Origin of the sequence: Psychrobacter faecalis (assembly GCF_016107575.1) — a bacterium.
Classification (GTDB): domain Bacteria; phylum Pseudomonadota; class Gammaproteobacteria; order Pseudomonadales; family Moraxellaceae; genus Psychrobacter; species Psychrobacter faecalis.
In genome coordinates this window covers 1-83,730 of the sequence record NZ_JABAST010000009.1, presented here as the reverse complement: position 1 = coordinate 83,730, position 83,730 = coordinate 1, and the positions used below count along the sequence as shown (strand labels likewise).

At 44.4% G+C, this 83,730-nt stretch carries 66 protein-coding genes and 1 pseudogene; 32 read left to right on the top strand and 35 right to left on the bottom strand.

Annotated features, from left to right (window positions below):
* Positions 1–473: RNA-guided endonuclease InsQ/TnpB family protein (locus JFC07_RS04690; RefSeq protein ID WP_198328362.1), on the top strand; the 473-nt coding region annotated here is incomplete at its 5' end.
* Positions 474–491: 18 nt separating this feature from the next.
* Here JFC07_RS04690 and JFC07_RS04685 read toward each other — a convergent pair.
* On the bottom strand, positions 492–1,925 hold the full coding sequence (locus JFC07_RS04685; protein WP_102076763.1) for an L-serine ammonia-lyase: 1,434 nt from the start codon (positions 1,923–1,925) through the stop codon (positions 492–494).
* A 551-nt stretch (positions 1,926–2,476) separates the two neighbouring features.
* Between JFC07_RS04685 and JFC07_RS04680 the strand changes: the two genes are divergently transcribed.
* Entirely contained in the window at positions 2,477–3,895 is a 1,419-nt protein-coding gene (locus JFC07_RS04680) for a solute carrier family 23 protein (protein WP_102076764.1), read from the top strand.
* Positions 3,896–3,983: 88 nt separating this feature from the next.
* Here the strand turns inward: JFC07_RS04680 and JFC07_RS04675 are convergent, their stop codons facing one another.
* Complete coding sequence (locus JFC07_RS04675) at positions 3,984–4,916, bottom strand: DMT family transporter (RefSeq protein WP_102076765.1); 933 nt, start codon at positions 4,914–4,916, stop codon at positions 3,984–3,986.
* Between the two features lie 483 nt (positions 4,917–5,399).
* Between JFC07_RS04675 and JFC07_RS04670 the strand changes: the two genes are divergently transcribed.
* Positions 5,400–6,446 carry a WG repeat-containing protein gene (locus JFC07_RS04670; RefSeq protein WP_102076766.1) on the top strand — a complete coding sequence of 349 codons (1,047 nt, stop codon included), beginning with the start codon at positions 5,400–5,402 and terminating at the stop codon, positions 6,444–6,446.
* 129 nt (positions 6,447–6,575) lie between these two features.
* Here JFC07_RS04670 and JFC07_RS04665 read toward each other — a convergent pair whose 3' ends face one another.
* Positions 6,576–7,469 carry an alpha/beta fold hydrolase gene (locus JFC07_RS04665; RefSeq protein ID WP_225211688.1) on the bottom strand — a complete coding sequence of 298 codons (894 nt, stop codon included), beginning with the start codon at positions 7,467–7,469 and terminating at the stop codon, positions 6,576–6,578.
* A 274-nt stretch (positions 7,470–7,743) separates the two neighbouring features.
* Positions 7,744–7,908, bottom strand: a complete 165-nt coding sequence (locus tag JFC07_RS04660) for a rubredoxin (RefSeq protein ID WP_068406924.1) — start codon at positions 7,906–7,908, stop codon at positions 7,744–7,746.
* 403 nt (positions 7,909–8,311) lie between these two features.
* On the opposite strand from JFC07_RS04660, the gene JFC07_RS04655 reads away from it, so the two are divergent.
* On the top strand, positions 8,312–8,887 hold the full coding sequence (locus JFC07_RS04655) for an adenine phosphoribosyltransferase (protein WP_068406921.1): 576 nt from the start codon (positions 8,312–8,314) through the stop codon (positions 8,885–8,887).
* 94 nt (positions 8,888–8,981) lie between these two features.
* On the opposite strand, the gene JFC07_RS04650 is transcribed toward JFC07_RS04655, so the two are convergent.
* Positions 8,982–9,491, bottom strand: a complete 510-nt coding sequence (locus tag JFC07_RS04650; protein WP_102076767.1) for a hypothetical protein — start codon at positions 9,489–9,491, stop codon at positions 8,982–8,984.
* A gap of 151 nt (positions 9,492–9,642) precedes the next feature.
* Positions 9,643–10,584 (bottom strand): transaldolase, encoded by a 942-nt coding sequence (locus JFC07_RS04645; protein WP_068406916.1) that lies wholly within the window; start codon positions 10,582–10,584, stop codon positions 9,643–9,645.
* Positions 10,585–11,015: 431 nt separating this feature from the next.
* Between JFC07_RS04645 and pheA the strand changes: the two genes are divergently transcribed.
* From pheA to JFC07_RS04615, 6 genes are all read left to right on the top strand, one after another.
* Positions 11,016–12,197, top strand: coding sequence for a prephenate dehydratase (gene pheA / locus JFC07_RS04640; RefSeq protein WP_198328361.1), 1,182 nt, complete (start codon positions 11,016–11,018; stop codon positions 12,195–12,197).
* 75 nt (positions 12,198–12,272) lie between these two features.
* On the top strand, positions 12,273–13,415 hold the full coding sequence (gene hisC, locus JFC07_RS04635; RefSeq protein ID WP_068406909.1) for a histidinol-phosphate transaminase: 1,143 nt from the start codon (positions 12,273–12,275) through the stop codon (positions 13,413–13,415).
* Between the two features lie 194 nt (positions 13,416–13,609).
* Positions 13,610–15,928 carry a bifunctional prephenate dehydrogenase/3-phosphoshikimate 1-carboxyvinyltransferase gene (locus tag JFC07_RS04630; protein ID WP_068406907.1) on the top strand — a complete coding sequence of 773 codons (2,319 nt, stop codon included), beginning with the start codon at positions 13,610–13,612 and terminating at the stop codon, positions 15,926–15,928.
* 283 nt (positions 15,929–16,211) lie between these two features.
* Complete coding sequence (gene rarD / locus JFC07_RS04625; RefSeq protein WP_068406937.1) at positions 16,212–17,165, top strand: EamA family transporter RarD; 954 nt, start codon at positions 16,212–16,214, stop codon at positions 17,163–17,165.
* Between the two features lie 41 nt (positions 17,166–17,206).
* A complete protein-coding gene (gene folB / locus JFC07_RS04620) occupies positions 17,207–17,611 on the top strand; it encodes a dihydroneopterin aldolase (protein WP_102076768.1) in 405 nt (134 codons plus the stop codon).
* Between the two features lie 4 nt (positions 17,612–17,615).
* Positions 17,616–18,167 (top strand): 2-amino-4-hydroxy-6-hydroxymethyldihydropteridine diphosphokinase, encoded by a 552-nt coding sequence (locus JFC07_RS04615; RefSeq protein WP_068406901.1) that lies wholly within the window; start codon positions 17,616–17,618, stop codon positions 18,165–18,167.
* A gap of 142 nt (positions 18,168–18,309) precedes the next feature.
* Here JFC07_RS04615 and JFC07_RS04610 read toward each other — a convergent pair whose 3' ends face one another.
* Positions 18,310–19,044: a glucose 1-dehydrogenase gene (locus tag JFC07_RS04610; RefSeq protein WP_102076770.1), complete on the bottom strand. Its 735-nt coding sequence runs from the start codon at positions 19,042–19,044 to the stop codon at positions 18,310–18,312.
* Between the two features lie 149 nt (positions 19,045–19,193).
* Here JFC07_RS04610 and JFC07_RS04605 point away from each other — a divergent pair, with 149 nt between their 5' ends.
* Positions 19,194–19,736 carry a DUF924 family protein gene (locus JFC07_RS04605; RefSeq protein WP_198328358.1) on the top strand — a complete coding sequence of 181 codons (543 nt, stop codon included), beginning with the start codon at positions 19,194–19,196 and terminating at the stop codon, positions 19,734–19,736.
* A 248-nt stretch (positions 19,737–19,984) separates the two neighbouring features.
* Here the strand turns inward: JFC07_RS04605 and cysE are convergent, their stop codons facing one another.
* The 5 genes from cysE to ggt form a co-directional block, all read right to left on the bottom strand.
* Positions 19,985–20,857, bottom strand: coding sequence for a serine O-acetyltransferase (gene cysE / locus JFC07_RS04600; protein ID WP_238060413.1), 873 nt, complete (start codon positions 20,855–20,857; stop codon positions 19,985–19,987).
* Positions 20,858–21,101: 244 nt separating this feature from the next.
* Complete coding sequence (locus tag JFC07_RS04595) at positions 21,102–21,974, bottom strand: RNA methyltransferase (RefSeq protein ID WP_068406936.1); 873 nt, start codon at positions 21,972–21,974, stop codon at positions 21,102–21,104.
* Positions 21,975–22,000: 26 nt separating this feature from the next.
* Positions 22,001–22,378, bottom strand: a complete 378-nt coding sequence (locus JFC07_RS04590; RefSeq protein ID WP_225211687.1) for an Hpt domain-containing protein — start codon at positions 22,376–22,378, stop codon at positions 22,001–22,003.
* Between the two features lie 56 nt (positions 22,379–22,434).
* Positions 22,435–26,148 carry a DNA polymerase III subunit alpha gene (dnaE, locus tag JFC07_RS04585; protein WP_191691928.1) on the bottom strand — a complete coding sequence of 1,238 codons (3,714 nt, stop codon included), beginning with the start codon at positions 26,146–26,148 and terminating at the stop codon, positions 22,435–22,437.
* Positions 26,149–26,508: 360 nt separating this feature from the next.
* Positions 26,509–28,485: a gamma-glutamyltransferase gene (gene ggt, locus JFC07_RS04580; protein WP_198328357.1), complete on the bottom strand. Its 1,977-nt coding sequence runs from the start codon at positions 28,483–28,485 to the stop codon at positions 26,509–26,511.
* Positions 28,486–29,107: 622 nt separating this feature from the next.
* Between ggt and JFC07_RS04575 the strand changes: the two genes are divergently transcribed.
* Together JFC07_RS04575 and JFC07_RS04570 are read left to right on the top strand one after the other, a co-directional pair.
* The gene (locus JFC07_RS04575) at positions 29,108–31,192 is read left to right on the top strand and encodes a hypothetical protein (protein WP_198328355.1); all 2,085 of its coding nucleotides are present in this window, start codon (positions 29,108–29,110) and stop codon (positions 31,190–31,192) included.
* A gap of 120 nt (positions 31,193–31,312) precedes the next feature.
* Positions 31,313–33,121, top strand: coding sequence for a hypothetical protein (locus tag JFC07_RS04570; protein WP_198328346.1), 1,809 nt, complete (start codon positions 31,313–31,315; stop codon positions 33,119–33,121).
* A gap of 187 nt (positions 33,122–33,308) precedes the next feature.
* Here JFC07_RS04570 and JFC07_RS04565 read toward each other — a convergent pair whose 3' ends face one another.
* Positions 33,309–33,860, bottom strand: coding sequence for a Spy/CpxP family protein refolding chaperone (locus JFC07_RS04565; protein ID WP_193030297.1), 552 nt, complete (start codon positions 33,858–33,860; stop codon positions 33,309–33,311).
* A 309-nt stretch (positions 33,861–34,169) separates the two neighbouring features.
* Here JFC07_RS04565 and JFC07_RS04560 point away from each other — a divergent pair, with 309 nt between their 5' ends.
* Positions 34,170–34,871, top strand: coding sequence for a response regulator transcription factor (locus JFC07_RS04560; RefSeq protein WP_102076776.1), 702 nt, complete (start codon positions 34,170–34,172; stop codon positions 34,869–34,871).
* Positions 34,872–34,885: 14 nt separating this feature from the next.
* Complete coding sequence (locus JFC07_RS04555) at positions 34,886–36,430, top strand: sensor histidine kinase (RefSeq protein ID WP_227678296.1); 1,545 nt, start codon at positions 34,886–34,888, stop codon at positions 36,428–36,430.
* A 49-nt stretch (positions 36,431–36,479) separates the two neighbouring features.
* On the opposite strand, the gene JFC07_RS04550 is transcribed toward JFC07_RS04555, so the two are convergent.
* Positions 36,480–37,343, bottom strand: a complete 864-nt coding sequence (locus tag JFC07_RS04550; protein ID WP_068404922.1) for a universal stress protein — start codon at positions 37,341–37,343, stop codon at positions 36,480–36,482.
* A gap of 878 nt (positions 37,344–38,221) precedes the next feature.
* On the opposite strand from JFC07_RS04550, the gene JFC07_RS04545 reads away from it, so the two are divergent.
* Complete coding sequence (locus JFC07_RS04545; protein WP_068404920.1) at positions 38,222–39,769, top strand: succinyl-CoA:acetate CoA-transferase ScpC; 1,548 nt, start codon at positions 38,222–38,224, stop codon at positions 39,767–39,769.
* 325 nt (positions 39,770–40,094) lie between these two features.
* Here the strand turns inward: JFC07_RS04545 and JFC07_RS04540 are convergent, their stop codons facing one another.
* The 6 genes from JFC07_RS04540 to JFC07_RS04515 form a co-directional block, all read right to left on the bottom strand.
* The gene (locus JFC07_RS04540) at positions 40,095–40,889 is read right to left on the bottom strand and encodes an SCO family protein (RefSeq protein WP_193030301.1); all 795 of its coding nucleotides are present in this window, start codon (positions 40,887–40,889) and stop codon (positions 40,095–40,097) included.
* Between the two features lie 100 nt (positions 40,890–40,989).
* The gene (locus tag JFC07_RS04535) at positions 40,990–41,877 is read right to left on the bottom strand and encodes a formylglycine-generating enzyme family protein (protein ID WP_265090574.1); all 888 of its coding nucleotides are present in this window, start codon (positions 41,875–41,877) and stop codon (positions 40,990–40,992) included.
* A gap of 141 nt (positions 41,878–42,018) precedes the next feature.
* On the bottom strand, positions 42,019–43,545 hold the full coding sequence (gene nirK, locus JFC07_RS04530) for a copper-containing nitrite reductase (protein WP_226928778.1): 1,527 nt from the start codon (positions 43,543–43,545) through the stop codon (positions 42,019–42,021).
* Between the two features lie 373 nt (positions 43,546–43,918).
* Positions 43,919–44,845 (bottom strand): IS30 family transposase, encoded by a 927-nt coding sequence (locus JFC07_RS04525; RefSeq protein ID WP_198328342.1) that lies wholly within the window; start codon positions 44,843–44,845, stop codon positions 43,919–43,921.
* Between the two features lie 205 nt (positions 44,846–45,050).
* A complete protein-coding gene (locus tag JFC07_RS04520) occupies positions 45,051–45,698 on the bottom strand; it encodes a DedA family protein (RefSeq protein WP_191691916.1) in 648 nt (215 codons plus the stop codon).
* A 47-nt stretch (positions 45,699–45,745) separates the two neighbouring features.
* A complete protein-coding gene (locus tag JFC07_RS04515; RefSeq protein ID WP_198328340.1) occupies positions 45,746–46,447 on the bottom strand; it encodes a hypothetical protein in 702 nt (233 codons plus the stop codon).
* 311 nt (positions 46,448–46,758) lie between these two features.
* Here JFC07_RS04515 and JFC07_RS04510 point away from each other — a divergent pair, with 311 nt between their 5' ends.
* The 6 genes from JFC07_RS04510 (at position 46,759) to JFC07_RS04485 (ending at position 55,267) form a co-directional block, all read left to right on the top strand.
* Positions 46,759–47,694 carry a bestrophin family protein gene (locus JFC07_RS04510; RefSeq protein WP_198328338.1) on the top strand — a complete coding sequence of 312 codons (936 nt, stop codon included), beginning with the start codon at positions 46,759–46,761 and terminating at the stop codon, positions 47,692–47,694.
* Between the two features lie 196 nt (positions 47,695–47,890).
* The gene (gmtY, locus tag JFC07_RS04505) at positions 47,891–49,357 is read left to right on the top strand and encodes a gamma-mobile-trio recombinase GmtY (protein WP_180112503.1); all 1,467 of its coding nucleotides are present in this window, start codon (positions 47,891–47,893) and stop codon (positions 49,355–49,357) included.
* Positions 49,358–49,359: 2 nt separating this feature from the next.
* Positions 49,360–51,996 (top strand): gamma-mobile-trio integrase GmtZ, encoded by a 2,637-nt coding sequence (gene gmtZ / locus JFC07_RS04500; RefSeq protein WP_198328336.1) that lies wholly within the window; start codon positions 49,360–49,362, stop codon positions 51,994–51,996.
* Positions 51,986–52,654: a gamma-mobile-trio protein GmtX gene (gene gmtX / locus JFC07_RS04495; RefSeq protein ID WP_192991769.1), complete on the top strand. Its 669-nt coding sequence runs from the start codon at positions 51,986–51,988 to the stop codon at positions 52,652–52,654. The genes gmtZ and gmtX overlap by 11 nt, the downstream gene beginning before the upstream one ends.
* Positions 52,647–53,063: a VPA1267 family protein gene (locus JFC07_RS04490; RefSeq protein WP_192991768.1), complete on the top strand. Its 417-nt coding sequence runs from the start codon at positions 52,647–52,649 to the stop codon at positions 53,061–53,063. The genes gmtX and JFC07_RS04490 overlap by 8 nt, the downstream gene beginning before the upstream one ends.
* Positions 53,060–55,267 (top strand): AAA family ATPase, encoded by a 2,208-nt coding sequence (locus JFC07_RS04485; protein WP_192991767.1) that lies wholly within the window; start codon positions 53,060–53,062, stop codon positions 55,265–55,267. Before JFC07_RS04490 ends, JFC07_RS04485 begins: the two co-directional genes overlap by 4 nt.
* A 340-nt stretch (positions 55,268–55,607) precedes the next feature.
* On the opposite strand, the gene JFC07_RS04480 is transcribed toward JFC07_RS04485, so the two are convergent.
* A complete protein-coding gene (locus JFC07_RS04480) occupies positions 55,608–56,993 on the bottom strand; it encodes a di-heme oxidoredictase family protein (RefSeq protein WP_198328334.1) in 1,386 nt (461 codons plus the stop codon).
* 169 nt (positions 56,994–57,162) lie between these two features.
* The gene (locus tag JFC07_RS04475; protein WP_198328332.1) at positions 57,163–58,911 is read right to left on the bottom strand and encodes a chromosome condensation regulator RCC1; all 1,749 of its coding nucleotides are present in this window, start codon (positions 58,909–58,911) and stop codon (positions 57,163–57,165) included.
* A 382-nt stretch (positions 58,912–59,293) separates the two neighbouring features.
* Here JFC07_RS04475 and JFC07_RS04470 point away from each other — a divergent pair, with 382 nt between their 5' ends.
* A complete protein-coding gene (locus JFC07_RS04470) occupies positions 59,294–60,046 on the top strand; it encodes a hypothetical protein (RefSeq protein ID WP_198328330.1) in 753 nt (250 codons plus the stop codon).
* A 19-nt stretch (positions 60,047–60,065) separates the two neighbouring features.
* Here JFC07_RS04470 and JFC07_RS04465 read toward each other — a convergent pair whose 3' ends face one another.
* From JFC07_RS04465 to otsB, 11 genes are all read right to left on the bottom strand, one after another.
* Positions 60,066–61,073, bottom strand: a complete 1,008-nt coding sequence (locus tag JFC07_RS04465; RefSeq protein ID WP_198328328.1) for a glycosyltransferase family 2 protein — start codon at positions 61,071–61,073, stop codon at positions 60,066–60,068.
* A gap of 71 nt (positions 61,074–61,144) precedes the next feature.
* Positions 61,145–62,365 carry a hypothetical protein gene (locus tag JFC07_RS04460; protein WP_198328325.1) on the bottom strand — a complete coding sequence of 407 codons (1,221 nt, stop codon included), beginning with the start codon at positions 62,363–62,365 and terminating at the stop codon, positions 61,145–61,147.
* On the bottom strand, positions 62,365–63,708 hold the full coding sequence (locus JFC07_RS04455; protein ID WP_198328323.1) for a glycosyltransferase: 1,344 nt from the start codon (positions 63,706–63,708) through the stop codon (positions 62,365–62,367). The genes JFC07_RS04460 and JFC07_RS04455 overlap by 1 nt, the downstream gene beginning before the upstream one ends.
* A gap of 79 nt (positions 63,709–63,787) precedes the next feature.
* On the bottom strand, positions 63,788–65,323 hold the full coding sequence (locus tag JFC07_RS04450) for a glycosyltransferase family 2 protein (protein ID WP_193030317.1): 1,536 nt from the start codon (positions 65,321–65,323) through the stop codon (positions 63,788–63,790).
* Positions 65,324–65,884: 561 nt separating this feature from the next.
* Positions 65,885–66,088, bottom strand: coding sequence for a CsbD family protein (locus JFC07_RS04445; RefSeq protein WP_068404893.1), 204 nt, complete (start codon positions 66,086–66,088; stop codon positions 65,885–65,887).
* A gap of 267 nt (positions 66,089–66,355) precedes the next feature.
* Entirely contained in the window at positions 66,356–67,039 is a 684-nt protein-coding gene (locus JFC07_RS04440) for a glycosyltransferase family 2 protein (protein WP_198328320.1), read from the bottom strand.
* 24 nt (positions 67,040–67,063) lie between these two features.
* Entirely contained in the window at positions 67,064–67,738 is a 675-nt protein-coding gene (locus JFC07_RS04435; RefSeq protein WP_198328366.1) for a class I SAM-dependent DNA methyltransferase, read from the bottom strand.
* A 94-nt stretch (positions 67,739–67,832) separates the two neighbouring features.
* Entirely contained in the window at positions 67,833–68,654 is an 822-nt protein-coding gene (locus tag JFC07_RS04430; protein WP_198328364.1) for a PIG-L deacetylase family protein, read from the bottom strand.
* An 89-nt stretch (positions 68,655–68,743) separates the two neighbouring features.
* Positions 68,744–69,910, bottom strand: coding sequence for an acyl-CoA dehydrogenase family protein (locus tag JFC07_RS04425; protein ID WP_198328313.1), 1,167 nt, complete (start codon positions 69,908–69,910; stop codon positions 68,744–68,746).
* 15 nt (positions 69,911–69,925) lie between these two features.
* On the bottom strand, positions 69,926–71,611 hold the full coding sequence (locus tag JFC07_RS04420) for an alpha,alpha-trehalose-phosphate synthase (UDP-forming) (RefSeq protein ID WP_198328311.1): 1,686 nt from the start codon (positions 71,609–71,611) through the stop codon (positions 69,926–69,928).
* Entirely contained in the window at positions 71,608–72,618 is a 1,011-nt protein-coding gene (gene otsB, locus JFC07_RS04415) for a trehalose-phosphatase (protein ID WP_198328305.1), read from the bottom strand. Before otsB ends, JFC07_RS04420 begins: the two co-directional genes overlap by 4 nt.
* Before the next feature lie 260 nt (positions 72,619–72,878).
* Here otsB and JFC07_RS04410 point away from each other — a divergent pair, with 260 nt between their 5' ends.
* Positions 72,879–74,006, top strand: a complete 1,128-nt coding sequence (locus JFC07_RS04410) for a M14 family metallopeptidase (RefSeq protein ID WP_198328296.1) — start codon at positions 72,879–72,881, stop codon at positions 74,004–74,006.
* A 208-nt stretch (positions 74,007–74,214) separates the two neighbouring features.
* On the opposite strand, the gene JFC07_RS04405 is transcribed toward JFC07_RS04410, so the two are convergent.
* Positions 74,215–75,120, bottom strand: a complete 906-nt coding sequence (locus JFC07_RS04405; RefSeq protein WP_198328294.1) for a LysR family transcriptional regulator — start codon at positions 75,118–75,120, stop codon at positions 74,215–74,217.
* 208 nt (positions 75,121–75,328) lie between these two features.
* Between JFC07_RS04405 and JFC07_RS04400 the strand changes: the two genes are divergently transcribed.
* The 8 genes from JFC07_RS04400 to JFC07_RS04370 all read left to right on the top strand — a co-directional run bounded on the left by JFC07_RS04400 (position 75,329) and on the right by JFC07_RS04370 (position 83,314).
* Complete coding sequence (locus JFC07_RS04400; RefSeq protein WP_198328293.1) at positions 75,329–75,718, top strand: RidA family protein; 390 nt, start codon at positions 75,329–75,331, stop codon at positions 75,716–75,718.
* A gap of 100 nt (positions 75,719–75,818) precedes the next feature.
* Entirely contained in the window at positions 75,819–77,282 is a 1,464-nt protein-coding gene (locus JFC07_RS04395; RefSeq protein WP_198328291.1) for an aldehyde dehydrogenase family protein, read from the top strand.
* Positions 77,283–77,477: 195 nt separating this feature from the next.
* A complete protein-coding gene (locus JFC07_RS04390) occupies positions 77,478–78,467 on the top strand; it encodes a membrane dipeptidase (RefSeq protein ID WP_198328289.1) in 990 nt (329 codons plus the stop codon).
* 138 nt (positions 78,468–78,605) lie between these two features.
* On the top strand, positions 78,606–79,292 hold the full coding sequence (locus JFC07_RS04385) for a BCCT family transporter (protein ID WP_265090567.1): 687 nt from the start codon (positions 78,606–78,608) through the stop codon (positions 79,290–79,292).
* A 14-nt stretch (positions 79,293–79,306) separates the two neighbouring features.
* Entirely contained in the window at positions 79,307–79,498 is a 192-nt protein-coding gene (locus tag JFC07_RS13155) for a hypothetical protein (protein WP_227678310.1), read from the top strand.
* 115 nt (positions 79,499–79,613) lie between these two features.
* Positions 79,614–81,356, top strand: coding sequence for a hypothetical protein (locus tag JFC07_RS04380; RefSeq protein WP_198328287.1), 1,743 nt, complete (start codon positions 79,614–79,616; stop codon positions 81,354–81,356).
* Positions 81,357–81,399: 43 nt separating this feature from the next.
* Complete coding sequence (locus JFC07_RS04375; protein ID WP_265090568.1) at positions 81,400–82,101, top strand: DUF3726 domain-containing protein; 702 nt, start codon at positions 81,400–81,402, stop codon at positions 82,099–82,101.
* A gap of 595 nt (positions 82,102–82,696) precedes the next feature.
* A complete protein-coding gene (locus JFC07_RS04370; RefSeq protein ID WP_068408350.1) occupies positions 82,697–83,314 on the top strand; it encodes a DUF411 domain-containing protein in 618 nt (205 codons plus the stop codon).
* A 276-nt stretch (positions 83,315–83,590) separates the two neighbouring features.
* On the opposite strand, the pseudogene JFC07_RS04365 reads toward JFC07_RS04370, so the two are convergent.
* A pseudogene (locus JFC07_RS04365) lies at positions 83,591–83,730 on the bottom strand (IS982 family transposase); the annotation flags it as partial.

Here is an 83,730-nt window from a genome sequence, read left to right as displayed (position 1 = left end):
CCCAGCAATACGCTAAAAAACTAGGCATTGCTCAGCGGGCTAAAAACAAACAAAGAGTTAAGGCGATTCACGCCAAGATTAAAAATACCCGCCAAGACTTGATTCATAAATTTACCACCAACCTTACCAAGACTAATAAAATAATCATCATTGGCAAACTTCAATCAAAATCATTCACTAGGGGCAAACTCGCCAAGTCCGTCTATGATGCAGGTTGGTTTGAGATTAAGCGGCAACTGACCTATAAGTGCGAGAACGCAGGTTGCTACTATGATGAGGTAAATGAAAGTTACACCACCCAAACTTGTTCGTGTTGTGGCTCACGCCAAAATAGTCCGAAAGGTAGGACGGGTCTTGGAATAAGAGAATGGCTTTGCGAGTGCGGTGTCACTCATGACCGCGATATTAATGCGGCAAAAAATATTCTCGCGCTCGGGCCTGAGCGTCTAGTAGTAGGAATCCCCTCACTTTAGGGAGGGGAGGAAGTCAAATTAACATTGACTGTAATTGACACTAACGCCGCGGGTAGCAGTGGGGATGCGGTTATCAGCATAAATAGCAAGACCACCGCGAGCAGTTTCTTTATATTTATCAGACATATCCGCGCCTGTCTGCTTCATGGTTTCAATGGCTTTATCCAATGAGACAAAGTGCTGACCATTGCCGCGGCAGGCAAGACGAGCGGCGTTAATGGCTTTTACCGCGCCCATCGCATTGCGCTCAATACAAGGGACTTGTACCAAGCCGCCAATCGGGTCACAAGTCAGACCTAAATTATGCTCGATACCAATCTCGGCGGCATTCAAACATTGCGCTGGCGAGCCATCCATAATCTCTGCCAATGCCGAACCTGCCATGGCACAGGCTGAACCGACTTCGCCCTGACAGCCCACTTCAGCCCCAGAGATAGAAGCGTTTTGTTTAATTAAGCTGCCAATGGCGGTGGCATTTAATAAAAACTTACGGACGCCATCTTGGTTATAATTGGGTAAAAAGTCACGATAATAGTGCAAGACCGCAGGAATAATACCCGCCGCACCATTGGTCGGTGCTGTGACAACTTTACCGCCATTGGCATTTTCTTCATTGACGGCAAGTGCATACAAATCAACCCAATCCATCGCTGCAAGCTTATCGGTTTTGGCGATAGGCAAGTCTTTTTCAGCGCATAGTTGATTATGTAAATCGTGAGCGCGGCGTTTAACATCAAGTCCGCCCGGTAAAATGCCACTGTTTTTACAACCTTGAGTCACACAGTCCTGCATCACCTCCCAAATCGTATCTAAATAGCTAAAGATATCTGCTTGATTGCGATAGTGACATTCGTTAGCGAGTACCAGCTCACTGATACTTAACCCATGCTCACGGCATTGTTCAAGCAACTCTGCGGCAGTATTAAAAGGGTAGGGAACGATATCAATCGTTGGGCTGGCATGATCCTCATCGGGATTGTTTGCGTCATCTTCGTTGATAACGAAACCGCCACCAACCGAATAATAGGTTTGCTGGTACTTGCTACCATCGGCCAATAACGCGCGGATGGTCAAGGCATTAGGATGATAAGGCAATACCGTATCATCGTACCAATACATATCGCGCTCGCTATCGAAGTCGATAATATGTTTGCCTGATAAATTAAGCTGTTTATCAGCAAAAATAGGCGCTAGATATTCGCCAGTCAAGCGAGTATCAATGGTACTCGGCGTATGTCCAAGTAAACCCAAATATATCGCCGTATCGGTTGCATGTCCTTTACCGGTAGCGGCCAAAGAGCCATAAAGCTCGATTTCAATATTTTTAATCGTCGTTAATGGGCTTTGCTTAAGCAATGACGTCAAAAATAAATTGGCCGCCACCATGGGCCCGACCGTATGAGAGCTCGACGGTCCAATACCAATTTTAAATAAGTCGAAAACACTAATCATATAAATACCAATAAATTGTCAGTGCATCAGCGTATGTGATAAATAGGCTTAAGTACTGGTGTGAAAAAAGATAATAGATAACGGCCCCCAAAGCCTTGATAAATACAGCACAATGACAAGAGCAGGCATTTATTTAAATGCACACTTTAATAAATGTGAGTATTTAAAAAACATGGGATATTATCTATAAATGTCTCCCAGTATAGGCGTACAGAGGCCTGCTGAATAATAACTTTTATTTATCATAGAACTCCGTTATCATGCTCGCAGCCATTACCTGTGTAACATCCTGTAATCTTGCTAACACTATATAGTGAACAACGTCGCAGAAATCCTTAAACTACTTTTAATAGAACCTATTTGACGGTCTGCATTTGGTCAAAGTAAATGACTTTCCTGCTGTTATCGTTTTTTAATTCCTCTATAGTTGTTGATGATTGGCATGACTTAGTTGTTATCGTTTTGACTGAATTCATATCTGTATTCTCATAGTTGTATTTCTCACAGTTTTTTAGCTGACTAATATTCTCTCAGCTCAAATAGGACAGCGCATGACAACTCCCGAACCTCATTCTCCAAACCCCGAAAATAGCACCCAAGAATCTGCTTCGCACAATGCATTAGAAGCGGCTGGTATTGATGCAGCTGCGACGAGTTATCCGCACAATCCAGACTTTGATAATGGTCGTTGGTTTCCAACGTGGCGTCCGTATGGCGGTGATTTGGATCGTGATCCGGTCGGTATCAATGAGTATTTGCCGCCAGCAAAGAGCGTGTTATTAGGTGTGCAGCATACTTTTGCGATGTTTGGGGCGACGGTGCTGGCGCCATTATTAATGGGCTTTGACCCCAATTTAGCCATTTTGATGTCCGGTATTTGTACGGTGATGTTTTTTATGATTACCGGTGGGCGTATGCCTAGTTATTTGGGCTCAAGCTTTGCCTTTATTGGGCCGGTTATTGCGGTGACGGCTTATGCAGGCGTGGGATTTAATGACAATTTGAATGTCGCCTTGGGCGGTATCATGGCATGCGGCATCATTTATGCGCTGATAGGTCTATTGGTCATGAAGACGGGTACAGGCTGGATTGAGCGTTTGATGCCGCCCATTGTTACCGGTGCCATTGTGATGATTATTGGTTTGAATTTAGCACCAGTGACCATTCAAGGGGTATCTGCCAACCAGTTTGATGCATGGATGGCTACGCTGACGGTATTGTTTATCAGTGGGGTGGCGGTATTTACCCGCGGTATGCTGCGCCGTTTGCTGCTGTTGGTTGGCTTGATATTGTCTTATATCGCTTATTTCTTTATGACCAATGTGCTCGGTTATGGCGTTCCGATTGACTTTACTAGTGTATCAGCAGCATCATGGTTTGGTCTGCCAAGTATTCATACGCCGCATTTTGAGATGAGTGCGATTATATTAATTGCGCCTGTTGCCTTTATTTTAGTGGCCGAAAACTTAGGGCACTTTAAAGCGGTCGAAGGTATGACTAAAGCACGAGTAACGCCTTATATGGGTCGGGCATTTTTTGCTGATGGTTTAGCAACGACGTTTTCAGCGGGTTTTGGTGGTACAGGTGTGACCACTTATGCAGAAAACATCGGTGTCATGGCTGTGACCAAAGTATATAGCACGACGATTTTTGTGGTAGCAGGTCTGGTGGCTATCTTGCTTGGGTTATCACCAAAGTTTGGCGCAATTATTCAAACGATACCGGCGGCTTTATTGGGCGGCGCATCTATTGTGGTATTTGGTTTGATTGCGATTGCAGGGGCAAAAATTTGGATAGACAATCATATCGATTTTAGCAAAAACAGCAATTTAATCATTGCCGCGGTCACCGTTATTATGGGTACGGGTAATTTTAGCTTGCATCTAGGCGGCTTTGATTTGGGCGGTATCGGAACGGCTACTTTAACGGCTATTGTGCTAAATGCTTTATTTAATCGACAAAAAGATTAACCGTCAAAAAGATTGATTTGTTCATCGTAAAAAAAGCCACAATAAGTATTGTGGCTTTTACTTATTGTGGCTTTTATTCATTACCGCTTTATTTATAATTTCGTTTATAGAATCTGGCAAAAAAACGATAACGGCGTAGTGCGCGTGGCTTAGGTTTTAACGACCCTAAATAAATGGCAAACATCGTCAGTAGCGCGCCGCTCCATTGCAGCGTATTAATCGGTTTATCAAGCCAGCTATAATCAATCACCAAGGCCGCAATGGGCTCGGTTAATAAGAGCAGCCCTGTCAATGCTAAAGACAGCTTAGGAATCGAGTAGGCGATAAGCCCCCACGCCAAGCATTGCATCACCGTGCCATAAATCAATATCCAACCAATCTCAGACCAAGTACTGGGCAAAATATTACCCATATCAAAGATAAACATCGGCAGAATCATTGCTATGACGCCGCCGATACTCACCAGCTGCATCAGCATAAATATCGGCGTTGGCTCAGTATCATGGGTTTTACGGATAAAGGTCATGGACGCGGCAAGCATGGCACCTGAGACGATGCCCGTGACAAACCCCCAAGTCGCAGCGGTATTTTGCGCAAACTCAGGGCTACCTATCATTGCCACGCCTAGCATGGCTAAAAATAAACTGATGAGCTGCAAAATAGATTGCCGCTCATTAAAGTATAAAAAGCCAATGGCCGCCAAAAAGAAAATCTGCAAGCTATTAAGCAAGGTTGAGATACCGGGACCGACCGCATAAATACTCTCATGCCATAGTGCCAAATCGAGTCCTAAAAACGCGCCTGATAATAGACCGTAAAAAACAGCACGCTTTGAGCGCGGAAGTCGTTGCCCTGTCATTTTAGCCAATATAGCAAACACCACGCCAGAAATAGCCAGTCGCCAAAATGACATTGCCCAGCCACCGATATCGACATGGGCGACAATTAAGCTGCCCAAACCAAAAATAACGCAACCAATGACCAAGCCAGTAGCGGCGGAGCGTGAAGAGGCGATAGCCATGCAATATCCTTATCTCATTACTATGTTACTTTTTTAAAATGCTTTTTAAGTGTGGTTTGCTAAAGAGTTGATTTGTATAGACAGGCCATATTGTCAGTGTTTTGCTCTTGAATTGGAATGCTTTGGTGCAATTTATTTTATAATGACTTATCACTCACCATAGATAAATAAAGCGGTCACCTTCTTACAGCAATAGCATTGGCGCACAAGCTGCCATTTGTTATTCTATCATCTATTTGTATTTTGAAGCACATCCTGTTTTAAAATAGTGATACTCTTCAAATACTTAACTTAATATAGTGAATTTTATATAAAATAGAGACATGATATTTTTGTGCGAAACTGTCGTAAATTTTCTTCGCTTGCTGTGCGCTTCGCTCTCCAGAGGCTTCAAAAAATCTATGACAGTTCCGCTATATCGTTTTTACAATGAACTCCCCATATATTCACAGTGCTTCTATTACTTTTAGCCTAGGTTTGCTTATGCTGCAACGTTCTATATCGAAACGACAAATAGACTTCTTATCTACACTGCTGCCACGTCGCAGTTTCATTGCGCGTCTATTTGTCATGAGCGCCATAGCTGCTACGTTTTTTGGGATGTCAAATGCACAAGCCGCCAGCTGCAAAATACCCAAAAGCTATTATAAAAATGTCTCTTGTACCTCTAGTAGTGGCTATTTCTTAGCGATAAAAGATTTCGGTGCACCAGTTGCCTTGATTGATAAGCAAGGCAAAAGTGTGCTTGATTTAACCCGTTATCAAAAAGTAGATGCCGATAAAATATCGGGTGGCTTGTTACCAGTGCTGCGCAATGGTCGGGTGGGCTATGTCAATATGCAAGGTCGCGAGGTGATCCCTGCGGTGTACGATATGCTCAAAGAAGGACAAAATTGGGCGCGTCCCGTCTCTGAAAATCGGATTGTGGTCAAGCAAAACGGTCATTATGGGGTTGTCGATACGGGCAATAAAACCATCGTGCCATTTGCCGCTGCAATTAGTGACATTGACGATTATCGTAGCGGCATGACGCGAGTACGTAAAAATCAAGCCATCAACTGGTTGGATAAAAATGGTAAACCTATATCTGACCCAAATAGTAGTGCTGCTAGTCAAACAGCGAAGAGTGCCGCTGCTAATAACATCAAGAATAATAGCAGTAATGCCAAAGAATCGCAGAAGCTAGAACCGTCTCGTGGTTTTACCACCTTGCAGCCGCGTCAACAAGACGGCAGATGGGGCTTTGTTGATGAGAATAACATCTCTATGATTACCTATTCTTTCGATGAAGTGCGACCATTTTCTGAAGGCTTGGCGGGCGTGCGTATCGATAATGAATGGGGCTTTGTCAATTTAGGCGGCGAGTTGGTGATTCCTTTTCGCTTTGATAATAGCACTGTGAGTGTGAGTGATTATTATAAAGACCAACCTGCATTTGTATTTACAAATGGCAAAGCTTGGATTGGCAATTTAGAAAACGGCAATAAAATGTGTATTGATAAAGAGGGTGACAGCATTGCTTGTGATTAATACTTAAGACTTATCATTTAATATCACGCTTAAATTTGCCGGTAAAAAAAAGAGTGTCAGAGCGATAGATCATTCATCGTTCTGACACTCTTTTTTTGCTTGAGACGGACTAGCATTAAACTTAAATGGTTATTTTTCTAGCAAGTGCTTACTAATCAAATCGACCATATAAGGCTGATAGTATTCGGGAATATCGTGTGCCATGCCTTCGATTAAATGAAAAGTTGCATTGGGTATGGTCTTTGCAACCACCCGTCCTTGCGAGGCGGGTAATAGGCCATCAGCGCTGCCATGCAGCACAATCGTCGGTGCTTTAACTTGTTTGCTATATTTGCTAATCGAGCCAGAAGCTAAGATGGCATTGAGCTGTTGTACCGTACCAAGTGGATGGAAATTACGCTGATAACGTATCTTAGCAATGTCACGTACCATGCGCACATTGACGTGTCCTGGCGTACCAACGGTTTTCATAAACCAGACGCTATGACGGACGATATCGCGCTCAGAGTGGCTCTCAGGACGATTGATAAGGGTATATAACTGCTTAGGTTTCGGCGGTTTTAAAAACGCTCGATTGGTGGTGGTAAACATCAACGCCATACGTTGCACCAAACTTGGATAACGCGCGGCGACGATTTGAGCGATCATACCGCCCATAGAAGCGCCAAGCAGATGCGTTTTACCAAGTTTTAAGGCTTTGATTAAACGTGCCGTATCTTCTGCCATGTCGGTCAAATTATAAGCAACCGGTGCGCCTTTATTTGACAGACCCGTTTGCAAGCGCATCATCATTTTCAATTGACTGATACGCGGCAAGCCATCAATCTGTACTTTAGATGACAAGCCGATATCACGATTGTCAAAACGAATCACAAAAAACCCAGCATCGATAAAGCGTTTGATAAAATTGTCGGGCCAGAAGATCATTTGTGAGCCCAGCCCCATAATCATAAGCAATGGCGGATTCTTGGGATCACCACCGGCTTCAACGCACAGCTCAATGCCATCACCAATATCTATCATTGCTTGATAAAGATGTTCGCTCAAATCAGACGGATACCAAGCATGATCGCCAAACTTTTGCCATTCAGGCGTCGGGTAATCGATTGTTGGAGAGTCGATTGTCGCAGCGCTAAGTGCTGAAGAATTAGATGGTGAAGAGCTAAGCACTGTATCATTGGTCATTTTGTCATTAAGCACTAAAGCATTGTCGGTTTCTTCTGAATTTACAGACGCGTTTGTGTGATTGGTGGGGTTTGATTCTGTCATGAAGTATCCTATTTAGATGGTCGTTGGCTTAAAATTCGAGCATCTCAAAATCAAGCTTGCCAACGCCGCATTCTGGGCACGTCCAGTCGTCTGGAATGTCTTCCCATTTGGTACCAGGCGCGATGCCTTCTTCTGGGCAGCCAAGCTCTTCGTCGTATATCCAACCGCAGACAATACATTCATAACGTTTCATAAATAGTCCTATCGATTATTTCCAGTTTTACGATTACTAATGTTTCTTTTACCAGCGTTTTTGCTATTACCAGTGGCGTTAACTAAATTAATCGGCATTTTTAAAGCAATTATTAAGTATTCTAGCCAACATTTAGCGTGTAAAAACGCACGTAGTTTAGCATATAGCGGTTATTTTCATAGTTAAGTTTACACTTGTATATTGAGATTCACCAGCTTTTATCAAGTGCCTATGCGTCACTTTCAAGGTTTTAGCAGGGCTGTCATTGCCGATTTTGCCGCCACGATAAAGCTGATTATGCTATAATTATCGCCGCTATTTTTAGCGATTGTCATCTCATTTATCACCTACCTCATTTACCACCGTCATATCATTATTTAAGTTTTATAAGTTAAGGGTTACTATGAGCGCGAATGCCGCCGTTACATCAGCTGAAGTTAAGACCACAACCGATTCATCTAATACGCTCAATACTGACCATCCATTTTGGCAAATCATTCGCACAGTACCAGACTTCCCAAAAGTTGGTATCGATTTCTATGATATTACACCGTTACTACGCAGTCATATCAATGCGGTGATTGATGAGATGTTAGCGGCTTTGCCTAAAGGTTTGCTTGATGAAGTGGATTGCTTAGGCGCCGTAGAGGCGCGTGGATTTGTATTTGCCAGTTTGCTGGCGGGACGTTTGGGTAAAGGCATGATTTTGCTGCGTAAACCCGGTAAATTACCGCCACCGGTTGCCAATAAAGCTTATGCGTTAGAATACGGCAAAGACACGCTTGAGATGCAAAATAATTTGCCGCCTGAGCGGGTATTATTGGTCGACGATATATTGGCGACAGGCGGCACGCTGATGACCGCTTATGAGCTTTGTAAATCTGCACAGCATACGGTAGTTGGCGCCTTGGTATTGTTAGATTTGGTTGCTCTGCATGGCGAGTTTCCTGTACCTGTTTATACGGTTTTAAAAGCTTAGAGAAATGGTTTTTAGCATAATAAAAAGCGCGCTGAATTAATAGTTCAGCGCGCTTTTTAATGGCATGTACTTTGTTGGTTCGTCTTGACCTGCGTTACTTGTCTTGCTGATAACTTTTACACGCCTGTTCGACGAGCAAGCGGCTAATCGTTTTTGGTTTGGTCAGCTTAAAGTCTTTGGTTGTCAGTATCGGTTTATCGGATTGCCAAGATTTTAACACTTTATCGTCAGCAGCATAGTTGACATAAGCGCGACGATAATAGCTTGCATCCTTACATGAGATAAGCCATTGTTGGTCGCTATGATGAATGCTGGTTTCTTTCACTGTTTTATTAGCGGCTTTGTCTTTATTCTCTTTTGCTTTCGCTTCATTTTCTTTAGCGTCTTTTGCGCTATCCTTTGGCGCAGGATAGGTTCTACGAATAGAGACGGTAATGTTTTCGACCTCTTTTTCATCAATAATATGAATGTCTGAGCGTTCGATAGAATCCACATCCAAGCTAAAAACAGAGCCAGTTTGGCTTTTTGAGACCTCTAACCAGTTTGCCGCATAGCCACTCATTGCAAGCGTACTACCTGCTAATATCACTGCTAGCCGTTTCATAATCGAGCCTTGCTTGTTGTTATATAAAGTCGCTTATCATAGCCAACTTGATAGAAGCAGGCAAATTACTTTTATGACAAGGGGTTCATACTGAGACAATCTCAGCACTCGTGATTAGCAGGCAAACGCATAAAATATATAAATATCGCAGTTAATCTCGCATCGCCGCGAGCATTTGCGCAAGCTCATCACGCGCACCGATAAAGCCATCGATACCCTTGGGTAATAAGTCTTGGGTGACGATATCTTGCTGATAAGCGGCACTGAACTCGTCATGGGTTAAGCTGACCTTCGCCATGTCGGGCAAATCCATTGACATACTTGGTGACAGTTGGCGTGTCACTTCGACATCCATGGCTGCCAGCTCATCAATCAGATTGGGCGCGATGGTCAATAGATCACAGCCAGCTAGTGCTAATATTTGCTCGGTCGAGCGGAAACTTGCGCCCATCACTTGGGTCTTATAGCCATGTTGTTTGTAGTATTGGTAAATAAGCTTGACCGATTGCACACCCATATCATCTGAAGCAGGGACATTTTGGCGGTTTTGCTGACGTTTTTGCCAGTCTAAAATACGTCCAACAAAAGGCGAGATTAGGGTAACGCCCGCATCGGCACAAGCAATCGCTTGATGTTGACCGAATAATAACGTCAAGTTGCAGTGAATTCCCTGAGTTTCAAGGTAACGCGCCGCTTCAATACCTTGCCAGGTTGCGGCCATCTTAATCAATACGCGCTCTGAATCAATACCTGCTTTTTGGTAGGCTTCCATAAAGCTGAGCGCTTTATCAATGGTGGCTTGAGTGTCATAAGATAAGCGTGCATCGACTTCGGTTGAAACGCGACCTTCAATCAATGCCAAAATATTACAGCCGATTTGAACGGTTAATTCATCAATCACTGCATCGACATCACCGCGATGGCGACTCATGGTTTCTGACATCAGCGCTTCATTGTCCGGATGAATCAGCGCTTTGGTAATAAGGCTTGGATTGGTCGTGGCATCGATGGGTTTTAGACGCGCAATGGCGGCAAGGTCGCCCGTATCAGCGACAATAGTGGTCATGGTGCGAAGCTGTTGTAATGCGCTCATCAGATATCCTATGATTAATTTACGTTTTGATGTTTTTATTTAGCCGTGTTATTTAGATTGGTTATTTCAGTTAGTTGCTTATGAATTTTCATTGATAAAGCGATTTATCATGGCGGTATGGTGAATTTAACGGCTATCTTTAAACTGTATCATATATTTGGACGGTTGTAGCCTGATAGTTTTATAGGGTATAGCGTTTATCGTGCATAACTGTGCTAAGATTTATGGCAAATTGCTTATTTGCGCGTATTTACGAATGGGCACTGTCGATAGTTTTTGCTATAGTAGAGCCGATCCACTGTTTGGCTCGCTAAACATGAGAACTAAGCGAGCATTTATTATTAAAATAAGCAGGTTACCTAGCTAATAGACAACAGTCATAAACTTTAGCAATAACTTTAGCAATAATATTAGAAAAAGGATGGGCGGTAATGAGTGAGCAGTCACCAGAGCAAAATGTAGACAATCTAAACCAAACCCCTGCAAGTGTTGATGGGGCTGCAACTGATAAAGCGTTTTTAAACACATTGCGCCAAAGTATTGATGCAGTTGACTGCGAAATTCAAACGCTCATTAATAACCGTGCCAAATTGGCGCAGCAAGTAGCGACGGTAAAAAAAGACCACGTTGCCAATAGTCCTGATGCCGAAAAAACCAATCCTATTTTTTATCGTCCTGAGCGTGAAGCGCAAGTGTTAAAGGCGGTGATGGAACGTAATACTGGGCCCATCGCCGATGAAAAAATGGCGCGTTTGTTCCGCGAAATCATGTCAGTCTGCCTTGATTTGGAAGCACCGCAGCGTATTGCGTTCTTAGGCCCTGTCGGCACCTTTACCCATGCCGCCGCTTTAAAGCATTTTGGTAAAGCCGCCGATACCGTGCCGCTAAATACTATTACTGACGTCTTCCGAGAAGTTGAAGCAGGCACAGCAATGTATGGCGTGGTACCAGTTGAAAACTCGTCAGAGGGCGTGGTTAACCATACCTTAGATGGCTTCTTATCTTCTAGCTTAAAGATAATCGGTGAAGTTGAGTTGCCTATTCATCAAAACTTCTTGGTTGCTGAACACACCAAAATTGATGGCTTAAGCCGTATCTACTCACATCAGCAGTCATTGGCGCAGTGCCGCCATTGGCTCGATGTTAATTTCCCAAATGTTGAGCGTGTGGCGGTATCGAGCAATGGTGAAGCGGCCCGCCGTCTCAAAAACGAATGGCATTCAGCGGCAATCGCCGGTGATGTGGCAGCGGCAGAGTACGATTTACATAAGCTGTATTCAAACATCGAAGACAATCCTAGCAATACCACGCGTTTCCTAATTATCGGTCACGAGGCGATTGCGCCATCGGGTCAAGATAAAACTTCAATTATGGTTTCAGCGCATGATAAAGCAGGCGCCCTGATCGAAATCTTAAAGCCCTTGTCTTATCATGGCGTGTCGATGACCAGTATCGAGACGCGTCCTGAACGTCCAAATAAATGGGCTTACGTGTTCTTTATCGATATGGATGGCCACATCGAAGACGCAAATGTGAGTGCAGCAATTGCTGATATCCGTCCATTGGTCAAAGATTTGCACATTTTAGGTTCTTATCCAAAAGCCGTGCTATAAAGCTGGCTTAATAGAATGGTTTTAACAGTAGGGATTCATCAACAGTAAATGCCTTATCACATCCAAGGATAAATCATGCAGTCATCACAGTCGACAGAGTCAAATTTATCACCGCTAGTGCCGGCCTATGACAGTATTTTAGAGCTAATGCCTTATCAGACGGGCAAGCCGGTTGAAGAGTTGACACGCGAGTACGGTGTCTCAGATGTGGTCAAGCTTGCTAGTAATGAAAATCCACTGGGCTGCTCACCGCATGTCACGCTTGCGATTACCGAGCAACTGGGTCAGCTGGCACGTTATCCTGATGGCAATGGTTATTATCTCAAACAAGCACTTGCTGACTTTAACGATGTTGGTGTCGACCAGATTACTTTAGGTAATGGCTCTGATGATTTGCTTGATATCTTAGCGCGTAGTTTTGCTGGCGTCGATGATGCGATTATTTATAGTCAGTATGCTTTTATCGTTTATCCGATGCTGGCCAAAATGCAAGGCGCAAAAGGCGTGGAAGTGCCAGCCAATCGTTTTGGTCATGATTTAAAGGCGATGAGTCAGGCGGTAGCGGACAATCCTAATAGCAAAATGGTCTTTATCGCCAATCCTAATAACCCAACGGGTACGCAGCTTACGCAGCAAGAGTTACGTGCATTTGTGGCTAGTGTGCCAAGCTCAGTGTTGGTGGTACTAGATGAAGCCTATATCGAATATAGTCCTGAGAGTAATAATAGAGCGCTGCTCGATGAATTTGAGAATGTGGTTATTGTACGTACTTTTTCAAAAGCCTATGGGCTAGCAGGTTTGCGTGTTGGTTATGCGCTAAGCTCAGTCGCTGTCGCCGATTTACTCAATCGCATTCGTCAGCCCTTTAACGTTAGTAGAGTCGCTTTAGCTGCTGCCAATGCTGCGCTTGCAGACCAAGACTTTATTGAAAAAACAAGACTTAATAACCAAGAGCAAATGCGCTGGTTAGAAAAGCAGTTTGATGCCTTGGGGCTAGGGTTTATTAAGTCGCATGCCAACTTTATCATGGTTGAAATAGAAGTTGAGATGGAAGACATAAACGCGGCTGCCATTTATCAAGCATTGCTAGAGCAAGGCGTGATAGTGCGTCCATTAGCAGGTTATGGTTTGCTCAATTGGCTGCGTATTACGGTAGGGGTTGCAGAAGATAATATGCGCCTGATTGATACCTTGCGCTCAATACTGACTGAAGATTAATAAAAAAGTAGTTATCCGTATTTTAATCAAAAAATAAATCAATTTTACGACGCCAATATCAGCATGCTTTATGCCTACTGATGCTGGTTTGTTGAAAGAGAAACGCCGTGAGTCGCCAGCAAAACAACCTTAGCAATCAAAATATAAGTAATCGAAACTTAAGCAATCAACCCATAACCAACCAAAACAATCATATGCAATCGTCTATACATACTCAGCCGCCATTATTTGAGCAAGTCTGTGTTATCGGTCTCGGGCTGATTGGCGCGAGTCTTGCCCAAGCCATCAAAGACCTTGGTTTAAGTGCGCGCTTGGTGGCGGTTGATCGACATGCACCAAGCATCGATGAAGCCATGCAACATGGTTTGCTAGATGCGGGTAGTGCCGTCTTAAGTGAAGTGGTATCGGGCAGCGACTTAATTGTCATCGCCGTGCCAGTGCAAGCGGTAAAGGCTGTGTTTGTCGATATCAAAACTGCGATGGATCATGGACAGCTTGCTGCTGATTGCCTCATTACTGATGTCTGTAGTACCAAGGTTAATATCATTGAGGCGGCAAAAGCGGTCTTTAGCTCGCTACCAACGGGGTTTGTCCCTGCGCATCCGATTGCTGGAGCGGAAAATTCAGGCTATCATGCCAGGCGCGCCACTCTATTTGTCAATCATAGCGTGATTATCTGTGAGCTGCCAACGACCAATGATAACGCTGTTGCTAAGCTTCGTCAGTTATGGGAAGCAGTTGGTGCGACGGTCATGCCGATGGCGGCTGAACGTCATGACGCAATATTGGCACATACCAGTCATCTGCCGCATTTGCTGGCGTTTAATTTGGTTGAACAGCTGGCAAGTCATGATGACAATTTAGATATGTTTCGCTATGCCGCAGGCGGTTTTCGCGACTTTAGCCGTATTGCCGCCAGCGACCCTAAAATGTGGCATGATATATTTTTTGCCAACCAAAGCGCGATTATAAGCGCTCTTGACGAGTATGGCGTTTATCTACAGAATATGCGCCAGCTTATCATTGATAAAGATTCGACCGCCCTCATGGGGCTTTTGGGCCGCGCGCAAGCCGCACGGCGACATTTTGGCCATATGTTAGCCAGCACCCCTTATACGGATACTTCTGCCATGTCAGCTTCTTATAATATTACTCCTAGCAACACCGTCTCTGGCACCATTACTATTCCTGGTGATAAATCTATCTCGCATCGCAGTATCATGCTTGGTAGCCTTGCCACAGGTGTCACCAACGTCACAGGGTTTTTGGAAGGAGAGGATGCGCTGGCTACCTTGCAAGCATTTCGTGATATGGGCGTGAGTATTGAAGGCCCTGATAAAGGTAAATTAACCATTCATGGCGTCGGTATGAACGGTCTAAAACCAAGCAAAACGCCCTTATATATGGGCAACTCAGGCACCAGTATGCGCCTGCTTGCCGGTATATTAGCAGCGCAGTCATTTGATAGTGTATTGACAGGCGATACCAGTCTAAATAAGCGTCCGATGGAACGTGTGGCCGCACCATTACGTGAAATGGGAGCCGTCATTCAAAGTACCGGTCATAATGGTACCGCACCGCTTAGCATTACGGGTCGAGCGAATGTTGGTGAGCCGCTCCAAGGTATGGAATATGATATGCCAGTTGCCTCTGCACAGGTTAAGTCTTGCTTATTATTGGCGGGACTTTGGGCAGAAGGTACCACGACCGTTATTCAACCTGAAGTTAGCCGCGATCATACCGAACGTATGCTCTCAGCCTTTGGTTATCCTGTGATGGTTGATGGCAATCGTGTCAGCGTCAAAGGTGGCGGTACGCTTACAGGCGGCGATATCGCCGTTCCTGCTGATATCTCATCAGCGGCTTTCTTTATGGTAGCCGCAGCTATCAGTCAGGGCAGCGAGCTGACCCTAACGCAAGTGGGTATTAATCCGACGCGTACGGGTATCATTGATATTTTAAAATTGATGAATGCTGATATTAGCCTAAGCAATGAAACCCATGTCGGCGGCGAGCCAGTGGCGGACATTACTATTCGCAGCTCAAGCCTAAAAGGTATCGAGATTCCAGAATATTTAGTACCTTTAGCGATTGATGAGTTTCCCGTATTATTTATCGCTGCTAGCTGTGCCCAAGGTCGTACGGTGTTAACCGGTGCAAAAGAGTTGCGTGTGAAAGAGTCAGATCGTATCGCCGTGATGGCAGACGGTCTACAAACACTAGGCATTGATTGTACGGTGACTGAAGATGGCCTGATTATTGAAGGTAAAGGCATCGAAGGTAAGGGCAGTAACGTTAATGAAGTGAATAACAGCCAGCCTGTCTTTGGCGGCGGACATATTACCTCGCATCATGACCATCGTATTGCCATGAGTTTTGCGGTTGCCAGCTTACGTGCAGCGAAGCAGATTACCATTGAAGGCGTTGAAACCGTCAATACCAGTTTCCCAGGATTTGCTGAGCTTGCCAATCAAATTGGTATGTCTATCAAGGTCGATAATGGCGCGGCTTAATATTGAAGTTGTTAATTACCTGACAAAATATTATTAACTTCTAAAATTTAAAGCTTTATCTTCTGAATCTGTTAAAGTCCAAAAGCTAAATTTTAAACTTGTTATAAAATTTATTTAATAATAGTTGTTGTCGTGAGCAATGTGTTGATACTTAGTTGGTATCAACGCATTGCTTTTTACTTTCTACCCTCTACGTAGTAACCCTGCGCTCTTACTTTTATCATTTGATAATGGTTTAAAAATAGGTAAGGGCGCGCTTTGCTCTAAAAAGTTGTATCGTCTTATGGCCACTCAAAATGTTGTCAAAAAACCCGTTGCTCCTATTCAAACCACCAGACGCGGTATTGCCACCGCGCTAACAGCGTTCTTTATTTGGGGTGCATTTCCGTTATACTTTAAGCAGCTCGCTGCTTATGATGCGACCGAGATTATCGGCCATCGCATTATATGGACCTTTGCCTGCTTGCTTATCGTATTGGTGTTGACCAAGCGCTGGCAATGGATTGATACGCTAAAGCAAAACCCGAGATGGATAGCATTTTCTTTTATATCGGGTTTGATTATTGCCACCAACTGGCTTACTTATGTATGGGCGGTCAACCACGACCGCATTCTTGAGGCCAGTTTGGGTTATTTTATCGGACCATTGGTCGGCGTGGCGCTCTCGATGATTTTGTTTAAAGAGCGTTTGCGCCCCTTGCAATGGGTAGCTATTGGTTTTGCGCTATTGTCCGTGCTGATTCAAGTCGTTATGATTGGTAGCCTGCCATGGATATCGCTGATTTTAGCCTTTAGTTTTAGTACTTACGGCACCATCCAGCGCCAAACACCGCTCACGGCGGTCGATGCCATGTTTGTAGAAACCACCATGTTAGTACCGATCTGTTTATGGTGGTTTTGGCAAGCTGACGTGGTGAGTAGTCAGTTAAGTTTTTGGTTTACCTCAAACATTTGGCTGCTGATGCTGGCAGGTCCGATTACGCTGATACCATTATTGTTGTTTAATAAATCGACTAAGATGGTTGCTTTTAGTATTCTAAGTTTTATGAATTATCTGACCCCGACCTTTATTTTCTTCTTGGCGGTATTCTATTATAACGAGCCTTTTGATTTACATCGTCTGGCGGTATTTGGTTTGATTTGGCTTGGGTTATTATTATTCAGCATTGACCTATGGCGCCATCGTCCGAGTAAAGCGTTAAAAGCTGCGCGCCTGCGCGACGAGGCGTTATCGTAAAATTGTTTTAAAATAAAAGTATAATAAATAAGGATAAGCGCATGTTTCATACCGAATCTGATGTGGTATTTGTCAAAGGCTTAACAGTAGAGGCGGTGATTGGTGTCTATGCCTGGGAGCGCGCTATTACGCAGCCACTCCTGATTGACATAGCGCTTGAGACGGATATTAGTAAAGCGGCTGTGTCAGACGATGTTAATGATGCGCTCAATTACAAAGCGGTCTGCGATGATGTGAGCGCATGGTGCCAAGCCATTCAAGCGCAGCTGCTTGAGCATTTGGCTGGTCAAATCGCTGATAAGCTACTGGCAAAATATAACTGTCATAAAATAACGCTCAGCGTTGCCAAGCCAACTGCTATTCAACAAGCGGATGCGGTTGGGGTGCAGATCACCCGTTATGCCAAAGGCTCAATAGCCGAATCCAATGTAAACCAAGATAGTTAATCTGATGACACATAGAGCATTGGCTGATTTGAATCTTGAAGACTTAAAACAGTGCGCGCCTGAACAGCTGCAAACGCATTCTGTATCGGCAGTGCTGCTCGCCCTCGGTAGTAATTATCAAGCTGAGAAATACTTACCACGCGCTCGAGAACAGCTTGCGGCTTTAGGTGAAATACAGCTATCAACGGCATTTCAAAATCCTGATTTTACCGCGACACCTGAGCTACCAAAACCTGACTATACCAATCAGTGTGTTTATTTAACCCTTACATCTGCCATGACCCTGCAGCAGTTGCAGCAGACTTTTAAAAAAATTGAGAGTGATTGCGGTAGACAGCGTTGCTCTGAATCAATAAAAAACCCTATAAAAAAAGTCGCTATGGATATTGATATTTTACTAATAAAATTAGACGATAGAGAAAATAGCCTAAGCAATTATTTGGCGCCTAAAAAAATAGTCAAAAATTCAGAGCAATGGATAATCATGGCAGATCGTTATCCATTTAAGGCCCATGAAAGGGCAGGGGTTGAAGAGTTGATTTTGAGTGGGCTTTAAAGAAGTTAAATGCAGTGGCTGAGCTGTTATTAAGAATAAGTCAAAGCTATTAAATCCTTAGTATTTTCCTTCAAGTATCTCAAAATGAAAGCCGGGTACTACCCAGCTTTTATCTAATTCATATGGTTTAGCGCAAAAATCCTTACTGCGCCGTCAAACCACCATCAATAATAAATTCTGAACCTGTTGAGTAGCTCGATTCATCTGATGCTAAAAATAGCACCATACCGCTGACTTCTTCGGGCTGCGCCACACGTCTCATCGGAATGGTTTTGGCAAAAGCTTCAACTGCATCTTTGGTATCGCCTTGCATAATCATCGGGGTAGCGATGACGCCTGGGTGAATGGAGTTCACACGTATGCCATAAGGGGCGCACTCTAATGCCGCCGCTTTAGTCATACCGCGTACCGCAAATTTAGAATCGGTATAACCGATAGCGCCGCCAACCAAACCGTTAATCGATGATATATTGATGATAGAGCCTTGCTTAGCGGCTTTCATCGTTGGAATAACCGCTTTCATGCCTAAAAAGACCGATACTTGGTTAATCTCTAAAATCTTGCGATAGTCTTCCAAAGAAGTATCCAAGATAGATTTGTGCGTGGTAATACCCGCGTTATTTACTAAGACATCGATTTGACCAAATTTTACCTGTGTTTCTTTAACGACTTGTTCCCAATCATCTTCATTGGTGACATCATGTTTGATAAATAGCGCATCAGCGCCAAGTTCGGCGGCCAAGGCGTCGCCTTTATCAGAATTGATGTCGGTCAAGACGACTTTAGCACCCTCCGCCATACATAAACGCGCATGAGTTTCACCCATGCCTTGAGCTGCGCCCGTGATAATGATAACTTTGTCTTGTAAACGCGCCATGATAGTGCCTTTTTTTAATTATGAATAATAAAAGAGTATAAGACAAAATGACTAAATATTCATTAACAGTTATATAGTCTTGACTGCATATTTTATCTTTTAAACAATGTTTTTAAAGCTTAGCTTTAAATCATGATAGTGAGAAAACGATGTACAACGATATATTGGATTTTTGTTTTAATGAGGCAGGTAGTGAGAAGTTTTTTGAAAAAGACTTAGCGTTTGATAAGTTATTAATAGAGCGCTACAGCGATATACTTGAGCAAGCAGCGGAGGCAGAGTTTTATACGTGGCGTAGCAGCATACAAGGGCGCTTAGCAGAAATTATTATATTAGACCAGTTCTCGCGCAATATTTACCGTAATACGCCAGCGGCTTTTGCCCAAGATGCGATGTGCCTTGTACTTGCGCAAGAGGCGGTGGCTGCCGGAGCATTAGAGGCGTTTGAAACGATTGATGAACGTAAGTTTGTATTGATGCCTTATATGCACAGTGAATCAAAACTGATTCATCAGCAAGCAGAAAGGTTATTTAAACAATATACCAATGCAGACAGCATAGATGCTGAGCTCAAACACAAAGTAATTATCGATCGATTTGGCCGTTATCCGCATCGTAATGACATTTTAGGACGGGTGTCGAGTAGCGAGGAAATAGAGTTTTTGACCCAGCCTGACTCGTCATTTTTATAAATGTTGTCTGTTAACTATAGTGAGTGAAAAGTAATATAGAGACATCACGCACTGCTGATATCAATTTTTCTTGCTTGCTGTGCCTGCGCAGACAGAGGCTACAAAAAATTGCTATCAGCAATACCGTTGCGTTTTTAGAATATTTTGACGATAGTTAGTCGTTAAAGCGCTATTTGTCTATTGGTTAAAATAAAAAGAGACCAATTGAATTGGCCTCTTTTTATTTAATCTCCAAGCTAGCGAGCAATTTACTTCTGCTCAGTGCCAGCTGCATCCATATCAGCACGACCGATGACATCTAAGTCTTCTAAGCACAGTTTATCGTATTCTTTTTTGCAAAAGTTTGGGTCTATCTTGCACATGGCCGCTTGTAGTTGATCGAGTCGATTTTCCGACTGCTGGATATGTTCGAGCATTTTAGCAAAGGCTTCAGCCACTGGGTCTTGTGAAGAAGGGTCAATCCCATAAGCCTGAAACGCCGTCGCTCGTGCAGTGTTAGAAGTAGGGTCTGTTTCTTGCTGGTCAGCAGTTGCACCTGCTTGCGCGGCTTTTTCTTGTTGTTTGGCGTCCTGTACTTTGGTTGTAATAGGATTGCCTTTTTCGTCATGATGGTCTGAAATCATACGAGCGGCGCTACCAACCATCGTTGCACCTGCGGGTACGGGTTTGACCACCACCGCATTTGAGCCAATTTTAGCGCCTTTACCAACCGTAAATGGTCCTAATACTTTGGCACCAGCACCGACAATGACTCCGTCCTCTAAAGTAGGATGACGTTTGCCATTATTCCATGAAACGCCGCCAAGGGTGACGCCGTGATAAAGGGTAACGTCGTTGCCAATCTCAGCCGTTTCACCAATCACTACGCCGACGCCATGGTCAATAAAAAAACGCTTGCCGATTTTAGCGGCAGGATGAATCTCAATGCCAGTGATGATACGCGAGCCATAAGAAACGGCGCGCGCCGCCAGTTTTTGCTCATTTTGCCAAAGACAATGCGCGCCGCGATGTAAAATCAGGGCGTGAATGCCAGGGTAGGTCAAGATGACTTCTAGGCTATTACGCGCAGCAGGGTCGCGATTGAATACCGCTTCGACATCTTCTTGTAGGTCTTTTTTGATACGGGCAAGCGATTTGAACAAGGAGGTTGGCAATGACATAAAGCGTCCTATCGATTGTCAGAAAAATACTGTCAGGAAAATAGTGTCAGAAAAATCACAATGACATCTTTTAAAGTTATAACAGCTTTGAGTTGTAAAATACAGTGTTGTCTTATCTGTGTGGCTCAGGCTTCTATCTGTTCAAAGACAAGTCCCGCAAATAAATGCTAAATGGCGCTAAAAACGTAATGATAAAACCATTTTTCTAATGTTTGCTAAGCTTAGCAATCAGTGCGCTTAATAGCTGATACTCTTTTTGATCCAGCTGCACGCGTGAGCCAAGTCGCGACAGTCGCGCTGGCAAGGATTTTAAATGTTCACTGTCTGCTAAGCCGCGTTGAACCATCAAGTTGGTGGTACGCTGAACGAGCTGTTGTAGTTGCTGCTGGGTGATGGCCGGCTCATCCCATTGTTGACGTAAATGCACGTCTAATATGGGCTGAACTGGGTTTACATCGTCTAAGCTTTCATCAGGGTTTTGAGCATGGGTTTGCGCATAAGCAAAGATAAAGCTGGCAATGACCTGTACGGCAGAGGCAACATTGAGCACCGGATAAGCGGGATTGGCATCGATTTGAATATGATAATCGGCGTACGCCAGCTCTTCGTTGGTCAAACCGCGGTCTTCACGACCAAATAAGATAGCGATGTTGGGCTTGCTAATAGCTTGCGGGCTTTCACTATTATTTGCTAAATTAAGCGCAGTTTGCTTATCGATAAAGTCAAACATGATGTTGGCCGCTTGCGTCGGTGTGACCACAGGACGCGGCATGTGACGGCTACGGCTGCTGGCCGCAAATACCAGCTGGCAATCCGCTATCGCCGATTCTAACGTCGGCGTTATGGTGGCTGACATTAATAATTCACTACCGCCTGCCGCGTGCGAAACACTGATTTCATCAATGGGCAGCTTGGGGTCAACAACGGTCAGACGCGATAGACCCATGGTGTGCATGGCGCGCGCCGCTGAGCCAATATTGGCAGGTAAAGTGGTATTGACCATGACAATTTGTAAGGAAGACAGATAATCGCTTACCGTAAGACTACCGGTTGAGAGCGCTAATTTTTTCGATGGCATCAAAGTTGAGGCAGAGTCGTTACGCATTATAGCCCCAGTCTTTGTTTGATTTCTTGTTCAACCCGTTGCAATGCTACGGCGACGTCTTCAACTAAACCAGCTTGGTCACCAATAAGGCGCTCACGGCACGCTTCTTGTAATTGGCTACTAAGGCGAGTTAACTGAGTCGCACCCAAATTGGCACTGGCACCTTTTAGCGCATGCGCAAGCTCATAGCCGTTGGCATTATCCTTTTCTTGTTGTGCGCGTCTTAGTTTGACAATGCGCTCGTGACTGTCGGTAAAAAACACTTGTATCAAATCAACAAAGTCCTCTTCTAACAACTCACGCATGTCATCAAATTGCTCGTCATTGATAATCTCATCATCGTTTTGCGTATTTGTATTGTTAGGATGTTCAGTCATAATCATGTGTCCAATATTTTAAAAGTTAAAGGCTCAGCTTAGCTACTATAAAGGTGTTAGCTATAATGAAAATGTAAATTGTCTTCATTAACCATGCTCTTTAATTGCTGCAAATTGTCATCGTTAGGGTAGATGCGCCAATGCTCAGATAGCCCGACATTGGCAATACCGTATTCTTCATAAATGCTCAGCCCAAGCGGCAAGCAGTTATCATTAATAGAATCATCGGTGTTGCTAAGGGCATTATTAGCATAGCCGCCGTTTTGCAGCGCATCTTGATGCATGTCATTTTCTAGCGCCAATAAATCATTGCCGTTTTCATCGTATAAGCTGCCGCCCATCGCTGGATCGTAAGCGCCGTTTGCACCGCCGTTATTACCTTTCTCGTCCTGCTCATCGTGATAAGACAAGCGCGGCGCTGGTATGATGTCTGCTTGAGCGGATTTTAGCAAAGGCTGCATACGTGTGAGCAGATTAATATCGCTACCGTGGACTTTGATGCTAATTTTTTTCATCCAACGCAGGCGTGCATCAACCATACTCATGGCATTATCAAGACGGGCAAAAATGCGCCCGTCACGCTCACGGATACTGCCTTTAATGACGACGACTTCATCAATCTTCAACTGCTCTTTTACACGGTTAAAGCGCTCGGCATAACAGCTGACTTCTAGACGTGAGGTGCCATCGTCTAAAGTGATGACGTTACGCGTACCGAAATTGGCAATATCGATAATCAAACCCGCAAAGTAGCAGCTACCGTTATAACCCGTGTCTGCCAGCTTATCGAGGCGAGCGCCGGAGGTATAACGTTTAAGCTCATCGCGATATTCATCGATAGGATGTCCAGTTAAGTATAAACCTAAGGTATTTTTTTCCGCTTTTAGACGATGTTTATCACCCCAAATCAGCTCTGGTGTCATGATCAGTGGTGGCGCTGCGACCACGCCATCCATTTCACCGAACAGGTCCATCATGCCAAGCTCATTGTTTTGGCGGTCTTGTTCCGCAGCTTGTACGGCGCTTGGCAGTTGACTCATCAGCGCCCCGCGAATCTCGTATGCTTCGTCGCTTGGCAAGTCTGGTCGTAAAGTCGCGGCAAAATCATCAAAACAGCCCGCACTGACTAAGGCTTCCAATGTACGTTTATTGACTTTTTTAATATCAACGCGGCGGCAAAAGTCGTATAAATCTTTAAACGGTCCTTCACGTCGGCGCGCCTCAACGATAGACTCAACCGCACCTTCACCAACACCTTTAATCGCACCCAAGCCATAAATAATATTGGTCGGCGTATCGGCGACAAAATGCCACTCACTACGGTTTACCGATGGATTAACGACGGTTAAACCGAAGTTTTCGCGGCAATCATTGATAAAGAACACCACGTTATCAGTGTTGTTCATATCAGAGGTGAGTACCGCCGCCATAAATTCGGCAGGGTAGTACTGCTTTAAATAAGCCGTCTGATAAGCAAGGACGCCATAAGCAGCAGAATGCGAGCGGTTAAAACCGTAGCCAGCAAACTTTTCCATCAAGTCAAAGACGCCGCCCGATGTCGTTTCATCGATGCCTTGCGCGGTCGCACCCGTGACAAAAATATCGCGCTGTTTGGCCATTTCCTCAGGTTTTTTCTTACCCATGGCGCGGCGTAGCATATCAGCGCCGCCCAAGCTGTAGCCTGCCATGACCTGCGAGATTTGCATCACCTGTTCTTGATAGACAATAACGCCGTTGGTATTTTCTAAAATTGGCTCAAGGTTAGGATGGTCATAAATGACTTCCTCGCGGCCATGCTTACGGTCGATATACATCTCAACCATGCCTGCATCGAGTGGACCCGGACGATAGAGCGCACACATGGCAATGACGTCTTCGATATTGGTTGGTTGTAATTTGGATAGATATTTTTTCATACCCATACTTTCTAATTGAAAGACAGCCGTGGTTTTGGCTTCTTGCAGCAGCTTATAGGCTTTTTTGTCGTCTAAAGGCAAGTCCTCTAACACCAAGGCATCTTTGCCCTCGCGGGCGCGGCGCAGATTGATGTTTTCTACTGCGGCGTTAATCACCGTTAAGTTACGTAAACCCAAAAAGTCAAACTTGACCAGCCCAACGGCTTCGACGTCGTCTTTATCAAACTGACTGACGCGGTGACCTTCGTCATCACAGTAAATCGCGCTAAAGTCAGTAATTTTATGGGGAGCGATGAGGACGCCACCCGCATGCTTACCAACGTTTCGACAGACGCCTTCGAGTTTAATCGCCATTTCCCAAATCTCAATGGCATCTTCATAGTCCATATTATCGGGGTTGGAGATTAAGTCTTTTAGCTGCGGCTCTTGTTCAAGTGCTTGGCTAAGCGTAATTCCTGGGGTTTTTGGAATCAATTTGGAGATTTTATTGGCCAAAAAGTATGATTTGCTTTGTACCCGCGCCACGTCTCGTACCACCGCTTTTGCTGCCATGGTACCAAAGGTAATAATTTGCGACACCGCTTCACGGCCATAGGTTTGTGCCACATAATCAATCACGCGGTCACGACCTTCAATACAAAAGTCAATATCGAAGTCAGGCATAGAAACACGTTCAGGATTTAAGAAGCGCTCAAATAACAAGTCGTAATGAATGGGGTCGAGGTCAGTAATATTGAGCGCATAAGCGACCAAAGAGCCAGCACCAGAACCACGACCGGGTCCAACCGGTACGCCGTTGGCTTTTGCCCAGCGGATAAAGTCCATGACGATTAAGAAGTAACCTGGGAAGCCCATCGATAAGATAACTTCAAGCTCATATTCTAAGCGCTCATCGTACTTTTGGCGAAATTCACTCCAATTGTCAGTACGTGCTTCAATCGGAAAGAGCTTATCCAATCGATGATTAAGACCGCGTATTGATTCTGCGCGGAAAAACGATTCAATCGTTTCACCTTCGGGCACGGGAAATTCAGGTAGGACATTAATGCCAAGGGTCAAGGTCACATTACAGCGCGTGGCTAAACGTAAGGTATTATCAATGACCTGCGGAATATCAGCAAACAGCGCCGTCATTTCCTGCTGGGTTTTTAAATACTGCTCATCTGAATACAGCCGTGGACGATTGGGGTCGGCAAGGACATACGAGCCTGCGATACAAACGCGCGCTTCGTGAGCGTCAAAATCATCTTGCTCTAAAAAGCGCACATCGTTGTGAGCAATAATAGGAATACGATGCTTGGCACCGGCATGAATAGCCGCTTTTATAAAAGCGTCTTCGCCCGAGCGATTGGTGCGCTTGATAGCGAAATATAAGCGATCACCAAACTGTGCTTGCCATTCTGTCAGCAGCTCGTCAGCTTTTTCTGGCATAGAACTCACCAATGCCTGACCGACATCGGATTTTTCGGTAAATAAAACGATGACACCAGCGGCGTGCTCTAAAACATGGCGACGCTCAACGACTGGCACCCCATGATTGGCAGCATCGGCGCGCCCCTCGGTAAAGCCAAGCGAGACGATACGGGTGATATTTTGATAACCCTCATTGTCCATCGCCAGTAGCACCAAGCGCGTGTCCTCATTATCCATAATGATTTCACTGCCGATAATGGGCTTGATACCCGCGCCTAAGCAGGCACGATAAAATTTCACCGTCGCATAAAGGTTGGATAAATCAGTCAATGCCAGCGCACTCTGATTGTCCGCCGCTGCCGCTTTAATCAGCGGCTTGATACGCACGATAGAATCGGTAATGGAATATTCGCTGTGGATACCAAGGTGTACAAATGCCATAGAAGACTCTTACTGGTGCAATCAAAAGGGAATAAGCTGTATGATAAGAAATTTTTTATTATCAATACCTTATGGTTTTTTAAGAAGTGATAGGACGCGAAAATTGATATTTTGAGCTTTTAAAGCTGGTCGTCAATAATAGCATTATTTGGCGCAGACAGCCACCGATTCAAACGTATAAGAGAGAGGGCGAGGGTAGAAAAAGCAAGTTTAATCAGGATTAAACAGTCTTAATGAGTTTAGCCAAAAATGCCCTCTATAGGGTTAAGAATAAAGAATAGAGGGCAAGATAAACGCTAGAGAAGGGCATTATTTGCAATCGTTTTTAAAAGATTAACTTTTAAAACAAACTATCAGACTTTAATAACCCACTACCGCGGCATCGACGATACGTGGGTCAGAAGAACCATAAACGCCATTTGGGGTAAGCATAATCGACTGGGTTGAACCCATCGCTGCTTGCGGGCTAACCTTATGCCCCATTGATTCTAGTTTTTTAATCGTATCAACATTTAAGGCTTTTTCGATACGAATTTCATCGGGCAGCCATTGGTCGTGGATACGCGGCGCGTGTGTGGCTTCAGCGATATTCATATCGTGGTCAATGACATTGGAGATGACTTGCGTGACGGTAGTAATAATGCGGCTACCACCTGGGCTACCGGTAACGATATAAGGTTTGCTGTCTTTGAATACCAGCGTCGGGCTCATCGAAGACAACGGGCGTTTATTGGCCTCGACCGCATTAGCGTCGCCGCCGATTAAACCATAACCATTGGGCACGCCGGGTTTGGCAGAAAAATCATCCATCTCATTGTTTAACAAAATCCCTGTACCTTCAGCGACGAGTCCCGTGCCATAAGAGAAATTCAGCGTATAAGTATTGGCTACGGCATTGCCGTCTTTATCAACGATAGAAAAATGCGTGGTTTGATCGCTCTCGTATGGTAAGGGATTATTCGCTTTAATCGTTGCTGCGGGTGTGGCTTTATTAGGATTAATTAATGCACGTAGTTTATCGGCATAAGCTTGTGAGGTTAAGCCGCTAGCAGGTACGTCAATAAAATCAGAATCACCCAAATACTCGGCGCGATCGGCATACGCTAATTGCATGGCCTCGCTCATCAAGTGAATGGTTTGCGCGCTGTTTTGACCGTAGTCTTTTAGTGGATAGCTTTCTAAGATATTTAAAATCTGCACGATATGGATACCACCAGAGGACGGCGGCGGCATGGAGACAATCTCATAACCACGATAATCGCCTTTAACGGGCACGCGAGCAATCGCCTTGTAATTGGCTAAGTCTTGCAAGCTCATATTGCCACCTGCTTCATTGACGGCTTTGACCAATTTACGCGCGGTTTCCCCTTTATAAAAACCATCAGACCCTTTTGCGGCAATCAGTTTCAGAGATTTTGCCAGCTCAGGTTGACGTAGTAGCTCACCGGGTTGATAGACGCTGCCGTCTGGTTTAAAAAATATCTTTTTGGTACTTGGCCATTTTTGTAAACGGTCACTCAACGCTTCTAATGATTCGGACAAGCCAGCGGTGACTTCAATACCGTTTTCTGCCAGTGCAATCGCTGGTGCCATAACTTGCCCGCGGCTCATGGTGCCGTGATCGTCTAGTGCTTTAAGCAAGCCTGCTACGGTGCCCGGCACGCCAACCGCTAAGCCATGATAGCGGGATAAATCACTGACCGCATTGCCGTCTTTATCGAGATACATATCACGCGAGGCGCTACTCGGCGCTTTTTCGCGATAGTCGAGTGCAACCGTTTTGCCTTGCTTGGCATCATAGACCATCATAAAACCGCCACCGCCGATGTTGCCCGCACGTGGCAACGTAACCGCTAAGGCAAAGCCAACGGCGACAGCAGCATCAACAGCATTACCGCCATCTTTTAAAATCTTTAAGCCGATATCAGAGGCAAGCGCTTCTTGGGTGGCGACCATGCCGCTCTTTGCCCAAACAGGGTGATGAATGGCGTCAGCTGAGTAGATAGCTTGGTCGGTTTTGGCTGTCTTGCCACTAACGACGGCTGTGCCTGGGGCGGTAGTGGGCGCTAGGGCAGAGGATTGCGATTTTGTAACGCGCTGAGTTTCGGACAATACAGTCGGATTATCAGCCATAATCGCTAAATTAATTGCACTGGTGTTAATCGAGGTTGGGTTAATAGTGGTTTTTGCGGTTGTAGGTTTGGTTTCTGCGGCGTGAGCAGAGACAGAAATTAATAGAGTGCTGCTTATCGATAAGATAGCAGTTTTGATTTTTGTTTTATAACGAGAAGTATCACCGTGAACGTTTTGATGGATTTTTGAGAGTGATTGGCGCATCGTAAATTCCTTTTTACGTAGATAAGAAGATAAGGTCTTATTGTGCTTGCTATTCATGAAATACACAAATAGCTTCAACTAAAAATAATGCAAATATTCATCATTGTATGACAACGAAAATTTGTTATGAGCTTTACTTTAGCAAAATCTCTAGAGGTTATTATGAATAAACCAATCGTCAAATTTTAGATTGTACCAAAGGCTTAGACATTATTAATGAAAACTATAAAGCGCATATTTGCTTGTGGTAAAGACCCTTGTATACAGAAAGAGCATATTTGATGGTGATTTTTTAATTTTTGCAATAACAACAATGCATTAGCTTTTAGAGAATTGAGAGCGCTTCAATATTTGGTGGTGTGTCAAAAAGTATGCTGATTAAAACTTGAACAATTTTTGAAGCCTTGAAAGCCCTATAGAATCAGAGAACTTAGCATAGATTTCTTATTGACTTCTATCGCCAGCATACTTTTTAGAACACCACCCAATATTTATCTAATCAGCTTATCATTTTTGCTGAAAATAATTCCTTTGCGTTACTAATCTGTAATATATTGTGTTATAAATAGCAGCCTTAATACTGCCTTCACAATTGTTTATCAGCTTGGATAAAGGGATTTTTATGTCACCGCTTAGCTCTTCTAAACGCACCTTGCCGCCTCATTTTCAAAGCTTGGTAGCTCAATCATTCACAAATTATAAAAAGTCTTCTACTAAGTTTGCTGTCTGTGTGCTTTATACGCTTACTGCTGCAAGTGCCACCGTGACGTTAATGGGTTGTCAAACGACGACAGGCTTATCATCACAGTCCAATTTATCCATGACAGGCATAGATTTTAGTATTGCTGATACTCAGCAAAACCAAACTCAGGGCAAAATGTTTAATAGCAAATTGGATAAGAATGCTGAACGTTATCAGCGTTTATTTGACCAAACTAAAAGCCCAAACCCAGAAGTGCAAGCTAAGGCACGTCTACTGAGCGCTATTCGTCAGCATTTAGCGACGGAGCACGTGTCAGTATCGCAGGCTAATTATCATTCAACTCCCTATATTAAAGCCGATAGTATTGACGCTGGCTCAAGCAGTTTTTTTAGAACATTGCTCGAGCTGTATCTTTATAACAGTGCTACTGATGAAGATATTAATGAGTATGAAAATCTAGCAGAAGCAGATGAGGCGGCGGTCGAAGAAGACATTGACAGCTATAATGATATTGAGGATAACGATCAGGTTTATAGTGGCGATTCTGCCTTTGAAGCGGTGGCTGCCGCCGTCGCTGCGCGCAATGCCGAAGAAGAGCGTCATTACGATGAGTATAGCTATGATCAAAATGGCTATGATGAGGAAGGTTATGATCAAAACGGCTACGACGAATATGGCTATGATAGTGAAGGTTATGATGAATATGGTCACGATAAGTATGGTTACGATACAGAGGGCTATGACGAGAATAGCTACAATGAATACGGCAATCAGAGAGATGATAGTCCATACGAAAGCGACGCTGGTGGTTTGTTATCTAATTTAAGTCGCGTCAAATCAAAAGATTGGTTACGTAACTATGAAGACATGCAAGCCAGTAAAACGGCAAAGGGTATTCAAGATGAAAACGCTGTTCGTGCTTATCCGGGGTTAATGACCAATCTTATCAATATGTTTATCCGTACCCCTGAACAAGTTCAGGCAATGAATGCCTACCATTATCAATACCTGACTCTCAATAGCGTCAGTCATTATAAGCCCAAACAAAAGCAGCTACAGAGTGTCTACAGCTACGACTATGTTGCGCCGACCATCCATTCATCGATTCAACTACCGCTTGCTCTTGATTTTAACAAAGGGGCAGCGACGATCGATCCATCGGCATTGATGCCTATCTTGGCGCTAGCCAATCCTGAGCATACGCCGTTACCCGAGCAAATGACTACCCATACGGTGAATTTTGGTTTACCTGAAGCGGTTACTTCTATTGCTCAAATACCGCCAAGCGTTATTTATGATGCGGTCATTAACGCCGTACAAAACAGTATGGCGGAATTAGAGCCAGAATATTTCAGTGCTGTAGATATACGGGATGATGAGTTTGCTAAAGAGGTAGGCGCTGATAGGGCGGTTAAAGTCTATTTTGGCAGTCGTCAAAGCGGCGAGATGATAGGCAAAATATTTAAAAACATCTCACGCTCGCTGCAAAAGCATATTGACCAAAACCCACAAAACTATCCTGATGATCATGTGTTGAAAGCTGCGATTGCTAAGATGGAATTATATGACAAAGGCTATCAAAGTGCAGATGTTGGCGGATTGCTACAGCTGATAGAAGCGGTGAGTCCTATTTCTTTTAATCATATTAATTACTATTATTTAGATGGCTCAGACCATTTATTGGCAAAACAGCAACGAACCAATATCGGCAGTGACTTTTTTGGTTCACAAAACACGGTCTTGAATCAGACGCGCTATGATAATGCCAGCTTTAATAAACACCCATTAGCGACATTGTTGGCACAGTCTTTTGGCGCAGAGGCACCGGTCGCTATCGATGGCAATGCTTGGCTTGCAGCACAGCGTCAGCAAAAAGAGAGGTTAGAGAAAGCACGTTATGCGCGTTATGATTATGTGGAAGCAACTGAGGCAGGAGTAACTGAGGAAAGTGTGGATTATGCTGATGATGATGCCACAGCCACAGCAGAAGACACCTTGTTTTAAGCCCCTCGTTTGATGATAGGCGCTGATACGCTGATATATTTTCAGTATCCATCATCGTCGCCCAACGCTTAGCAACATATAACGGTTAGCAAAATATAACGCCTTTCAAGGATAGAGAAAATGAAAAAATTAAATGTGGCCTTATCCATTAATACAGCAAAGCAGATAAATCCCTTGTGCTCTAAATCAATGATGACGATAAGCTCTTTATTTTCTAGTGCATTGGTTTCTAGTACATTAGTTGCCAGTACATTATTGATAACGGCTTGCCAGTCTACCAATGTATCTAACAATCTTGGTCAATCAAAAAATTTACAGGCAGATAATGCGCCAAGCGTTGCAAAAAACGCATTGGCCAGCGCATTACAACAGCAGCGCCGCCAGTCTTTTGCTTATCATAGTAATATTGAGATTAGTAATGAGCATCAATTTACAGCTATCGATAGCACAAAACTGGTGGCATCAGACGATGTTGATAGCTATTGCGAAGATAATCACGATCAAGCTTATGCAGCCTTATTAACAAAGGCAGAAGCACAGAAAAAAGAGGTTGCGTCGATCGATTACGCGCCCCAGCGTGAGGCACTTAAGCAATCGTACCTAGCCTGCTCAGCAGCCTATGAAGCATGGGCTGAGGTCCACTATGGTAGTACGGCTTATAGCGTTGAGGAAGCAGCGGAGGACGTGGTAGACGCGGCGGCCGAGGTCGCGGTGTCAGCATCATCTGCTATAGATTCTGCTAGCGCCGCTACCATCTCACCTTATTACCAAAAGCTATTTAATGAATATGACAGCAAAAAATCTACACTAGATATCAAAAAATCGCAATTACTGGATGCTTATCTGCTAAAGCCATTATCTATGAATGCGCAGGGTGTTTATCAGCCGCTGGCAGGCAAGTTTACCATGCTGGGTAGTGCGCAGTATTCGGCGCGTAACCATCATAGTAGTATCAATCAACCTATTTATATCGATTTTAAAACTGGTAGCCTCTATCTGTGGGCGGACAATTTTGCTTTGCTGACATCAAAGCTGGCCGATGATAAGTTGGGCACCAAATGGCAAAATAAATGGCTAAAAATAGCCCTTGATGATGGTACGTTACCGAAAGATTTTGGTCGTGCCGTAATAAAAAGCCACATTCAAGCAGAAGACAGCATCTATGCCAAAGCTGATGTGAGCCAGTTTGATTTTATTGCCCCAAATATTTTGACGTCGCTATCACCCAAATTACCTGAAAAGCAGCTAGCACCCATGCTCAATAGTGCCAAAATCATTCGCCGTGTCCAAAGTAGTGCGAGCGATGAACAGGCATATAAAGACTATATGGGCACCTTCTATAAACTTATCACTCAGCAATATCCTGAGCTGATAACCCAAAATGTTTCTGATACGCAAGATGACCTTTATCCTACGGACAGTAAAATCACCAGTAAATCGATGGTCAAACAAGTTTTAGTAAAAATGAAAGATTTTGCTGATGATAAAATGCTGAGAACACAAGAAACAGGTTTACTCGAAACACACTCACCGACTTTATCTGCAGCTGCAAATCTGCCTGTGCAAAAATTATACGGTTTTAGTAAAGGCGGTCGATTGCAATGGCAGCACAGTCGCCATTACCTATCAACCGATGCCAGTGATGAAACAAGTGGTGAGTCAAATGGTGAGTTGAGTATGGAAACCACAAAAAAGAGCAGTCTCATTGTCGATGCCCTTACGCAATATATGCCTATCCGTGCTCAAGATAAGGCGTTTCCCAACTTACCGAGTAATAGTCAGATACCAACCGCCAATAACAGCATTGATTTAAAAGAATATAGCGCTGAGCTTGGCGAGTATTATCGTCAAGGTAATGGTACCGCAATGGGCAAAATGCTCTTTAACATGCTACCAATGTATCAACAGCGTTTTGGTTCGGTAGAATAAGTGTCGGGCGCTAAATTTTAGGTTTATAGTCCATTTAAATGAGTGAAGTACTTATAGAAACAATAAAAAAAGAAACAATAAAAAAACGCACCGGTTAACCGATGCGTTTTTTAGAATATATCTTTTAAATATAATATTTTTCATTAAGAGTGGCCGTCAATGACACACCTTACTGCCAGTACTGACCTTACTGCTGGTGTTTGCTGTGCATCTGACGGTTTTTTGAACCATGATGACCTTTTGCTTTTCTTTCTGATTTTAATTGCGCCATTTTTTGACGCTGTTCAGGCGTTAGTACTTGCGAGATAGCATGCTCAGTTTGCACGCGTTCAATAAAGCGCTGCTTGGTTTTTGCCGCTTGTTGATCGGCTAGGCGGTTCACCGCTGCGGTATCTAGGGTTTTGGCATTGGTCAACGTTTGCATTTGTTGCTGCATTTGCGCGCGTTCTGCTTGATATTTGCTACGGTCGTTTTTACGATTATTATATTTTTCTTGCGTAATGGCTTTGATTTGCGCCTGCTGCGTCGCTGTCAAATCTAGCTGCGCCATAGTGCCTTTCATGCCACCCTTATGTATACCACCTTTACGCATGCCGTCTTTCATGCCAGCTTTATGCTGCTTTTGCATGTTAGTCGTTGTTGCTGGCGTCGTATCGGTGGTGGCGTTGACACTGGTACAGCCCGTAACCGTTAAGACGCTAGATATCGCGAGTACTGAGCCTATCAATAATTTTTTCATTATCATTACCTTAATAGTTACCTTAAATTATGGAGCAAACGTTAATTATTACGAAAAGAGGTTTTTTATCTGATAATTAATGATTAGCAAGTGTCCCGGATAGCCACTATGAATCATTAATTGCCATCAGTATTTGTTGCTGATAGCCGCTATCATACGACAGCTAGAAGTTGCGAACATTTATGAAATATTAAGAAAGGTAACGTTTGTGGCGCATTGATGGATGCTTGCCTGATAATATCAGCCATACTATGGCATGCTTAGAATCATTTGACTGAACAGCAATAAAGTAGAAAGGAGAGGAGGAGGATGGCAAATATTTTATTGGGTGATGATGATGAAGAGTTGACCCAACTGCTGCAAGAGTATTTGCATAATCATGGCATCCAAAGTGACTGTGTGCATGATGGCGAGGCGGTCATCGAACGCTTAAAATCAGCCATGCATGATAGTGCGCCTTATGATTTATTGGTGCTCGATATTATGATGCCAAAGATAGATGGGCTCAGTGTCCTGCGTCAGCTACCAGCGATTAGCGATATTCCAGTGATTATGTTGACGGCAAAAGGTGAGGAGATTGATCGTATTATTGGGCTGGAGCTTGGTGCCGATGATTATATTACTAAGCCTTGTAATCCGCGTGAGCTGCTGGCACGTATTAACGCAGTGATTAAACGTAGCCGTATTACCGCATCGGGTGCTGCCGCCTCAGAGCACTTGCCACTGCCAGAGAGCCGGTTGCATTTGGACCAAAACCAACGACTTTGCCAAATAGATGGCGTCGAGTTACAAGTCACAGGAACAGAGTTTGACTTGTTGGTGGCGTTACTTAAACAAAAAGGCGAGGTGGTCAGCAAAGCGTGGCTGTCACAACATGTCTTACAGCGTGAGTTGCAACCGTTTGATCGCAGCCTTGATGTGCATGTGTCGCGCCTGCGTAAAAAACTGCAACCTTTTCATGACGAGCCTATCAAGGCAATTCGTGGTAAAGGTTATCAGCTGGTGCTGTAATGACGGACGCATCGATGCTTACCTCGACATTCAAGCCAAGAATCACGCTATTTTGGCGACTATTTCTCAGTCTATTATTGACGGTACTTATCACCTCTATCATCTCTGTCATGGTAGAACGTTGGCTCAATGGCAAAGAGTTAAGTGCTCGGATGGATGTACAAATTGACAATCTTTTACTCAAGCGCCAAGAAGTGGTTGCGGCGCTACAGGCTGGTGATTTATTAGCAGTCAGGCAACTTTACCGGCAAGACCGACGGCTGATGAGTCAAATCAGGATTTATGATGAGCAGGGCGCTATTATTTTTCCGCGCTATCGTTATAGAGAAGAGCGTCAAACAAACGGTCAGGAAGTGGCGCGTGACTTACCATCGTATCCTATGTTTGAGAATCGTAGAGCGCATCATGATAAAAATGACAGCGCCTACGAAAAGCCTTCTTTTATTAATGCAATCCTGCATCCAGCGATGCCGAATAGAGAAGTAATTTTTGACCCTAATAGTCGCCCAGAACTGGCAGATATCACCGTAGATTTGCCGGACGGGCAAACGGCCATTATACAACTGCGCCCGCACCTGCGTTTTGCTGATGTTTTGGCGCTGCAACGCGGTAATTTTACCGTGCGTTTGCTTCTCATTATTCTGTTTAGCGTGTTGGTTTGTTTTTGGCTCAGTCGTACGCTGACGCAGCGCATTGGTCGAGTTCAAGATACCGTGCACCGTATGATCGATGGCGATTATCAAGCCAATCCGCAGTTATCAACATTAGGCTCTGATGAGCTAGGACTATTGGCAAAAGATGTGGCCCAATTATCAACCCGATTGGCGGAGAGTGAGCTTGCGCGCAAGCAGATGTTAAGTGATATCTCGCATGAGCTGCGTTCGCCACTGGCGCGCCTTGATGTGGCTACTGAGCTGACGCGTGACTTTGCGCCCGATGCCAGCCGTTACCTTGACCGTATCGATAAGGAATCGGCACGTATGAATGAGCTGATTGAGCAAATCATTCATATTCAATCCCTGCAAATGCAGCAATATACCATCGATAATCTAGAAAATGATGCCGTAGATATAGTTGAAATCATCACCGAGATTGGTAAAGACGTCTGTTTTGAGTTTCAGCATAAAAACGTACTCTGGCAATGGACGCCGCCCGATGTTTTATTATCGTCATCATCTGATGCGTCTTTGACTGTACTTGGCAATCAAGAACAGTTGCATAGCGCCCTTGAAAACATCATTCGTAATGCTTTTATGCACACTCCTGCAGGCTCAACTGTCACGGCTGAAGTCACAAAAACACCGTTAGATAATAAAAGAGATGCTATTCAAATTAGCATCACAGATGAGGGTGGCGGGGTAGCAGAAAAAGACTTAGAGCGTATTTTTCAACCCTTTGTACGGCTTGATAGTGCGCGCCATCGCGAAACGGGCGGCTACGGATTGGGATTAGCAATCGTCCACGCGGTTATCGTCGCTCATAAAGGCCAAATTAATATTTGTAACCGTAAAGATGATATTCAAGGCTTAATAGTACAAATCGTACTGCCTATTCAATAAAAATAACCAATATTTGCTATCCGTTTAAAAATCATTGAATTAAGAAAATTTAGCGTACCAAGATAACAGGCGATAAGGTGCTGGCAATGATTTCTGTCGTGGTACTGCCCAGAAATAAATGCTGAAGCTTAGAGCGCCCATAAGCGCCAATGACGATGATATCGATGTTATTTTCAAATTGAAAGCTGAGTAAGCCCTCAACCGCATCAAGTTCTAAGAGCTGATGGGTATCGACACTAAAACCAGCTGCCTGTAAGTGTGCAGCCGCGTTATCAAGGCTTTTTTTAGAGGCTTCGTTATGATGACCGACCATAACGATATGACCTTGTAAGCCTTTTAACAGGTTGCTCTTTGCAAGCATGTGTATGGCATTTATCGCCGTTTTACTGCCATCAAATGCCACCATATATGACTGCGGCTCTTTAAATTTCTCTGAACAAATCAACACCGGTATGTTCGAGGCGCGGGCAACCGTTTCGATTTGGCTGCCGATATTGATACGGCTGTTTTTATGGTCCTCACCGCGCCGTCCCATGACGATAGCGCGATTCTTTTCTTGAAAATGCTCAATCGCTGGCAGCAGTTTACCGCGGCGTTGATAAATGCAAACCTTCATGTCTTGAAAGCCATTTTGAATATGGCTTTTTGCATCTTGTACCAAGGAATTGCTGTAATTGTTGACCACCTGCGCCCTTTGCTCATCGAGTTCCGATAACTCATCGAGCAAAAACTGGCGACTATTAATGCCAATGGCGCCAGACAGATCGCGTCTGACCGAAGCTGCTACGTCGCTCACGTGCAATAAAGCTACTGAGATGTCCAGTTTACTTGCGTACCACGCGGCATAATCACAGACTGAGCCAGTCACCGCTGAACCATCAATACAAGCCAAAACGTGCTCTTCCGTTATCATAATCTGTCCTTAGTTTTGCATTTATCTTTTGATAAACCGACTTTTTCATCACATTAAAAATGACCTAGTAGGGGTCATCATCTTACCTCAAATATAGTCATGGCAAGATTAAAGCGCTAGGTTTTAAATGCCTTTTTATAAATATAATTTTCTTTAATTATAGAACAATATTTCACTAAAAAAATATTGGTTCTACTATAAATATAATTAAATATCAGGTTATATGACTGATATAAAATAGGCCTTTATTTAAAAACACGGTCACTTTTTAGAGAGTGTTAAATAAGCACACAAATTAAAAACCAACTCTTAATCCCTAAAGATTGATAGTTAATAGTTATACGATTATTAAAGTAAGAAAAATAATATTTATGTTTATTATTATCATTTTATTTAAAATAAGTGCTATCTTTTAGATGTTTGCATTTGCTAACTCATTAAAAGTCAAAGATATAATTCTCTTTAACACCAAGCGCTTATCTAGGTTTCTCCATAAATTTGGCAGTTAAGCACCCTCTATCCCTATTAGACTTCCATCAAGACTAAAATTAATCTTAGAGTATTTTTAAAATTTAGTTAATAGTATTTTTAATTACTGTATAGTTATTTGAGTTTTTTTAACTTTGCATAGATAAAAAGCTTCAAGTTATTGCTTTAAAAATAATCAAAAAACAAATCTTATCTCTTGTAATTTTATGAACTATTGTTGACTAATTAAAGTAGTTTTTGAGGACGTAAATTAAAATTTAAGACAAGCAGCTTGTCTTTTATACCAAAGTTGTTAATATACTCCATTGTATTTTATTGCTGTTTCGGTATCAAACGTCTCATTATTTTGAGGGTTTGGTGTTAATAGGGAAGTTACTAGGAAAAAAGGTATGAGTGCAATTAGCCACGAAGAGCGCGTTCGTCACGAAGGTTTGCGTGAAAAAATCATGTCAGCAGAGCAAGCAGCAACATTTATCTTGCATGATATGAATGTTGGAATGAGTGGTTTCACAGGGGCAGGTTATCCAAAAGCCATCCCAGCTGCGTTGGCAGAGCGTATAAAAGCGGCGCAAGCTCGCGGCGAAGAATTCAAAATCGGCTTATTAACCGGCGCATCGACCGCTGCAGAATGCGACGGCGTCTTGGCTGAAGCCAATGGTATCAAGATGCGCACGCCTTATCAGTCAGAGCCTGCGCTACGTAAGCAAATCAACGCTGGTGAAACGCATTATTTTGACATGCACTTATCACACGTCGCTCAGCAAAGCACCTTTGGTTTTTATGGCGACATGCACATGGCGGTGGTTGAAGTGGCCGGTATTTTGCCAGATGGTCGCCTGATTCCATCTACCTCTATCGGTACCAATAACGCATGGTTGCACAATGCCGATCAAATTATTTTAGAAGTAAATAGCCGCCAAAGCTTATTGTTAGAAGGTATGCACGATGTTTTTGATGACATTGGTTTGCCACCGCATCGTAAACCGATTCCGATTACCACACCGGGTGAGCGTATTGGCGAGCCGTACCTAACTTGTGATTTGGATAAAGTCGTCGCCGTGGTCTTAACCGATTCACCTGACCGCAATAGTAAGTTTGCCGATCCTGATGAGTGCTCAACCAAAATTGCCGGCTACATTATCGACTTTTTCCATGAAGAAGTGAAAAAAGGCCGCATGCCAGCCAACCTATTGCCGATTCAGTCTGGGGTTGGTAACGTTGCCAATGCGGTATTGGCGGGCTTACAAGCCAGTCCGTTTGAAAACTTAACTGGCTATACCGAAGTATTGCAAGACGGTATGTTAGATTTGATTATGTCAGGCAAAATGACCCAAGCGTCGGCAACGGCGATGTCGTTAAGCCCAGAGGCGTTGGCGCGTTTTAATGCCAATATCGAAGAATTGCGCAAACGTATTATTTTGCGCCCACAAGAAATCACCAACCACCCTGAAGTATCGCGTCGTCTTGGCGTGCTCGCTATCAATGCGATGATTGAGTGTGACCTTTATGGTAATGTCAACTCAACCCACGTCATGGGTACCAATATGATGAATGGTTTGGGCGGCTCTGGCGACTTTGCGCGTAATGCCTTTACTTCAATGTTTGTCAGCCCGTCAGTTGCTAAAGGCGGCGCTATTTCATGCATCACGCCGATGGTGTCACACGTTGACCATACTGAGCATGATGTGATGATTATTGTCACTGAGCAAGGTTTGGCGGACTTGCGTGGTTTGTCACCACGTCAACGCGCGCAAAAAATCATTGATAACTGTGCGCATCCAGACTATCGCCCAATGCTACAAGATTATTATGACCGTGCTGCACAGACGGCTGGCATGCAAACGCCGCATTTGCTCGATGAATCTTTATCTTGGCATCAGCGTTATGTTGAAACTGGCGATATGCGCGTCAAAAAAGGTTTGGCTTTGGCGGTTTAGGTTTCAGTGCTTAACTAAATGCTTACTGAAAGGCTTAACGCCAAAATCAGCGCCGTAGCTGATGACGCCATTAAAAACACCGCTTGTCTATTTAGATGAGCGGTGTTTTTTTCTTTAAAATACAGATAATTTAAAACTAAGGTAAAGGTTAAAAATGTGGCTTTATAGGTATGTTTTTTAGGTGGTGTGTCAAAAAGTATGCTGATTAAAATTTGAACAATTTTTAAAGCCTTGAAAGCCCTATAGAATCAGTAAACTTAGCATAGATTTTTTATTGACTTTTATAGCCAGCATACTTTTTAGAACACCACCGTTTTTTAAAGGTTTAACTATGGCTGTTTAAATATTCAATCAATGGCTTAATGCCAGAGTCGGCAACCCCAACGCCTTGGGCGACCAAACGGCCGTCTTTATCTAATACAGATATCAGATTAGAGTGGTTAATATCACCATTATCGGCAAATTGATATTTGATATTTAAGGTATTGGCAAGCATACGGGTGCTGGCTTCATCGCTACGAATCAAGCGCCAGTTATCACCAAGCTCATTATGCTCAGCAAAGTTTTTCATCACTTCGGCCGTATCGCGCTCAGTGTCCAATGTCGCCAGTAAAAACTCTGTTTGTGCACGCGCTTCAGGCGTCATCTCTTTATACATCTGTTTCATCGATTGCACCAAGATAGGGCAGGTATGCTGACAGCTGGTATAAGCCATCACCACCACTTGATTTTTGCCCTCAAGCTTATCAAGCTCAAAGGTATTGCCACGATGGTCTGTCCAGTCGCCGCCTGCCTGATAGATAGAATACTCTTGCCCGAGCGCTTCTGCTGGTTCTTGGGCATTCATATCGGCATGATTCATCTGTTGATGATCCATGTTCTTTATGTCGTGATGATTGTCTGTCGCGACTTTAGATTCAGAAGTAGTATCAGGTTGACTGTCTTGCGTCGCCGCCGAGTTAGGCGCGTCAGGATTGCTACAGGCGAGTAAGCCAATACAGAGTCCAGTAGTCAAAGCCAGTTTGATAGCATAAACCAGATGAGACAATGGCTGAGTTACTGTATTTTTTGGACTTGTATTTTGCAATCTTGTATTTTGCATAATTTTTATTGTTTTCATAAGACAATCCTTAAATACCATTAAATTCAATTGAGCATAAAAAGTAGGGCGCTGTGTTAAAAGGGTGCTAAGTTAAAGTAGAGCGCTATGTTAGGGCAAGTTAATTACTAGCACAGCGAAAACCTAGGCTGCTGACCGTGTATTTGGCTTCTAAGCTTGAGCGAAAACCATAGCGCATAAAGGCTGCATAATCACTTGGGTCGACCGCACCGGCTGCGCCCGAGCCGCAAAACATTTCTTGGTTTAGATTGCTGTCTGAACGTGATTCGCCAGTGACCAAGCTATTATTAAAATTCTCTGTCCATTCCCAAATCAAGCCGTGCATGTCTTTGACGCCCCAATAGTTGGCAGGGCTTTGTCCGACATCGGCAAGCTGGTCTTTGTTGCCAGCAGATTTACCATACCAATCAAGAATGCGCTGGTTGTAACCGGCCTCCACGCTGCCATTTTTATTGGTAGTAGACGCCTGTGCGACATATTCCCATTGTTCAACCGTTGGCAAGCGCTTGTTTTGCGCGCGGCAATATTGATTGGCGGCATACCATGAGACATTGACCACAGGCTTACGAAAATCCGCCTTTCTAGGCACAGAGATATCTTTGGTATTAATCCAGTGTTTTAGATAACCAGAATCGGCAAAAATGGGTGCAATGGCACGTTGGCGAAACCTTGGATTTTCTTTTATAAATTGATAAAACTGTATATTGGTGACGGGTAGCTCATCAATTTTGAATGTATCGACTGCCACTAACGGTGAGTTTTTGCTCAAATATAACGGACGATAAGTACCGGGCTCAATGGTTAGCTCTTTTGCTTGCGCTTGCGTGCTCATTAACGCAAAGTCGGTTGTGACGCTCAGAGCACTAACGACCAATAACAGGACGAGCGGGCGAGCGGTTGTATGCACAATCTTCCGAGCGTTCATTTTTAGAGTGTTATTTTTGTGAATCTCAATGCTGTGAGTGTTAGTGATGTAAGTCCATAACATAACTAATCTCCTAGTAAACCAAAAAGAGGACGGTGCCAAACGCTTATTCAATCAGATACTGTATTGAAAGTGACTGTTCAATGAAAGTTTTTTCATCGAACAGTCTAATTGTAACCCTATTAACTAGCGTAGCTTTCTAGGTTATTTACGAGCAGCTTTGACTTCTTCTGGCGTTACCTCACCACCTTTGTTGCCCCAACTGTTAATAATATAAGTGACGACGTTGGCGATTTTTTCATCATCCAAGGCAACGGCTGGCATGACACTGTCGTACTCTTCGCCGTTGACGGTAATCTTGCCAGTCAAGCCATGCAAGATAGCATTGACGGCGCGTTTTGGGTCTTCGTTGAGGTAGTCAGACTTGGCCAATGGTGGGAAGGCTTTTGGTATACCAGCACCATTTAATTGGTGACAAGCCGCGCAGTTACTAGCGTAAATAGACTCACCCATTTTAATTCTTTCTTGCTTGTTGGCAGCGGTTACGACTGGCGCAGGCGCATTGGTTTTACCAAGACTTTGTGCTGCTGAGCCTTCAGGTAAGTAGACGTCTTCACGCACTTTTCCTGAATATATTTTTTTGTCCTCTGCACCTTTGACATCGATGATACCAAGCGCACCTTTGTTAAATGCCCGGAAAATAGAGTGGTCAACCATCACAAGCTCGCCTGGGACATCTACTTTGAACTGGGTAATCGCGGCGCCCCCTGCAGGGATAAGGGTGGTTTGAACATTATGGTTTTCAGCGCTACCGCCTTCCATATTGACCTTGTCGAAAATCTCACCAATCACGTGGAATGATGACACCAAGTTAGGACCACCGTTACCAACGAATAGACGAACCGTTTCACCGACGTTGGCTTTTAACGAGTTTTCACCGGTAAGCGCCCCAACTGAACCGTTAAATAACACGTAATCTGGCTGCTCTTTTACCGCTTTTTCCATATCAAAAGGTTGCAGGCCTTTATCGCCATAGTTGCCTTTGGTATAAAAATCGCCCTGCATGACATAAAATTCACGATCAACCTTCGGTAAACCGCCTTCTGGCTCAACCAAAATTAGGCCATACATACCGTTTGCGATGTGCATACCAACGGGCGCTACCGCACAGTGATAGACATATAGGCCTGGTTTTAGTGCTTTAAAGTTAAACTCCGAGGTATAACCAGGAGAGGTAAACGAAGAGGCAGCGCCGCCCCCTGGACCTGTCACCGCATGTAAGTCAATATTATGCGGCATTTTTGAATCAGGGTGGTTTGATAAATGGAACTCAATTTCATCGCCTTGACGTACGCGAATAAATTGCCCCGGTACCTGACCGCCAAATGTCCAGAAGTTGTACTCAACGCCATCCGCTAGACGCATGGTTTTTTCTACGGTTTCCATTTTTACAATGACTTTTGCCGCATAGTCACGATCGATAGGTGGTGGTACTTCAGGCGCATGGGTGATAACCGCATCAATCACTGGTAGCTCGCCATTTTTGGTGGTTGGCGCTTTGCTGTCTTTTGTGGTTTGAGTGGTTTCCGCGCTGGTTGCCGTCGCCTTATCAGGGGTTGATTTATCACAACCGACCATTCCTACCGTACCAAGGGCAAGAAGACAAGCTAATGCAAGTTTAGAATAGTTGAGGGCTTGAGGCTGAGAGGTTGTAGAGTTAAAAAGACGCATAAGGCTCTCCAAAAATTGAAAATAAGTGGCTTATTTAACAAAGCTCGATTTATATCGCTTATTAGTATCCTAATGTGATAGTTAGATAAAGCGAAAATCACTATAGAAATGATAAGATTCGACAACAAAACTATAAAAGCGGTGAGCTTCTAAATTGGCTTCCATAAGATATATTTTAAATGAATGTTTATAAATAAGCGAATTATTTGCGCAAGATTTGTTCACGCTTTTTATACTGATGAGTTATAAATTTAATTAGGTGTTATTACGATTTGATGCACTAGAAAGGAGAGGAGTAAAGACTGTAAGGATTAAGATTTAAACACTGAGATAGGTTTTTTAGGATTCTTAGATTAACACACCAAGTGCAACGCTAATTAATATTATAGAACGCCTGCATAGGCGTTTTAAACCCTAAGCGTTTTCTTGGTCTGTTGTTTAGTTTGTTCTCAATGTCCTGTATTTCATTATCAGAGACTTGTCTAAAGTCACAGCCTTTAGGCAGATACTCTCTGATCAAGCCGTTGGTATTTTCGTTGGTTCCTCGCTGCCATGACGCATAAGCATCGGCAAAGAAGAAAGGGCTAAAGAGCTTTTGTTTCACCTTCTTATGCTGAGCAAACTCTTTACCATTGTCAGAGGTAATGGTCTTAACCTGCAACCTCACTGGCTTTAAGAGCTCTATCATTGCCTCTGATACTTGCTGGGCCGTTTTATTATCCACACGTTTCATCTTCAGCAGCCCCGTTTTACGTTCAACGAGCGTGACAATCGCTTGCTTGTGATGCTGACCGATAATGGTATCCGCTTCCCAATCACCAATACGTGAGCGTTCTTCAACAATACAAGGGCGTTCATGAATCGAGACTCTGTCATTGATACGGCCTCGGGTCTCAGCAGTTAGACGCTGCCGGTATGGTTTGGCTTTACGTCTGAGACACTGCCATAACTTGCCGCCCTGTCTCTTGTCCTTCCATATATAGCGATAGATACTCATGTGGTTAATACCACCATGAAACCCGGCTATTTGCTGGGGACTCCAGTTCTCTTTAAGCTTGTCTGTCACCCATGCCCATACGTCAGCGATGATAATGAAAGCGTTGTTAGCCCGTCTATCACAAGCCTTGTTATTAGCATGCTTTGCTCGGTAACCTCGTAGGCTTTTATTACGCCTAAGCTCTCTTGATATGGTACTGGGACTTCTGTTTAACGCCCTCGCTATGAAATTAATACTATGTTTTGCCCCTATTAGGGCATAAATCTGGTATCGTTCCCCTAGGCTTAGATGCGTATAGCTCATGGTTGCAATCTCACTTTGGTCGGTGGATAAAAACTTTGATGCTAGCGCATCTAGGTCTTTTTTTCACCTCACATTTGGTATTGCACTTCATGTGTTAATCTAAGATTTGAAAATTCTGCTCGAAATTAGTAAAGCTAAGTGGTTATTAAACTTAGCTATTATATTAAGTTGGGTTGGTATTACGAGAGTGGCAGACAGTTTATATTCAACGCGGATCGGAATTTTTGTCATTATTGCTATTTTTTCGATAAGACAAACGCCGCTTGATGAGTAAACCGATAATAACAACCACGATTGATATACCAATAGCTTTAGAATAAGGGGCTAACACGCCTGCGACAGCGTCATAGTTTTGACCCAAGTAATACCCAGCTAGCGCCAATATCGCGGTCCAAATGCTGGCGCCTAAAGCGGTTAGCGCCAAAAACGGTAATAACGACATTTTATTCATACCGGCAGGGATTGAAATGAGCGAACGTACGCCCGGTACCATACGCCCAAAAAACACTGCCATTTTGCCATGTTTGTCAAACCATGCGTTGGCATCGGTGATGTCAGTAGGTTTAATAAACACGTATTTGCCGTATTTCTCAGTGAACTCGACCAAGCGCGGTTCATCGAATTTATGGCCCAAATAGTATAAGGGTAGCGCACCCAGCACCGCGCCAAGCGTCCCAGTTAAAATAACCAAGACAATGCTCATATCGCCTTTAGAAGCGGCGAATCCAGCAGCGGGCATGATAACCTCAGAGGGAATAGGCGGAAATACGTTTTCAGCAAACATGGCAAATATAATGCCAAAGTAGCCAAACTTTGCCATGATGCCGAGTACCCATTCACTCATTTGGTCCATAGAATTCCTAAATAATTGACAAATTGATGGCTGTCAGCTTATAAAAACTATCGGCTGGTAAAGGTAATGGTTTTTGTGCCATTTGTAGACGGCTGGCTAATCGTTACTTTACTGTCTAAAATATCGCCGCGCGCATTAATTTTATAACATTCTGACGAGCTGCCGTTAGGATCGTTATTGAGCAGTAAGTTAGCCGAGGTTTCTATGCAAAACCACGCGGTATTATTGCTGTCTCTGGTTAAAGACCAATCTTGATTATAAGTGCCTATTTTTTTGCGCATGCTTCTATCGGCATAGACATCTTCAGTAATCAATTTGCTTGATGAACCAACCGTTGCCATTTTAGGAATGGTTGTGGTCTGATTGGAAATTGAGTACTTACCTGAGCTGTCAGTGAAACCATGAAATACCAATGGATTAAGGGTAAAGTAATTAATGGCGACTGATTGATCAGTGACTTGATTGTTGACTTTATTGATGGTATTTACTTCAGCACCTTGGACTTGTTTATTGTTAAATACCATGCTGCCTTTGGGCGTGACTTTGATGTCAGCAGAGGCGGTTTGATTGCCAACGTTTGCTACCAAGCTTTGACTGCGGGCTTTGGTATAAATATTGAGCATGGCCGCTTCAACGGGATATTGAGTGACAATATTGCTTGAATTGCCCGGCGTACTGCCACCGTTCATGCCGCCTGCACAAGCGCTTAAGCCTACCGATACCGCGATAACCAATCCTAATTTTTTCATGGTGTATTCCCTCGATTTATTTGAGTTTTCTTTATTTAAATAGTTATTACCTGCCTACTATAATCGAATTTTTAAGCGCTGACAGCTGCCGTGTATCCTTGTACCTGCCATTCTTACATCATTATAACAACCGATGATTTTGTAGAAATTTATTAAATAAACGCGTGGTAAAAATCCCTAACCAATTAAAATAGGATAAATCGCTGTTTTTTCTGCTCATACCTCTTTAGTCTGTTATCATTTCGTCCTGCAATAACGCCAGTTTTACTCTATAAGCACCAATTATAAGCACCATTCGTTAGGACGTTAAAATGATCGTCAAGCAAAAGCCAAGCGCCATCAAACTGCTTTTTACCTTGCGTGGCTCCATTCTGCCCAAGGTCTATCCGCAGATTTTGCTCATTAGTTTAATTAGTGCCTTTATCACCAATATCCAGCATGGGTTTCCCAGCTCTTTTTCTTCTTATAGCGTCGCGCCGTTTACCTTGCTTGGGATAGCCTTATCGCTGTTTTTAGGTTTTCGCAATAACGCCAGTTATCAGCGCTGGTGGGAAGCTCGAGGGCTATGGGGGCAATTGGTCTATGATACGCGCAGCTTTACTCGTCAAGTGCTGTCTTATATAGATGATATAGATGATGAGGGTGAGAAAGGGCGCGATAGCCAGCGCCGACTGGTGTATCTGAGCATCGCTTTTACCCATGCGCTGCGCCATCGACTACGTGACAGTGCGCCTTGGCAAGATGTTGAGCGCTTTGTCGAACCTATTCATCATACCAGCATGAAGGAGGCGCAAAATTTGCCGGATTATCTGCTGCGTCTGCTTGGTAAGGAGCTTGGCTATTGTCGGCAGCAGCGCTTGACGTCAGATCTTATGCTGCAAAATATGGACGAGCGCATCAATTCGATGACGGTGGTTTTATCCGCCTGTGAGCGTATTCATAGCACGCCATTGCCGTTTGCTTATACGCTGCTGGTGCATCGTACGACGTATTTGTACTGCTTTATGCTGCCTTTTGGTTTGGTTTCTTCTTTAGGCTGGGTGACACCTTTGATTTGCGGCGTTATTGCTTATACCTTTTTTGGTTTGGATGCGCTAAGTGAAGAGTTGGAAGAGCCTTTTGGGCTGGCAGCCAACCAATTACCGCTGACCGCTTTATCCAGGAATATCGAGATTAATTTGCTAGAAGCCTTGGGTGAAACCGAGTTGCCGCCAAACATCATGGCTAAAAACGGCTATTTGCAATAATCTTTTTATCATAAAATGAATATGGCAACAAAATTTACGCTATTAACATTTATGGCATAAAAAAGACCACTCTAGTTCTTTATAGTACCTAAAAGTGTGTAATTTTGATAATAACCTCCTGTAAAGGGGGTTATTTTTTGCTTGAAATGTAGGAGTACTTATAGTATATTGTGTGTAATATGTGTAAGGAATCGAGATGATAGCGACCAAAGTTACTGCAAAAATAGTCGAGGACAGTAGTGGCATCGCCACAGAAATACCTGTCATTTTGACTGATGAAGGCGTGCTGGAATCAGTAGCCGACTATGTGCTGAGTTTGCATGTGAACGGTACTTCTCAATCGACTATTTCCAAGCACATTCGATCTATTATCTTGCTGATCGAATTCATGGACGCCAACAAGTCCATGTTCAACGATCCCGAAGATTTATTCAGAGTGTTCGTCCGTCGATTATATAGCGGAACAGTTGGCGATGACGGACTTGATCCGTCAGGTCTGTACTGGATTCCAGCAACGACAAGCACCATTTCCCGACATATATCGCATCTCACTAGCTTCACTCAGTGGATGAGTGATCAGGGACTGGGCAAAGAGCTTAACGCGCTCAGAACTGCCACCAAGCATGAAGAGCGCATTCAGTATGCCGCGTGGTTCCGCAAAAATAGAAATGACTTCTTAGGACACATCAAGGACAAGTCGTTCAACACCACGGTCAAAAGGGCGCGCTCCATCAAAGGAAGAACGCCCCTCGCCAAGACGGAAGATGATGCTATCGCCTTTCCAGCAAAGCATTTCGAGAACTTTTACCTGAATGGTGTCGGTGGCGCTAGCGATCCTCGTGTTGCTCTGCGTGACAAGCTTATCCTGTTACTGATGCAAGGCGCTGGATTCAGGGCCAGTGAGGCTCTGTTGCTGTGGGTGACTGACGTTTTTGAAGATCCACATGACAATGATGCGGTGATTGTCCGAATCTACAACGAGATCGATGGTAAGGCTCCTGATAACTGGAAATCACGCAAAGGCGTGAGTACGCGCAAAGCCTATTTGCAGGAAAAATACGGAAGAATCCCACGACAAGAGATGCTAGGCACTCAGCGCCTTGGGTGGAAGTCGAGAATGGTAGACCACAAGGATAGTTACCTAGAAGGTTACTTTTTCCCTAACGAATACCGCTATGTGTTCATGAAACTGTGGCGTGAATATCTGGTTTACCGAGCCGCTGTACCCTGCAATCACCCGTATGCATTTATCAGCTTCGATTCGCGCTACTTGGGTAATCCATACACCCAGAATGCCTTTAACCAGAGCTATGCAGCGGGTCTGAGACGAATCGGCTTAGAGCCCAATAAAGCAGAGGGTCTTGACCCTCACGGACATCGACATCGCTTTGGTCGTGAACTGACTAGCGCAGGGGTTGATCCGCTGGTTATCAAAAAGTGCCTGCATCATAAAAGCCTAGCGTCTCAAGACCCGTATACGATGCCGTCCAGTCAGCAAGTTTCGAATGCCCTTTCCAACGCTTCTGATCAGCTCAAGCTGGAATCGGACACGCCAAAACTGGCTAACTCATTTGACTGGAAAACACTGGCAGAACATGGCTTTGAAGATATAGACCCCGATGGGTATTTCACGGGCAAGAATCCACGATTAGGGAAGAAGTAACGATGGTTAAGAAATCAAAAGCGAAAGGTTATAGCACCGATCTAACGCTGAACTGGATCACTGAAGATTTAGGGCCAGACTGGCTACAGTGGCAGCAGTATGGGACTGAATGGCTTGCTCAAGAACAGGCAGGTATTGGTCATAAACTCAAAGGTATCAGACACTTCTTAAACTATCTTGCGACCCACGCTCCGTATGCGGTTGATGTCGTCTCCATGTTTCAAGGACACCCTCAGGGGCACAAGGTCTCAAGCGAAGAGTTTAATAACTACCTCAAATCCAAAGGGGTAAATTCAGATAATCACATGTATGTTACTTACACTGTTGAGTTGTCGGATTACATTCTAAAGACACATTTGTGCGCCGAAGCTGATAATGGAACTTCTATTCCTCTGTATCAGAACCCTTTTGATAGAATTGCCAGCTCGCGCTCAAATACTGAAACCGTCCACAGCCCACTACCTTACCGTTACATCCAGCAGTTACGCCAGATTGTCTGTTCTTATCCTCCCGAATCCAATACTCAGAAGCCGTGGATAGGTCGTCATTTCAGCGATTGGCACTGGTCAATTGAACACCTTCAAAGTGGAAATCTTGCGTGGATGGAGGTTTCGCCTGAGGTGATTGACCCTGACGATCCAGACTGTATCTCCCGCACTCGAACTGTTTCACGCAAAGTCGGTAAAAACTATGAACCGATAGAGATTCACGAAATCTGGTCGCCTGTTATGGCGATGTTTATGTTTACCAAACTTCACCTGCCGCTGCGCTCGTTTCAGGTGCGTTTTCTGGACTCTGGTGAAGGCGATACGTGGCGTTACGAACAGGGTCAGTGGGTGGAAAACACCAAGCACGCGTTTAAGTACGGCACCGCTAAACGCCCTTATCAGAAAGGTGTGTTCAAGCGTATTTTCGACTCGATGAGCGAGAGCTATTCAACGGGTCTGTACATCTCCACAAACAAAACAGCCGACCAGAATAAAGATGAAATCCAACGCGGCTACACCGTCCCGTGGGAGCACGAAGAACTGCTGTATTGGCTGGAAAAACTTCGTAATTGGCAAGAGAAGTACAATCCAGTAGATCGTCTAGCCAAAGGCACAGAGCTTAAGCGTAAACACTTCGGAAACACTAAATCCGAAGCGCAAAAAAAGGCAATAGGAGAGTTTGCATTCTTGTTCCGTGCACCAAACTCTCAGTTTTGCATTAGCGCTAACGAAATATCGAACCCTTGGTATCGCCTCTTATCTAAACTTGAAGATGATGTGTTTGCCAGCGGCCAAACGATGACGAACGGTGAACGCCTGCGCTTCGTTAAGGATTACGGTGAGGATTACGCTGGTAACGAATCTGCAAAAGTAGCGACAGAATACCCGCTACACAGCTTGAGGGTATCGCTGATCACTTGCTACGCCATGGATACTGATCTTCCTCTGCCTGTTATATCTAAACTTTTAGCAGGGCATACGCGCCTGCTGATGACGATCTACTACAACAAGATCACGCCTTCAGTCATGGCTGAAACGATGAAAGAAGCCAACGCAAGGCTCATCGAAAAAGGCGAGTCGTCGCTCAAGAATTTTCTGGTCGATGCTGAGATGAATCAGATCGAACTACGTGCCGCTTATCATTCGGATGACCACAACTCGGTAGAGGCTGTTCTTGCCAACCGTAATCCTATCGGTTGGGAAGAGCGTGCAACGGGACTCTGTTTGGTCGGCGGTAATACTGTGCGTTCCGATGAGCTTTCAATCGTGGGCGGCTGCTGGAATGGTGGCCCAATAATCAGAGATGGGGCCTCTAAAGATGCTCGCGTTTATGGCGCTGTACCCCATGGCCCTGAAAACTGCCCGCGTTGCCGTTGGTTTATTACCGATGCAAGCTACCTGCCTGCGCTCAACTCACACTTCAACCAGATCAGCTACAAAGCGCATCAGGCGGCAAAACTGGCGACTGAGCTTGAGGGCGATCTGGAGGCGCTTAAAGACGAGCTGTATATGGCTGAAGAGCAGGGTCACCCCTTCCTCAAACTTGAGCAACTGCAAGCCCTTGAGCGCCGATACGAAAAGCAGCGAGTTGAGGCTGACGAATACGTCAAAGACTACATTGCGACCTTCAATCTGATTAACCGCGTCATCCAGATTGAGAACCAGCGTGAGGATGACGATGACGGGCAGAAGCTGATTGCGGTGGGCTCTGGTGAGGATCTTAGTGTAAGCATGAAGTTCATCGAAACTGAGTCTGAACTGCTGCATTTGTCGCTACTGTGTGACGATGCTGAGTTCTATCCCGACTTGCACGATGACCTGCGTAAAACCCCTGCGATTGCTAAGCGTACCAACGCTCTAAGCCGCATGATGGCACGCTCTGGCTACCAACCTGTTTTCCTTGAAATGGATGAACAGGCTCAGCTTATTGCAGGTAATGCGATCATGCGAAAAATGGCGATGATTGCCAACCCTGATGACAAGCTTGAAGGGTATCGAATCGCATCAGATTACATTGAGGCTCAGAAATATCTGACCGATGCACGCTTGCTGGAATCAGGCTTTGAGGAGCTACGTAACATCACGCCGCTGACCCTAGCGAGTGATAACGCCAAGCGCATTTCACTGGTGGAGGTGACCGATGCAGATTGATATAGACGTTGTCTTGGAGACGTTGAAGGCTGGCAAAACCGCTAAAACGCAATCTTCGCTGGATAAGCTCAACGAAACGCTCAAAGCCTATTTTGAGGAGGGTAAGCGTGACTTTTCGATCACGACAATTGGACGTGTTTCAGAGGAAGCAAACGGCGTTGGTTATCCGTCAATTCGCGCAACAGCTAACAAGCATTACCGCGACTTGATTGAGGCTTGGGCAGCGAAGGCGCAGACCACAACCAAGAAGCCGCCTTCAGTGGCTGCTCGCAAATCGGGGCAGGATTATGAGTTGCTGGAACGCATCGATGACACGGCAGTACGTGCCTTGTTTGGTCAGATAATCCGTGAGCGTGATCGCTACAAGAGCGAAGTGAATATGCTCAAAAATCAGACGCAGATCGTGATTGATAAGCGCCCAGCAACGTACACCGCGCCCCAATCTGAAGCCACGGTTGAACTGCTACCGTCCCTGAAAGGCATCTGCTCAGAGAACGAGATCAAAGCCTTTCAATCGGTCTGCACCGAAGAATGGCTAGAAGCGCTGGATTTCAAGGCTACCGCCCATGGACAGGTGAAGGATGAGTACGGTCAGGAAATCCTACCTCGCGGCTTTCTGACAGGTCTAAAGAAACTCCTAGGTGAGATCGATGAGTAACGGAGTTCAGAAGGGCAAAGACAATGCTCTGGCTGTCCAGCAGTGGATTGCCGAGCGCGATGCGACAGGCGACTACGGAGAGTATGAGCGCCGTGGAATTATCAATCGTTCGGCATTGTTCGATGAGCTGGGCATACCTCGCTCATCAATGGGTTCGAACGACCAAATTCGCCAGATGATTGAGGCGGCAGATGTCCGCTGGTTCGGTGAAAAAGAGGCTGACACGAAGGCTCACAAAGCGGCTCGTGAGCGCTCTGAAAAACGGGTTGCATCAACCAGTGCCGAAGTCAGTAAGCTGATGGATCAAATCGTTAAACTCAAGGCTGAAAATGCCCAGCTAAAGCGCGAGAACGAAAAGTATGCAGCGATGAAAGAGGTGCTGCTGGAAACAGGTTATCAGCCACGATGATGAGGGTTCAAATCGCTAAGATACGCGGCTCAGGAGTTCGTACAGCGTGGGAGATTGCTGATGATGGATCGATCATCAGACGCATGACTACGTTGTGTTTGTTATTTCCTGAGAAGTACAGGGATGCCGCTGAGGTGGGCACAGTCTGGAACGTCGCGGGCGGTACGAGGAATCATACGTTCAAAGCGGGCAATCAGGACATTACTGAGCGCTACATGAAGGTCAAAGAGGCTGAGTTCCTTCGTCCATCAGGCGAACTGTTGGCGAGATGGATTGCTGCGAACATCGAGGGGGTCGGCGAAGTAAAAGCAAAGCGCTTGGTGCGCCAATATCCCGACCTTGATAGTAGAGTCCGTCAGAAGGACGTTGAGGCGCTTACAAGCGTTGCAGGCGTATCAACCCAATCAGCACACGCAATCATTGAGAAATGGCCGTCAGAGCGATTCTACGCGGCGCTAGAGTGGCTGCAAGGGTCAAAGCTCCCGCTCTCACTCGCTCAGACTCTTGCGAGAGTCTATGACGATCCCGTGAAAACGATCAGTGATGACCCCCTGATTCTCACTGCGTTTGGCGTGTCTTTTGATGATACGCTCAAGCTGATCAAAAGCATGAAGCTGGATGTCCCCGACAGTCGTATCAAATCGGCGATAGCAGAGCAGATCGCCACCGAACACTGTTTCTCAACGGGCTCGACGGTCATACCTGAAGATAAACTTGAAGAGCGTTCAAAGTCCCTGTGTAAAGGTCTCGAACTTGATTCAAACGGTGTAACTGATGCAGCGATAAAACACGGTTCGCTCCTCAAGGTTGAGGGTGGTTTTCAGAGCCTCGGTGCCGCGATTCAGGAGCGTACCGTTGGACGCTTCTTGGTTAAGTGTCAGCAACGTTCGAAAGGTTCGGGCTCATTGCTCGCTGAGTGGGAGAAAGACCTCACAAACGACAAGATTGAGGCGGCACTCAAATCATTTGAAAGCTCGCTGCCCTTCGCAATGACTGCCGAACAACGTGAGGCTGTTATTGGGGCTGTAAAGTCTTCTGTATCTATCATTTCAGGCGGTGCTGGAACAGGTAAAACGACCATTCTTCTGGCGATGTTGGCTGTTTACGAGAAGCTGTCATCTGGCATGGCGATTCATCAACTGGCACTGTCAGGTCGAGCTGCACAGCGAATGGCGGAAAGCACTGGCCGACCCGCGCAGACGATTGCCAAGTTTATATCCGACCACCTTGGTGAGAAGAAGCCTGATGTAGAGGAACATCTCCTCCTTGTAGTCGATGAAGCCTCTATGGTTGACCTTGTGTCGGCTTATAAAGTTGTTGGGCTGCTACCTTACGCAACGCGTGTCGTCTTGGTTGGTGATGTATCACAACTTCCTCCTGTTGGCGGCGGTCTTATTTTCCACGCAGCGATGAATAGCGCCCTACCTGTGTTCGAACTGACGCAGGTTAAGCGTCAGGGCGAGCAAAGTGGCATCCATCAACTGGCGACTTCAATCCGAAATGGAGAGCTGGATGCGAAACTGCTCAACAGCTCAACTGGTGATACCCGATACCTGCCAGAATCCACACATGAAACCCTCGTGGCAGAGTACAAGAAAACCAAATCAGCCGCAGATTGCATTGTCCTGACACCTACCCGCAAAGGGCCATTGGGAGTTGAAGAGATCAACAAGCTTATACAGGCACAATATGATGAGTATGCGCCTGATGAGCTTCACCACAAGCACCCTTGGCTAGAGTGGATTCCATGGATTACTCGAAGTGGTGCAAAGCTCCGATTGGGTGACCGTATTATGGTCACACGAAACGACTACGAGGCCGATATACGCAACGGCGATCTGGGTGAAATCGTTGAGGTCTATGATAGCCCTCAAGATGGGGCGTATGGGCTTATGAATATTGATGGGAATCTCATCGATATAACTGACGACACCATCGAAAATATCGATCTTGGTTACGCTATTACGATCCACAAATCGCAAGGGTCTCAGTGGCCTAAGTGCATACTCATGCTGCCAAGCTACGCCTCAAGAATGACTGACCAATCATTGCTATATACGGCGGTTACTCGCCCATCCAGTGAGTTAGTGATGATGGGAGATTCAAGCCTGATTCAAAGCGCTATCGACATGGGGAACTCAGCCTCCAAACGAATCACTAACATAGCGCCATTCCTTTGCCCCGACAGGTCAGCCGTTCGCTGACCTGATTAGCGACACTATGAACGTGTTTAGTACTGAGGTCTCAACAGAGCGGAACCTCGACCACTGGGCGGTTCAATCCTGACTAGCCCAGCTTCCACGAAACCCGATGCAGCCGCTAGCCTTCTTCGCGGCTCCCGAAGTTGATGCCGCCTCTGAACCCGACACGCGCCCTGATTACCGCTTTTGCTTTTTACACACTTTATTACACACTGTGTAAAAATAAAAAAGCCCCAAGAACTCAGTATTCAAGGGGCTTTCAGTCAGTCAGTCAGAGAATTACATAGAATTTACTATATACTTCATAAGCGGTCTTTTTTATTTCACCTTGTCATAATGATTATTAAATGCCGTTTAAAAAACTTAGCAGCGTTTGTTGTTGCGTGGCAGGTAATTGTCTAAAACGTGTCTTAGCACTTTCTGCTTCACCGCCATGCCAAAGTATCGCTTCTGTCAAGCTGCTGGCGCGACCATCATGCAAAAACCGTGCTTCTGGGTCACGTGCGACAATACCAATACCCCATAATGGCGGTGTACGCCACTCATAGCTTTCGGCATTTTTTTCTTTAACGCCGTCATCTAAACCTTCGCCCATATCGTGCAGCAATAAATCGGTATAAGGATAAATGGTTTGCTGTGCGAGCAGCGGAAAGCGCACGCTAGCGCCCGTTTTTTGTTTTGGCGTATGACAGCTCGCGCAGCCCACTTGGGTAAAGAGCTGCGCGCCTTTATTAAAGGTCGATAAATCAGCCACTCGGCGCTCAGGCACTGCCAAGGCAGTCATAAAATCAGTCACTGCATCCAAGCTGCTGTCTGAAACCTCAGGCGTGCCGCCATTGGGCGCTGTCCAACAAATCGGCTGATTGACCGTACAGTTAGGTTCCATAAATACGGAAGTGGTCAAACCCATATCTTGTGACATGACATTGGCGTTTTGGGTGCGTAGGCTTGAGTTAATCGCCTTCCAACCAAAGCGGCCAATGCGCCGCTGTTTGCCATCCTGTACCCAATGTACGCGCCCACTGATGCCGTCTTGATTGTTATCGTCAGGGTCAGCTGCCGCAATGATATCCGCCTCAGGAATTAGGTCGAGCAAACCCATGCCGACCAATTGCGGTGAGATGCGCCCACTGATAGCGGTATCTCCCAGCGGCTGATTGGGGTCGGTTGCGCTAAAGTGAAACTGGATACTGGCAGGTTGGTTGCCATTACTCGCTGTGATGGTGTAGCGCATTTTACCTTCGGGTGCGATGCTGGCATCGATACTTTGATGTTGCATTTGCTCGCCGTAATAAGTGTGCGCAATCCCTTGTTTGTTGCCGAGCCTAAATAATATGGCGTCACTTAGCTCGCCATTTGCCGCATAAATGGGTTTGCGTCCTTCAGCACTATGGCACTGGGTGCAGGCATTGGCGTTAAATAAGGGGCCAACGCCATCAAAGAGCACACGACCTTGATTGGCTGGTAGCCAATTGATATCAGTTGCAGGATTGTTTGGGCTGTCTGGGTTTTCAGGTATAGTTGGCGGCGTAGGCTGGCTAGGTAAATTCGGGGTGTTAGAGCTGTCATTGTTTGAGTTATCGGAACCGTCCGAGCCGCCACAAGCGCTTAGTAGTAAAGTTACCGTTAAACAAAATAGCGCACGGCGTATGACAGGGAATAAAAGAGTAGAGAGAGGATTTGAAAGGTTTGGTGAGCAGTGATTTGGTGAATGAGGCAGTAGAGACATGGTAAGACCTAAAATGGCTAAAAATATCATTTATTAAATTATGAAAAAAAATACCAAAGATGAGTAAGCAGAAATTAACAAAACCATAATTTAACAAGGGCAACATGAATTTGGCTGCCCTTGTTCACTACATTTGCTATTGCATACTCATGTTAAAGATAAGTCGCGTTTATAGCTGGCTTGGTAAATTGACTGGCATAGGAGTGTTATACATCCAAACGTGGGTAGTGTCTTTATTACCGAGTGAGCCCTCAAAGCTCCAACCCCATGTAAAGAGTTGACCGTCTCTATGCGAGGTATTGGTATTAGTATTGGTATTTTGCTGCAGAGGTTTTTCATGGGCGATCAAGTGCATGACGCCCATCGCCATATTGTCGATATTTTTTAAGTTAGGTAATTTATTGGTCGGCTCATCTAAATCCTTATAGACAGTTTTGCCTGCGCTATTTGTTTCCCCAAACATACCCCACGCATAAAGGATACCGTCTGTCGCTGAGCCATTTTCTGTTGTTCCATTGTTCGATGGCACATCGTCCAGCAGCGCATAGCTGGCATTGCCATTGGCATAGATACGGCGAATATTTTTATCAGTAAACCATGGAAGTTTGGTTGGCTTAACAATGGTGCTTTTCCAAGCGCTTTGAGTGCCTTTGAAATGCTTACCGTTATAACCTATTTGGCTACTGGCATTAAGCCCCCAAGCGTAGATCGCTTCCTTATTGGTTAGCGCCAATACATGGTCGCGTCCAGCGGCAAGTTGGGTCACTTTTTCAAGGCCAATGTTTGGGTCAGAGGCAAGCTGAGGAGTAGGGACAATAGCGTTAGTAGTATGAACGTCAACATTGGTATGAGCGTTGGTATTGCCGCTCAGAACATCAATACGAATCGGCCTTGCATTAACATTGATACAGTTATTGGCTTGGTTACATTCTTGCCCGCGACCTAGATTGGCATAGGCGTCGCTGCCCCAGCCCCAAACTTGACCTTTATCATCTAAGGCGTACGAGCTATTGGCACTGGCCACCACTTGCACGATATGCCCGATGTCAGCGGCTGCTGAAAAATCAACCTTTACTGGTGTGCTGCTCTCTATCGTTGTCGCATTACCAAGCAGTCCTTGGGTGTTGGCACCAAACGCCCACACGCTGCCGTCTTTGGTCAGTACCAAGTTATGATTGTAACCTGCTGCTACCATCAGCGCATTATCAATACCAGCGATAGCGCCAATATCTAGGCGGCAGTCTTCTGTTTTACTACAGTCATTGCGACCAGTCTCGCCGCGTCCTAATTGCCCAGAAATATCTTCGCCCCAACTATAAACCTGACCTTTAGCATCTAGCGCCAGCGAATGATTTTGATTAAACTTAATAGACACCAGGTCTTTTGGCGCACTGTGCATCAGCATGGGGGTAGCTGGATGACCCATGACGTCGGCAACTTTCGTCGTCATTCCCAGACCGGTTTGTCCATAATTATTGCGCCCCCAACCATACAGTTGTCCATCGCGCAGAGCAGCCGTATGTGAGCCACCCGCCGCGACAGTATCGCCTAGATAGACAGTTTTGGTCGAGCGCATGATGTTGCCGTTATTATCTGTGGCTTCTAAAGTGATTTTATTGCTACCCAATGCCAATAAAATACGCGCGTCAAAATCCCCGTTTGTATCAAAGTCTAAGCTTTGCACTGGCTCTTCGTTGCGCTTATATGTCAACGATTTGATGCCACTGCTATCTTGCACTTGCCCAGAAACAAATATTGCCGCCACCGCGCTATAGCCATCGGTAAAGTTGCTATCAGTGGTCAAAAGTGGCGGCGTCCCATCAATGATTGTGGTGTCATCAGAATCATTGCCACAAGCAGTTAGCATCAAAGTCGCGCTGATAAGTGCCACTACTTGGCTAAGACGGGATAAGCGCATAAAAACCTCAATAAATGATCAATAAAAGAATAGGTGTTTAAATATAGGAAATAGCAACATAGCGTAAAATGGGTGTAACTATGGATGCGAATAATATTACAAATGATAATTATTATTAATATATAAATAAAAATGTTGATTTGATGGATTGAAGATAAGTGTTTTTTATATAAGGGTAGTTAAGGGTTTTAGAAAATGAGTTTTAAGGTAAATAGTCAATACAATACAATGAATATTATTTTTGGATAGGCTTTTATCTATGAAAAAGTGAGGTATATTAAGGTAGAAAGGTAAGTCATTTATACAGACTTGAGTTTTTGAAAATTTGTTCGATAACAAATTATTAATATCGCAATAACCAGCCCCTAATTATGAGGATAATTTGAATAAAATAAGCAAAGAAGCCGCTGCATTTACAGCCCTGCCACTCAACATCCAAACCGCGTTAAAGCAAAATAAACGCATCGTCTTTATCGCCAATAACCCTTCTATTTGCACTGATAAACTTGAGCAGTTATTACGCCCTGACGATGTTTTGGTGTTATTTAACCATTTTATTAATGCTGATTTTTTTGCCAACCACCCGCTTGCCAGTAGCCTGCCTAAATTGTTGTTTTTTCGCCAAATTGGCGATAGTAAACTGCATTTTGGTTTGCCACCAAGGAGCAACAATGTCGCGGTGATGAAGCGCATGGCAAAAGCGGCACCATTAGGTATTTTACTGAGCAATCGGCCTTATCAATTTCCTTTGCCCAGTGATGACCCAAGTCCCGATGATGACCCGATTGATGATGATCGCATACTGACGTTACCACCGGCGGTGCAAGTGTTGTTGCAGGATGCGGCGCATCATAGCGTGTTATCGGAGCGCCATCCGGTCGTTGAGGACTATCCTTACTTTACAGATATTCACTCTTCAGCCCCTTCTTCAGGCTTTTTGTTGTATCGCTTGTTGCTATCGGCGCGAGAGCATGTGCAGCTGCTGCAAAAAGCACCGCTACCGCTGCAATTATTAATGATAGGTTTTAATGACAACGATAAAACCGCGCATTTTTGGCAAGGGCATAATTGGGAATTTGAGCGCCGTGAAATGAGTTCGCCGCCGCCAGAGGTGGAGATCATACGCCAGTATTAGGCAAGGGGAGATTGGTAATTTAAACGTAGGCGGCATCGGGACAATAAGCCAACTCTATCTCCTTACTGCTAGGCTGGCGTAACAGCGTAATCGAATTTGATTGCTCGTGCGTCCAATCAATCAATCCCATTTTGCAGAACTGTTCAAGCCAGCCGCCCATAGGCCAGCATTGCCATTTTTGATAAAAACGATTGGCATTGACGATAATGCTTTCCAAATGATTGAGAGGCGGGCGATAGACAGCGTGCTGCTGATGATAAATAAGGTCGGCGGTCAGATAAAAATCAATATCTAACTGAAAGGCAGTAAAGGCAAAGTCAGTATCTTCTACGCCATAACCAGTGTACTGCGTATCAAAACCCCCTATTTGCTCAAACTTTTCACGTTTAATCGCAAAGCATAAACTCCAAAAAGCGCCGTAATCATTTGTTTTTTTAATAGCTGTCGGTGCTGCCTCAGTAGAAATCGATTGTTTCGCATCGAAGTTATCACGATAAGGATTATAAACAGATAGATGGTTTAAGTAATTATTAGTCAGCGCGCCCTTTTGCAACGCCAAGCTTTCCTCGCTTGATAAAGGTCGCGTCAAATAGCGCGGTTGTCCCATCAGTAGAGCGTTTGGATACTGGTTTAATTTTGTGCTTAGTTGTTCAATAAAGCTCGGCGCTACGATGCAATCAACATCCAAAAATATCAGCGTGCCATGGCTGGCACGTGCGGCGCCAATATTACGATTATGACCGATATCAAATTCGGTTTTGTCCGATTTTCCTAACGTTTGATGGTTTGTGCTGTCCACTAAACCTGCGTTCGTGGGAATCTTGACAATGTTTAAAGCAAACTCAGCCAGACGTTTAGGGTCGGCATCGTCATTGACAATAATAACTTCATCGGGCTGAACGCTGCCATTCGCAAGACTACTGAGCAGATTATACAGATGGCGATTGCGTCCATAACAAGTCGTGATTACCGTTACCGGCACATGCTCAGAAACCTCATTGGGATTTGTGATGGGTTTTACGGTCATTGTTTGTCAGTGCCTCTTTTGTTAATTTGGCTTTTATATTTTTGCTGTGACGTTATTGATAGTTATTGCATTTAACGTTCAGGCTTTAAGGCAAGCTGCGGCAGCAACCATTGTTCAAACCAAGCTTTAGTCGTTGGGTACTCGGCCATACTCTGCATAAACGCTTGAGCTGTCTGTACAGATTTTTGCTTAAGTGTTGCATTATCAGGCTTTGATAAGGATTGGATTCGTGCAGATTGATTGACAGTTTTGCCACTTAGCTTGTGTGTGACGCTTGCAATCATTAAGTCTTTAAATTGCTGCCAACTTAAGGCGCGTCCTTGGATTATCAAGGCCTCTGCCATTACCTCTTGCTCTTGATGGGGACGGTCGTCAGGTAGAACGACCAGTGGCGTTGCATAATCACAGGCTTGGGCGACGGCATTTAGACCGCACGCCATTAGTAGATAATCGCTATGTACGATAAATGGCGTTACATCACTTACATCGACTGCGATGTCAACATAATGCCGTTTATCCTCGTCGATAGGGCCAAGCGATATAATAAAGGCATGTGGTAAAAGCTGCCGCAGCTCGGGCAGTTTTGCATCAATGGCTTGATGCCCACCATAGCCTTTAATGACGGTAACGATAGTTGGCGTATCTTTATCCTTATCATTTAGCATCAAAGAGAGTGCTTTTTCATCAGTGGTAAGCTGCATTAAGTGTTTTATAAAAACTTGGTAAGTTTGCGCATCCCTTTGCTCAGTGTTGATAAAGTCAAGATAGAGGGTTTTTTTAGCCAGCCAATCAAGTGTCATCGCGGATTCTAATGTGCGAGGATAGGGGGCAAGCAAAGCAAGCGCACCAGCGAAAGCGTTTAGATGCGGCACATCATCGCGAATACCTGGCAGTCTGACATAAAGGTAAGGAACACTGGCGGCGCGGCATAGCATGGCGACTTCAACGCTGACATCAATAATCATCAAATCAATGCGGCGCTGATAAATCGTATCGAGTATTTTATGGCTGCGCTGTTGAATATCGCTATTACCGACGGGCGAATAATGCAGGCTGGTTGGTTGCCAATATTGCCCTGCGCGCCCAGCGAGTACATCATCTGCACGTTCATCTTCGGCGGGTAGTCGTACAACTTGCGCTTCATCTATAGCCGCAAACGTATAGGTATCGGACGTTAAACTTGTAAATACCGTTAATTGCTGTCTTGCTTCAGTGGGTAATAAGGCAGCAAGCTTATCGATTTGGCGGCAGTGCCCTGAGCCGTGATGATGAGCGTAATAACCAAGCCGCATTAACCTCGCTCCATTATGTTATTTAAGCCACTGCTTGAACCGATTATTGACTCTGCTTTATTGCTTTTGCCATTTCTGTGGATAAATGGATTCAGTTTTAAATGTGCATCTGTTGGAGCTTCAACGCCTTTTTTCTGCTCGCTTTCTGCTACTGCTGCTTTATACAAGTCTAAATAGCCTGCTACCATGGCTGCTACGGAACAAAACTGTAAGGCGCGTTCTCGGCAGGCTTGGCGTGAGATGCTTTGAATCTTAGTAAAGCCTTTGATAAAAGCGTCTTTGTCTTCCTTAGCGACGATAACACCGGTGCTTGGTGTGACAATCTCGGCGCTAGCACCAACATCAAAGCCAATCACTGGCGTACCGCACGCTAAGCTCTCAGCCAGTGTTAAACCATACGGTTCATCCCATGTGCTGGTAAATAGCATGGCAGTCGCTTGACAGAGGTAGCGATTTACCTCGTCTTTGGTGACATGACCGACATAATCAAACAGTTTTTGCGCGCCATTTTCACCATCTTGAGCCAAGAGTGGGGCAACTTGCTCATCAAAATACGCTTCATTGCTTTTGGGACCAGCGATGATAAGTTTTTTTCCCGCTTCCATACAGTATTGCATGGCCAAATGCGTGCCTTTTTCAGGGCAAATACGTCCAAACCAAAAATAAACCTCACCATTTTCACGGGTAAAATCATCCGTAGATGTAATATTAGCATTAAAGGATTTTACATCAATGCCGTTATAAACCACTTGTGATGGCACAAACTCTGAAAAAAGCTGCTGTTGGTGTTTGCTGATAGCGGTAAACTGGGTGGTTGTACCATGACGCAAGGTCAATAGTGCCAAACGCAATTGCGGGAAAATAGGCGTATGAAAGGTGGTAAAAAACCGCGCGCCAAACGCTTGACCGGTCATCATCGGGATATGATGTAAGCTGTGATTATGCACGATGTCAATCTCACCATGTTCATCGCGCTCGATGATATCGCGTAGCACATCCTGATAGACCAAATACTGATACATCTCCTCGCGGCTCATGCCTAAAGTCTCATGCTCATTCCGATAGACCATCTTATCAAATGCTTCTCGGGTTAGCATTGGGACGAGGCGGGCCTGCGTTTGACTGTCTTGATGCGCATAAAGCAAAACCTCATGACCTTGGGCAACAAGCTCATCACATATAAGCTGGGTAATCATCTCAAGCCCGCCAGCAAAGGGCTGCGCAATAGGATATAAACAATGAGCAATCATCGCAATGCGTAAAGGTTTATCCGCTAAAAGGGCAGGGCGTTCAGCATTATTATCAATAGCATCTATAAAATTAACAGGGTCAGCAACGGGCATAAGTACCTCAAAGTAAAACGAGCGATTATGGTAGATAAGTAAAAAAGGATTTAATAAAATCAATGCCTAAAGCCAACCATTAAGAATTGATAATCTTTTTTTCTTCAAATGTCGTATGCATTTCAGGTTGCAGTGGTTTTAGCTTTTTGGTTGGTTTGCGAGGCTGACTAGTAGCCAAGGCAACCGTAGGTTTAGACTTAATGCTAATGGTGGACGGATTTTTCTCAGGAACCCTAAAGTTATCAAATGCCACTTTCGCTGCGCCGATTTTTAACGTACAAATGATCAAAGCACAGATAAATAATAACGGAGAATAAAGCGGCGAAAACGGTGCCACTATAACGGCAGTGATGATATTAAGCAGCAAAATCAGCTTGGGTAACGCCACCATATTGGCGCGACGTAATGAGCTTTGAGTGCGAATGTATGCTTGCTTTGGCGTACAGACAAAAGGTTTTTCACTACCCCATAACACAGGCAACCACGATAGCGCGCCAAGTTCCCAAAAGTTCAGATGCATCAGCCATGCTCTGACACGCATTTTGATACTAGACTGATGGTTTTGATTGAGTTGTTTGTTCAGTGGCGCTTTATCCTGTAAATATGCCCATAATCGCCTTATAGTAAAAATGCCATAGCTGGCATAGACTAAGTACAAAGGTGTGAGTAGCGACATATCGGGCGTGGCGTCCGAAAGTTGAGCTTTTAGAAGTGCGTAGCCAAGGATAAATAAGGTCGCTAGCTGCAAAAATATAAATAAACCCGTAAAGTTTATCCAAGCACTGAGCTGCGAGAGGTGCGCGCGCGTATACGCTAAACGTTTACCCAGACTTTTCGTATCTTGGATTTTAGTGGGCAAGGCTATCGAAAAATAGTTGCTTAACACCTGCATATTGCCATAGATCCAGCGCCGACGCTGACACATCAAATCATTTAACGAGGTAGGTAAGAGACCTGTCGCAATGACTTCTGGTATGAACTGACTGCGAAATCCTCTCTTATGCATCAAGACGCCCATTTGTGCATCTTCAGTAATAGAGGCACCCGACCAACCGCCTAAGCTCAAGAGATCTGCGCGGCGTATCACTGCATAAGTGCCTGTTGATAGTGCACGCTTACGATTAAAGGGGCGATATAAATGATGATTAAAATAATGGTTAAGCTCGCTGTGCGTGTCCACTTGCCCAGCACTGCGGTAAAACTGTGGAAACTGCAAAAGCGTATGGTTTGGATATTGCTTAATAGCGTGGGCAATCGAATCTCTGGCGTGGGGCAAAGCTTGATAGTCACTATCGACCACCACAATGTGTGAGCAGTCTGGATTCATCAGCCCCAACGCCAAGTTTAACGCGCCTGCCTTAAAGCCTTCTACCGCATCAATATGATAAAAGCGGACATTAAGTGCTGGATCTAGACTGGCGCAAAAAGCGGCCAAAGGCTGATATAGTGAGGTGTCTGTATTGTTGTTATCAATAATAAGTATCTCATCAGTCGCCTCTTTAACAGCCAGCAAAGATTGGATAGTCGCAATCACCAGTTCTGGTGGCTCAGACCGTGTCATTAACTGAAAGCTGAGAGACGCAGAAGCTAAAAGATTTTTTTTATGAATTGTCATGGCTTATCCTTAGGCACATACGACGGACGAGAATAGGGAAAAAAGCATGAGTGAAAGACACATGCGAAAACGAAAAAAGTATTAATAGTTATAATGTAGTAGTTATTATTGTCTTTTTGATTACCCGTTAAATAGTAATATAAAACTCGGTAACCTTAAGACTGTTAAGTGTTGGTAAATATTTAAGAGTGTAATACTACGTAATTTATACAGCCGATTTTATGGCTGTCAGTACGTAAAACACGATTTAGAAGAGGTTTGTGTTACTGGACGAGTAGCAAAATTTCCGAAATATAGTGACTTAATAATTTCAAAAAATTTTTAGGAAAAAATGATGAGAGTTTAAGATAAGGAAAAGAGAAGTAAGGGAAATGTGACGAAGAGGGTAACGCTAAATCATAATCGGTTATGAATTGTTTAAAATATAATGAACTTTATAAACGATAAAAGCGCATTAGACACTTATAGGTAAAAACCCATCATGCCCAATACGCTTTATCATCAATAACTAATAAGTCTTAAATGATGTTTAAATCTTAAAATTGATCTTAAAATCTAAGATTAGTAGTTATTACTGCTGCGCCAATCGTCAACTTCACGTTCGGCATCTTCTTTACTATGACCATAACGTTCTTGGACGCGGCCAACCAATTTATCGCGGCTGCCTTCGATGTGCGTGAGATCGTCATCGGTCAAGTCGGCCCATTTCTGTTTTACTGAGCCTTTAAGTTGGTTCCAATCACCTTTTAGCGTATGTTCATTCATAGTGGTATTCCTTTTCCTATTATTAGATTGCATTGATTTTTCTAAAACCCATCAATTTGCTTTGTTATATTTCTCACTTATGGGTTATCAGCAGGCATAAATCCTTAGCTGACAAATCTAATATAAACATGGATAATTGCCTTGTCTGTAGCCCCGATGTGTAGAGTGTTACCCAAACCTTAGCGATAGATTCATTGTGTTAGCAAGGTATACGCCGTGTCATAAATGCACTATTTTCATAAAATCTGTCGCACTTTTTAAAATGAATTACTGTGAATTGCTGGTTTCTAAGTTTGCTAAAAATGCGGCAAACCCTTCTGTCGCTCGCGCTTGTAATCGGCTGCTAGTAATGACCCGAACGCGATTGCTCCAAGTGATAGCAAAATTTTGCTTCTCGAATTTTTTAACCAAATCGACATCTTCATGGCAAGGCAGGGCAGCAAAACCGCCAACGGCGAGATACGCTACACTACTAAAGCTCAAATTTGCCCCATGAATATGACGATGTCCCATCTTATCTTGATAGTGAGCGATATAGTCTTTGCGTGTTTGGGGCGTTAAATGCGCCCAGTCATCAACGTCCACAACGCCGCATATCATAGCAGTCGGATGATGATTAATATGAGCGATTTGCTGCGTTAGCCAATCTGCCGTGACGAGCGAATCAGCGTCGGTACAGGCAAGCCAAGTCGCGCCAGAGGTGATCGCATGACGAATGCCCAAATCTCGTACTTGTCCCACGCATTGGTAATCACAGCATAGGTAATCCACGCCAGCGTGCTTGACCAATGTGAGCGTGTCATCGCTACAACTGTCTAGCACCACGAGCACAGTGGCGGTAATGGTAGAGGGCAGCTGCTCAATGGCCGTCTGCACCGATGCCAAGCATTTAGAAATGGTCAGCGCTTCGTTATGAGCAGGAATGACGATAGCGATATTTGTAGTATTCATGCATTTTCCTCGGCGGGTTTACTGTTAAACCAAGTTTTCTTGCATAGCCACTGTTTCGGGCGAACGTTGCCACACATCCAATAAAAAATCGCTATCGACGACTTTACTTTGATGGGTAAAGGTAGGGTTTTGACTATCAACTTGCTGTCTTTGCACAGAGTTTACGTCGTGACTTATTCTATTAAATGCGCGGTGCAGACGTTGGTGTACCGTTTCACCCGTCATGGTAAAGCCATCAATGTCATAGCGCCAATGACAGCATAGTAACGTGCCGCCTACCGCAAGATTTTGCTGAATCCAAGCGATGACGGTATCAATATCATTTGCCGATAAATAATATAAAATTTCACTAATCACAATTAAATCAAAATGCGATTTCGCAGTCGGTAATATTTTAGGAATGACACCCTGTATGACCTTTACATGCCTGACATCTGCCAAACGCTGCTTAGCCAGTTGCACCGCCTGTTTATTACCGTCAATACTGACCAAGGTCTGACAACGGCTGGCAAGTAGGGCGCTAAACACACCGTTACCGCAGCCTAACTCGATGGCATTGGTATATTTTGCTTGGGGCAACACCGCTAGACACATATCGCGTTTGCGCTTTTCATACCAGCGGGTCTGATACTGCCACGGATCGCTATTGTCGTTATATAAGGCATCAAAATAGCTTTCTGAATAAGCAGTGGCTGTCATCTCTTTTTTACCGTTCGGCAAATCAGTATGAACAGTATGTAAGTCGGTTTTAGACACCTGCAAATTACCGACCTCATGCATTGGCGGTGTCAATTTAAGATTGTGGCTCATATAAATAAACTTCCCAAGGTTGGCTAATTCTAGCGATGGTTTGAGCCGATAAAATAGGCGGGTTGCCTGTGCTTTCATCAACGGTTATTTGGCTTTTGAAGCAGGCGATAGCTTCGGTTTTGCGTTGTAATTGCTCCGGTGTCAAATCCACTCTGAGCGCGCAGTGCCAAGGAATACGACTATCGGCAGGCTTCGCCCAATGCCACGCCCAAATCAACACTTGATAACAGGCGAGCTGATGCTGCTTAGCGAAAGCGGCGACTACTTGTCCTGTTGCTTCATGATCGGGATGACCGTCATGTACAAAAGGCGTGATTAAAATATCGCCCGTCTGAATAAGAGCGGCCAATTTTTTATAAAATTGATACTTTTGGTTAAAGACGTCGCCATCGGTTAGGGCTAAAGACATACACGTCACCTGCTGCGCAATGCCTAACACTTCTAATGCCGCTAAGCTTTCTTGCGGACGGATAGTATCAAGCAGGCGCGGCGGATAAATCTGCGAGTCAGGGTGACTTTGTGTGCCGTTGGTCACGTGCACAAGGACGATAGGATTACCGTTGGCTGCCAATCGTTGCAGCAGTCCGCCGCAGCCTAATATTTCATCGTCAGGATGCGGCGCAAATACGCAAACGCGCTGCTGTGGCGGGAAGCTTTTTGCTATATCTAGTCGAGGTAAATCGTGCAGTCCCTGCCAGTTTTGCCAAGCATCGGCGCTAGTACCATCGCCTTCAATGACGCGGTCACCGACAATCGGATGCTCAGGCTTGGCTAAGTGCGCTAAGGATGCTGAGTGCGCCGACATCACATTATGGTCTGTTAAGGCTTGCGTATTATTTTCTGCCTGATGCACATGAAGATCAGAAGAGTCTCGTGCTACATTTACCTTGGGGTTTACAGTTGCCATATATTGTCCTGCCTGTCTGTCAAATCGCTGATTGCGGCGCGGTCTAAAGCGCTAGATAGCTCGCCGATTTTTTGTAAATCAAAGGCACCATGACTTTGACGAATAAATACCGCCAAATCTGCGGTTAACCTCGCAAAATGGGCATTGCCACAAAATGGTGCGGCCCCTAATGCTTGTCCGACTGTTTCCATCACTTGGCGTGCTACTTGCTCAACGTTAGCGCGTAATTGACGGATAGCAAGTTCATGGTTTTGCAGCGGCTTACTCTCTATTAAGTCAGCAATATGATAAAAATACTGCTGAGTAACGGCCAATGCTGTGCTGATTTGACCCAAATACATGGCTTTATAGTCATTGGGTTTATGTTGATAAGCAGTTATTAAATAATTGGCAATGCAAGCGGCCGCACCATACCAGCAAGCGGCAACGCCTGCCGCGCCATGCCAAAATCCTACCCTTTCTAAATACGCATTTGGCGCACCTACATTAATGGCGTCTACCTCATGGAACTGTATGGTTGCCGTATCAGTGGCTTGCATGCCGACGGCCTGCCAAGCATTATTATCAATATCAATACCAGATTGGTGCATATCCACCATCAATAGTTGCGCTTGTCCCTGCTCATCGCGATAAGTCATCAACCCATAATCTACGAGGTTTGCGCCCGAGCACCATGCTTTGCTACCACTGATTTTGCCCTCTTTATAAAGTATCGGGTCGGGGTGTCCTTCTGCTGCCCAAACCGCCCATAAGCCTTGAGGCGCTTTATCGTAGCCGACTTCATGCAAAATACTTAACGCATCTAAATGCGATTCAAACCATTTCGCAAGCGTTAAATCTAGGCTCGACACGTATGCCAAGACTTGCCATCGAATCAAGGTGTTAGACTGATTTGGCTTGCTTGCTTGTTTATTGTTTTGAGCGTTCGTCGTATCGCCTTCGCTTATGACATTTTCAGCACCGGCAATAGCCCTAGCACCACTAGCAGGGTGAGGAATTTCGTCGCTATAACCGACTAGAATCGTTAATATCTCACGGCGTAACTTATCGGTCATAGCAAAACTGCCGATAGTTTGGTTTTCTGCTTGTATAACTTCTTTTATAGCAGATTTTATATTTACTAATACAGCGTTTTTGGCATCGGGCACTTGCATACAGTCTCCTAATTATTATGAATCAGACATTTGAATGGCATCAAAAGCGCCATCATCTGCTGACCGTTTTTTATTATCATATCGGCCATCTAAATACAAATCGTCTAAAAAGCGTTGCTGCCAAGCGTATAAGTCATCTTGATGTAGCCCTTGAAGCAATACTTGATAGCGTAACTGTCGCTCTTTTAATGGCATCGTCAATGCCGTCCTCAAGCCTTCTATCAAACTCGTGGGCTGGTGCGGATCGACAATGACCGCCGCTTGCATTTGCTCAGCGGCACCTGCGTAACGCGAGAGCATGAGCACGCCCGGATTATCAGGATTTTGCGCGGCGATATATTCTTTAGCCACCAGATTCATACCGTCTTTTAAGGAGTTGACCCAGCCGATATCACTTTGCCAAAATGCTGCCATCAAGGGCTCATGGTTTAAGACGTTTTCGCTATATTTAATCGCTTGCCAAGCACCGTTGTTAGTTGAAAATTGCTGATTTATATCACTGACTGTTTGTTTAACTTCCTGATAAAGCCGTTGATAAGTTGGCAAATCTAAGCGACTAGGACAAGCGATTTGTAATAATTGCAGCTGATTTTGATAGCTTGGATAGTGTTCTAAAAAGTCACGATAGGCTGAAAAACGTCTTAATAAGCCTTTTGAATAGTCAATTCTATCTACCGCGATAATTTGTTGTGTCGTCGTCTTGTCGGTTTTTTTATATACATTATGCTGCGCCAAATGTGCAGGTAGAGGCGAGGCTAACTGACTGACCTGCTGCTGGATTCTTGCGACACTAATACCGATCGGATAGGCATTAATCAATAAACAATGCTGAGGTTTAAAGTCTAAATTAAGCGTTAATGCTGTCCCAGATGAGTGGTAAGGGTAAGTATGAGCAAAAGGTTGGTTTTTTTGTAAGATATTGATGGGGGTAAGTCCGACATCGCTGTTTTCTGCTAAACCGTTTGCTAGCACGTCTTCTTTATCTACACTTTCTTTTTCCACTCTCTCTTCGCTCAAACGATTTTTTGACAACCTGTCTTTTAAATAATGCTGAAAAGCGTCAACGCAATTGGTGCATCCTTGCTGGGTTTGGGTGCCGAGCACATCATAATGCGCCAGATGATGAATGAGCTCAGCGCTTTGCTCAAGCTGTTGCCAAAAATCCAGCGCCACAAAGGGAATGTGTAAAAAAAGCCCAATACGATTGTTGATGCCAAGCTTTCGGCAATGATACGCCACACTTAAAAAATGATAATCATGGACCCAAATGACATCGTCAGGCTGGATGATGCTTTTTAATTGGCGCGCAAATAAACGGTTGACCGCCTGATAACCCGCATAATCATCTGTAGCTTGGCTGATAAGCGCTGTTTGCTCATGCAGTAGAGGCCACAATACATTATTGGCAAAACCGCAGTAGAAATGCTGATATTGCTGGGTGGTAAAAGCGGTGGTCATATAAGTGATTTGTGTGGCGCGGGTTTTTGCCTTGCTGCTCGCCATAAAGCGTTGTTGAATACTGCTAAATGTATTGGCGTCGGTGTTATTGGCGCTGTTGTCATTGACGACTTCGCCATTCCAGCCCATCCAGACGACTGATTTGCCGATTAAGACGTCTTGCAGTGCGACAGCAAGCCCGCCCGCCATAGGGTGGTTATCGGGCATCTTTACGCGATTAGATAAGACAATTAAGCGGCTCATGTCAGTGGTCTCGCTGTATTTTTTAATGGGCGTCGGTTAGTGTCTATTAGCGGCGGTGCCACTTGCTCTTGCTCTGTTAAACCAGGTAACTTGGACGATAAGGTTGGGCGCTGTTGGCAAAACTTCAAAAAGCTCTCAAGCAATACCGTGACCTCAAAAATATTATTGACATAATAATGCGCACACGTTGGCTCAGTGCCGTCATAACCTACTTTCATACCCATACCTTTTATGGGTGGTTTAGAATCCTCTCGTGGTTCGTTATTTTGTATAAAGCGACTTTTTTCTGTCATGTGCTTGTCGCCTTGTACTGCCATAAATCCTGTTTCATCGGTGATGTCGTCGCCAATAAAGATAGGACAAAGCCTATTGTTAGCCTGAAATTTTTTTAGTAAGGTCAAAATCGCACTGCCTTTATCGGCGTCTTTAGGCGCGATTTCCCAGACATATTTACCTTGTTTTACTATCCAATCACCATGGTTTTTTACGATTGTGGTTATAATGCGATAAGCGATATCGGCTAAGGCGGGATTTTGACGATAATGTAGGGCAACAGAATAGGGCTTGTCTTCTATGATAAAATCGTCATAGCGCAAGCAAGAGCGGATAAGCGCTTGTTTTATAGCAGCAAGCTCAACGCTGTCGACGGATGAAACGCTCATATTATTATTAGATTCGTTATCTTCAAAGTCTATTTCTAGTCCATGCGTTGCGGCGATGGGTAAGCTTAGCGGCGCCAGCATTTGCTTTGCTTCGGCTAGACTGCGCCCAGTAACAGCAGCGATTTTGACGCCATAATCTTGTATGTTTTGTAAAAGTGTTAAAGTGGTAGCGGGGATAAAGCTGTCTTTCGGGTTCAAGGTGAAACTAGCAAGCGTGCCGTCGATATCTAAAAACAAGCAGTAGCGCTGCTGATGAGAGAGATAATCAGCGAAGTGATTTGGCGCAACGTATATAGGACATCTGATAAGGGCGCTATTTGCTGGGACGCTTCTTCCTGAAGTCACATGTTATCCTTATTTTAACGTGTCAGTTATATGATGCTCTAAAACGGGTATCTTTTAATCGAAGTTAAGCAATTAAGTTAAGTAATGAAGGCTAAGTCATTAAAGTTAAGTAAATAAAAATTATTAACGAAGCTTAGCAATTAAGCTTCCTCATAAGTTTGCCATAAAGTCCATCTTACTACGATGGACAAAATATGGTATTTAGTATAAGTTTTTTTAGTATCTGTCTTTTAATTTACAAAAATCATTAGGAAAAAATTATGCATATCAGCGCAAATTTCGATGCCGGTAATATTGAGGTTATCAATGCAGAAGATCAAACCAACATTCAATTGGCGATTCGTCCAGACGTGGGCGGAGAGTTTTTTCAGTGGTTTAACTTTCGTTTATCAGGCGAAGTTGGCGAGCAGTACGTACTCAATATTATGAATGCAGGGAAGGCCTCCTACCTTGCAGGCTGGGAGGATTATCAAGCGGTGGCTTCCTATGATCGCGAGTATTGGTTCCGTCTGCCAACCTCTTATAAGGATGGTAAGTTAACGATAACGGCAGAGCTTGCGTGCGAAAGTATTCAAATTGCGTATTTCGCTCCCTATAGCTATGAGCGTCATCAAGACTTGTTAGCGGCGGTGCAAGTGCATCCGCTCGCGTGTTTGGAGCATTTGGGCGAAACGCTTGATAAACGCGACTTAACCTTAGTAAAAGTAGGTAATGGTGATAGCAAGAAGCGCAGTATTTGGATTACGGCGCGCCAGCATCCGGGCGAGACAATGGCTGAATGGCTGGTTGAGGGGCTATTGAACAGTTTGTTAGACGAGGATAGTGCCACGGCTAAGTTGTTATTGGAAAAAGCCAATTTTTATATCGTACCGAATATGAATCCTGATGGCAGTGTGCGCGGGCATCTGCGTACCAATGCGGTAGGGACGAATCTAAACCGTGAATGGGCAAACCCAAGCTTAGAAAAAAGCCCTGAAGTGTTTCATGTCATCAATAAAATGGAAGAAACGGGCGTGGACTTGTTTTATGACGTGCATGGCGATGAAGCGCTGCCGTATGTGTTCCTTGCCGGCTCGCAGGGCACGCCAAGCTATAACGACCGCCTTGCCCATCTACGTGATAAATTCTCAGAAGTCTTAAAATTGGCCAGTACCGATTTTCAGTCTGAATTTGGTTATGACATTGATGCGCCGGGCACAGCAAATATGACGATTGCCACCCACTGGGTAGCCGAGCGTTTTGATTGCCTTGCCAACACTTTAGAGATGCCATTTAAAGAGAATGCCAATTTACCTTTTGAAGATACAGGTTGGTCACCTGAGCGTTCTATTAAATTAGGGGAAGCTTCATTGGTCGCTATGCTGGCGGTCGTTGATGAGTTGCGTTAGTCATAAACTTTTTGTGAGTTAATCAGATGGTTTCATGACAATAATTTAATAGTGATGGTTTAATTGGCAGGGTTGAATTGCTTAGAGCAGCGGCTTAAACACTCAGTTTTTAGCTTTTGCTCTAGGCAATTATAAGGTTATTAAATGGCGGGTAGCAGTAATTTTGCATTCTTATTTATAAAATATAACACCGATTATTTTCTATAGACTACATCAGATAATGATTTTGCACATAGTCAATGCATAGCTCATAAAAAGCTTGAGCAGCCACAGAGATGGTTTTGTCCGCACGTTTAAAAATACCAATTTGTCTGTCTAAAGATGGCTCCAGCAACTTTATCCAGACCAGCTCGGGCTCATTAGCTGGGAAAGCCAGTTTTGGTAGGGTAGTGATGCCCAAATCATTCCTTAATAATGAAAACAAGGAGGTAATATTTTCTACTGTATAACGCGCTTTACGATTTAGGGCTTCAGCAGGCGTGTTTTCAAGTAATCTACAAGTGCCATTATAAATAAAGGGCTGCGACATCAGTTGTTGCCAATGTAATCCTGATGTTTGGTTTGACTCGCCGTTTTTGTTTAACTGGTTTAACTCATTGCTTTTTAAGCAAACCACGCCGATAGGGTCTGATATAAGCGGCGTAAAATCAATGTCAGCTTGATCGATACTGGTGCAATTGCCCAATGCCAAATCCACTTCACCCGTCAGTAAGCGATTCGCCACACCCACCGCATTATCGTCTATCAAGACAATTTCGATATCAGGATATTTTTTAGAATAAGCAACCAAAACGCTTGGCAGCAGCTTTGTGACCAGTGATGGTACGCTTGCAATCCTAATCTTACCTTTTTCTCCAGCTGCAATCGCTTGCAAATCATCTTCTAACGTTTGATAAATGCTCAGGAACTGCTGAATTTTGGGTACACAGCTTTCACCAAACGGCGTCAGTGTCGCTTTATTGCCAACTTCAAATAAGCTTTGGTTCAATGTCTTTTCTAACTCCTTTATCGATGCAGATATAGCCGCTTGCGAGCGATTGGCGCGACTGGCAGCCGCTCGAAAACCGCCATCTTCTACCACGATTAAAAAATGACGTAATTGTTGTAATTTCATAATATTGGCTACCTTTATAAGCGTTGCTTACTGTTTAATTTTACGCACTTTCATAACGTCATAAGTCGTTAAATTAATACAAATCTAAGTGATAGATTAAATCTATCATATTTAATATTTAATTAGTTAGATTTATCGTATGTAAATGGGTAGCATAAGGATTAGAAATAAAGGATTGATAAAGCCACCTACGACAAGGATTGAAAAAATGAGCACTCACTCAACCAAACAAGCGGTTAATACCGCACTTTATGCCTCAAAATCGCCACTTGAGTGGGCAATCACCAATAATGGCACGTTATACACCGCGCAAATTCCTATTGATGGAAACGGTGAGGTAGTCGCAGCTGGCATCGAAGCGCAAACCCGCCAAACCCTTGATAATTTAAAGCACACCTTAGAATGTGCTAACAGTAGTATGGATGCGGTATTACAAGTGCTCATTTATGTCACTGACCGCGACTATCTAAAAACCGTCAACCAAGTCTATGCAGAATATTTCAAGGCGCCTTACCCCAACCGCGCAGCTTTAGTCATCTCAGGCTTGGCACGAGAAGAAATGCTGGTCGAATTGGTCGTTTACGCGGCTGTGCCTTAAGATTAAACGCTAATTTATAAGCGTTAGACGGTTTTTATCACTTAATTTCATTGTATGTTTTTAAATAAACGCACCCAAACTCTTTATAAAGGATGTTGTTATGTCAACTCAAGCGCTCAAACAAGACCCAAAAAAATCGCTTTATATCAACGGTGAATGGCAGGCAGGTAGCGATACCATTGCCAATATTAACCCCTCTGATATCACAGAAACGATTGGTGAATTTGCTCAAGCCAGCAGTAAGCAAGTACAAGATGCGATCGCTGCCGCGCGCCGTGCCCAGCCAAAGTGGGAAGCGGTACCGTTGGAAAAAAAGCAAGCTATCTTGCAAGCGATTGGCGATGAGATGATTGCGCGCTGTGATGAGCTAGGTACTTTATTATCACGCGAAGAAGGCAAGCCGTTTGCGGAAGGTCGCGGTGAGATTTATCGCGCAGGGCAGTTCTTTCACTATTATGCCGCCGAAGTGCTGCGCCAAATGGGCGACCTTGCTGATTCAGTCCGCCCTGGCGTCAAAGTTGAAGTCACCCGCGAAGCTGTCGGTGTCGTCGCTATTATCTCACCTTGGAACTTTCCAACGGCGACCGCGGTACGGAAAATCGCCCCAGCGTTGGCCTTTGGTAATAGTGTGATTTGGAAGCCTGCCAATTTAACGCCAGCCAGCGCCGTTGCTTTAGCAGAAATCATTCACCGTCAAGGCTTGCCAGAAGGTACGTTTAACTTAGTGCTCGGTGGCGGCTCATCAGTTGGCGATGCGCTTATCAATTCAAAAGATATCGATGCAGTCAGCTTTACCGGTTCAGTAGAAACCGGCCGCAAAGTTGCGGCGGCAACGGCGCCTAACTTTGTGCGTTGCCAACTTGAGATGGGCAGTAAAAATGCCTTGGTTATCGCTGATGATGCCGATTTGCAAGTGGCTATTGATGCGGCGGTTGCTGGCGCGTTTGGTGGCTCAGGTCAGAAATGTACCGCATCCTCACGTTTGATTGTGATGGACGGTATTCATGATGCGTTCGTCGATGGCGTGATTGCAAAAATGAAAACCTTAAAAGTCGGTCATGCGCTGGATGACGGTATCTTTATGGGTCCTATCGTTGATGACAAGCAGCTAGCGTCTAACATGGATTGGATTGAAAAAGCCAAGCAGGCTGGTGCCAATTTAGCCTTTGGTGGCGAGCGTCTAGAGATGGCCCATGACGGCTATTATATGTCGCCAACCTTGTTTACCGATACTGATAATAGCTGGGATATCAACCAAGAAGAAGTATTTGCGCCGCTCGCTTGCGTCATGCGTGTCAAGAATTTAGAAGAAGCCATTGCCATGACCAATGACACGCGTTTTGGCTTAACCGGCGGCATCATCACCCAAAGCTTGCGTAACAGCTCGCTATTTAAAGAACAAGTGCAAGCGGGCTGTGTCATGGTCAATCTGGCGACAGCAGGTACCGATTATCATGTGCCGTTTGGTGGTCGTAAAGAGTCGAGCTTTGGTCCGCGTGAGCAAGGCCAATATGCCAAAGAGTTTTATACCATCGTCAAGACGGCTTATCAAAAAGCGTACTAAGCAAAATCACTATAGAGTTGGTCACTTAGTGGCTCTAGCGTAGAAGGAAGTATGGCTGGGATAAATTTTTTGTAGCCTCGGCGAGCATGGCGAACAGCAAGCGAAAAAAAATTATACCAGTTATGTGTCGGTATTTATGGCACTGCTTTATTTTATATCGACACCATTTTAAAAAGTATAAAAAGGGAATTTGATATGTACCAAGACCATATCGTCATTGACGGATTGCAGTATAGCCACTGGGATCGAGACTACTTTAAGATGCTACAAGCCAGCGGTATCGACGCGGTACATGCGACCTTGGTCTATCATGAAGATGCGCGCCAAACCCTGACGCGCTTTAGCGAATGGCATAGGCGCTTTGAGCAAAATAGCGATTTGATTTTGCCCGTTTATTTGGTCGCTGATATTAAGACTGCAAAGGAGCAAGGCAAAGTCGGTATCTTTTTTGGCGCGCAAAACTGCTCACCTATTGATGATGAGATTGGCTTAATTAGCGTCATGCGCCGTTTGGGATTGCTGATTATGCAACTAACTTATAACAACCAAAGCTTGCTAGCGACCGGCTGTTATGAGCAAAACGATAGCGGTGTGACACGTTTTGGTCAACAAGCCATCAAAGAGATGAATCGCGTCGGCATGATTATCGATATGTCACATAGCGCTGAGCAATCAACGCTTGAGGCTATTGAGATATCGAGCCGTCCAATTTGTATCAGCCACGCCAATCCAACCACAGCACATGATGCCTTACGTAATAAATCCGATACGGTCATTAGCGCCTTAACCCAAGCAGGTGGTCTGTTGGGTTTTAGCTTATATCCCTTCCATTTGCCGAATGGTAGCAACTGTACGCTTGATGATTTTTGTCGCATGATTGCTGATTGTGCCGATAAGTATGGCGTAGAGCATTTAGCCATTGGCAGTGATTTGTGCTTAAACCAGCCACAAGCGGTGCTTGAATGGATGCGCAATGGACGTTGGTCAAAGGCCATGGATTATGGTGAAGGCAATGCCAACAATTCAGGCTGGCCGGACACCTTGCCGTGGTTCGCTGGCAAGGACGGTATGGAGAACATCTACAACGGTTTGCTCAAACATGGTTTTGATGACACAGACGCTGGCAAGATTATCGGACAAAACTGGTTTAATTTTCTTGAGGCTGGCATCAAGCCTTTAACCTAAGTGCTCACGCGATAGTGGGTGTTAGATAACATTAAATAGCATGTAAACCAGAAACATTAAAGTATGGACAGGTGCAATAACACAATTTAGATGTAACGCTAATTTAAATGACGCAAGATTATCATATGGAGCCACATCATGGCCTACTTAAAGGGACTTAACCGAAATAATGAGCATGGACGCTCGCATAATACTGTAAAAGTACATGAGGATTTGAACCAAGACTCATCTGATACCTTAGGGCTCTATAATCCAGCGTTTTGGTACAGCGGCGGCTTTATCATTGTCTTTGTGCTGATGGCAATTTTTGCCGAAGAGCGCCTAGCAGAAATAGTCAATATAGGTTTTGTCTGGTCGGCTAAAGTCTTTGGGCCGTTTTGGCAAATCTTATTGTTAGCTACTTTTGTGATTGCTTTAGCAGTTGGGGCAGGCCGCACAGGACGGGTCATTTTAGGTAATCTGCCTAAGCCTGAAATGGATAGCTTTAAATGGATGGCGATTCTATTTTGTACACTGCTTGCGGGCGGCGGTGTCTTTTGGGCGGCCGCTGAACCTATTGCGCATTTTGTATCGGCACCGCCTCTTTACGGCGAATTTGCTGATATCCAACAACGCGCTATTAATGCACTTTCGCAATCCTTTATGCACTGGGGTTTTTTGGCGTGGTCGATTGTCGGTAGCTTGACCGCCATTGTGGTGATGCATCTGCATTATGACAAAGGCTTGCCGCTCAAACCTCGTACGCTTTTGTATCCTATGTTTGGCGAGCGCGTACTCACGGGTCAAACGGGCGCGATTATCGATGCTTGCTGTATCACATTATGATGGGCGTCACAGCTTTGCAGTCTTTTATTGTCATTACCGCGGTGCCGGTATCTTTCATTCTCCTACCGTCGTTATGGAATGGTCCCAAAATTGCGCAACAAATGGCGCGCGACCAAGACCTTTATCGTCCTAACCGTGTTGAGACGGCTCATAAAATTGCGGAAGAAAAACTTGCTACTCAAGAGATTGTGAAAAAAATCGATTGAATGCATCATTAATAAAGCGCATAACTTATTTGCACATTAAAGTCATAAATAATAGTGAGTCTTTAAAATTGCCCGATAAGTGATGAGCTTGAGATATATTTAAGGTGATAGTTATATGGAACATACTTTGCCAAACAGCGAAATGCTGAAAAATGCCAAGCTAGACGCGGTCAGCTTTCGTACCCCCGATGTGGTGATGCACTCTGAAAGACTGGGCGCGATGCACCAAACGCGTATCAGTTTTGTGCGTACGCTATTGCGTAAAATCGATCAAGAAAATTGGACACTCAGTAAGCATCTTTGGGATTTAGATGATGACGGCTACGGACAAGTGATTTATCGTTTGCAAACGCCGGAGCATATTTATCATTTGGTGGTATTTTGCAATCAAATCGCTGATGAAGAGCGTAATGACCGCGTGATTGCGCAAAAGTGGGATGTGACCTTTGCTTTGGTTTACGGCGAAATCGGCGATGAGCTATTAGCAAATCTAAAAGTTAATGTGCCACTACAAGAAGCCGGTCGCAACTCAAACATGGTCATGGTACTGGCTCGTGCTAATAAAAGCGTGCGCGTCTTTGATCATGTTGTCAGCGCACTTGCCGATGGCAAACAGCCTGATTTAGAAGTACTAGCCAAAGTCGGTTATATCTTGCGCACCACCGCGGTTTATGGCAATGGTAAGTTTGGTATTTACGATTTCAAACCTCTAGATCATAGTGAAGATTTTAACCAATCTTTTCGCGCGCAGATGTGTGCGGTGTATCTTATCCGAGAATTTAGTCTTGATTGGGTGGATTATTTGGCGAAGAAAAGAGGTGGTAATAAGGCTGTCAGCCTACATCCAGAGATTAAACGCTACTTAGGTATCGGTAATGCCACCGGTCTTGGTATGGCGCCTTATTTGATCAATCATCCTTGTGTGGTGGATCAATGGTTAAGTACGCGTGAAGCGGCATTGCAAGCGGTATTGGTTTGCGATATCGACTTTGAAGCCGATGATAATCAAATAGCGCAATTTTCAACCTTGATGAGTCGCGCCATTCAGCATTTTTCAGAAGTCGTTACCATCAATGAGCCACAAATTATGCTTAACCATACGATTGTGACGGAGCTAACCCAATTACAAAGCAAGCTGACATCTGAGCTGAAAAAATGTAACACGTGGGCGGATTTTTTACAGCGCAACGATCATCTCAGTTTTGAGAGCCAAGAGGTTATTATCTCTTGTATGATGGAGCTATATCCTGAGCGTGTGGATGGATTTGCCGGCCAAGTAAATGCTGATGAAACCATGTCATTGCCTAGTGGTAAAGTGGTTCAAGACTTAATTGAAGTATTGGAAGCGCGTTATCAGTGGGCGATTAGTATTGATTTTTCTGCCGAAGAGAATGTCTATTGGTTTTGGTATCGCTCTGAAGATAAAGAAGAGCCGAGAATGGGCGTGCGCGGCCAAGAGCATGGCGATGATAAAGAATTTTTGTTAGATATCGGCCGCCAAGCGAATACCCTGTATTTAGCACTAAAACAAGCTAATTCTCAGCAGCTATTGTCTGAATTCATTTTAACCCAGCCAAAATACCGCACCATCGCCCGACGCGTCTGGACGTTGGGTCATAAAAAGATGGGTGACATTCAGATTAATGTCTTGCAAAAAACCGCACTACCGATGCATTTATTGCGCTGTAAATTGTCCATGTTTGGGGCCACCAAGTTTGATCCGAGATCCGATCGTTGGGTACGCGTGACCCTGTTCCAAGGCGCGCCATTATTCGATGAAGTAGATAGCGATGAATGGCTATTTCCTCTTGTACCAAAAATACATGACTTATCAACTTTACCATTAGCCGCCCAATAAGGAGTATCAAGACATTATTGTATCGCACAATGAAATCGTGACCATGGTCAATAAAGCTTTTTTAGGGTTGCAGCGTGAAGTAGGCGAGGCAGATCTGATCGCCTCTATGGTGGCTGAGCTACAGATGGCGGGGCTTAATGGTGTTTTGCATTTTAATAATGCCAGTCCGTTTATTTTATCTGAGCGCGATATGCCTATCGATATTGTGCATCAAGCAGAGGGTGAGGTTGTTTTAGATTTGTATGGTAGCAGTCTGGTTTGTCATCTGCCTGCCGTGATGGACTATGCGCTTGAAAAAATGGGCGATCGCGAGCATTTTAAAATCTATCTAAAAAACTGTCATAACCGCTGGCTAGCCTACAGCGAGCTTGCAAAACTGGCCTCAAAAGGGTTTGCATGTCTCGCTAAATGGGATAATGGTAGCGCTCCTAAGCATACGGTATTCACTTTAGATAAAAGGTTTGTTTATCCTGATTTGTATTTTTTTAATGAGGCGCAGGACAACTACAATACCAATGATATGGTGATTGAATTATCGACGGCTAACTTTGATATTGAGCAGGATATTCAGCATTTTGATCGTAAGATTTCGACGGATGAATTGTTTGAAACCCATCAGCGCGCTTGGAAAGAAGGCATTTATGTCGATGATGAGCAGTGGGCGACGCTCAAAAAAGCGCGGCGGCAATATTGGTCGAAGATAATGAGACGTCAAATAAAGGGGCTGGGGGTGTATAAGAGATAAAGTCCAGTCTATATAAATAATCGCTGCTTATTCTATTAATGGAGGATAAGCAGTGACGCAGTCCTCAATCCTTTCTCTATATCCTATGCAAGATCTCATCGCTTTTCTTATCAAGAGCACTGTTATAGCCGCTGCTTTAAATATTGTTATTTGCAGATTGTTTTTAGGGCGTGTCTTCAATTCAATCGATGGACATCTAAATGGGCTAAAAATGGCTAAATTTTGCCAAACTTCATCAAATAGCTAGGTAATATCCCGATATTAACGGCGCTATTTTCCTTGTTTGACTGCAATTTATCTCATTTTTATCACCATTTTTAAAATGAAGACACGCCCTAGTACTGCCCTTTTGTTTTTTCTTAAAAATTGTCAAATAAATTATCTGTGAAAATTTCAAAGTGGGAGAATGACAATATTGTAATCTTAACGTCACCTGTTAGTCAGAAGGATTCATGTATCATGCATGTATGATGATAGTGTCGTGATATCGGGTCAAACGCTTAACGTATTGCTCCAAATTTAAAAATGAAAGACAGCTCTTTTTGATTATAAATATCACATGCGACATTAAACAATAAATGACGAGAGGGTATGTATGAAACCTGATAACCATAACTTAACTTTTAAGCAGCATAAATTGTTTGGTGCGCTTATCCTACTGACAGTGACATCGTCGTTATTTGCTTGTAACGACACCAATACCACTGCTGCAACCACAGCGCCTGTAGAGACGGCAACAGACAGCCAGAATTCAAAAGTCCAAACGTCTAAAACTGAGTCGACGAGCTCTAGCAGTAACAGTGATGCGCTGAGAAACGTCTCTGCGACGGTTTATAAAGATGCCAATTGTGGCTGCTGTAAGGAGTGGATTAGCCATGCCGAACATCACGGTATGACTGCGGCGGGACAAGATGTCGCCGACTTAGCAGTTTTTAAAGAACGCTATGGTGTCCCGAGCAATATGCGCTCTTGTCACACGGCGGTCACGAGCGACGGTTATGTATTCGAAGGTCATGTGCCTGCCAAGTATATAGCCCAGTTTTTAGCCAATCCGCCAAGCGAGGCTATTGGTCTTGCCGTACCCGGTATGCCAATGGGTAGCCCCGGGATGGAGTACCAAAATAAATTTTCACCTTATCAAGTGATGCAAATCAACAAAGACGGTAGCACAGCGGTATATGCTGAGGTTGATAGCGCCAATGCCCAGTTATAGCTGAAAAGGATGATTTTTACTGTCCATCGCTAACTTATTAATAATAAGGAAATTATGTAAAGAGAAAGTATTTACATCAGAAAATTCTTATACCACCTGAGAAAAGATAGGATTAAACCATTATAGATCTCTATTTATGAGGCCTATAATGGCTTTTTTGAATAAGTATGAGAGCGTGGCAAACTCTTGACTAGAAAAGATAGGCATAAACTGTTTTTAATACAAGTAACGGCGCTTAAGAAAGATGTATAACTAAGTATATATAAAACCCCACTCTCAACTTGAAATAAGCAAATCAAACTGAAGAGGCGGATTACCAAGTTTTTTGTTGAGTACAAAGCACAGATTGTGTGACAGGATTTTACGAATCAATCGATGAGACAAATGCCATAAATCTCTTGCTCGTACCCTTTGTA

Bases quoted from the DNA above. Each gene is read 5' to 3' on its own strand.
- JFC07_RS04685 (WP_102076763.1), bottom strand. From the start codon at position 1,925: ATGATTAGTGTTTTCGACTTATTTAAAATTGGTATTGGACCGTCGAGC.
- JFC07_RS04680 (WP_102076764.1), top strand. From the start codon at position 2,477: ATGACAACTCCCGAACCTCATTCTCCAAACCCCGAAAATAGCACCCAA.
- JFC07_RS04675 (WP_102076765.1), bottom strand. From the start codon at position 4,916: ATGGCTATCGCCTCTTCACGCTCCGCCGCTACTGGCTTGGTCATTGGT.
- JFC07_RS04670 (WP_102076766.1), top strand. From the start codon at position 5,400: ATGCTGCAACGTTCTATATCGAAACGACAAATAGACTTCTTATCTACA.
- JFC07_RS04665 (WP_225211688.1), bottom strand. From the start codon at position 7,469: ATGATAGATATTGGTGATGGCATTGAGCTGTGCGTTGAAGCCGGTGGT.
- JFC07_RS04660 (WP_068406924.1), bottom strand. From the start codon at position 7,908: ATGAAACGTTATGAATGTATTGTCTGCGGTTGGATATACGACGAAGAG.
- JFC07_RS04655 (WP_068406921.1), top strand. From the start codon at position 8,312: ATGAGCGCGAATGCCGCCGTTACATCAGCTGAAGTTAAGACCACAACC.
- JFC07_RS04650 (WP_102076767.1), bottom strand. From the start codon at position 9,491: ATGAAACGGCTAGCAGTGATATTAGCAGGTAGTACGCTTGCAATGAGT.
- JFC07_RS04645 (WP_068406916.1), bottom strand. From the start codon at position 10,584: ATGAGCGCATTACAACAGCTTCGCACCATGACCACTATTGTCGCTGAT.
- pheA (WP_198328361.1), top strand. From the start codon at position 11,016: ATGAGTGAGCAGTCACCAGAGCAAAATGTAGACAATCTAAACCAAACC.
- hisC (WP_068406909.1), top strand. From the start codon at position 12,273: ATGCAGTCATCACAGTCGACAGAGTCAAATTTATCACCGCTAGTGCCG.
- JFC07_RS04630 (WP_068406907.1), top strand. From the start codon at position 13,610: ATGCAATCGTCTATACATACTCAGCCGCCATTATTTGAGCAAGTCTGT.
- rarD (WP_068406937.1), top strand. From the start codon at position 16,212: ATGGCCACTCAAAATGTTGTCAAAAAACCCGTTGCTCCTATTCAAACC.
- folB (WP_102076768.1), top strand. From the start codon at position 17,207: ATGTTTCATACCGAATCTGATGTGGTATTTGTCAAAGGCTTAACAGTA.
- JFC07_RS04615 (WP_068406901.1), top strand. From the start codon at position 17,616: ATGACACATAGAGCATTGGCTGATTTGAATCTTGAAGACTTAAAACAG.
- JFC07_RS04610 (WP_102076770.1), bottom strand. From the start codon at position 19,044: ATGGCGCGTTTACAAGACAAAGTTATCATTATCACGGGCGCAGCTCAA.
- JFC07_RS04605 (WP_198328358.1), top strand. From the start codon at position 19,194: ATGTACAACGATATATTGGATTTTTGTTTTAATGAGGCAGGTAGTGAG.
- JFC07_RS04595 (WP_068406936.1), bottom strand. From the start codon at position 21,974: ATGCCATCGAAAAAATTAGCGCTCTCAACCGGTAGTCTTACGGTAAGC.
- JFC07_RS04590 (WP_225211687.1), bottom strand. From the start codon at position 22,378: ATGACTGAACATCCTAACAATACAAATACGCAAAACGATGATGAGATT.
- dnaE (WP_191691928.1), bottom strand. From the start codon at position 26,148: ATGGCATTTGTACACCTTGGTATCCACAGCGAATATTCCATTACCGAT.
- ggt (WP_198328357.1), bottom strand. From the start codon at position 28,485: ATGCGCCAATCACTCTCAAAAATCCATCAAAACGTTCACGGTGATACT.
- JFC07_RS04575 (WP_198328355.1), top strand. From the start codon at position 29,108: ATGTCACCGCTTAGCTCTTCTAAACGCACCTTGCCGCCTCATTTTCAA.
- JFC07_RS04570 (WP_198328346.1), top strand. From the start codon at position 31,313: ATGAAAAAATTAAATGTGGCCTTATCCATTAATACAGCAAAGCAGATA.
- JFC07_RS04565 (WP_193030297.1), bottom strand. From the start codon at position 33,860: ATGAAAAAATTATTGATAGGCTCAGTACTCGCGATATCTAGCGTCTTA.
- JFC07_RS04560 (WP_102076776.1), top strand. From the start codon at position 34,170: ATGGCAAATATTTTATTGGGTGATGATGATGAAGAGTTGACCCAACTG.
- JFC07_RS04555 (WP_227678296.1), top strand. From the start codon at position 34,886: ATGCTTACCTCGACATTCAAGCCAAGAATCACGCTATTTTGGCGACTA.
- JFC07_RS04550 (WP_068404922.1), bottom strand. From the start codon at position 37,343: ATGATAACGGAAGAGCACGTTTTGGCTTGTATTGATGGTTCAGCGGTG.
- JFC07_RS04545 (WP_068404920.1), top strand. From the start codon at position 38,222: ATGAGTGCAATTAGCCACGAAGAGCGCGTTCGTCACGAAGGTTTGCGT.
- JFC07_RS04540 (WP_193030301.1), bottom strand. From the start codon at position 40,889: ATGAAAACAATAAAAATTATGCAAAATACAAGATTGCAAAATACAAGT.
- JFC07_RS04535 (WP_265090574.1), bottom strand. From the start codon at position 41,877: ATGTTATGGACTTACATCACTAACACTCACAGCATTGAGATTCACAAA.
- nirK (WP_226928778.1), bottom strand. From the start codon at position 43,545: ATGCGTCTTTTTAACTCTACAACCTCTCAGCCTCAAGCCCTCAACTAT.
- JFC07_RS04525 (WP_198328342.1), bottom strand. From the start codon at position 44,845: ATGAGCTATACGCATCTAAGCCTAGGGGAACGATACCAGATTTATGCC.
- JFC07_RS04520 (WP_191691916.1), bottom strand. From the start codon at position 45,698: ATGGACCAAATGAGTGAATGGGTACTCGGCATCATGGCAAAGTTTGGC.
- JFC07_RS04515 (WP_198328340.1), bottom strand. From the start codon at position 46,447: ATGAAAAAATTAGGATTGGTTATCGCGGTATCGGTAGGCTTAAGCGCT.
- JFC07_RS04510 (WP_198328338.1), top strand. From the start codon at position 46,759: ATGATCGTCAAGCAAAAGCCAAGCGCCATCAAACTGCTTTTTACCTTG.
- gmtY (WP_180112503.1), top strand. From the start codon at position 47,891: ATGATAGCGACCAAAGTTACTGCAAAAATAGTCGAGGACAGTAGTGGC.
- gmtZ (WP_198328336.1), top strand. From the start codon at position 49,360: ATGGTTAAGAAATCAAAAGCGAAAGGTTATAGCACCGATCTAACGCTG.
- gmtX (WP_192991769.1), top strand. From the start codon at position 51,986: ATGCAGATTGATATAGACGTTGTCTTGGAGACGTTGAAGGCTGGCAAA.
- JFC07_RS04490 (WP_192991768.1), top strand. From the start codon at position 52,647: ATGAGTAACGGAGTTCAGAAGGGCAAAGACAATGCTCTGGCTGTCCAG.
- JFC07_RS04485 (WP_192991767.1), top strand. From the start codon at position 53,060: ATGATGAGGGTTCAAATCGCTAAGATACGCGGCTCAGGAGTTCGTACA.
- JFC07_RS04480 (WP_198328334.1), bottom strand. From the start codon at position 56,993: ATGTCTCTACTGCCTCATTCACCAAATCACTGCTCACCAAACCTTTCA.
- JFC07_RS04475 (WP_198328332.1), bottom strand. From the start codon at position 58,911: ATGCGCTTATCCCGTCTTAGCCAAGTAGTGGCACTTATCAGCGCGACT.
- JFC07_RS04465 (WP_198328328.1), bottom strand. From the start codon at position 61,073: ATGACCGTAAAACCCATCACAAATCCCAATGAGGTTTCTGAGCATGTG.
- JFC07_RS04460 (WP_198328325.1), bottom strand. From the start codon at position 62,365: ATGCGGCTTGGTTATTACGCTCATCATCACGGCTCAGGGCACTGCCGC.
- JFC07_RS04455 (WP_198328323.1), bottom strand. From the start codon at position 63,708: ATGCCCGTTGCTGACCCTGTTAATTTTATAGATGCTATTGATAATAAT.
- JFC07_RS04450 (WP_193030317.1), bottom strand. From the start codon at position 65,323: ATGACAATTCATAAAAAAAATCTTTTAGCTTCTGCGTCTCTCAGCTTT.
- JFC07_RS04445 (WP_068404893.1), bottom strand. From the start codon at position 66,088: ATGAATGAACATACGCTAAAAGGTGATTGGAACCAACTTAAAGGCTCA.
- JFC07_RS04440 (WP_198328320.1), bottom strand. From the start codon at position 67,039: ATGAATACTACAAATATCGCTATCGTCATTCCTGCTCATAACGAAGCG.
- JFC07_RS04435 (WP_198328366.1), bottom strand. From the start codon at position 67,738: ATGACAGCCACTGCTTATTCAGAAAGCTATTTTGATGCCTTATATAAC.
- JFC07_RS04430 (WP_198328364.1), bottom strand. From the start codon at position 68,654: ATGTCGGCGCACTCAGCATCCTTAGCGCACTTAGCCAAGCCTGAGCAT.
- JFC07_RS04425 (WP_198328313.1), bottom strand. From the start codon at position 69,910: ATGCAAGTGCCCGATGCCAAAAACGCTGTATTAGTAAATATAAAATCT.
- JFC07_RS04420 (WP_198328311.1), bottom strand. From the start codon at position 71,611: ATGAGCCGCTTAATTGTCTTATCTAATCGCGTAAAGATGCCCGATAAC.
- JFC07_RS04410 (WP_198328296.1), top strand. From the start codon at position 72,879: ATGCATATCAGCGCAAATTTCGATGCCGGTAATATTGAGGTTATCAAT.
- JFC07_RS04405 (WP_198328294.1), bottom strand. From the start codon at position 75,120: ATGAAATTACAACAATTACGTCATTTTTTAATCGTGGTAGAAGATGGC.
- JFC07_RS04400 (WP_198328293.1), top strand. From the start codon at position 75,329: ATGAGCACTCACTCAACCAAACAAGCGGTTAATACCGCACTTTATGCC.
- JFC07_RS04395 (WP_198328291.1), top strand. From the start codon at position 75,819: ATGTCAACTCAAGCGCTCAAACAAGACCCAAAAAAATCGCTTTATATC.
- JFC07_RS04390 (WP_198328289.1), top strand. From the start codon at position 77,478: ATGTACCAAGACCATATCGTCATTGACGGATTGCAGTATAGCCACTGG.
- JFC07_RS04385 (WP_265090567.1), top strand. From the start codon at position 78,606: ATGGCCTACTTAAAGGGACTTAACCGAAATAATGAGCATGGACGCTCG.
- JFC07_RS04380 (WP_198328287.1), top strand. From the start codon at position 79,614: ATGGAACATACTTTGCCAAACAGCGAAATGCTGAAAAATGCCAAGCTA.
- JFC07_RS04375 (WP_265090568.1), top strand. From the start codon at position 81,400: ATGGTCAATAAAGCTTTTTTAGGGTTGCAGCGTGAAGTAGGCGAGGCA.
- JFC07_RS04370 (WP_068408350.1), top strand. From the start codon at position 82,697: ATGAAACCTGATAACCATAACTTAACTTTTAAGCAGCATAAATTGTTT.